This is a genomic window from Streptosporangium brasiliense (genome assembly GCF_030811595.1).
Lineage (GTDB): Bacteria > Actinomycetota > Actinomycetes > Streptosporangiales > Streptosporangiaceae > Streptosporangium > Streptosporangium brasiliense.
This window is the reverse complement of the sequence record NZ_JAUSRB010000001.1, coordinates 1,138,922-1,254,264: the sequence shown is the minus strand read 5'-3', so window position 1 is coordinate 1,254,264 and position 115,343 is coordinate 1,138,922. Positions and strand designations below refer to the sequence as shown.

The following is a 115,343-nucleotide window of genomic DNA, read 5'->3' as shown; positions in this document are numbered from 1 at the left end:
CCTCGGCCTGACCTTCCAGCTCCGCCGGACCGTCTGACCGACCTGTCCCGGAGGCGGCCCGCCGGCCGCCTCCGGGACAGCGGACGAGCGGCCCGGGATCTCCTGGGTTCCGCGGCCTTCACACCACCCGGGCCCCACGCTCCCGGCCGGCGGCCGGGTCGCGTCCGCCCTCTGAATCCACCGTTTCTCGGGCCCTTTTCGCCGGGCGGCCCGGCGTGCGTGCGTGCCGCCACCCGTACGGCTGACCACCCCAATGGCCGGCCCCGACAGACGTTTCCCGAGCCCTTTCCGCCGGGCGGCCGGGAGTACGTACGTGCCGCCGCCTGTGTGGCCGGCGGCACGTACGGCTGACCACCCTCATTGGCCGGTCCCGACGGACCGGCCGGTGGTCTAGGACTCCTCGTCCCGGCAGACCGAGCAGCTGGTCAGGCCCGCCTCCTCGGCCTCGGCCCGGGACATGATCTCGATGCCGCTGTCGTCGGTGCCCTTGATGAGGGGGCAGGCGGAGCTGTGGAAGCGGCGGGTGCCGACGATGACCTTGACGGTCCCGGGGGCACCGGGCACCGGGCCGTCCTTGACGGCCGGGATCCCGTGAGGGGCGGTGTCGGTGTCTCCGTCGTCCTCGCCGGAGGGCTCCTCCGCGGCCCGCGGCCCCGCCGAGGTGGAGTCGGCCGACACCGCGCGCCCGGCGCGCCCGGGTGCGGTGTCGGCCGGCTCCACCGGCTCGGGGGTGCCGTCCGGCTCATCGGAGGCCGTACGCTCCGCGGGCGAGGGCTCCTGGGGAGCCTCCGGTCCGGCGGAGACGGGCTCGGCGGGGCTGTCGGAGCCCTCGGGGCCCTCAGACTCGGGGGACCCGGTCTCCGGCCGCTCGACGTCCTCCTCGGCCCCGGCGGAGCCCTCAGGGGCGGCGGAAGCGGGCTCAGCGGAGACAGCCTTGGCGGAGACGGGCTTGGCGGAAGCGGACGACGCCGCCGGAGCCTCGCCCGCGGCGGACCCGCGCTCGGCGGGGCCGTCGGCCGTGGCCGGACCCTCGTCCTCGGCGGGCTCGGGGGACCCGGTCTCCGGCCGCTCGACGTCCTCCTCGGCCCCGGCGGGCCCACGCCCGGCGGGGACACCGGCCCCGACCCCGACGGCCCCGGCGGAGCCCTCAGAGGCAGCGGAGACAGGCTCGGCGGAGACGGCCTTGGCGGAAGCGGGCGACGCCACCGGGGCCTCGTCCGCGGCGGAGGCCGGCTCGGGCTCGGGTGTGTCACCGGAGTCCGAGGGGCCGGCCTGGGGCGCCTGCTCGGCGGCGGACCTGGCCAGGTCGCGGCTGAACCAGCTGGTGGCGTTGGAGTCGTCGGGGGTCTCCGGCTCGGCGGCCGGGGAGGGCCGGGCCGCGGCCGCCGCGGCGCGGAGCGGCGGGTCCGCCGGCTCCTGGGGCCGCGTCTGTTCCTGGGGGGCGGGGGCGTCCTGGAGGTGGGGCCGGGTCACCGCGGTCGCACCCTCCTGCGGGCCGGCCGGAGGGACGGGCCGGTACGGCGGGCTGAAACGGGCGGTGGGTCCGTGGACATCGGTGCCGCCGGAGGGGCTGGACTCCTGGGAGGCCCGGGACGTGGCCGGCTCCTGGGATCCGGTGGGGGCGTCCTGCGGCTGGGGCCCGCCGGTGAACTCGGGCAGGCACGTGGTGCAGGGCGTGAAGCCCTCCTCCCGCGCCTCCTCGTGCGTCAGCTCCTCATGATCCCTGCCGACGAGCTGCCGGCAGCCGGCGAGGTGATACCGCTTACGCCCCGGGATCACCAGGACGATCGCCTCGGCGTCCAGGAGGCCCCGCCTGGTGGCGGGGGCCGGCCCGGCCACCGGGTTCGGCCGGGGCTGGGGCGCGGCCGCCGTCTGCCGCATGCCGTGCGGAGCCATCGGCCGAGGAGCCGAGGGGGCATGCGGGTCCGGCGCCAGGTGCGGTGCGGGCATCGGCCCGGCCGGGACCGGTCCCTTGGGCGGGAGCGGAGCCGACCCGGCGCGCCCGCCGCCGGGGAACAGCTCGTGGCGGCGCAACAACGCCCCGATCACCAGGAAGACCGCGGACAGCACACTGACCGCGATCGACCACATGACCAGAAATGGCTTGGCCAGCACGAACCCCGCGATGAGCAGGACGATGGCCGTGACCACCAAACCAGCGCTGATAAGGATCACAGAGGAACTCCCGGGTACGGGTCAGGGGGGAATTGACCCGTCACCTTACCGGCGGTCGTTGTGCGGACCGTCAACGCCCTGGAAGGCGCCTGAATGCTGCGGCGGCTCACCACCGAACGGGTTGGCGGCGCCCTGGATGGTCGGCTGGCCGCCCGGAGCCACGGTGTGGGACATCGCCGGGGGGCTGCCCACGATCGGGAATCCGCCGCTGCCCTCGGCAGCCACGTTCAGCTCGGCGAGCTGGTTCTCCAGGTACAGCTTCAGACGGCTGCGGTATTCCCGCTCGAAGCTGCGCAGCTCCTCGACCTTGCGCTCAAGCTCGTCGCGGGTCTGCACCAGCGATCCCATGGCCTGGCGGTGCCGCTCCTGGGCGTCGCGCTCCAGCGTCTCGGCGCGGGCACGGGCGTCGCCGATGACCTGCTCGGCCTGGCGGCGCGCCTTGCCGAGGATGTCGTCGGCCTCGCGGCGGGCCCGGGTCACCGTCTCGTCCGCCTCCCGGCGGGCGTCGGCGATCGCCTGGTCGGCCGTCTGCTGGGCCAGCGCGAGCACGCGGGCCGCAGTGTCCATGTTGTCCTCGGCCGGGGGCATCCCCATGCCGACGGGGACAGGCTGCTGGTGCTGCACCGGCTCGGGGGCACGCATCGGCTCCGGCTGCGGCATCATCATCTCGGGTTTGGGCTCGGCGACGGGGGCGGGCGCCATGGCCATTCCCATTCCGCCGGGCACCTTGCCCCGCAGGCACTCCGCCAGCTTGGCGCGGAGCTCCTCGTTCTCCTGAATGAGGCGGTCCAGCTCGGACTCCACCTCATCAAGGAAGGCGTCCACCTCTTCCTCGTCATAGCCCGGCCTGAGCCGGGTCGTACTGAATTGCTTGTTCCGCACATCAGCGGGCGTCAGCGGCATTTCGGTCTCCTTGGCGCGCTTGGAGTCTGTCCGGAGGGACGGTACCCGATCAACTAAGCGCGGACACGAGTTGGATCAAGACCAAGACCACAATGAACAGCACTGTGAAGCTTAGGTCAAAGGCCACCGTACCCAACCGGAGTGGTGGAATGAAACGGCGGAGGAACTTGAGAGGTGGGTCGGTCACCGTGTATACGGCCTCCGCCAGAACCAGGACGGCCCCCGTGGGGCGCCACTGACGTGCGAACGCCTGCACCGTCTCAAAGATCATTCTACCGATCAGCAGAACCAGGTAGAGGGCCAGGACGACGACCAAGATCTCGCTAACGACCCTCACGGCCTGTCCCCGCCCCCACTCTGTTCCGCCGCACCCCGGTCCCGCGAGGACCTGTCCGGCCGGTCACTGTTCATGGTGGAACTCTAGCTCTGGTTGAAGAACCCGCGTTCCGCGATTCGGGCCTTGTCCTCGGCGGTCACCTCGACATTGGCAGGGGACAACAGGAACACCTTGTTGGTAACACGTTCAATGCTGCCATGTAGGCCAAAGACAAGACCTGCCGCGAAATCGACAAGGCGCTTGGCGTCGCTGTCAACCATCTCGGTCAGATTCATGATGACCGGGGTGCCGTCACGGAAGTGCTCGCCAATTGTCCGCGCCTCGTTGTAGGTGCGGGGATGGAGCGTCGTGATGCGGGCCAGATCGGTCGTGCGGCGCTCTATGACAGCCGTCGCGGGCCTCGGAGCGGGCACGCCCGCCTCAGTGTCGTCCTCGCGGTCGTGGACCGTGCCAGGCCGCTCGTCGCCGACCTTCCGCGAGTCGTCGAAGTCGTCGTACTCGTCGTCGGAATAGCTGTCGTATCTCTCGTAGCGGTCGTCCTCCACAAGACCGAGGTAGACCGCCATCTTGCGCATCGCGCCGGCCATCGCTACTTCTTCCTCCGCCTTACTTCGATTTCCCTGGGGCGGTAGCCGCACCCCCTTGGAGCTCACCACCGATCGACCTCTATCTGGATACGCGGACGCCAAGGTCCACTTGAAGGGACATTACCTGACTAAGGGCTTCCTGCGACCGAGCAACGCCGTACCGACGCGCAGGTGTGTCGCGCCATTCGCAATGGCGTCGGACATATCACCGCTCATCCCCGCCGAGATGACGTCGGCCCCGGGGTGGGCCCCCCGTACGGCCTGCGCGATCTCCCACAACCTCGCGAAGGCCCTGGCCGGCTCCTCCCCCAGCGGCGCCACCGCCATCACCCCGCCCAGCCGTACCCCCGGCGCGGCGGCGAGGGCGTCCGCCAGCTCCGGCACGTCCGCCGGCCGCGCCCCACCCCGTCCGGGATCACCGTCCAGGGCGACCTGCACCAGGCAGGTGATCTCCCTGTCCGCCCTGACCGCCTCCTGGCTGAGCGCGCTCACCAGGCGTGGACGGTCCACCGAGTGGACGACGTCGGCGTAGCCGACCACGGAACGGGCCTTGTTGGTCTGCAACTGACCGACGAAGTGCCAGGTGAGCCCCAGCTCGGCGCATTCGCGCGCCTTGGCCGAAGCCTCCTGGTCGCGGTTCTCCCCCACGTCCGTCACCCCCAGCGCGGCCAGCAGCCGCACGTCGGAGGCGGGGTAGGTCTTGCTCACCGCGATGAGCGTCAGCTCCTCGCGGGCACGGCCGGCGGCCCGGCAGGCCGCGGCGATCTCCGCCTCGACCTGGGCCAGACCGGCCGCGATCTCATCATGTCGTGTTGTCTCTGTCACGTCTCCGCCGTCCGAATACCGAAAAACCGGCGGAATCCATTCTCCCGGTCACGGCCGGGTGACCTGTCGGCCCCCCGGCCGTGAGCAATGTCACTTCAGGAAGTCGGGGACGTCGAGCTCCTCTTCCTGCTCCTCGAAGATCACCGGCCGTCTCCGGGCGGGGTCGGAGACCCGCGCGGAGATCGGGGTGGGCTGCGACGGCTCGGGCGTCGGGCGCGGGATCGACACCGGCGGGGCCGGCGGCTCCTCCACCCGGGGCGGCTCGACCGGCTCGGCCGGGAGGTGCACCGGCGCGGCGGGCTGGGCCTGGGGGACCTGCTGGAGCGGCTGCGGCTGCGGCGCCGGCGGGAGCGGCGTCTCCACCACGGGGGGCGGGGGCGGCGGGCTGACGACCGGCCGGACCGGCGGTGGCGGCGGCTGCTCGGCTCTCGGCTCGGGCCGGGGCTCGGCCTTCACCGTGGGCGGCGCCGGACGGACCGGCGCGGTCGCCGCGGGGGCGGGGGCCGGGCGCGAGGCCGGCTGCTGCCGGACGGCCGGCTGCGGCGGCGCGGCCTTGGCCTCCGCGGCGGGCTCGTCGAACCCGGCCGCGATCACGGTGACGCGCACCTCGTCGCCGAGGGCGTCGTCGATGACCGTACCGAAGATGATGTTGGCGTCGGGCGCCGCGGCGTTGGAGACGAGCTGGGCCGCTTCGTTGATCTCGAACAGGCCGAGGTCGGACCCGCCGGCGATCGACAGCAGCACGCCGTGCGCGCCGTCGATGCTGGCCTCCAGCAGCGGGCTGGAGACGGCCATCTCGGCGGCGGCGACCGACCGGTCGTCGCCGCGCGCGTGGCCGATGCCCATGAGCGCCGAGCCGGCGCCGGACATGACCGACTTCACGTCGGCGAAGTCGAGGTTGATCAGACCCGGCGTGGTGATGAGGTCGGTGATGCCCTGGACACCGGAGAGCAGCACCTGGTCGGCCGCCTTGAAGGCGTCCAGCACGCTCACCTGCCGGTCGGAGATCGACAGCAGCCGGTCGTTCGGGATCACGATGAGGGTGTCGACCTCCTCGCGGAGGGTCTCGATGCCCGCCTCGGCCTGCATCGCCCTGCGCCGGCCCTCGAAGCTGAAGGGCCGGGTGACCACGCCGATGGTCAGCGCGCCCAGCGAGCGCGCGATGTTGGCCACCACCGGGGCGCCTCCGGTGCCCGTGCCGCCGCCCTCTCCGGCGGTGACGAACACCATGTCGGCGCCCTTGATGACCTCTTCGATCTCCTCGCGGTGGTCCTCGGCCGCCTTACGCCCGACTTCGGGGTTGGCCCCCGCGCCGAGGCCGCGGGTGAGTTCGCGTCCGACATCGAGTTTGACGTCGGCGTCACTCATCAGCAGCGCCTGAGCGTCGGTATTGATGGCGATGAACTCGACGCCCTTGAGTCCCTCCTCGATCATCCGGTTGACGGCGTTGACTCCGCCTCCGCCGATTCCTACAACCTTGATGACCGCGAGGTAGTTCTGCGGTGCTGCCACGACGAGGGGCCTTTCCGCTCGTTGACTTGCAATTTCATGCGGCACGGGGGCCCGTGCCGTCGTTTCCAAAACCCTCACCCTCAAGTTGAGATTTAGATTTATGTCAACCTGAGGAGTGATACGGACAGTAGGAGTTGCGCTCCAGGCGGGTCAACTAACCGCGCCGCAAGCGCGCCCGGCGTGTCGCGGGCCGTCCTTTTCGGGGAACGCGCGACGGTGGATGAGATCACTTCACCGTCACGACGTCGGGCGAGCTCACGTCATAGGTGTCCGCCGGGCGTTTCAGCAGCGTGAGAAGGATGTTCGCCTTGTCCGCCGGACGGTCCGGGCCGCCCCACACGACCGTCCGGCCGTCCTTCAGGCGCAGCGAGACGGTCTCGGGCGAGGGAGCGAGCACTTCCTCGATCCGCCGGGTCAGATCCGCCGACAGCGCCTGGATGACGGTCAGCGCGGCGCCGGTCGCCGGATCGCCGGGCTGCGGGCGGTCCACGCGCAGCAGCGGGAGCGACGGCGGCGCGACGTCCCTGACCTCAGTCATCACACCGTGCCGGTCCATGAGCGCGAACTTGGGGCCGACCGGCACCACCGCCACCGGCTCGCGCTCCACGATCTCGACCACCAGCGTGCCCGGCCAGTTGCGGCTGACGCTCACCGACTCGACCTGCCGGATCCCCTTGATCCGCGCCTCGACCTCGTCCACGTCCACGATGGCCAGGGGCCTGCCCTCGGGCACCCCCGTCGCCAGCTGGATCTGCTGGGCGGGGATGCCGAGGTTGCCCGCGACCCGGATGTCGCGGACCCCGAGCACCGACGAGAAGAACACCAGCCAGGCGGCGGTGCCCACCACCCCCACCGTGAGCAGGGCCAGGAAGGCCGACCTCCACACCGCGTTCACCGTCTCACCCCGTCGGGCGGCCCGGGCTCCGGCGCCCCGCGACCCCTGCCACGGGTCACCGGGCGGCCAGCTCCGCCACGATGCGGGGGCCCAGCTCGGTCACGTCCCCCGCCCCCATGGTGAGCACGATGTCCCCGGGCCGGGCCCGGTCGGCCACCAGGGCGGGGACCGCCTCCCGCTGCGGCGCGTAGGTCACCTGACCCGGCGGCAGCGGCACCTTGCCCGCCACCAGGGCCCCGGAGACGCCCGGCTCGGGGTCTTCGCGGGCGCCGTAGACGTCCAGCACGATGGCCTCGTCGGCCAGGCCCAGGGCGACGCCGAACTCGTCGGCGAAGAACCTGGTGCGCGAGTAGAGGTGCGGCTGGAAGACCGCGACGACCCTGCCGGAGCCGGAGAAGGAGGCCACCACGTCCCGCGCCGCGCGCAGGTCGGCGGCGAGCTCGGTCGGGTGGTGGGCGTAGCTGTCGAAGACCGCCACTCCCCCGGCCTCGCCCTTGGCCTCGAAGCGGCGCTTGGCGCCGGTGAAGGCGGCCAGACCGTCGCGTATCTCGTCGAAGGAGACCCCCAGCTCCGCCGCCACGGCGATGACCGCGGTGGCGTTGAGCGCGTTGTGGCGGCCGGGGACGGCCAGCCTGACCTCCCCGTGGCCCGCGACCGTGAAGGAGATGCCCAGGCCGTCGGGGACGATCCCGCTCACCCGCAGGTCGGCGTCCTCGGCCTCGCCGTAGGTGATCACCTTCAGGCCGCGCGCGCGGGCGATCGGGGCCAGGGCCGCCGACCCCTGGTCGTCGGCGCAGATCACCATGGCCGTCCCGACCCGCTCGACGAACCGGGCGAAGCTGTCGTAGACCGCGCGCGGGTCGCCGTAGTTGTCGAGGTGGTCCGGCTCCACGTTGGTCACCACGGCGATGTCGGGGGCCAGCATGAGGAAGGAGCCGTCGCTCTCGTCCGCCTCGGCGACGAACACCTCGCCCGCGCCCTCGTCGGCGCCCAGGCCGGTGGTCACGAGCTGGCCGCCGACGCAGTAGGACGGGTCGGCGCCGCACTTCTGCAGCGCCACCGTGAGCATCGAGGTCGTGGTGGTCTTGCCGTGGGTCCCGGCCAGGGCGACCCCGGTCCGGCCCGCCATGACCGAGGCCAGCGCGGCGGCCCTGGGGATCACCCGCAGGCCCTGGCGGAGCGCCTCGCCCAGCTCGGGGTTGGAGTCGCGGATCGCGGTGGAGACCACCACGGTGTCGACGTTCTTGATGTGCGAGGCGGCGTGGCCGATGTGCACCCGGCCGCCCAGCTCCCGCAGCTCGGTCACCATGTCCGAGCCGCGCGAGTCGCTGCCGGAGACCGGCACGCCGCGCTTGAGCAGGATGCGGGCGATGCCGGACATCCCGGCCCCGCCGATCCCGATGAAGTGGACGCGCCCGAGCTCCTCGGCCGCGACCGGATCCACCAACTTGACCAGGCTCATCGGCCGTTCACCACTCCTCATCCGCCACGCGGACGGTCTCGTTCCCCCACCGGTGGCAGCGCTCGCCGCGCCGGATCCACTCCGTGCCCGCCGGCTGCCCACCGTTCGCCGCCCGCCGCGCGGGCCGGCCCGTCCCCCGCCGGGCACCGTGCGCCCGGCTCATCTGCCCTTCCCCTCGGCCGCGATCTGCAACACCTTGCGGGCGAGCGCCACGTCGGCGTCCTTGCGGCCCATCCTGGAGGCGGCCTCCGACATGGTGACCACGCGCTCGGGGTCGGACAGGATGGGCAGCACGTTCTGGACGATCCACTCCGGCGTCAGGTCGGCGTCGTCGATCATGAGGCCGCCGCCCGCCTGCACGATCGGCTCGGCGTTGAGCCGCTGCTCGCCGTTGCCGTGCGGGAGCGGGATGTAGGCGGCGGGCAGGCCCACCGCGGTCAGCTCGGCGCAGGTCATGGCGCCGCTGCGGCACAGGGCGAAGTCGGCCGCGGCGTAGGCCAGGTCCATCCGGTCGACGTACTGCAGCACGACGTACTGCGGGTCGCCGGGCGGCGGCTCCTCCTCCAGCGTGTTCTTCGGGCCGATGACGTGCAGCACCTGCACCCCGGCCCGGCGCAGCGCCGGGGCGGCGGCCAGGGCCGCCCGGTTGAGCGAGCGCGCGCCCTGGGAGCCGCCGGTCACCAGCAGCGTGGGCAGGTCGGCCTCCAGGCCGAACCAGGAGCGCGCCTTGTCGCCCATGGACAGCCGGTCGAGCGCGACGATCTCACGGCGGAGCGGGATCCCCATGTATTCGGCGCGGTTCAGCGGCGTGTTCTGGTGGCCGGTGAACACGTGCTCGGTGAGCCGCGCGCCCAGCCGGTTGGCCAGTCCCGGCCGCGGGTTGGCCTCGTGCACCACGATCGGCACGCCGCGCCGGCGCGCCGCCAGGTAGGCGGGGGTCGCCACGTAGCCGCCGAAGCCGACCAGCACGTCGGCCTGGACGCGGTCCATGATGCCCGCGGCGGCGTTGATGGCGCCCGCCAGCCGGCCGGGCACCGTCAGGAGCTGGGGTGTGATCGCCCGGGGCAGCGGCACCGCGGGCACGAGCTGCAGCTCGTAGCCCCGGGCCGGCACCAGTCGCGTCTCCAGGCCGCGCTCGGTGCCCAGGCACGTGATCCCGATGTTCGGGTCCAGCCGGCGGAGCGCATCGGCCAGAGCCAGCGCCGGTTCGATATGACCAGCCGTCCCGCCGCCTGCGAGGACCACCCTCATGTCGGTCCTTTCACTCATCGTCTCCCGCGGACCGGCCGTCGCCTGCGCGCCGGACCGTCCCGTCGCTCATCGTCTTGTGCGGACCGGCCGTCGTTTCCGTGCCGGACCGCCCCGTCGCTCATCGTCCTCGCGGTCCGGCCGTCGTTTCCCGGCCGGACCACCCAGGCCAAGCCAGCTTAGGCCCCGCGCCACCGGTCCGGGGCCACGCGCCGCCAGAGCTTCGCGCGCTCCGGGCTCGTGTTTGGCGAAGGCCAGCAGCATCCCCAGCGCGGCCAGGGTCGGCAGCAGCGCCGATCCGCCGTAGGAGATCAGGGGCAGCGGGATGCCGGTGATGGGCAGCGCGCCGATGACGGCGCCGATGTTGACGATCGCCTGGCCGACGATCCAGGCTATCGCGGCGGCCGAGGCGAGCCGGACGAACGGGTCCCGCACCCGGGTGGCCACCCGCAGGCCGGCATAGCCCAGCAGGCCGAACAGGGCCACCACGACCAGCGTGCCCATCAGGCCGAGCTCCTCGCCGACGATGGAGAAGATGAAGTCGCTCTCGGCGTGCGGGGTCCAGTATTTCTGCCGGCTGGAGCCCAGCCCGAGCCCGAACCAGCCGCCGCTGCCCATCCCGATCTGGCCCTGCACCAGCTGGTAGCCCGCGTCCTGCGCGTTGCCCCACGGGTTGAGCCACCCCTTGATCCGCTCCGAGCGGTAGCCCTCGATGGTGATCATCGTGATGGTGGCCAGTACCATGATCGACAGGATGCCGCCGAACAGCTTCAGCGGCGCGCCCACGACCCACAGCAAAGCCAGGAAGATCATCATCAGGACCAGCGTGGTGCCGAGGTCACGCCCCAGCATCACCAGGACGGCCATGATCGCCAGGCCCGGCATGAGGGGGATCAGCAGCTTGCGCCACTCGATCCGCCCGGCGCGTGCTCCCTTGGCGAGCAGGTCGGCCCCCCACAGCACCAGCGCGAGCTTGGCCGGCTCCGACGGCTGGATGGTGAGCTCGCCGATGTAGATCCAGCGCTGCGCGCCCAGCTCCGCCTGGCCGATGAACAGCACCAGGACCAGGCCCAGCGCGGCCAGGACCATCAGCGGGTAGCCCGCCAGCCGGAAGAACCTGATCGGCAGCCGGGAGCAGATCCACATCAGCAGCAGCCCCACCGCCATCGAGATGAGCTGCCGCCCGAAGAGCGCGAAGGCCGACCCTCTGGTCTCGAGCGCCTGGATGCTCGACGCGGCCAGGACCATCATCAGCCCCAGGGCCATCAGCAGCGCGCTGACACCCACCAGCAGGTGGTAGGAGAACAGCGGGCGGGCCAGCAGCTCGCGCGCCCGGGCCAGCCGGCCCCTGAAGGGGGCCGTGCCCGGCGGCCGATCGTTCACGGCGGTCATCCGTCACCCCGCCCCGCCGGCCGGACGGGCGTCCCCGGATCTCGCAGGCGTGCTCTCATCCCTCCCCGGCACCGCCCCGCGCCCCGCCCAGGCGCTCCAGGACGGCCTGGGCGAAGGCTCTCCCGCGGGCCCCGTAGTTGGGGAAGATGTCCAGGGAGGCCCCGGCCGGGGCCAGCAGCACGGTGTCTCCGGGGGCGGCGAGCCCCGCGGCTTCGGCGACGACGCGGTCCATGACCCCAGTGTCTTGCCCGGCGACCTCCACCACCGGGACATTCGCGGCGTGTCGCGCCAGAGCCTCCCGGATCCGCCCACGGTCGACGCCCAGCAGCACCGCGGCGCGCAGCCGGGGCGCGGCCCGCCGTACCAGCTCCTCCACGTCGGCGCCCTTGAGCTGTCCTCCGGCGATCCAGACGATCGAGGGGTAGGCGGCGAGCGAGGCGGCGGCGGCGTGCGGGTTGGTGGCCTTGGAGTCGTCGACGTAGTCGACCTCGCCGACCCGCGCGACCCGCGCCATCCGGTGCGGGTCGGGGACGAAGTCCAACAGGCCCTGCCGTACGGCCGCGGCGGGCACCCCGTAGGAGCGGGCCATGGCGGCGGCGGCGAGCGCGTTGGCGACGTTGTGCGGCGCGAACGGCCGGATGTCGCCGAAGGAGGCGAGCTCCTCGGCGTTGCGCGCCGGATCGGCCACGAACGCCCGGTCCACCAGCAGGTCCTCGACCACGCCGACCTGTCCCGGCCTCGGCACGTCGAGGGTGAAGCCCACGCTGCGCCCGCCCGCCCCCGCCTCGTACGGCGCGGCCAGGCGGGCCGACCACTCGTCGTCGGCGTTGTGGACGACCGTCCCGGCCCGGACGAAGATCTCGCCCTTGACCCGGGCGTACTCCTCCATGGAGCCGTGCCAGTCGAGATGGTCGGGGGCGACGTTCAGCACGGCGGCGGTGTGCGGGACGAGGCTGGGCGAGCGGTGGAGCTGGAAGCTCGACAGCTCCACCGCCAGCACGTCGGCGGGGCCGGTGACGGCCTCCACGACGGGGGTGCCGACGTTGCCGACCGCGAGCGCCTTGTGGCCGGCCGCGGCGAGCATCGAGGTGAGCATCCGGACCACGGTGGTCTTTCCGTTGGTGCCGGTCAGCGCCAGCCACGGGGCCGCGCCCGCCGGGCGGAGCCGCCAGGCCAGCTCGACCTCGCCGATCACCTCCACCCCGGCCGCGGCCGCCGCGACGAGCAGCGGGTGGTGCGGCGGCCAGCCGGTGGCGACGACGAGGGCGGTGCCGGCGGGCAGCTCGGCGGGCTCGCCGAAGCGGACCTCGACGCCGAGCCCGGCCAACTCGGCGGCCGTCGCCCTGGCTCCCTCCCCGTCCCGGCCCTCCAGGACGACCACCCTCTCGCCCCGGGCGGCCATGGCGCGGGCCACGGCCGTGCCGGAGACCCCGAGGCCGGCGACGCAGATCAGCTGGCTCATCCCGCCACCTCCGCCGGCCGCGCGGGCGTGGGCGCCTCACTCATGACTTGGGCATCCATTCGACGTAGAACAGGCCGAGACCGGCGGCGGCGCAGAGCCCGGCGATGAGCCAGAAGCGGACCACGATCGTCGTCTCCGCCCAGCCTGACAGCTCGAAGTGGTGCTGGAGCGGGGCCATTCGGAAGACCCGTTTGCCGGTCATCTTGAAGAAGCCGACCTGGATGATCACCGACGTCGTGATGACCACGCACATCCCGGCCAGGATGATCAGCAGGAGCTGGGTGCGGGTGGTGATGGCCAGTCCGGCGAGCACGCCGCCCAGGGCCAGCGATCCGGTGTCGCCCATGAAGATCTTGGCGGGCGGGGCGTTCCACCACAGGAAGCCGACCAGCGCGCCGAGCACGGCGGCGGCGACCACGGCCAGGTCCAGCGGATCGCGGACCCAGTAGCAGTTGGGGCCGAGCTGGGTGGTGCAGTTGTTGCGGAGCTGCCAGTTGCCGATCAGGACGTAGGAGGCCAGCACCACGCCGGTGGCGCCGCTGGCCAGGCCGTCGAGGCCGTCGGTGAGGTTCACCGCGTTGGAGAAGCCCACGATCATGATGAGCACCCAGATCGTGAACCCGACGATGCCGATGGACGGCCCGAAGTCCCGCAGGAACGACAGCCGCGTCTCGGCCGGGGTGATCAGGTAGGAGTTGGGGAAGCGGGTCACCAGGACCGCGAAGACCGCACCGACGATGAGCTGGCCCAGGGCCTTGGCGCCGCTGCGCAGGCCGAGGCTGCGCTGCTTGTAGATCTTGATGAAGTCGTCGAGGAAGCCGACCGCGCCCAGGCCCGTCATCAGGAACAGCACCAGGATCGCCGAGACGGTGGGCAGGGTCTGGCTGTAGAGGTGGGCGCAGGCGAAGCCGAGCAGCGCCGCGATCACGATCACGGTGCCGCCCATGGTGGGGGTGCCGCGCTTGTCGTGGTGGCCGGAGGGCCCCTCCTCCCGGATGCTCTGGCCGTAGCCGCGCTGGGAGAACAGGCGGATCGCCAGGGGCGTGCCGAACGTCGACAGCAGCAGGCCGACCGCCGCCGCGATGAGGATCTCCATCATCGGCGCTCACCCCCCAGCAGCGCCTGGGCCACACGCTCCAGGGCGGCCGCGCGCGGCCCCTTGACCAGCACCACGTCGCCGGGGGCCAGCAGCGCCGACAGCTCGGCGGCCGCCGCCTCGGCGTCGGCGACGTGCGTCACCGGCGTGGCGCCGCCCGCGGCCCCGGCCAGGACGGGGTCGGCGTCGGGTCCGACGACGAGGAGTCCCGCGAGGCCCGCGCCCGCCGCCAGGCGGCCCACGCCCTCGTTCAGGGCCACGCTCTCCTCACCCAGCTCGCGCAGGGCGGCCACGACCGCGAAGCGGCGGCGGCCGCCCGCGAGGGCGTCGAGGGCGTCGAAGGCGGCGCGCATGGAGTCGGGGTTGGCGTTGTAGGCGTCGTTGATCACGGTGACGCCGTCCGCCCGGTCGGTGACCTCCATCCGCCAGCGGCTGCGGGGCTCGGCCTCCGACAGCTCCTCGGCGATGGTGGCGACCGGCAGCCCGAGCTCGTAGGCGGCCGCCGCGGCGGCCAGCGCGTTCTCCACCGCGTGCTCGCCGTACAGGCGGAGCATGACCGGGGCGGCCTCGGACGGGGTGCGCAGCGTGAAGGCGGCGCGGCCGCGGTCGTCGAGGGTCACGCCCTCCGCGCGCACGTCGGCGCTCTCGGCCCGGCCGTACCAGGTGACCCGGGCGCCGGTGCGCCGGGCCATCGCGGCCACCAGCGGGTCGTCGGCGTTCAGCACGGCCACGCCGTCGGCGGGCAGCGCCTCGACCAGCTCGCCCTTGGCCTTGGCGATCGCCTCCTTGCCGCCGAAGACCCCCAGGTGGGCGGTGCCGACGTTGAGGACCACGCCGATCTTCGGCGGGGCGACCCGGGCCAGATGGCTGATGTGGCCGGCGTCCCTGGCGCTGAGCTCCAGCACCAGGTAGCGGGTGTCCTCGTCGGCCTTCAGCACCGTGAGGGGGTGGCCGATCTCGTTGTTGAACGAGCCGACCGGGGCGACCGTCGGGCCGATCCTGGCGGTGAGGCGGGCCAGCAGGTCCTTGGTGGTGGTCTTGCCCGCCGATCCGGTCACGCCGACGACCGTGGCCGACGGCAGGTCGGCGCAGACCGCGGTGGCCAGGTCGGCCAGGGCGGTCACGGCGTCGCCGACGACGACCGCGGGGGCGTCGACGGGCCGGGACGCCAGCACGGCGACGGCCCCGGCCTCCACGGCCTGGGCGGCGAAGTCGTGCCCGTCGACCCGGTCGCCCTTGATGGCGACGAACAACGACCCCGGCTCGACGGCGCGGGAGTCGATGACGACCGGACCGCGCACGACCGCACGGGGATCGGCCATGCCCGTGAGGGCACCCGAGGTGATCTCGGCGATCCTTGCCAGCGGCAACGGGATCATGATGCGTCTTACCTACTCTCCATATGTGCTTCGGCGCCCGGTCCGGTTCCGCCTTCTGACGATCGCGTCGGCCACCACTTGCCTGTCGTCGAACGGGAGCACCTCGTCCCCGACATACTGGCCCTGCTCATGGCCCTTGCCCGCGACGACGACGACGTCGCCGAAGCCCGCCCGGCTGATCGCCAGGTCGATGGCCGCGGCCCGGTCCGGCTCAATGATCACATGGGCGCGCTCGTCCTGAGACACGCCGAGGACTCCATTCATCATCTCGGCGAGGATCCGCAGCGGGTCCTCCGAGCGGGGATTGTCGCTGGTGAGAATGGCCACATCCGCCAACCGGGCGGCGGCCTCCCCCATCATGGGGCGCTTGCCGCGGTCGCGGTCGCCGCCGCAGCCCAGCACCACGGTCAGCCGGCCGGTCGTGACCTGGCGCAGCGAGCGCAGCACCGACTCCACCGCTCCGGGCTTGTGCGAGTAGTCGACGATGGCCTGGAAGTCCTCGCCGCCGGGCACCCGCTCCATCCGGCCGGGCACCCCGGCCAGTGTGCCGACGCCCGCCACCGCGGCCCGCAGCGGCACCCCGGCCTCCACGAGGGAGACGATCGCGCCCAGCGCGTTGGCGACGTTGAACGGACCCGGCAGGGCCACCGTCACGTCCTCCTCGACGCCGCCGGGGCCGACCACGCGGAAGGAGCTGCCCTCGCTGCCCAGACGCACGTCCACGGCCCGCCAGTCGGCCTCGGGGGCGCCCTCGGCGGAGAAGGTGGTGATCGGGATCTTGCTCATCGCGGCGAGCTCGCGCCCGTGGGCGTCGTCGATGTTGACCACGCCGGCGCGGCTCATCTCGGGGGTGAACAGCCGGGCCTTCGTCGCGAAGTAGTCGTCGAGGTCCTTGTGGAAGTCCAGGTGGTCCTGGGAGAGGTTGGTGAACAGCGCGACGTCGTAGAACACCGCGTCGACGCGGCCCAGCGCCAGCGCGTGGCTGGAGACCTCCATCGCGGCGGCCGTGACGCCGTGCTCGCGCATGAGGGCGAACAGGCCCTGCAGGTCGCTGGCCTCCGGCGTGGTCAGCTTGGGCACGAAGCGCAGCTCGCCGGCGCGGATCTCCACACCGCCGATCAGCCCCGCCTTGTGGCCGGCGGCCCGCAGCCCGGCCTCCAGCAGGAAGCTGGTGGTGGACTTGCCGCTGGTGCCGGTGACACCGATCACCATCACGTCCGCCGCGGGCCTGCCGTACACCCAGGCGGAGACCTCGCCGAGCACACCGCGCGGGTCCGGCACGACGAGGACCGGCAGGCCGGTCGCCACCGCCGAGGCCCGGCCCGCCTCGTCGGTCAGGATGGCGGCGGCTCCGGCGGCCAGGGCCTGGGCGGAGAAGTCGGCGCCGTGGGACAGGGCCCCGGGCAGCGCGACGTAGAGATCTCCGCGCCGGACCTGGCGCGAGTCGATGGTGATGCCGGACACCGCGGCCAGCGGGGCTCGCGAGGTGCCGGAGGGCGCGCCGAGCAGGCTCGCCAGCCCCGAGAGCGGACGGGGTGAACTGGTTGACGGTCGCATGGACAACGGGGGACGCACGGCGAGAGCGTACCTTCCCTCATCACTCCCCGGCGCGTATCCGCACCGAGGACGGCGTCGTTCCGGTAGGCGGGATCTTCTTGCTCTTCAACGCGAACGTCATCACTTTCTTGAAGACCGGGGCGGCTATCTCCCCACCGTAGTAGCCCTTGTGAGGGTCCTGGACGACCGCCAGGACGACCAGGCGGGGCTTGTCCGCCGGGGCGAAGCCGACGAACGTCGAGGTGTAGCCGCAGTATCCCTGGCACTTGGGGTCGTAGCGCATCGCGGTGCCGGTCTTGCCGGCCACCCGGTAGCCCTCGATGGCGGCGAGACTGCCGGTGCCCTCCTCGCTGACGGCGGCCTCCAGCATCCCGGTGACCTCCCGGGCCGTGCGCTCGCTGACCACCCGGGTCCGCTTGCCCGGCGCGGACGGCACGAACACCCCCTTCTCGGTGGTGGTGCCGGCCACGGCCTGCGGGGTGACGCGCGTGCCGCCGTTGGCGATGGTCTGGTAGACGCTGGCCGTCTGGAGCGCGGTCACCGAGACGCCCTGGCCGTAGGCGATCGTGCAGCGCTGGCTGCCCGACCACTTCTTCCAGTCCGGCAGGAGGCCGGCCTCCTCGCCGAGGAGGCCGCTGCCGGGCTTGGCGCCGAACCCGAAGCGCTGCAGCATCTCGTGGAGCCGCTGGTCGCCGACCCGCTGCGAGGCGAGGATCGTGCCGACGTTGCTGGAGGTGGCGACCACACCGGAGAAGGTCAGCCGCTCCACGGGGTGCGGGTGGGAGTCCCGCAGCACCCGGTCGGCACACCTGATGTTGTCGGGGACCCTGAACACCGTCTCCGGACGCACGGCCCCCGACTCCAGGGCGGCCGCCGCGGTGATGACCTTGTTGGTGCTGCCCGGCTCGAACACGTCCGTCACCGACCGGTTGACCCAGTCCTCCGGGGCGGTCTTCTCCCAGGCCCGCAGGTCGAGCTCGGGCGCGTTGGCCATGGCGACCACCTGGCCGGTCGGCACGTCGATGACGATGACGCTGCCGGTGCGGGCACCGGTGGCCCCGACCTGGTCGGTGATCGCCTTCTGCGCGGCCCACTGGACGTCGCGGTCGATGGTGAGCCGCACGTCCCTGCCCTCCACGGGCGCCTGCAGCGTGCTGCGGGTCATCGGGATGTGCTGCCCCTCGCGGCCCGTCTCGATGACCTGCTCGCCGTCGCGGCCGGCGAGCAGCTTGTTGTAGGTGTTCTCCAGCCCGCTCAGGCCCGTGCCGTCGTCGCCGACGAAGCCCAGCAGGGTGCCCGCCAGGTCGCCGCCCGGGTAGTCACGCCGGTAGCGGGGCTTGCTGCCGACGCCGCTGAGCTTCTGCTTGGCGATCCGCTCCATGATCCGCTGGGCGACGGACGGGTCGACGGCGGCGGCCACCTGCTGGTAGCGGCTGCCGGAGTTGCCGAGCTTGGCGGCGATCTGCTCCTTCGGCTGGTTCAGCTCGGTGGCCAGGACCGTGGCCACCTGGTCGCGCTCGCGCGGGTCGACCTCCGCCGGGTCGACGAAGATCTCCCGTGCCTCCACGGTCAGCGCGAGCTCGTGCCCGTTGACGTCGGTGATCGAGCCCCGCCGCGCGGTCAGCTTCTCGTCCCGCACCCGCTGCTCGGCCGCCTCCGCCGTGTAGACCTTGGAGTCCAGGCCCTGGAGCTGGATCAGCCGGCCGGCGAAGATGGACAGCACGAAGGTCATCGCGATCAGGCCGATGTTGATCCGCCTGCCGGGGTTGCCCAGGTGCAGCACCGCCGGCGGGCGCACCGGCGGCCGGGGCGGCCTGCCGCCCGTCCCGCCCCTGCCCGCCGTACGGCCCGGATCGGCGTCCTGCCCGGCGCCGGGACGGATCCGCCCCGGCGCGGGCTGCGGCGTCTCCGGGCGCGGGGAGCTGCGCGGCCTGCGCGGCGCCTCGGGCCCCGACGGCCTGCCCGGCCTCTCCGGGCGCGCGGACCTGCCCGAGGGGCCGGATCTGCCCGTCCCCGCCGGGCTGGACGGCCTGCCGGAGCCGTCGGAGCGCGCCTTGCCCGTCCCCGCCGGTCCTCCGGATCTGCCGGAACCCTGAGCACCGGACCTGCCGGAACCCTGAGCACCGGACCTGCCGGAGCCGTCCGGACGCGCCCTGCCGGAACCGTCCGTACGCGCCCTGCCCGGGCCCGCGGGCCTGGCCTGGCCGTCGGAGCCGGACGGCCTGCCGGAGCCGTCGGGACGCGCCCTGCCGGAACCCTGAGCGTCAGATCTTCCTGAGCCTTCCGTACGTGCCTTACCGGAACCTTGAGCACCGGACCTACCGGAGCCGTCCGGACGCGCCTTACCGGAACCCTGAGCGTCAGATCTTCCTGAGCCTTCCGTACGTGCCTTACCGGAACCCTGAGCACCGGACCTACCGGAGCCGTCCGGACGCGCCTTACCGGAACCCTGAGCGTCAGATCTTCCTGAGCCTTCCGTACGTGCCTTACCGGAACCCTGAGCACCGGACCTACCGGCACCGTCGGGACGCGCCTTGCCGGAGCCCGCGGGCCTGGCCTGGCCGTCGGAGCCGGACGGCCTGCCGGGAGCGGCCGGCCGGCCCGGTCCGTCGGCGCCGTCGGGCCTGCCCGGGCCCTCCGGGCGTGCGGGCCTGCCGGAGCCGCCAGGCCGCCCCGTCTGGTCCGGGCCACCCGGGCGGCCGGCACGGCCGGGCCCGCCCGGGGCCCGGCGGCCGGAGCCTCCGGCGGAACCGCCGCGGCCGGGGCCGGGGCCCCGCCCGCCGGTCTCCCTCACCGGCCCGTGCCCGGCGCTCGCTCCTGCCCGGCGGGCGTCTGGGCGTCGCTTGCGGTCCGGCTGCGGGCGGGGCGGTCGGGGGTGATGACCTCGGCCCTGTCCCAGTCGGGTTCCAGGCCCTGGTTGGCGGAGTTCTTGGAGAGCTCGCCGGGCATCTCCATCCGCGCGTTGGCGTTCTTCAGCTCCTCCTTCTTCAGGCGGAGCTGGCTGTTGGCGTCGCGGAGCTCGTTGGCCTTGTAGTAGTCCTCGGCGAGGACGGTGTTGAGCAGCAGCAGGCTGACCAGGCCACCGCAGAGCAGGCCGACGACGAGCAGCACGAAGGGAGCGCGCGGCGCGCGTCCCTGCCGGGACTCGGGAGCCTGGGCCGCCGGACGGCCGGCGTGCGCGGTCCTGGCCGGCCTGCTCCTGCGCGCCTGCGGCGTCGCGCGGGGCACCCGCGCGGGGCGCCCGCCCCGGCTCGGCGCGGTGCGGACGTCCGACTCACTCCTCGTCAACTGCCTCACGGATCCTCTCTGCCGCCCGACACCGGGCAGAGGCCGCCCGCGGGTTGCGGGCCACCTCCTCTTCGCTCGGAAGCTCGGCTCCCCTTGTCAGGAGGGCGAACCGCGGCTGGTGAGCCGGCAGCGGGACGGGCAGCCCGGGGGGGCTGGTCTCCCTGGTTCGCGCCGCGAGGACCTGCTTGGTGAGCCGGTCCTCAAGGGAGTGGTAGGCGAGCACGACCACGCGCCCGCCAAGCGTCAGCGCGTCGAGCGCGGCGGGGAGCGCGCGTTCCAGTGCTGTCAACTCTGCGTTCACCTCGATCCGCAACGCCTGAAAAGTCCTTTTTGCGGGGTTTCCCCCGGTCCGTCGGGTAGCGGCGGGTATTGCCGTACGGACAATCTCCGCAAGCCGCTTGGTAGACGTTATGGCCTCGTTGCCCCGTTCCTTGATGATTAGGCGCGCGACACGCGGGGCGAATCGCTCTTCGCCGTAATCCCGGAGGATCCGGATGAGTTCGGCGGCCGAGTAGGTGTTGACGACGACCTCGGCCGTGAGCTCCTGGTCGCGGTCCATCCGCATGTCCAGGGGCGCGTCGTAGGAGTAGGCGAAACCACGCTCGGCCTCGTCGAGCTGGGGCGAGGAGACGCCCAGGTCGAACAGGACGGCGTTGACGCGGGGACGGCCGGCCTCCGCCAGCACCCCGGCCAGCTCGTCGGAGACCGCGCGGACCAGGGTGGTCCGGTCGGCGTACGGCGCCAGCCGGGCCGTCGAGCGCTCGATGGCGGTGGGATCGCGGTCGATCCCGATCAGGTGCAGTGCGGGGTGGGCGGCCAGCAGGGCCTCGGCGTGGCCGCCGAGGCCGAGATTGGCGTCGACGACGACGGGGTCCGGGCCGGTGAGGGCGGGAGCCAGGAGTTCGAGCACCCGCTCGAGCATCACGGGCACGTGGCCGCCCGGAGCCTGCAGGTCAGATATGTCGTTTTCGGCGCGCATGAAGCGCAACCCCCCTCTCGCCGCCTCGCTCGCGGATGCGCGGCGGGCGTTCATCGGTGTCTTTGCTGGCCCCCACCCCCGGGCCGTCCGGCCAGGTCCCCATCCGCACCCGGGTGTCCGCCCGTCACCTGACACCGGGGAAGGTGCATCAGCTGACGTGCATCGTGGTTGCGGGTGGAGACCTCGCCGAACGACGTTTTCACCGATGAGTCGACCGTGGAGTCACAGAATCCCTGGCAGCACCTCCTCCGACAGATCGGCAAAAGCCTGCTCTTGGTCGGCCAGATAGGTGTCCCAGGCCTGAACGTCCCAGACCTCCAGCCGTGTGTTGGCCCCGATGACCGTGCAGTCACGGCGCAGGCCGGCGTATACGCGCAGAGCCTGCGGGATGGTGACCCGGCCTTGTTTGTCGGCGACCTCGTCGGATGCGCTGGCGAAGAAGACACGGCTGTAGTCGCGGACCGCCTTGGCGGTCACCGGCGCGGTGCGCAGAGCCTCGGTAATGCGCTGGAACTCCTCTACGGGGAAGACGTAGAGGCAGCGCTCCTGGCCTTTGGTGATCACCAGACCCTCCGCCAGCTCCTCGCGGTACTTCGCCGGCAGGAACAGCCGTCCCTTGTCATCGAGACGCGGATGATGAGTGCCGAGGAACATCGGCCCCACCTCCCGTGCCTAGCGGAGCGCGTGGCGCTGTAGCCCCTGCTCTCCACTGCGCACCACCATACTCCACTTCTCTCCACCGTCAACTGATTCCGCGCCTCCTCGCGGCCGGTTCTGGCCCCGTTTTCCCAGGTCAACGATGGTGGAGCGGGGTGGAGGGGGTAGGGGGCCCCTCACATGTCACGGGCGTGTCGACAACGGGGCCGATGGCGTGACGATTACGGAATCAGCCGGACGGCGGTGAAGGGGGGTGGAAAGTGGAGCACGCTGTGTACTTGTCACGAGATCGGCACATCCGCCTGACAAGAACGCCACGATCGGCGCGCACACTATGGCTGTTCACCCGGAAGCAGCCTTCACGCATGCTATGGCTGTTCACCCGGAAACAGCCTTAATGCCCACATAGAGTCGCCCGCGAACCCACGGCGTCGTAGTGTCGGTACTCACAATGGAAAAGGGACCTCAAAGGTCCCGAAATACGGACCCCCCGGCGCAAAACCGCCGCACCCTCATGGAGGCCTGGTGGCAGTAACCCATGACGTCACACCTCAGCTCGACGATCTGGTCGGCACCGCGCACCGGATCCGCCAGGCGATCGAGTCGGTGATCGAAGGCAAGAGCGACGTCATCCGCCTGACCTTGACGGTCCTCCTGGCCGAGGGCCACCTCCTCATCGAGGATGTGCCCGGAGTCGGCAAGACCATGCTCGCCAAGGCCCTGGCACGATCCATCGACTGCCCGGTGCGCCGGATCCAGTTCACCCCCGACCTGCTGCCCAGCGACATCACCGGGGTGAGCGCCTACAACCAGCAGACCAGGGAGTTCGAGTTCAAGCCCGGCCCGGTGTTCGCCAACATCGTGGTGGGCGACGAGATCAACCGCGCCTCTCCGAAGACCCAGTCGGCGCTGCTGGAGTGCATGGAGGAGCACCAGGTGACCGTCGACGGCACCACCTACCGGCTGGACTCGCCCTTCATGGTGATCGCCACCCAGAACCCCATCGAGATGGAGGGCACCTATCCCCTCCCCGAGGCGCAGCGTGACCGCTTCACCGCCCGGATCGCGATGGGCTACCCCGAGCCCACGGCCGAGCTGGAGATGCTCGACGTGCACGGCGCCACCTCCCCGCTGGACAAGCTCGAACCGGTGGCCACCACCGCCGAGGTCCGGGCGCTCATCGAGGCGGTGCGCGGCGTCTACGTCTCGCAGCCGGTCAAGAAGTACGCCATCGACCTGGTGACCGCCACCCGTCACAGCCCCGACCTGCGGCTCGGCGCCTCCCCGCGCTCGACCCTGCAACTGGTCCGGGCGGCCCGGGCGCACGCCGCGCTCGCCGGGCGTGACTACGTCATCCCCGACGACCTGCAGGACCTGTGCCTGCCCGTCCTCGCCCACCGGCTGCTGCCCAGCGTCGAGGCCCAGGGCCAGCGCCGCGTGCCCGCACAGGTGATGGCCGAGCTGATCCGCCGGGTGCCCGTCCCCGAGGCACAGGCGAAGTGACCTCGGGTCTCAAGGCGCTGACCGCCCGCGGACGGTCGTTCCTCGCATCCGGCGCCGCGGCGCTGCTGTGCGCCTTCTTCCTCGGGGAACACGACCTGCTCAGGATCGGGGTGCTGATCGTCTCCCTGCCGCTGCTGGCGGCGATGGTGGTGGCCCGCACCCGTTACCGGCTGAGCTGCGCGCGGCGCCTGGACCCGCCCAGGGCCGAGGTGGGCAGCGAGGCCACCGTGACACTGCGGCTGGAGAACGTCACCCGGCTGCCGACCGGCCTGCTGATGATCGAGGACACCGTGCCCTACGCGCTGGGGGCGCGGCCCAGGTTCGTCCTGGACCGGGTGGAGCCGCAGGGCATCCGGGAGATCGACTACCGGGTCCGGTCCGACCTGCGCGGCCGTTTCGGCATCGGCCCGCTCACCATCCGGATCAGCGACCCGTTCGGCCTGGTCGAGCTGACCAGGTCCTTCAGCATCAGCGACACGCTCGTGGTGACGCCGCAGGTCGTGGCCCTGCCGCACGTCCGCCTCTCCGGCGAGTGGACGGGCGGGGGCGACAGCCGTACCAGGAGCGTGGCGGCCGCCGGCGACGACGACATCGCGCCGCGCGAGTACCGGCAGGGCGACGACCTGCGGCGGGTGCACTGGCGCTCGACCGCCAGGTACGGCGAGCTGATGGTGCGGCGCGAGGAGCAGCAGTGGCAGAGCCGGGGCGCGCTGCTGCTGGACACCCGCCGCTACGCGCACCGGGGCGAGGGGCCCCGCTCGTCGTTCGAGGTGGCGGTCTCGGCCGCGGCCTCCATCGGCGTGCACCTGGCCCGCGAGGGCCTCGGCCTGCGCCTGGTCACCGACCAGGGCGCCGAGCGCCTCACCGACACCGGGCTGAGCTGGTCGCTGCTGGACACCCTCGCCGTGGTGCGGCCGAGCTCGGCGCGGTCGCTGGAGTACGGCATCGGCGCGCTGCGGCAGGGCGGCGGCGACGGCCTGATCGTGGCGGTGCTCGGCGGGGTCGACGTGGAGCAGGCCCAGGCGCTGGCCCGGCTGCGGCACGGCAACGTCACCGCCGTGGCCGTGATGCTGGACGTGGCGGGCTGGGAGCGGCCGGAGCTCGGCCGGAGCGAGGAGTACCAGGCGACGCAGGCGATCCTCGCCGGGGCGGGCTGGCGCATCGTGCGGCTGCCCCCGGGCGCCTCGATCGCGAGCGTGTGGCAGGGGGCCGCGCAGCGCGGACGATACGCACTCAGTAGGGACGGCTCATGAGACTTCCCATGGCGTCGGGCGCGGCCACGGGAGCGGTCGCGATCGCGCTCTACCCTCTCTTCCAGGGCGGCAGCTGGTTCTGGGCGTGCCTGGGGATCATTCTGCTGGTCACCGGGATCAGCATGCTGGGCAGCCGCTACACCCTGCCCGCCGCGGTGGTGACGCTGCTCCAGCTGATAGCGCTGTGGTTCTACCTGATGGCGGTGTTCACCGACGAAAAGGTGTGGAGGTGGGTGGTCCCCACCGAGGAGTCGCTCATCGGGCTGGCCAAGCCGCTGCTCACCGGCTTCGCCGACATCCAGCGGTACGCCGCCCCGGTGCCGGCCAACACCGGGATCACCCTGCTGACCTGTACCGGTGTCGGCCTGATCGCGATCATCGTCGACCTGCTCGCCTCCCGGCTGCGCCGCGCCGCGCTCACCGGGCTGCCGCTGCTGGCGCTGTTCACCGTCCCGGCCGCGGTGATCTCCGAGCCGATCAACTGGCTGACGTTCATCGTCGCGGCCCTGGGCTACCTGGGGCTGCTGGCCGCCGACGGGCGGGAGCGGGTCACCCACTGGGGCAGGGCGGTGCTGGTGCGCCGGACCCCGTCGTTCGTCGCCCCGAAGCCCACCTCCGACGCCGGGACCCTGCAACTGTCGGGCAAGCGCATCGGATTCGCCGCGATCGCGCTGGCCATCCTGCTGCCCTCACTGCTGCCCACCCTGGAGCCGGACCCGCTGTTCGGCTTCGGCGTGGGCAACGGCAAGGGGAAGGGCAGCAACTCGATCACCATCCCGAACCCGATCGTCAACCTGCGGGGCCAGCTCTCGCTGCCGGGCAACTCGACCGTCCTGACCTACACCGTCAACGACAACGTCCCGCGCTACCTGCGGCTGTACTCGCTGGACATCTTCGACGGCGAGCAGTGGACGATGACGGCGCAGGGCCGTTCCGAGGACCGGGTCTCCGAGGGGCCGATGCCGGCCGCCCCGGGCCAGAACATGAGCCTGCCCGTCACCGAGGCGACCACCAAGATCCAGGTGAGCGACCAGATCAGGGGGCCGCTGGAGTTCCTGCCGCTGCCCTACCCCGCCAGCCGGATCCGCATCGAGGGAGACTGGCGGCCCGACCGGGACACCCTCATGGTGTTCTCCACCGAGGACACCGCCAATGGGCTGGCCTACGAGGTCACCACGAGGGAGCCCAAGCCCACGGCGGAGTCGCTCAAGGCGGCGCCGCCGGCCTCCCCGGAGATCAACGAGCGCTACCTGCAGCTGCCGGACAACCTGCCCCGGCAGATCAGGGAGCTGGCCAGGCAGGTGACGGAGCGGGACGCCAGCCGCTACGAGCAGGCGCTCCAGCTCCAGAACTTCTTCACCAAGGACGGCGGCTTCACCTACAGCCTGGCCACCCAGGGGCACGGCGGAGCGGCGCTGACGGACTTCCTGCTCATCAGCCGGACCGGCTACTGCGAGCAGTTCGCCGCCTCGATGGCGGTGCTGGCCCGGGTCCTGGGCATCCCCGCCCGGGTCGCCATCGGCTACACCGGGGGCAGCAACTTCTCCGGCCAGTGGCAGGTGCGCACCCACGACTCGCACGCCTGGCCCGAGCTCTACTTCGAGGGCACGGGGTGGCTGCGGTTCGAGCCCACGCCGACCGGCGGCGCGGGGCAGGGCAGTGCGACGGTGCCGCTCTACACGCGGCCGCAGTCCCCGACGTCCGGCGACGACGGGCCGTCGACGGACCCCACCACCGGCTCCACGGGCTCGGACACCCCCCGCCAGCCGACCGGCAACCGCCGTGACCAGCTCCTCGACCGTGAAATCGGCCCGGCGGTGATCCCGGTGGAGGAGGGCACGCCCCTGGCGGCGCAGATCGGCCTCGGGGCCGTGGCCGTGCTGCTGGTCGCGCTGGTCCCCGGCCTGCTCCGCTGGGAGCTGCGCGCCCGCCGGCGGCGCTCCTACTCCTCCCGCCGGGCGGAGTCCCCGGGCGATGACGGGACCGCCCCGGACCCCACCGGCGCGGTGGCGGTCAGAGCCGGCCGGCAGGAGGCCGCGGTGGCCGCGGCCTGGGCCGAGCTCGACGACGCGTTGTGCGACTACGGCATGTCCCGGCAGCCGAGCGAGAGCCCCCGGGCGCTGGCCCGGCGCCTCAGCGAGCAGTACGGGTTCGACGAGGAGTCCTCGACGGCGGTGGCCAGGGTCGCGGCGGCGATGGAGCGGATGCTCTTCGCCCGGACCCCCGGCGACATCGGCGCACTGCCCGATGATCTCCGCCGGGTACGGCGGGCGCTGGCGGCCGCCGTGACGCGGGGCAGGCGGGTCCGCGCGGTGCTGCTGCCGCCTTCGACCCTCCTGCGGGCGCGGCGCCTGGGGGTGCGGGCGCTGGACGGCTTCGACCGGCTGGAGAACCTCCGGATCCGCCGGCCGGCCGGGAGGGACGCCTGACCGTCGCCCGGCCCGGCGGGAGGGGAACCTGACCACCACCGGGCCGGGCGACCGTCGCAGAGCATGACGGAAGGGGAACCTGACCGCCGCCGGACCCGACCGACCGTCACGGGGCACGGCGCGAGGGGGATCCGGTCCGCAGGACCGGCCGACCACCGCAGAACCCGGCGGGAGCACAACCTGACCACCGCCGATCGGGCGACCGTCACGGGGCACGGCGCGAGGAGAACCTGACCGCCGGAGCATGGCGGGAGGAGGATCCCGGTCCGCCGGAGCATGGCGGCGGACTCTGGCCAGGCAGAGGTCCGGGGAGAGCCTGACGGCCCGCGCGCCGCCCCCAGCGGGGGCGGCGCGCGGTCGCCGGTGAGACGCGGCCACCGCCGTCACGACGGCGGTGGCCGGATCTCACGGCGCGCCCTGTCCGTGCGGACAGGGCCTAGCGCTCGTCGCTACGGCGGCGCCAGCGCTCTTCCATCCGCTCCATGAAGCTCTGCCGGGGACCGCCGCGGCGGCCGGTCTTGCCCGGCTGCCCGGGACGCGCGGCCGCGGCGGCCTCGCTGAACCCGTTCATCCGCTTCCAGCTTGACAGACCCCACAGGCACGCGGCGAGCATGACCACGAAACCGCCGACGCCGAGCGGGATGTTGATGATCACGACGCCCACCATCAACAGGACGATGCCCAGGAGGAAGCCGATGGAGGCCTTCACCAGGCGACGCTTGTAGTGGCTGCGTGGATCACTGATCCTTACGGTATTGGCCCACTTCGGGTCCTCAGCGTAGAGGGCCTGCTCGATCTGGTCGAGCAAGCGCTGCTCGTGATCAGAGAGCGGCACGGCGCCTCCCAAGGACAGCCCCAGGACGGGGAAGACGGTGACGGACGACACGGGGTGTCCGAACCTCGCGGTCGGTTATCCCCAGAATACGAGGCTGTAGACGTAGACGAAAGAAAACGTCCAACGTAGTCCAAACCGGAGGCGACGTCATGGATCCATTCCATCAAACGGCGGGCGTACAAGCGACGCCGGGAGCACCGCATCCCGGCCGAATCTCCGGGCCGCCCGGTCCATCGCCTGCTCGGCCTCCCGCCAGCCCGTCTCCCGCTCCCCCAGGCCGAGCTGCCGGGTGACCTCGCCGGCCGGACGGAGGTTCTCCACCCGCACCCCGACCAGGCGGAGCCGGACTTTCTCCAGGCCGGCGGCGGTGTAGAGGTCGCAGGCGGTCGCGTAGAGCACCTGGGCGACGTCCGTCGGCTCCCGGAGGGTCCGGGAGCGGGAGATGGTGCTGAAGTCGGCGCGGCGGAGCTTGACACTGACCGTGCGGCCGACGTGGCCGCCCTCCCTGAGCCTGGCGGCGACCCGTTCGGAGAGGCGGAGCAGCTCCCTGCGGATCTTCACTGGGTCGTCGACATCTGTGGCGAATGTCTCTTCGGCCCCGATGCTCTTGTCGGGCACGTGCGGGGTCACCGGACGCTCGTCGCGCCCCCAGGCGAGCGCGGCCAGATGCGCGCCGGCCGCCTGGCCGAGGTGGCGCTGCAGGGTGGCGACCGGCACCCCGGCGAGCTCCCCGACGGTCCTGATGCCCAGCCGGACCAGGGACTGCTCTGTACGCTCCCCTACGCCCCACAGAGCGCCCACCGGGAGCGGGTGGAGGAAATCCACCACCTTGTCCACCGGGACCACCAGAAGGCCGTCTGGCTTGCAGTGCTGCGAGGCGAGCTTGGCGACGAACTTGCTGTTGGCCACGCCGACGGAGCAGGTGATCCCGTGCTCGCGCGCGACCTGCCCGCGGATCATCGCCGCGATCGCGGCCGGCGGGCCGAGGCGCTTGCGCGCCCCGCCGACGTCGAGGAAGGCCTCGTCGGAGGCGATCGGCTCCACCTCGGGGGTGAACGTGCGGAAGATCTCCATGACGCCCCGGGAGACCTCGGCGTATTTGCCCCGGCTCGGCGGGATGATCACTGCCTGGGGGCAGAGCCGGCGGGCCCGGGTCATGGGCATGGCCGAGTGCACCCCGAACCTCCTGGCCTCGTAGGTGGCGCTAAGCACCACGCCACGCGCGCCGGGCGCGCCGATGATGACGGGCGCACCCTTGAGCTCCGGGCGCTCGCGCAGCTCGACGCTCGCGTAGAAGGCGTCCATGTCGACGTGGAGGATCGGGCAGCCGGTGTCGTCGGCGCCCAGGTCCGTCCCCGGCCGCGGCATCTGCTGTTTCCTCGACACGGCGCCATCCTATGGGAACACGCGTTCGACGCAAGCCTCATCGACGGCCGAGGACGTGCAGCTGGGTGGCGATGTCGCGGAGCACCGGGTGGGCGGCCGCCGCCTGCTCCAGGGCGACCAGGGCGCGCGCGGCGCCCGGCTCCCCGTCGAGCAGCCGGCTGGGCACCAGGTCGGCGAAGACGCGCACCCCGTGGACCTCTCCGAGGGTGAAGCCGGTCGCGGCCAGGAGCCTCGACAGCGCCTCCCGGGTGAAGCGCCGCGGCGTGGGGTCGCGCTCGCCCCAGCGGCCCTCGGGGTCCTCCAGGACCTGGCGGGCCTCGTCGAACCGGCCGGTGATCGAGCGGTGCAGCGCGGCGGCGAGCGGGTTGGCGGCCAGCACGCTGATCGCGCCGCCCTCGCGCAGCAGGCCGGCCATGGCCGTCAGCGCGCTGACCGGATCCTCCACGTATTCCAGCACGCTGTGGCACAGGACCAGGTCGGCGCCGTCGGCGGGGAGCAGCTCGCCCAGGTCGGCCGCGTCGCCCTGCAGGGCGCGCACGGCCACCCCCGCCTCCGCGGCACGGCGCTCCAGCGCGGCCAGCGAGTCAGGGCTGGGGTCGACGACCGTGACGGCATGCCCGAGCTCGGCCAGCGGCACGGCGAAGCCGCCTGTGCCGCCCCCGGCGTCGACGATGTCGAGCCGCTCGCGCCCGGTCGCGGACACCCTGTCGGCCAGCACTGCCCGCAGGACGTCCCAGACGACGGCGGTGCGGACCGCCGGGGTCCCTGACTGCCGGGAGATGCCTACGGCATGCAACTTCGGATCGCCTCCTCTTTCGGTGACGGACCCAGCCTACGCCGGGCGGTCCCCGGGCCCGGCCAAGGGTGATCCGTACGCGCGCTTGATCGAGACTTTTCCGGGCGCGGGGCGTATCAGGAGGGATGAGGGGCGGGGCGGCCGCGGGAGACCGGTGACCGGCCTCCCGCGGGACGCGCTACAGCGCCAGGGACGGCTTGAGCTGCTTGAAGCGGGCCATCAGTCCGTTGACGAACTGCGGCGACTCGTCGGTCGACAGCTCGGAGGCCAGGCTGACCCATTCGCTGATGACGACGCCCTCGGGGACGTCGGGCATCCACAGCAGCTCGTAGGTGCCGCCGCGCAGCAGGTTGCGGTCGACCGCGGGCATGCGGTCGAGCGTCCAGCCCTCGGCGTAGGTGGTGATCAGCTCGTCGATGCGCGCCCGGTGCCGGCACACGCCCTCGACGATCGTCGCGGTGTATTCGTTGACGGGCGGCTCGGCCCGCTCCAGGCGCTCGGCGAGGACGCTCAGCGGGTCCTGGCTGCGCGCCTCCGCCTCGAACAGGATGTCCAGCGCGCGCCTGCGCGCCTTACCCCGTGCCGACATCAGGCCCGGCCGAGGTAATCGCCGGTGCGGGTGTCGACCTTGACCTTCTCACCGGTCGTGATGAACAGCGGCACCTTGATCTCGGCGCCGGTCTCCAGCTTGGCGGGCTTGGTGCCACCGGTGGAGCGGTCGCCCTGGAGGCCGGGCTCGGTCTCGGCGATGATCAGCTCGACGGCCGCGGGCAGGTCGACGTAGAGCACGTTGCCCTCGTTGATCGCCACCGTGGCCAGCATGTTCTCCAGCAGGTAGTTGGCGGCGTCGCCGACCGCGACCCGAGAGACGTGAAGCATGTCGTAGGTCTCGGTGTCCATGAAGACGAAGTCGTCGCCGTCCATGTAGGAGAACTGCATCTCGCGCTTGTCGACGTTGGCCACCTCGACCTTGACGCCGGCGTTGAAGGTCTTGTCGACGACCTTGCCCGAAAGGACGTTCTTCAGCTTGGTGCGGACGAACGCACCACCCTTACCGGGCTTGACGTGCTGGAACTCCACAACCGTCCAGAGCTCACCGCCGTCGAGCTTGAGCACCAGGCCGTTCTTGAGGTCGTTCGTCGTCGCCACTAGTTTCTCCTGCGTACGGCCGCTCTAAAGGACAAGCAGCTCTTTGGTCGTCCGTGTGAGAAGTTCCGGTCCGTCATCACGCGTCACGAGCGTGTCCTCGATGCGGACGCCGCCCCTGCCCGGGAGGTAAACTCCAGGCTCAACGGTGACCGGAACTCGATCCTCTAGTCTAGCGTGCTCGCTGTCGGGCTCTGGCTTCACCGGAGACAGGAACGGCAGCTCGTGGATCTCCAGCCCGACGCCGTGTCCGAGGCCGTGCCCGAAGTGCGCCCCGTGACCCGCCTCCGCGATGAGGTCGCGGGCCGCGGCGTCCACCTCGTCGGTGGCGGCGCCGGGCCGTACGGCCCGGCGGCCGGCGCGCTGGGCGGCGCGGACCAGGTCGTACAGCTCGCGCTGCCACTGGGCGGGCTCGCCGATGGCCACCGTCCGGGTCATGTCGGCATGGTAGCCCTCGTGCAGCGCCCCGAAGTCCATGGTGACCAGGTCGCCCCGCTCCAACGGCCGGTCCGAGGGCGAGTGGTGCGGGATCGAGCCGTTGGGGCCGGCCGCCACGATCGAGTCGAAGGCGGGCTTCTCGGCGCCGAGCTCGATCATCCGGGACTCCAGCGCCCTGGCGATCTCCCGCTCGGTCGCCCCGGGCCGCAGCAGGGGCAGCACGTCGGAGAACGCCTGGTCGGTGAGCTCGCAGGCGACGCGGATGAGGTCGATCTCGGCCTCGTCCTTGACCCGGCGCACCGACTCCACCAGGCCGGACAGGCGCATCAGGCCCTCGCCCAGCCGGAAGTAGTCGGCGACGGGCATGTGGTGGGCCTCGACGGCGACCCGGCCGGCCAGCCCGACCAGGGATCCGGCGACGTCACGCTCCTCGACCACCTCGATGTCGGAGCAGATCCGCCGCGCGGCCTCGGCGTAGCGGGAGTCGGTGGCCAGCGTGGCACGGGCGTCGGCCCGGACGAGCACCGCCGCGTTGGAGCTGGCCAGGCCGGTCAGGTAGCGCACGTTGACGCCACGGGTGACCAGGATCGCGTCCGCTCCGTGAGCGGGGAGCAGTGCCGCGAGACGTTCGCGGCGCCGGGCGTGGGTGACGGTCATGTCCCGCATGTTATTGACCGCCGCCGGCCGTTCCCAAAGGGGGCCGCCACCTCCCCCGGAGCCGGCCGCCCCCGCGGAGGCGGCCGGCGGGGTGTCCACGTCGCGCTCGGCGGCGTGCCGGGTCGGCCGCCCCCGCGAGGGCGGCGGGCGGGAACGGCCCGCGGCCGGCCGCCGGACGGCGCCCGGCCGCGGACGGCTCAGGTCAGGACAGGCTCGGCGCCCGGCCGCGGACGGCTCAGGCCGGGACCGGCTCGGGGCCCCGCAGCACCGCGGCCGGCGCCTCGTCCAGCGGCTGCGGCGGGGCGTTGAAGACGCTCTCGTCCAGCCTCCCCTCCGAGCGGGCCACGAGGACCGGCACCACGAGCTGCCCGGCCACGTTGGTGGCGGTGCGGATCATGTCGAGGATCGGGTCGATGGCCAGCAGCAGGCCGACGCCCTCCAGGGGCAGGCCGAGCGTGCTCAGGGTCAGGGTGAGCATCACGACCGCGCCGGTGAGACCGGCGGTGGCGGCGGAGCCGACCACGGAGACGAACGCGATCAGCAGGTACTGGCCGACCCCGAGCGGGATGTCGAACACCTGGGCCACGAAGATCGCGGCGAGCGCCGGGTAGATCGCGGCGCAGCCGTCCATCTTGGTGGTCGCGCCGAACGGCACCGCGAAGGAGGCGTAGTCGCGGTCCACGCCCAGGCGGTCGGTGGTGACGCGCTGGGTGAGCGGCATGGTCCCGACCGAGGAGCGGGAGACGAAGGCCAGCTCGATGGCGGGCCAGGCCTTGCGGTAGAAGGTGATCGGGCTGACCTTGCCGACGAAGGCCAGCAGCAGCGGGTAGCTCACCAGGAGCACCAGCAGGCAGCCGATGTAGACGCCCGCGCTGAGCTTGGCGAGCGGGGCGAGCAGGTCCCAGCCGTAGCTGGCCACGGACTTGCCGATGAGACCGGCCGTGCCGATCGGGGCCAGCCGGATGACCCACCACAGGGCCTTCTGGACCAGTTCGAGGACCGAGCGGCTGAAGTCGAGGAACGGCTCCGCCTTCTCCCCGACGGCCATGGCGGCGGCGCCGAGGACGACTCCCAGGAAGACGATCTGGAGGACGTTGAGCTCGGTGAAGGCGGTGACGATGTTGGTCGGGACGATGCCGGTCAGGAAGTCGACCCAGGTGCCGGCGCCTTCCAGGTCCACGGCCTTGGCGCCCTCGGTGGCGATGTTGACGCCCTGCCCAGGGTTGAGGACCAGCCCGAGCCCGATGCCGAAGGCCACGGCGATCAGCGAGGTGGCCAGGAACCACAGCAGTGTCTTGCCCGCGAGCCTGGCAGCTCCGTTGACGTTGCGCAGGTTGGCCACGCTGACGACGACCGCGGTGAAGACCAGCGGCGGGACCGCGAGTTTGAGGAGCTGGACGAAGATCTTGCCGACCTCGGTCAGCGTGGCGGTGAGCCAGGTGACGTCACCGGCGCGGGCGACGAACCCGAGGGCTATGCCGACCACCAGTCCCAGCAGCAACTGCAGGGAGAAAGAGAACCTCTTCATGAACGGGGACTCCGTAGAAGGGCATGCCGGAGCGGACACGGACATGCGGAGTGAGGAAAAGGGAGACGGGAACGGTGTTCAGCGACAGAGCTGGCTGCTGAGACGGCACAGGTCGACGTGGAGCCGCTCGACGAGCCACACGATCACCGGGAAGAACCTCACGGCGGAGTACAACATCATCGTTCGATGCGTATATTCCGATTCGAAGTGTGATGCACATCACACTTCGAATCGGAGAGGAGTCCCGTTCGGGACCGGCCGGTCCGGCGGGAGACCACGGCCGGAAAGACGGCGGGGGCCCCGGCGGAGCCGGGACCCCGCACGGGGATGCGTCAGGACGCCAGATCCCTCACCTTCTCGATGAGCCGGACCCGCTCCTCGTGCGTACGGCCGAGCGGGGCGACGTTGACGGTCGTGACGCCCGACTCCCTCATCGCCTGGAGGCGCTCGCGGACGTGGCCCTCGGAGCCGATCAGGGACATCTTCTCCAGCAGTTCCTGCGGGACGAGCGCGGCGGCCTCGTCCTTCTTGCCGTCGAGATAGAGGTTCTGGATCTGCTCGGCCTCCTTCTCGTAGCCGTAGCGGCGGGCGAGGTCGTTGTAGAAGTTCTTGCCCTTGGCGCCCATGCCGCCGATGTAGAGGGCGGCCATCGGGCGGCCCAGCTCCAGCCAGTCCGACACGTCGTCGCCGATGGCCAGCGGCGCCTGGGCGATGACGTCCAGCTCCCCCAGGGCCGGGTCGCGCCTGGCCTTGCCCGCGGCCAGCGAGGCGCCCCAGACGGCGGCGGCCTTCTCCGGCATGTAGAAGATCGGCTCCCAGCCCTCGGCCAGCTCCGCGGAGAGCTCGACGTTCTTGGGACCGATGGCGGCGATCACGATGGGGATGCGGTCACGGACGGGGTGATTGATGATCTTCAGGGGCTTGCCCAGGCCGGTGCCCTGGTCCGCGGGGAGCGGGACGGTGTAGTGCTTGCCCTCGTAGGTCAGGCGCTCACGCCTCCAGACCTGGCGGCAGATCTCGACGACCTCGCGGGTGCGGCCCAGCGGGGCGGTGTACGGCACGCCGTGGAAGCCCTCGACGACCTGGGGGCCCGAGGCGCCCAGGCCGAGGGTGAAGCGGCCGTCGGAGACGTAGTCCATGCCCGCGGCGGTCATGGCCAGCAGGGTGGGCGTGCGGGAGTAGATCGGCAGGATGCCGGAGGCGATCTGCAGGCGCTCGGTCCTGGCCGCGATGTAGCCCATCTGGCTGACCGCGTCGAAGCTGTAGGCCTCGGCGACGAAGACGATGTCGAGACCCGCCTTCTCGTAGTCGGCCAGCGCGGCCACCGTCTCCTTGAAGCCCCCCGAGTAGTTCAGGGCCATACCGATACGCATCCCGAGACCGTCCTTCCGCGCCGACGAAACCGAATGATGTTCCGTTTCTCTCCGGGGAGAAGGCTATCGACTCACCGCCGAAGCACCAAGCCCCGCACCCCCGGCGCGGGGCCGGTAGCGTACGCATCTCGGGGCGGGGGAAGCCCCCGGCGCCGGACGAGGGAGCGTGGTGTGCTGAGACGATCGATCATCGTGGTGGCGGGGGCGCTGGCCCTGCTCCTCGGCGGCCACCGGCTCCTGCCGGAGCTGGGCGGGTTCACGCCCGTGCTGGAGAGCCTGCTCCCCTGGCTCGGCGTCGCCGTACCGGTCCTGCTGGTCGGGGCGCTGTTCACCCGCTCGTGGCAGGTGATCGTCGCGGCGCTGCTCCCGGCCGCCGTGTGGGGGGTCATGTTCGGCCCCACGGTGCTGCGCACCCCGCCGGGCGGGCCGAGCGACCTGTCGGTGGCCACGCTCAACGTGGGGGTGACCAACGCCTCCTCGGGGCAGGCCGTACGGGCCCTCGCCAAGGGCCGGGACCTGGTCGCCGCGCAGGAGCTGACCAGCGGCGGCCCGGCCGCCAAGGCGCTCAGCGCCCGTTTCCCGCACCACTACCAGATCAGCACGGTCGGCCTGTGGAGCCGCTTCCCGATCGTCGAGGCCCGCAAGGCGGACATCGGCCTCGACTGGGTGCGGGCGCTGCGGGCCGTGGTCAAGACCCCCAAGGGGGAGCTGACCGTCTACGTCATGCACCTGGCCTCGGCCCGCCCCGGCATGACGGCCCAGCGCGACGAGACCCTCACCCGGGCCCGCAGGATCGTCGAAAGGGACGACAGCGAGCGCCTGCTCCTGCTCGGCGACCTCAACACCGCCACCACCGACCGCAAGCGGGCCGGGCTGGTGCCCCCGCTGTCGGACGCCCAGCAGGAGGCCGGCTCCGGCTTCGGCTTCACCTGGCCGGCGTCCTTCCCGGTCACCCGCCCCGACCACATCCTCTACCGCGGCCTCACCGCCACCAGCGCCGGTGTCGAGCGGGCCGCCGGCAGCGACCACCGCGCCGCCGTCGCCTCACTGCGCCTGGGCGAGCACCCGCCAGGCGGCGCGGCCCTGTCGCGCCCCTGAGAGCTCACGGCGCCTGCGCCGGGCGCCCCGCCGCGCGCAGCGCGGACAGGTCCGCCGGGGTGTCGATGTCGGCCGGGTCGCCGGCGTCGTCGCAGGGCACGCCGGCGACCAGCTCAGGGTGCGCCCGCAGGAACGGCCGGGCACCGACGTCGCCGGTGGCGAGCGCGGCGACCTCCGCGAAGTGCTCCCTGGCGATCAGCACCGGGTTCCTCGGCGCCCCGCCGTAGGTGGCGACGGCGACCGAGGCGCCGTCCCGGGCGGCCCGGATCAGCCGCCGCACCGCCTCCGGGCCGACGAACGGCTGGTCCACCAGGGCGATCACCACGTGCCGCACCTCATCGGGGAGCGCGTCCAGGCCCACGCGCAGCGAGGAGCCCATCCCCGAGCGCCACTCCGGATTCCGTACGGCCACCGCCCCGCGCACCTGCGCGATGGCGGCCCCGAGCACGACGACCACGGGGTGGCAGCCGCCGTCGTGGAGCAGCCGGACCCCGCGGTCCACCAGCCGCTCCCCGCCGAACTCCACCAGCGCCTTCGGCGTGCCGAGCCGCGAGCCCGAGCCGGCCGCCAGCAGCAGCCCCGCGACCGGCGCCCGCTCGGCGGCCTCCCCCCGCGTGATCACGCCTGCGGCCCGTCACCGTGGATCCGGCCGGAGCCGTCGGTGAGGGGCTGTCCCGAACCTCCCCAGCGGAGCTGGATCAGCTCGGCGACGATGGAGACCGCGGTCTCCTCCGGCGTCCGCGCGCCCAGGTCCAGCCCGATCGGCGAGCGGAGCCGTTTCAGCTCGGCCTCCTCCAGGCCCGCCTCGCGCAGCCGGACCAGCCGGTCCTCGTGGGTGCGGCGCGAGCCCATCGCGCCGACGTAGCCCGCCGGGGTGCGCAGGGCCACCTCCAGCAGCGGGACGTCGAAGCGGGGGTCGTGGGTGAGCACGCAGATCGCGGTCCGCTCGTCCACGGTGATCGAGGTCAGGTAGTCGTGCGGCCACTTGACGATCACCTCGTCGGCCTCCGGGAAGCGCTTGGCCGTGGCGAAGACCGGGCGGGCGTCGCACACGACCACGTGGTAGCCGAGGAACTTGCCGATCCGGGCCACCGCGGCGGCGAAGTCGATCGCGCCGAAGACCAGCATCCGGGGCGGCGGGGCGAAGGAGTGCACGAAGACCGAGAGCTCGTCGAGCCGCCGCTCGCCGTGCGAGCCGTACCTGCGGACCCCGGTGAGCCCCTGCGCGAGCATGCCCCGCGCGTCGTCGTCCACCGCCTCGTCCAGCCGGGCCACGCCCAGCGAGCCGGCGGAGCGGTCCGGCCAGACCACCCTGCGGGCGCCGACCGCGCCCGGCCCGGCCAGCACGGTCGCCACCGCCACCGGCTCGCGCTCCCGCATCGACGCGGCGACCGCCCCCAGCTCGGGGAAGGTCTCGCGCGAGACCGGCTCGACGAACACGTCGATGATTCCGCCGCAGGTCAGACCGGCCGAGAAGGCGTCGTCGTCGCTCACGCCGTACCGCTGCAGCACCGGCGTGCCGGTGGCGACCACCTCCCGGGCCAGCTCGTAGACGGCCCCCTCGACGCAGCCGCCCGAGACGCTGCCCTCCGCCTCCTCCCCCAGCACGGCCATGGACGCGCCCGGCGGCCGGGGCGCGCTGCGGAAGGTGTCCACCACGGTGGCCAGCCCGAAGGTCCGCCCGGACTCCCACCACCGTACGATCTGCGACAGCACGTCACGCATGCGTCCCTCCCAGCAGGGCGGCCAGTTCCTCGAAGGCGGCCAGGCTGTGCCCGGCCACGAAGTCGTCGATGTACGGCAGAGCCGCGCGCATCCCCGCGGTGAGCGGGCGGTAGCCCTCCTGCCCCTTGTGGGGGTTGACCCAGATCACCCGGTGCGCCATCCGCGACAGCCGGGCCATCTCCGCGCCGAGGAGCGAGACGTCGCCGCGCTCCCATCCGTCGGAGGCGATCACCACCACCGCTCCCCTGGCGTCGTTCAGCGTCAGGAACTTCCTGAGCTCCTCACCCAGCCGGGTGCCGCCGCTCCAGTCGGGGATGGCGCGCGAGACGGCGTCCATCGCGGTGGCCGGGTCGCGGTGGCGCAGCTCGGCGGTGAGCCGGGTGAGCCGGGTGCCGGCGCTGAACACCTCGGTGGCCCGCGGCTCGCACCTGACCAGCGCGTGGGCCAGGCGGAGCAGCGTGTCGGCGTAGGGGGTCATGGAGCCGCTGACGTCCACCAGCAGCACGGCCCTGCGGGGCCTGGTCCGGTGCGAGCGGTAGCGGAGCCTGGCGGTCTCCCCGCCGCGCCGCAGGGTCTCGCGGATCGTCGCCCTGCTGTCCAGCCGCCCCCGGTGCGACGGCCGCAGCCGCCGCGACCTGCGCTGCTCACGCCCCACCCGGAACAGGGCGAGCAGCCGGTGCACCTCCGCCAGCTCCGCCCCGGTCAGCTTGGCCACGTCCCGGTTGCGCAGCACCTCCGCCGCGCTCGCGCTGGCCACCGGGGCGGGACTGTCGTCGCCGTCGCCCGCTCCGCCGGACATGGTGGCGATGTGCCGGGTGACGGTGACCGCGGCCGGTCTCGGGCGGCCCGCGCGCAGCCCGCCGAAGTAGGCGTGGAAGACCCGGTCGTAGCGGGGCAGGTCGTCGGCCGAGGCGCACAGGGTGAACCGGCCCGCCCAGTAGACGTCGCGCGGCTCGGCGGCGTCCAGGTGCGACAGCGCGCGCAGCAGGCCCTGGGTCCTCTCGTGGTCGGCGGGGACCCCCGCGGCGCGCAACGTCCTGGCGAACCCGGTCATGACGGCGACCAGGTCCCGTGCCGTCCCCGCGCCGCCGGGACCCGCCGGGTCCCCGGAGCCCGCCGGGTCTCCAGAGGCCGCCGGAGCCCCGGAAGCCGCCGCGGCGCAGGGGCCCGCCGGGTCCTCGGAGGCCACCGCGGCGCCGGAGCCCGCCGGGTCCCTGGAGCCCGCCGCGGCGACGGCCGGGGCGTCCTCCGGCCGGCCGGGGCCGTCAGCGGCGGAGGTCACCGAAGATCCCGTTCCCGAGCACGGTCTCGTGGTCCTCCCGGTGCTTGAGCAGGGCGCCCAGAGTGGCCGCGGCCAGATCGGGGTCCAGCTCCCGGGCGCCCAGGGTCAGCAGGGCCTCGGTCCAGTCGATGGTCTCGGCTATCCCGGGCGGCTTGACCAGCCCGGCCCCGCGCAGCCGTACGGCCGCCTTGGCGACCTGCTCGGCGAGGGTCTCGGAGCAGGCGGGCAGGCGCCGCAGCAGGATCGCCACCTCCCGGTCGAAGGAGGGGTGCTCCAGCCAGTGGTAGAGGCAGCGCCGCTTCAGCGCGTCGTGCACCTCGCGGGTGCGGTTGGAGGTCAGCACCACCACCGGCGGCCGCTCGGCGCGGACCGTGCCGAGCTCCGGGATGGAGATCGCGAAGTCCGAGAGCACCTCCAGCAGGATCGCCTCGAACTCGACGTCGGCCCGGTCTATCTCGTCGATGAGCAGCACGCTGGGCTGGGTCTCGACCGCCTTGAGCAGCGGCCGGGCGATCAGGAACCGCCGGTCGTAGACCTCCCCCTCCAGCCGGGCGGCGTCGGTCACCCCGCCGGCCTCGGCGGCCTTCAGGTGCAGGAGCTGGCGGGCGAAGTCCCAGTCGTAGAGCACCTGGGGACCGTCGAGCCCCTCGTAGCACTGCAGCCGGATCAGCGGCGCCCCCAGCACCGCGGCCAGCGTCCTGGCCAGCTCGGTCTTGCCGACGCCGGCCTCCCCTTCGAGCAGCAGCGGCCGGCCCATCCGCAGCGCGAGGAACGCCGCCGTGGCCAGCCCTTCGTCGGCGAGGTAAGCCTCCTGGTCGAGCAGCTCCGTCAACTGCCCGGGCGACTGCACCTCCGACGCCTCGATCGTCCGCCTCAGCACTACCTCAGGCTACGCCCGCAGGTGCGACATGAGCGTATTCTCACCCTCTGTGAAGAACCTGGTCCGGCAGATCAACACGCCCTCACGGGTCGTCGTGGTCGCCTTCCTCGCGGTGGTCCTCAGCGGCACGGCGCTGCTGTCGCTGCCCATCGCCGTCGAGCAGAACCGGGCGGGGACGTGGACCTCCGCCCTGTTCACCGCGACCTCGGCGGTCTGCGTCACCGGACTGGCCGTGCAGGACACGGCGACGCACTGGACGATCTTCGGCGAGCTGGTGATCCTGGTGCTGATGCAGATCGGCGGCTTCGGGATCATGTCGCTCGCCTCGATCCTCGCGTTGGTCGTCTCCGGCAGGCTCGGCCTGCGCGCCCGGCTCAACACCCAGGCCGAGACCAAGACGCTGGGGCCGGGCGACGTGCGCCGGGTGATCGCGGGCGTCGCCAAGGTCACGCTGGTGGTCGAGACGCTGACCGCCGTGATCCTGTCCGTCCGTTTCGTCGCCGGGTACGGCGAGCCGCTCGGCCGCGCCGTGTACTACGGGATCTTCCACGCGGTCTCGGCGTTCACCAACGCCGGGTTCGCGCTCTGGCCCGACAGCATGATGCGGTTCGTCACCGATCCATGGATCTGCCTCCCGCTGGCACTGACGGTGGTCGCCGGGGGCCTCGGCTTCCCGGTCTACGCCGTGCTCCGGCAGAACTGGCGCCGCCCGTCGCGCTGGTCGCTGCACGCGAAGATCACTGTGGGGATGACCGCCGTCCTGCTGACCGGCGGGACCCTGGCCGTCACCGCGACCGAGTGGAACAACCCCGGCACGCTGGGCGCGCTCTCCCCCGGCCTGCGTGTCATGGCCGGGTTCTTTCACAGCACCATGACCCGCAGCGGCGGCCTGAACTCCGTCGACGTCTCCCAGATGCACGAGAACACCTGGCTGATCAGCGACGTGCTGATGTTCATCGGCGCGGGCAGCGCGAGCACCGGCGGCGGCATCAAGGTGACGACGTTCGCGCTGCTCGCCTACGTCATCCTGGCCGAGCTCCGCGGCGAGCCCGACGTCACGGCCGGGCGCCGCCGCGTCCCCGAGCAGCTCCAGCGGCAGGCGCTGACCATAGCCCTGCTCAGCGTGGCCTCGGTCGCCGCCGGCACGTTCGTCATGATGATGCTCACCCCCTTCAAGCTCGACCGCGTACTGTTCGAGGTGGTCTCCGCGTTCGGCACGGTCGGCCTGTCCACGGGGATCACCCCTGATGTCGGCACCAGCGGGCATCTGGTCCTGACGACCCTGATGCTCATCGGCCGGCTCGGCCCGGTGACCCTCGGCGCCGCGCTGGCGCTGCACGTCCAGACCCGTCGGTTCCGCTATCCGGAGGAGCGTCCCCTCGTTGGTTGACAAGAAGAACCGCGGCGACGCGGTCGTGGTGATCGGCCTGGGCCGGTTCGGCGGTGCGCTGGCGGTGGAGCTGGCGGGCCGCGACGTCGAGGTGCTGGGGGTCGACAGCGACCCCAAGAACGTCCAGGAGTTCTCCGGGCGGCTCACCCACGTGGTCTGCGCCGACTCCACCGACCCCGACGCGCTCACCCAGCTGGGGATCGCCGAGTTCGGTCGGGCGGTGGTCGGCATCGGCAACGACATCGAGGCGAGCATCCTGACCACCTCCATCCTGGCCGACCTCGGCGTGCCCGACATCTGGGCGAAGTCGATCAATCTGCAGCACAGCCGGATCCTGGAGCGGGTCGGCGCCCACCACGTGGTGCAGCCCGAGCACGACATGGGCGAGCGGGTGGCGCACCTGGTCACCGGCCGGATGCTCGACTACGTGGAGGTCGACGAGGACTACGCCCTGGTCAAGACCAAGGCTCCCCAGTGGGCGGACGGCAGGTCCCTGAGCGAGCTGGGCATCCGCAAGAAGTACGAGGTGACCGTGGTCGGGATCAAGAAGCCCGGCGGCAGGTTCACCTACGCCACCTCGGGCACGGTCGTCAACGGCGGCGACATCCTGCTCGTGGCGGGCGAGACCGACCGGGCCGAACGGTTCGCCGAGGAGACCTGAGCTCCGCCGGGCGCCCGGAGCCCGGTCCGCGGCGGCCGGGCCAGGACGCTCCGGATCCGCGGCCGGCAGGCCCCAGCGGGCCCCGGTCCGCGGGCGGGCCCCGGAGGACCCCGGTCCGCGGCGGCAGACCAGAACGCCCGAGGTCCGCGGTGGCAGACCAGAACGCCCGGGGTCCGCGGCCGGCAGGCCCCGGTCCGCGGGCGGCCCGGGAGACCTCAGTCGGCGGTGGTGGACCAGGTCGTCGCCGCCGGCGCGCCGGCCGGGCAGGTGACGCGGATCGTCGTGCTCTCGCCGCCGGAGGTGAACTCGACCGAGACGGCGGGCGCGGGGCCGCGCTCGACCCTGTCGACGCCGTAGCCCTGGGCGGGGCTCCACGACAGCAGGACGGCCCGGCCCGCGTCGCAGGCGGTGACGACGGCCCCCTGGCCGTAGGAGAACTCCCTGGTCGCCATGGCCCGGCCGGGCGGGGCGGGAGCGGCCAGGACGGGGTTGCCGGTCGCGCTGACCAGGGCCCGCTCGACCTCGCTGAACGTCATGGGCTGGACGACCTGGCCGGTGATGTGGACGCCGATCAGCGACACCGCCCAGGTGCTGGCCACCGTGGTGAGGGCGGCTGCGGCGAGCCAGCCCCCCAGGCCGAGCAGGGCCTGCCTGTTCACCGAACAAACGTCTCACCAGCGCCGTTAAGGGCCCGCCAAGCGGGCCTCACGACGCGGTCAACGCAGCCGGCCGATTGGGGAAAGGTTAGCGTGTTGGTGTGGCACAGGTGCTCCTCGTCGAGGACGACGCCCAGGTCCGGTCCGCGCTGACCCGGGCGCTCACCGAACGCGGGCACGCCGTCACGTCGGTCGCCGCGGGCATGCCGGGGCTCACCCTCGCGGTGGGAGACCGGCCCGACCTGGTCGTGCTCGACCTGGGCCTGCCCGACCTCGACGGCTGCGAGGTGCTGCGCATGCTGCGCGCCGTGAGCGCCGTCCCGGTCATCGTGGCGACCGCGCGCGACGACGAGCCGGAGATCGTCCGGGCGCTGGACGCCGGGGCCGACGACTACGTCGTCAAGCCGTTCAGCGCGGCCCATCTGGACGCCCGGATCCGGGCCGTGCTGCGCCGCGGCCGGGACTCCGGCGACGGGACGGCGCCCGTGGTGGTCGGCGGGCTCCGCATCGAGCCCGCGGCGCGCGAGGCCGCCCTCGACGGGGTCTCGCTGGGTCTCACCCCCAAGGAGTTCGACCTGCTGCACTATCTCGCGGTCCGCCCCGGCCAGGTCGTCACCAAGCGCGAGCTGCTCACCGAGGTGTGGCGGATGGCCTACGGCGGCGCCGACAAGACCGTCGACGTGCACCTGTCCTGGCTGCGCCGCAAGCTCGGCGAGAGCGCCCAGCGCCCCCGCTACCTGCAGACCGTCCACGGTGTCGGCGTGAAGATCGTCGACCCGGGAGCATGAGGGCCGCCGGATGAGACGGCGGCTGGCCCTGCTCGCGGTGGCGACCACCTCGCTGGTCCTGGTCGCCTTCCTCGTGCCGCTGGCCATGCTGGTGAGCACGGTCGCCGCCGAGCGGGCCACGGCCGAAGCCACCGCCCAGGCGCAGTCCCTGGCCGCCCTGGTCGCCCTCGGCGACCGCGGCAGCCTCGACACCACCCTGCGGCAGGTCAACGGGGCCAACGGCACGCCGATCACGGTCTTCCTGCCCGACCGCACCTCCCTCGGCGTCCCGGCCCCCTGGGACCGCGCGGTCGAGCTGGCCGCGCGCGGGCGCAGCATCACCGTCGAGACGCCGACCGGCCGGGAGATCCTGGTGGCCGTCCAGGGCGGGGCCGGCGGCACCTCGGTCATCCGTACGTTCGTGAGCACCGGACAGCTCCGGCAGGGGGTGGGGCGGGCGTGGCTGGTGCTGGGCCTGATCGGGCTGGCGCTGCTCACGGTCGGCATCGTCGTCGCCGACCGGCTCGCCCGCTCGCTGATCCAGCCGGTCGGGCAGGTCGCGGGGGTCTCCCGACGGCTGGCCCGCGGCGACCTGGACGCGCGGGTGGACCCGGCCGGCCCGCCGGAGATCCGCGACGTCGGCACCGCCCTCAACCACCTGGCCACGCGCATCCGCGAGCTGCTCACCCGCGAGCGCGAGGCGGTCGCCGACCTGTCCCACCAGCTCCGCACCCCCGTCACGGCGCTGCGGCTGGAGGCCGAGACCCTGCGCGACAAGGACGAGGCGGCCCGGGTGGGGGAGGCCGTCGACACCCTCGAACGCATGGTCACCCAGGTCATCCGGGAGGCCCGGCGGTTCCGCGGTGGCGTGGCCCGCTGCGACGCCACCGCGGTGATCACCGACCGGGTCACCTTCTGGTCGGCGCTCGCCGAGGACCAGGACCGGCCGGTACGGCTGCGCATCCCCGGCACCCCGCTCCCCGTCGGGGTCAGCGCGCAGGACCTGGCGGCCTGCGCCGACCTGCTGCTGGAGAACGTGTTCGCCAACACTCCTGACGGCACGCCCTTCACCGTCGAGCTGGCGCCCGGGCCGGACGGGGGCGCGCTGCTGACGATCACCGACGAGGGGCCCGGGTTCTCCTACCCGGTGCCGGTCGACCGCGGGACGAGCGGCAGGTCCTCCACCGGCCTGGGCCTCGACATCGCCCGCCGTACGGCGGAGGGCTCCGGCGGCCGGATGCGGGCGGGCCCGTCCCCGTCGGGCGGGGCCGAGATCACCCTGGAGTTCGGCCCGGCGGCGTCCTGATGCCCCGCCACGTCCGCACGGCCCGCTCAGCGGCGTCTTAACGATTCGTTAGGGACGCCGCAGTGTTTCGCTATCCGGCGCCCTGGCAGCCTTGAGAGGTCATCGGGCTCCCGACATCGCGGGACGCCGGGGGGAGGGTCCACCGGATCCGGAAGACCCGGGCGGCCGGCGACGGTGACACGGCTGCTTCACGGAAGCCCTCCGAGCCGGTGGAGCGACATCCGCGGCGCGGAGGGGCGGCAGCCCGGGAGAGGGCAACCAGGACGTCCACGACCAGGAGGACGGCAGTCAGAGCGGCGACAACGGAACCTATCTGTCGATTGAGATCACGTCGCGTGCGGCCGTGTCCCTCACCCCTGCGAGGTGGGGGCGCGGCCGTCTCCGCGGCGGCCGGATCCGCGGCGGGCCGGCCGCCGGCGGCGACGGGAGCCGGGGAGCGCCCCGCGGGCCCTCCGCCTGCCGCACTCGCCCGGATGGCGTCCTACCGGGTCTCCTCGGCCTCGCCGCGCTCGCGGATGAGCGCGGCGAACTCGCGCACCTGCCGCACGGTCCGGTCCTTCTCCGACCCCTGGAGCCCCACGGCCCCGATCGTCGCCCCGTCGGTGAAGTCGATCTTCGCCCAGGGCTCGTTCTGCACCAGCGTGACCCCCAGCACCTCCGGCCACTCGTAGCGGTGCACCCGCAGCGGGTTGACCACGGTGACACCCTGCTCGTCCGCCTCCACCCGGCAGCGCCCCAGCAGGTGCAGCAGCCCGGCGATCAGCCCGCCGAGCACCACCATGGCGACCCTGTCGACCAGGGTGAACGGCGGCGGCAGGAAGATCGCCATCAGCAGTGCCCCGAGCACGATCACCGCCGCGAAGCCGTACGCCACGATCCGGCCCTTCTTCGGCCGCCACACAACGGGCAGCTCAGGCGGAGAGACGCTCTCGGGGCTCACTTGGAGATCACGATCCTTCGGGAAAATCGCCGGTCACAACCGGTGTGACTGCCGACACCGTGCCGAATGAAATTTACCGCACCACCCGGCCGGCCATGACTCCGCACGGGAAGGCCAGACATACCGCCTTTTCCGCCTTTTCCTCCTCCGCCGCGGAGCGTGACGGGCCGCACGCGGTGCGGCGGAGGAAGGGAAGGGCACGCCTGCGGCCCCGCCGGCTAGCCCCGGAGGTCCCTCAGCAGCAGGGCGGTCTCCAGCGCGGCCACGGTGGCCTCGTATCCCTTGTCCTCGTGGCTGCCCGGCAGCCCGGAGCGGTCGACGGCCTGGTCGAGGGACTCGCAGGTCAGCACACCGTTGCCGATCGGGGTCTCCTCGTCGAGGGAGACCCTGGTCAGCCCCGAGGTCACCGAGTCGCACACGTAGTCGAAGTGGGCGGTCTCCCCCCGGATCACGGCGCCCAGCGCGACGACCGCGTCGCACCGCCGGGCCAGGGCCTGGGCCACGACCGGGATCTCCAGGGTCCCGGCCACGCGCACCACGGTCACGGCGGCGCCGCTGTCCTCGCCGGCCTGTACGGCGCGGGCCACGAGTTGGTCGGTGATCTTCTCGTGCCAGCGGGCGGCCACGATGCCGACGGCCAGTCCCCCGGCCTCGACGGCCGCCGCCGCCGGCCGGCCGGTGCCGCTCATGCCGGCCCCCCGCCCAGCGGTCCGGGGTGCGCCTGGGCGGACGCGTCCTGCCTGATCATGCGTTCTCCTCGTGGATGTCGTGGCCGAGGCGCTCGCGCTTGGCCGCCAGATATTTCTCGTTGTAGGGGTTCGCCGCCACCGGCATCGGCTCGCGGCCGAGCACCTTGATGCCGTATCCGTCCATACCCCGCAGCTTGGCCGGGTTGTTGGTCAGCAGCCGCACCGACTTGACGCCCAGCTCCGCGAGGATCTGGGCGGCGTTGGAGAACTCCCGGGCGTCCACCGGCAGCCCGAGCTCCAGGTTGGCGTCCACGGTGTCCCTGCCGTCGTCCTGCAGGCTGTACGCCTTGAGCTTGGCCAGCAGGCCGATCCCGCGACCCTCGTGCCCGCGCAGGTAGACGACCACGCCCCGGCCCTCGGCGGCGATCTCCGACATCGCGTGGTCGAGCTGGACCCCGCAGTCGCACCGCAGCGACCCCAGCACGTCCCCGGTCAGGCACTCGGAGTGCGCGCGGACCAGGATGTTCTCCCCGTCCTCGAGATCGCCGTAGACCAGCGCCACATGCTCGCCGCCGTCCAGCGCGCTCGCGTAGCCGTAGGCGCGCCACACCCCGTACTTGTTCGGCAGGCGCGTCTCGGCGACCCGGGTCACCATCCGCTCGCTGCGCCGCCTGAACTCCACGAGCTGGTCGATCGAGACCAGTGCCAGGTCGTGCTCGTCGCAGAACTCGCGCAGCTCCGGCAGCCGCTTCATGGTCCCGTCGTCGTTGACGATCTCGGCCAGCGAGCCGGACGGGCTCAACCCCGCGAGCCTGGCCAGGTCCACGGCCGCCTCGGTGTGGCCGCGCCGGACCAGCACGCCGCCCTCGCGGTAGCGGAGCGGGAACACGTGGCCGGGCCGGACCAGCTCGAACGGCTCGGTCGCCGAGTCGCACAGGGTGCGGATCGTCTTGGCCCGGTCCGAGGCCGAGATGCCGGTGCTCACCCCGTCGCGGGCGTCCACACTGATCGTGTAGGCGGTGCGGAGGCGTTCCTTGTTGTCGTGCACCATCAGCGGCAGGCCGAGGCGGTCGAGGTCCTCCCCGCGCATCGACACGCAGATCACGCCGCTGGTGTGCCGGATGGTGAAGGCCAGCAGCTCCGGCGTGGCCTTCGCCGAGGCGAAGATGAGGTCGCCTTCGTTCTCGCGGTTCTCGTCGTCGACGACCACGACGGGCCTGCCATCACGGATGTCGGCGATCGCCCTCTCGATCGGGTCCAGCTTGATCACACCGCCTCCTTGGGAACGAGTACGGCCCTCGACCGGTACTCCTTTAGCCAGTTGAAGAATCCGACCAGGACGAGCACGAAGAACACCCCGTACACCGCCCCGGAGACGACCAGTCCCGAGCTGAAGGCCAGCGGTACGCCGACCAGGTCCACGGCGATCCAGATCAGCCAGAAGTCGACCAGCGCCCGCCCCTGGGCCCAGGTGGCGACCGCGCTGCCGACGAAGATGTAGGCGTCGGCGGCGACCAGGAGGTATCCCTTGGGCGGCGGGACGAACGCGCCCCAGGAGAGCTGCGTGATGTAGAAGACGACGGCGACCAGGACCGTGCCCACGGCCATGACCCCGACCAGCGCGAGCCGCTCCGGGGCCGTCGCGGGGCGCACGGCCAGCTCCCGGCCGTTCTGGGTGCCGCGCGTCCAGCGCCACCAGCCGTAGACGGCCAGGCCGCCGAACATGAGCTGCTTGAGGGCGTTGCCGGTGATGTGCGCGTTGACCGAGGCGATGAACAGCAGCACCGAGCCGGTGAGCTGGACCGGCCAGGTCCAGATCGACTTGCGGATGGCCAGCAGCACGGTGGCCAGGGCGGCCACGTTGCCGATCAGGTCCGTCCAGAGGAGCCTGGTCCCGAAGACCTCGAACCCCGCCTCAGCCCAGTTCACGGCCCGCCCCCAGGCCGTAGGCGCCCACGAGCTTCTCCACGTGCTTGGCGATCACGTCGACCTCGAGGTTGACCGGGTCGCCCGGCTGCTTGGCGCCGAGGGTGGTGAGCTGCAGGGTGGTCGGGATCAGGCTGACGGCGAACCCCTCGGCGTCCACGCCGGCCACGGTCAGGCTGACGCCGTCGACCGCGATCGAGCCCTTCTCGACCACGTAGCGGTTCAGCTCGGCCGGGAGCGAGACGCGGACGACCTCCCAGTGCTCGGCGGGCTCGCGGGACAGCAGCGTCCCGGTCCCGTCCACGTGGCCCTGCACGATGTGGCCGCCCAGCCGCTGGTCGGCGCGGACCGCGCGCTCCAGGTTGACCCGGTCGCCGGGCCGCAGCGCCCCCAGGCAGCTACGGTCCAGGGTCTCCTTCATCACGTCGGCGGTGAACACCTCGCCGTCCACCTCCACCACGGTCAGGCAGACCCCGTTGACGGCGATCGAGTCGCCGTGCCCGGCGTCGGCCGTGACGACCTTGCCGCGGATCGACATCCGGGCCGCCTCCCGCAGGGGCTCGATCGCGGCGATCTCGCCCAGTTCCTCAACGATTCCGGTGAACATTCACAACTCCTTCAGAGGTACCGGCCGGGCGGTCAGACGCAGGTCCGGCCCGGTGGGGGTGACATCCTCGAACTCCAGTCGGTGGGTCTCGGCGATCGTGGCGACGCCGGCCGGGCCGAGCGCGGCGGGCCCGGCGCCCAGCAGCGCCGGGGCGAGGTAGCCGACGACCCGGTCGATCAGCCCCTCCTTCAGGAAGGAGCCCGCCAGGGTCGGCCCGCCTTCCAGCAGCACGCTGACGATCTGGCGGCGGTGCAGCTCGGCCAGGAGCCCGGCCAGGTCGAGCCCGTACGGCCGCCGCCGCGCGAGCCGCACCACCTCGGTCCGGGCCGCGAGCGCGCCGGCGTCGGCGTCGGCGGCGACCGCCACCAGCGTCGGCGCCCGGCCGTCCAGGACGCGGGCGGCGGGCGGGGTGCGGGCGTCGCTGTCGACGACCACGCGGAGCAGCGGCCTGGCGGCGGGCGCGCCCTGCCCGGCGGGCGGGGCGGGGTCCTCGCCGGCGGAGGGTGCCGGTGGGCGGCGGACGGTGAGCCGGGGGTCGTCGGCCAGGACGGTGCCGATGCCCGCGACGATCGCGTCGGCCTCGCCGCGCAGGCGGTGCACGTCGGCGCGGGACTCGGGCGAGGTGATCCACTGACTGGTGCCGTCGGCGGCGGCCGAGCGGCCGTCCAGCGTGGCGGCGTACTTCCAGGTGACGTGTGGCCGGCCGAGCCGGACCGAGGTCAGCCACTCGGCGTTGCCGCGCTCGGCCTCCCCGGTGAGCACGCCGGTGGCGACCGCCACGCCGTGCCGCCTGAGCCGGTCGGCGCCGCCGGCCGCCGCCGGATTGGGGTCGCTCACCGCGACGACGACGCGGGCGACGCCCGCCTCCAGCAGGGCGAGCGAGCAGGGCCCGGTCCGGCCGGTGTGGTCGCAGGGTTCGAGGGTGACGTACGCGGTGCCGCCCCTGGCGCGTTCCCCGGCGGCGCGCAGCGCGACCACCTCGGCGTGCGGGCCACCGGCGTAGGCGTGGAAGCCCTCCCCCACGACCTGGCCGGAGGCGTCGAGGACGACGCACCCGACGACGGGGTTGGGGCTGGTGGTGCCGCGCCCGCGCGCGGCGAGCTCGATCGCCCGGCGCATGTGCGCCTGATCAGTCACCCGGGTCTCCTACTCGCCAGTAGCTTTCTCTGCCACGGCGGGCCCCGGGGGATCATGGATGCATGCACCCAGTCAGCGGAGGGTGCCCGAAGACACACTCCGCTCGCGCGCTTCCTCCCATCCGGACTTTAACCGTCGGTCCCGGAATTCCACCGGGTCAACCGGTCGATGGATTCGACCGGGTCGCGGACTGTAACCGCCGGTTCGGACTTTCACCGACCCCGGAGCACGCTTGTTGCCAGCGGTTCGCCACCCCTGATGGGAGGCTCCCCGTACATCAGTGTGCCATGTCCGGCAAACGGGAGGAACACCCCTATGCCATGAAAACAAGCGAGCGCTTGGTTAAGCAGGTGAATCCGCAGGTCGTAGGGGGCGAATAGGCCGTTCGGGGGCGTCCGCGATCGTTCGGGACCGTTCGGGAGTGTTCGATCCACTTGAAGCCGCCGGCCAGGCGTCGCACGATCTGTTCACCCCTCCCGCCGGCGTGGGGCGGTCCCCGGAAACTCCTCCACGCCGGCGCGCCTCCCACCTCCCGCACAGCCGGAAGGAGCCGGCCACCGACGGAGCGCCCCGGGCGGGACGGGCGGGGACGGACGCCTTCCACGGCCGGGCGGGCTAGGCGGCCCGGCCGTCCGTCACCCGCCGCGCCCTGCGGGCGTCCGGGGCATACCTGACCGGGGCGGGCACCAGGCCGATCCCGGCGTGCAGCCCCTTCAGCGTGGCCGTCGCCCACAGGTCGCCGAGCGGCGTGGCGGGCAGGCCGTACAGCCTGCGGGCCCAGCGCGGCAGGGTCGCGAAGGCCAGCACGGTCAGCATCGGGATGACCGGCTTGAGAGGGAGCAGGTACGGCGGCAGCGGCGCACCGAGGGATTGACTCAAAGATTGGCGGAGCGGATGTGGCACTTCTGGAACGAAGTAAAGCCCAGGACGGCGCCCCTGGATGTAGTCGCGCATCTCACCGACCGAACCGGGCACGTCCTGCGGGCACAGGCCGACGACCTCGGCGGCACGCCGCCATTCGTCCACGAACCGGTCGGCCTCCTCGTCGGTCAGACGCACCCCCGCCCGGCGGGCGACCGACAGGTAGGAGTCGACCTCGCCGACATGGACCCATAGGAGCGCGTCGGGATCGTCGAGGCGGAAGCGCTCGCCGGTGTCGGGATCGAGCGCGGTGAGCCGGGAGTGGATCTTCCTGACCCGGGCCCCGGCCTTGGCGACCTCGGCGCGCGTGCCGTAGGTGCGCACCCGGACGAACTCGGTGGTGCGCAGGAAGCGGGACCACGCCTCGGAGGGGTCCATGAGCGCGGAGTTCTGCGCGACCCCGCGCATCGCCCGTGGGTGCAGCCCCTGCATGAGCAGCGCCCGGAAACCCCCGACCAGCAGGATCGGCTCCCCCATCACCCGCCAGGTCACCGAACCCGGCCCGAACAGTCCGTGGTCCATGAACCACCTCCTCGTAAGTGAGTGGTTACCCCAACCGCCGGGAGCGACACGTGACACAACCATGACATCACCGGGACGGCCCCGTCGCGGAACCGGGTGCCCGTCGCGGCTCCGTGGCCGGACGGGCCCCGGCGCCGGACGGGGCGGCGCGCGGCGGGGGGGATCAGGCCTTGTCCGCCAGGGAGCGCAGGCCGTCCACCGCGCGGGCCGGGTCGTCGGCGCCGTAGACGGCGTTGCCCGCCACGAAGACGTCGGCCCCCGCCTCGGCGCAGCGCTCGATGGTCTGCTCCGACACCCCGCCGTCCACCTGCAGCCAGATCTGGCCGCCGTGCTTGTCGATCAGGGCGCGGGCCCGGCGGATCTTCGGCAGGACCACGTCGAGGAACTTCTGGCCGCCGAACCCGGGCTCGACGGTCATCAGCAGCAGCATGTCGATCTCGCCGAGCAGGTCCTCGTACGGCTCGATGGGGGTGGCCGGGTTCAGCGCGAAGCCGGCGCGGGCCCCGGCGGCGCGGATCTGGCGCAGGGTGCGGACCGGGGCCTTGGACGCCTCGGCGTGAATGGTCACGCTGCCCACCCCGGCCTCGGCGTAGGCCGGGGCCCAGCGGTCCGGATCCTCGATCATGAGATGGCAGTCGAGCGGCGTCGAGGTGGCCCTGAGCAGGGACTCGACAACCGGTAGACCGAGTGTCAGGTTGGGCACGAAGTGGTTGTCCATGACGTCCACGTGCAGCCAGTCGGCGTTGGGGACCGCCGCGGCCGCCTCGGCGAGGCGGGCGAAGTCGGCGGACAGGATGCTGGGCGAGATCTGTACGGCCATGATGCGGCCGAGTCTATTGCGCGACCGCCGTCCGCCCGTCACCGGCAGGCGGCCGAAGGATCTCGGCGACGAGAACGAGATCCGTTCTGCCGCGGACCAGCGTTGTGGCGAGCGTATGTCCGAGGACGTGGGCGGCGGTGGGATCGTCCAGGCCCGCTCGCCGGGCGATCGTGGCGATGATGCCGCCGGCGGCGCGGGCGGTGAGCCGCCCGCCCTTGGCGTTCAGGAAGAGCGCGGGGCCGGCGTCGGCTCCGGGCCAGGTGGGCCGCCCGTCAAGCCATACCTGCAGCTCGGGACGGAGCTTGGGGTGGATGTCGACCTCGCGGAACTTGTCGCCCTTGCCGTACAACCGCGGTTTCCCCTTGCGGGCCGAGAGGTGAACGTCGTCGACGTCGAGGCGGACCACCTCGCTGATGCGGGCGCCGGCGTAGGTAGGGCAGTGTGACAGGTGATCCAAGTTCTGTGTCACAGATGTGCGGCGCCGTGGGCAGAGGCTAGGTGGTCGTCCGTGACCGGGCCTCGGCGGCCCAGGGGGGTGCGTTCCATCGGTCGGCGATGGTGGCGGCCTGGGTGAAGTGGGCGGCGGCCTCGTGGTCGCGGCCGAGGAGGACGGCCAACTCGCCGAGGGTGTGGGCGACCGGGCGCAGCGCCACCGACACGCTCGTGGCGCCCGCCGGGGGGCCGTTGCGGTGCGGAAGCAGCGTCGCGTAGATCTCCTCGGCGGCGTCGCGGTCGTTCAAGGCGACGATGGCCATCGCGCGCAACGTTGTGAGGAAGGTGAAGAAGAAGTCGGGGCGGATCGGGCTGGGTGACGCGCGGACCTCGCGGGCTTCGGCGTCCAGGCCGTTGGCGTGGAGGGCGAGCGCGAGCAGGTCGGAGGTCATGGGGCCGAGCGCGGCGTGGAGGGCGCGCACGTCGTCCAGGTGCGCGCCGAGCGTGCCGTCGTTCAGCCAGATCGACGCCAGCGCGAGGCGGAGAAAGCCTGCGGCGTGCACCGATCCGGCGCGTCGCATGCGCTGGGTGGCCCTGGTGTAGCGGTGCTCGGCGTCGGCGGACCGGCCCTCGATGAGTGCCAGGGTGGCCAGTGCGATCTCGGCGGCGCCGGTCGCTTCCGGCATCCGGTAGGAGCGGGCGAGGTCGAGCGCCTCCACGGTCAGGCGGCGCATGGTCGCCGGGTCGTTGGCCGCGGCGGCGCAGGCGGCCTGGTTGAGCAGCCCTGTCACGCGGTAGACGGGCAGGTCGTGCTCGACGCTGATCTTCACCAGCTCGCGGGAGTACTCCTCCCGCTCGGCGTCGCGGGCGAGGACGTCGCGGGCGAGGACCAGCAGCGCCGCGGCCCGGAGGCGGGGATCGGTGGCGAGGTCGAGTGCTTCCCGGGCCGCCTCCATGACTGTCAGATCGTCCTCGCCCACCAGTTCGTGGGCGTAGGCGATGAGGAGGTGGGACCGCACGTCGGGGGTGAGGCCGGTGCGCTTGAGCAGGCGGCTGAGGCGGTCGACGATGGGGCGGTCGACCGTGCCGTAGGTGCGGGCCTGCCAGGGGGTGGGCTCGGTCCAGGCGGTGAACGCGGCGATCATCAGGTCGTCGCGGCCGATCGACTCGGCGTGCTGCACGGCCTGCTCGCGCGTGTCCCTGGCCGCAGCGAAGGCCCCGGCCCTGATCTGCGCGCGCAGCAGCCTGCCGAGCAGGGCGACGCGCTCGTCCGGGTCGCTGGAGTTGGCGACGGCGTCGGTGAGGAGCGAGACCGCCACGTCGTGGGCGTAGCGCGCCTCGGCAAGCTCGGCGGCCTGGACGCAATAACCGACGGCTTTCGGCGAGCCGGCTCGCGCGTAGTGGTGGGCCAGGGCCGCGACGTCGCCACCGCCCTCCAGGGCGGCGGCGATCCGGGTGTGCATCCTGGTGGCCCGCAACTGGCTGACGTCGGCGACCAGGGTGTCCCTGACCAGCGAGTGAACGAACCGGACCCGCCCGGGCCCGGGCTCGTCGAGCAGCCCGGCGATGACGCCGGCGTCCAGCGCGTCCAGGACGCTGTCCTCGTCGGTGTCGGCGGCCTTGACGAGGACATCCACTGAGCTTTCCCGGCCTGCGACCGCGGCGAGCCGGAGGACGGACACGCCTCCCTCGGGCAGGCGCGCGAGCCGGCGGCGCAGGACGTCCCGTACGCCTTCGGGGACCTCGGAGAGGGCGACCAGCGCGCCTTCGCCGTTCAGCAGCCGGGCGCTTTCGCGCACGTAGAACGGGTTGCCGCCGGTGCGCTCGGCGATCCCTGCGATGGTCTCCTCGTCGGCCTCGCATTCGGCCCGTACGAGCTCCGCGACGGCCTCGTCGTTCAGCCCCGGCAGCGCCAGGCGGAGGGGCGTGGCGCGCGCGAGGGAGGCCAGCGTTTCGGTGAGGTGCCCGCTCTCGTCCGCGCGGTACGCGGCGACGAGCAGGATCGGGGCCCGCATGCCGAGGCCGCCGCCGAGCAGTTCCAGCGTGGTGGCGTCCGCCCAGTGCAGGTCGTCCAGCACGACGGCGACCGGGCGTTCCGTGGCGACCGCCGCGAGCCACTTCCACACGGCTTGGCGCAGGCGGAACCGTCCCGCGGTGGCGTCGGCGTTCACCGGCTCGGTGTCGGTGAGCAGCGGCGCGAGGTCGTCCGCGAACTCGCCCGGGGACGTGGACGCGGCGACGGCTCTCAGCGCCTCGGTCCAGGCCCACGCGGGCGGCGCGCTGTCGACCTCGGGGCAGCGGCCGACGGCGACCAGCCACCCGTCACGTTCGAGCCGCCTGCCGAGGTGTTCCAGCAGCGTCGACTTGCCGAGCCCGGCCTCGCCGGTGACAAGGGCGATGCGGGCTCCGTCGGTGGCGGCCCCGGTGGCGGCCGTGACCAGTGCCGACAGCTGTGCCTCGCGTCCGACGAACGGCGCCTCGACGATCGGGGCCGTCCCCGGGAGAGGGGCCACCTGCGGCAGCGGGGCGGTCAGCGGGGGCGGGGGGACGGTCGCGCGTAGGACGTCCGTACGCTGGGTGAGGATCGCCTCCTCCAACGCCGTCAGGTCCGGGCCAGGGTCGAGCCCGAGCTCCTCGGCCAGGACGCCGCGGGCGCGGCGGAGCGTCGCCAGCGCGTCGGCTTGGCGGCCGCTGCTCCACAGTGCCAGGGCGTGCAGCCGCCAGCCTTCCTCGCGGAGGGGCTCGTCGCGGGTGAGCCGCTCGGCCTCGGGAACCACCGCGGCGGGGTCGCCGATGCGCAGACCCGCCGCGACGTGCAGCTCGGTGGCCACCAGGCGTAGCTCGTTCAGCCGGGCCGTCTCGGCGGCGGCCCACGGCTCGTCGGCGACCTCGGCGAACGCCGGTCCCTGCCACAGTCCCAGCGCCTCGGCGAGCCGAGCCCGCGCGGCGCGTAGGTCGGTGTCCGTACGCGCTTGGCCCAGCAGGCCCTCGAACCGCCACGCGTCCACCGCCTCCGGTGGCAGCCGCAGCGCATAACCCGGCGCCGCGCTCACCAGCAGCCGGGCCGGCGTGCGCGGCGGACGTCCGGGTTCCAGCAGCCGACGCAGGTTGGACACATACGCCTGCAGGGACATCAGCGCCCGCGCGGGCGGCTCCCCGCGCCACAGATCCTCGATCATCCGGTCGACCGGCACGACCTGCCCACGCGCCGCCACCAGCAACGCCAGCACGCCCCGCTGCCGCGGGCCGCCGAGGTGAACGGCCGCACCGTCCACCTCCGCTGCGAACGCGCCCAGCACCCGGATGAAGACCATGATCTGCACATCGTATGTGGACGTTCCAAATCTTCTCCAAGCCCCCTCCAAATACCCGGGAGCAGCCTGAACACGTCGCAACCGATGAAGGGCAGGAACAGATGAGCGTCAACACCCAGGACATGGAGATCGTCCACCGCGTCCTCCGCCGTGAGTCACGGCTGCTGGTGGAGCTCGTCGCGGCCGTCGCCCCGGGTGACACCGCTCGTGCCAAGGTGATCGCCGACCATTTCCGCGTCTACCGGCTGGGCCTGCACAACCATCACGAGGGCGAGGACGAGCTGCTGTGGCCGCCGCTGCTGTCCCGGGTGGACCTGGAGGCCGACATCGTCCTGCGCATGCAGGCCCAGCACGAACGCATCGCGGCCACCCTGACCAGGCTGGACGCCGCGGTCCCCGCCTGGGAGGCCACCGCGGGCGCCGACGGACGCGACACCCTCGTGGCCGCCCTCGTCGAGCACCGCGCGGTCCTGCTGGAGCACCTCGACGAGGAGGAGGCCACCCTCCTCCCGCTCGCGGCCAAGCACATCACCGAACAGGAGTGGGCCTCCCTGGGCGACCACCTGGTGAACAACACTCCCAAACTCACCCTGCTCACGCTCTTCGGCGCCGTCCTGGAAGACGCGGACCCGGCCGAGCGCGCCATCGTCCTCAGCGGCCTCCCCGCCCCGGTCCGCGTCATCTGGCACGTCATCGGCCGCCCCCGCTACGCCCGCCACATCCGCCGTGTACGCGGCTGAACCCTGCCCGTCCGTACATACAAGGAGAACGACCATGTCGCTGAAGAAGCTCAACACCGTCCTGGCCGCCGTCGTCGTCCTGTTCACCCTCTACCTCGGGTTGTCCTTCGTCCTGCCCCTCGGGACCACCTTCCCGGGCCTGGCGAACTGGCCCTCTGACGGCAGCGGCTTCTCCATCGTGAAGGGCAGCCGCGAGATCGCGATGGGCCTGGCCATGGGCATCCTGCTGGTGACAGGCCACCGCCGCCCGTTGGGCTGGGTCCTGCTGATGATGGCCGTCACCCCGTTCGGCGACATGGTCAACGTCCTGGCCCACCACGGATCCACGGCCGCCGCGCTAGGCATCCACGGCCTGACCGCGGCGCTGATCGCGGTCACGGGGTTGCTGATCCTCCGCGAGACCGGCAAGGCGCGCAGGGCCCAGGAGACCGCCGCCCCAGCACCCGCCGCGCAGCCCGCCTGACGTCTGCACGCCCCGAAGGGGTGGCCCGAGAACTCGCTGAAGCAGCAGCGTGTTGACGTGCACCGGCGCGGACCATCACAGGTGCAGGACCGGCATCGAGGTTTCGGCGTGATCCTTGTCCGGCCGGTCAGGGCGCCCTCCTTCCCGTAGTGCAGCACGGTATTCCTTCGCATTTTCCGAGAACTCGACAAAGGGAGACGACGATGACGATCAACGATCTGCGCGGTGTCCTCAAGGGGCGCGTGCTCCTGGCCGATGACGACGGCTTCGAACAGGCGGCCACCGCGTGGAACCTGACCGTCAGGCAGCCGGTGGCGGCCGTGGCGGAGGCCGCGGACGCCGATGACGTGGCGGCGCTCGTGCGTTACGCGCGGCGGGCGGGTATGACGGTGACCGCACAGCCGAGCGGGCACGGCGCCTCGGGCGATGTGGAAGGCCTGATCCTGTTGCGTACCGGCCCGCTGAACGAGGTGGAGATACGCCCGCAGGAGCGCGTGGTCCGGGTGGGCGCGGGCGTGAAGTGGGGGCAGGTGCTGGCCGCGGCCGGCCCGCTGGGGCTGACCGGCCTGGCCGGCAGCGCACCGGGGGTCAGCGTGACCGGCTACACCCTGGGCGGTGGGGTCGGCTGGTTCAGCCGCAAGTACGGCTTCGCCTCCGACAGCGTGCGGGCCATCGACATCGTGGACGCCGATGGCGAGCCGGGCCGGGTGACCGCCGAGTCCGATCCCGAGCTGTTCTGGGCGCTGCGCGGCGGTGGCGGGGACTTCGCGGTGGTGACCGCCCTCGAACTCGAGCTGTATCCCGCGCCGGTCCTGTACGGCGGGCGCGTGATCTGGCCGGAGCACCGGACCAGGGAGGTGTACGACGCGTTCCTGGAGATCACCGCCGAGGCGCCGCGTGAACTCAGTGTCTGGATCAACCGGCTCCAGCCCCCCGGCGCGCCGCCGATGGTGACGCTGGATCTGGCCTACCTGGGTGAGGCGGCTCAGGGGGAGGACCTGCTGGCGCGCATCGACAAGATCGAGGGCGCGATCTCCGACAGCCGCGGCGTCGTCCCGGTCGCCGACCTGGGTGACATCACCGCCGAGCCCACCGATCCGGCCCCGTCCATCGCCCGTGCGGAGCTGCTCACCGGCCTGGACGCGGACGCGGTGGAGCTCCTGCTGGCCAAGCCGGTCGAACCGCTCATCAACGTGCAGATCAGGCACCTGGGCGGGGCGCTCGCCGAGCCGGGCGGCGGGGCCGGTGCGAGCGGCGCGGTGGCTGAGCCCTACCTGCTCGGCCTGCTGGGTCTCGGCCTGCCGCACGCGGCCGATGCGACGCGCGCCAAGCAGGCCGAGGTCGTGGCCGACCTGGAGACCTACATCAGCGGCCGCAAGCCGTACACCGTGCTGTCCCCCGGTGACACGGCGGCGAAGTCCTTCTCCGGCAGCGCGCTCGCGCGGCTGCGGGAGATCAAGCGGGCCCGTGACCCGCACAACGTGTTCCGCGCGAACTACCCGGTGCTCGGATAGATCGGTTCCCGGCAGGTCACGGCCCCTCCGCCCATCGGGGTGGCGGGGCCGCGCCGGACCCGCGTGACAGACAGGGCCCGCGTGACAGACAGGGAAAGAAGTGGGTGAACAACGCGATGTAGTTGTCGGCGACGTAGCGGTGGGCAATGGCCCCACAGCCGCCGTAGCGGATGTGGTACTCGGCGATCAGACTGTCGATATAGATCTCGTACTCGGTGCCATCAGCCGGCACCGAGGAGCCCTCGCCCCAGATCTTGGGCAGGTCCAGCTTGAGACAGGCGTTGACCACCTCGGCGATCGCCTTGTCGAGCGCGGCCAGGCTGATGTGCCGGCGGAAGGTGCAGCCCGGCTCGTGGGCGCTGATCCGGCCGCGCAGGTGACGGGCGGCCGGTCAGCGGCGGCGCAGCAGTGTGAGGAACATCCCGTCGGTGCCGTGACGGTGGGGCCAGAACTGGACGTGGGGCCCCTCGCCCAGGCCCTCCACCTCGGGGAGGTAGGCCCGGGCGTCGAGGGTCTCCACGTCGTCGCGGTGGCGCAGGACGTCGCCGACCACCGCCGTGGTCTCGGCCAGGTGGGGCGAGCAGGTGACGTAGGCGACGACCCCTCCGGGACGGACGGCCTCCAGCGCCGAGGCGAGCAGCTCGCGCTGGAGCCTGCCCAGGTCCGGGAGGCTGCGGGGATCGCGCCGCCAGCGGGCTTCCGGACGGCGGCGCAGGGCGCCCAGGCCGGTGCAGGGAGCGTCGACCATGACCCGGTCGAAGACCCCGGAACGCCAGGCGGGGACCGTGCCGTCGGCGGTGATCACCGCGGCCTCGCGGGTGGTCTGCCGGACCAGGCGGGCGCGGTGGTACTGCAGCTCGGCGGCCAGGAGATTGGCCCCGCCCGGGAAGGCGGCGGGGCCTGACGGCCCACCCGGCGCACCGGGCACCGTAGACGCTCCGGACGCCCCACCCGGCCCGCCAAGCACCGCGGACGCTCCGGACGGCCCGCCCGGCTCGCCCGACGCCCCGCCCCGCTCACCGGACGCGGACGCGGGACCGGACGGCTCCCGGGAGGCCGCCGGGAGAGCGGCTCCGTGGACGGCGATGGCGTCCAGCAGGCCCGCCTTGCCGCCGGGGCCCGCGCACAGGTCGAGCCAGCGGGAGTCGCCGCCGGTCACCGGGACGCGGGTCAGCGCCAGGGCGACGAGCTGGCTGGCCTCGTCCTGGACGGCGGCGCGCGCCTCGGCCACGGCGAGGACGGAGCCGGGGTCGCCCTCCGGCAGGTAGGCCGCGTAGGGGGAGTATCGGGCCGGCTGGGCGCCGGAGGCGAGGAGCTCCTCGACCGACGCGCGGCCGGGCCGGGCGACCAGGGTGACCCGGGGGCGCTCGTTGTCGGCGGCCAGCAGGGCGGCCGTCTCGTCGAAGTCGCCGCCCACGGCGTCGCGCATCGCGGTGACGATCCACCGGGGGTGGCTGTACGCCACGGCGAGGTAGCCGATCGGATCCTCGCCGGGATCGGGGGCCACGATCGGCAGCCACTGCTCCAGGGAGCGGCCGGCGACCTTGCGCAGCACGGCGTTGGCGTATTTCGACGCGCCGGTGCCCACCCGCAGGCGCACCAGGTCGACGGTCGTGCCCACCGCGGCGTGCGGGGGGACCCGGGTCTTGAGCAGCTGGTGCACGCCCAGGCGGATCGCGTCGAGCAGCGGCGGGTCCAGGTCCTCGGGGGCGCGGTCGCTGCAGGCCGCGATGACCTCGTCGTAGGTGCCCAGGCCACGCAGGGTGCCGTAGGCCAGCTCGGTGGCCAGGCCCGCGTCCCGCCCGGACAGGCGGCGCTCGCGCAGCAGCGTGGGCATCAGCAGGTTGGCGTAGGCGTCCCGCTCGTCCACGGCGCGCAGCAGGTCGTAGGCGGCGTTGCGGGCCTCGTCACGCGCCGGTCGGGGCGGACGGCCGCCCCGGCCACCGCCCTGAGCACCCCGGCCACCGCCGGAACCACCCTGAGCACCCCGGCCACCGCCGGAACCACCCTGAGCACCCCGGCCACCGCCGGAACCACCCTGAGCACCCCGGCCACCGCCGGAACCCCGGCCACCGGACCCACCCGGCTCACCCGCACCCCGGCCACCGCTGAACCCGCCGCCCTGAGCGCCCCGGCCACCGGACCCGCCCGGCTGACCCGCGTTCCGGCCGCCGGACCCCTGGCCCCGGCCGCCGCCGGAACCCCGGCCGCCGCGTGAGTGGTCGCCGGGACCGCGCCCGCCGTTCCCCCGATCGTTCATGATCTCTAGCCCAGCCGATCTTCGTCTGCGGGCCGCACGCCGCGGGCCCACTCTCCCGCGCTCATCAGGCGCTTGCCCTGCGGCTGCACCTCGCCCAGCTCGACCGGATGGGTGGCCGTGCCGACCAGGACGGAGTGCTTGGCGGCCGCGATCCGCCCGGGCTCCAGGGCCGGGGCGTCCGGTGCCGGCCGTACCGGCCCGACCTTGACCCGCTGGCCGCGGAACTCCGTCCATGCGCCCGGGGCGGGCGTGCAGGCGCGGACGAGGCGGTCCACCCGCATGGCGGGCGCGGACCAGTCGATCCTGGCGTCGTCCACGTTGATCTTCGGTGCGAGGCTCACCCCCTCGGCGGGCTGGGGGACGGCCTCCAGCTCACCGTCCTCGATCCCGTCGAGGGTCGCCACCAGCAGCCCGGCACCGGACTCGGCGAGCCGGGCGAGCAGGTCACCGCTGGTGTCGGCGGGCCGGACCTCCTCGGTCACGACGCCGTAGACCGGGCCGGCGTCCAGTTCCTTGACGATCCGGAAGGTGGCCGCGCCGGTGATCTCGTCGCCGTGGAGCACGGCGTGCTGCACCGGGGCGGCGCCGCGCCAGGCGGGCAGCAGCGAGAAGTGGAGGTTGACCCAGCCGTGGCGCGGGACGTCCAGGGCGGACTGCGGCAGGAGCGCGCCGTAGGCCACCACCGGGCAGCAGTCGGGGTCGATCCGCCGCAGCCGCTCCAGGAACTCGGGGTCGCCCGCCTTCGGCGGCCTGAGGACCTCCACGCCCGCCTCCTCCGCCAGCTCGGCGACGGGGCTCGGGTGGACCCTGCGGCCCCGGCCCGACTGGGCGTCCGGCCGGGTGACGACGGCGACGACGTCGTGGCGGGGCGAGTCGAGCAGGGCCCGCAGCGAGGGCAGGGCGGTGTCCGGGGTTCCGGCGAAGACCAGGCGCAAGGTTGTTACAGAGCCTTCCCGTGGGTGGCGTGCGGAGAGAACTTGAAGGCGGGCGCCGACAGCCCGCTCCACTCGGCCTCGCGGATCTCCTTCATGGCGAGCTTGCGCTGCTTGGGGTCCATCCGGTCGATGAACAGCACCCCGTCGAGGTGGTCGGTCTCATGCTGGAAACAGCGGGCCATCAGGTCGGTGCCCTCAAGGGTGACGGGCTCCCCGTGCATGTTGAAGCCCCTGGCCACGGCCCGGATCGCCCGGGGCGTGGGGAACGACAGGCCGGGGAAGGACAGGCAGCCCTCCTGGCCCTCCTCGTCCTTGTCGTCGGAGAGGTCGAGGTTGGGGTTGATCAGGTGCCCGAGCTGCTCGTCCACGTAATAGGTGAAGACCCGCAGGCCGACCCCGATCTGCGGCGCGGCCAGCCCGGCACCGGGGGCGTCCATCATCGTGTCGGTCAGATCCTTGACGAGCTTGCGCAACTCCTTGTCGAAGTCCTTCACCGGCTCAGCCGGGGTGCGCAGCACGGGGTCGCCGAAAAGACGGATCGACTGAATGGCCAACAGGGCTCTCCTCACGCTTTTCGGGGGGATCCCCACAGTCTAAGGGCCGTGGGGAGTGTCCCTCGGATCTCTCCTCCCGCGGCCGCGGCCGCCGGAGGGCGGCGTCAGCGCGAGCGGGCCTTCATGGCCGCCTTCCGCGCGGCCTTGGCGACCGCCGCGTCGCGGTGGTGGGCGGCCAGCACGTCGAGCACCGCGATGGTGTCGGGGTGCTCGACCAGGGTCATCTCCTCGACGACACGGATCAGGTCCTCGCCGGGTTCGAGCATGTCGAACTCGTGCATCGCCTTGGGCGCGTTGCCGAGCTGGATCAGCGAGGCGAGCGTGTCGACCGCGAGCCAGGTGCTGTCGGCGGGCGTGAGGGCGGGCGCCGGCAGGTCGCGGATGTGCAGCCAGGAGGCGGCGTAGCGCCACATGGCCGGCTCGGTGAGCGCCTCCCTCAGCGGCGCCTCGGCCTCGGGGCCGAGCTCCTCCAGGATCGTGCCCACGGTGCCGCGCTGGCCGGCCGTGCCGGATGCGGCGATCTTGACCAGCTCGCGGGCGGCGGCCTCGGCGTGGCGCGACTCCAGCCACACGGTGACGGCGCTGGGGGCCGCGGAGCGCTCCGTGATCGCCTTGACCAGCTCGGCCGCGCCCAGGTCGGCGAAGACCGCGACCTCGGCGCCGGTGGGCGCGTCGTGGCCCTCACGCAGCAGGTCCTGGCGGACCGCCCACATGCCCAGCGGGGTCAGCCGGGGCCAGCCCGCCTCCGACAGCTCGATGAGCCCGCAGTAACCCAGCAGCGACAGCGCGCCGTCCAGCTCGCCCGGGAGCGCGGCGGCCAGCGCCCGCATCTCGGCGGGACGGGCCTCGCAGGCCACCTCGTGCGACTGGAGGATGCCCTTGACCAGGGTGGCGGGAGACAGGCCGTCACTCACGGCGTACATCGTGGCGAGCATCTCGGCGAGGTGGTCGTCCACCACCGAGGAGCCGGTCAGGCTCTCGTCGGCGCGGTCGAGGACGTCCATCACCACGCCGTCCCAGAACCCCAGCAGCGCGGCGGGGGGCAGCTCGGCGGAGAGCGCCAGCGGGCCGGCCGTCACCACGCCCCGGGAGATGCGCAGCATGCCGGTGTTGACCGCGACGACCCAGAGCAGGTGCAGCCGCGCCGGGTTGGGCACCCCGAGCTCGGCGCAGGGCAGGTAGGGGTCGGGCAGCAGGCCCTCGGGCGTCACCTCGCGGGTGCCGGTCCACGCCGCCAGCCGCTGGGCGTCCAGCACCAGCGGGACCCGGAGCACGGCGGAGGCGAGCTCGCCGTCGGGGGCGAGCACGACCGGTGGGAAGCTCAGCACCTCGCTGCCGCAGTCGGGGCAGTCGCAGTCCTTGTCGTCGGCGGAGGCCGCGTCGAGCACGGCCGCGCGCGCCTCACGGGACCCCGATCCCAGCTCGTCGACCAGCCTGCGCAGTTCGCCGAGATCGAAGACGTTGCCGGTGGTGTTCCCGCTCTTTGCCACCCGTGAAACTTACTGCACTGGAGCCCCACGGGTGTACGGCTAGCCGATAGCGCGGGAGCGGGCTTTGAAGGCGGCCTTGCGGGCGGCCTTGGCCACGCTCTGGTCGTTCAGGGAGCGGCCCAGCAGCTCAAGGACCTCGACGACCTCGGGATGGTCCACCCGCCACATCTCCTCGATCACGTGCGCCGGCGGGCCGGAGGCGGCCATGTTCTCGGCGAAGGTCTCCGGGTCGTCCTCGGCGGCGGAGATGGCCAGGGCGAGCATGTCGACGCTCATCCACAGCACCTCCTCCTGGGAGAGCGCCGGGGCGGCCAGGCCCCGGGAGGAGAGCCAGTGGACGGCGTGCGGGCGCAGCTCCGCCTCGTCGAGGTGCCGGCGGATCGCGGGCTCGGCCTCCGGGCCGAGCCGGTCCACGATCGTCACGGCGATGCCCCGCACGGCCGAGGGCGCGCCGGAGGCGGCGTTCAGCAGCTCGGTGGCGGCCTCCTGCGGGCTCCTGCCCCGCAGCCAGCCCTCGATGTCGGCCTCGGCCAGCTCGGTGGGCATCCCGGACAGCAGCCCCTCGATGAGCTCGGAGGCGTCGGCGGCGGTCAGGTCGGCGGCCTCGGGCGCCTCGATGCCCAGGCCGGTGTAGTGCTCCCGCAGGCCCCAGACGGCCAGCGCGCTCAGCTCCAGGGTCTCCTCGCTCCGCTCGGCGATCCCGCAGTAGGCCAACCCCCGTACGGCCTCGGCGATGTCCACCTCCTCGTCGAGCAGCCCGATCTCCTCCAGGTATTCCATGACCAGGGGGATCGGCACCGGTGCCTGCAGACGGTAGAGCATGTCGCACAGGCCGTAGAGCTCCTCGTCGAGGGACGCGGCGCCGGTCACGGCCCCGCCGGTCTCCTTCTCCACCAGGAACTCCACCACCGCGGCCCACGTGTCGAGCGGGTCGGGGTCCTCGCCGTCGAAGATCGCGGTGCCCTCGACCTCGACCAGGCCGGTGTGCACCGCCAGCTCCCACAGGAAGCCGGGGTCGGCCACCGCGAGCTGGGCGGTCGCCTCGGCGGCGTCGCGGACCCGCAGCCGCCCCTTGACGGTCGGCGTGCGGCCGCCGGCCAGCATCCACTGGACCAGCCGCCGGACGTCGGTCACCAGGGGCACCCGGGAGGCGCTGTCGGCGAGCCTCTCGCGGGGCGCGGTCCGGACCGGGGGCAGGGGTGAGCAGCCGGGGCAGTCGCAGAACTCGGTGTCGGCGGGCTCCTCCACCGCCGACACCGAGACGTCGCCCTGCTCCAGGGAGTCGGCGCCCATCGCGCTGAACAGGCTCTTGGCCATGCCGAACTTGGAGGTGTCGGCGAGCGCGATCGGCATCTCGGGCTCGATCCGGTCCAGGACGACCCGCATGCGGACGGCCATCTTGCCGCCGATCTCCTCGGTCGCCAGCAGGAAGTCGACCAGGGTGCGGGCGGCGGCGACGGTCTCGGGGGCGCTTTCCGGCGGGGCGATGACCTTGCGCGGGTAGATGTCGAGCAGCAGTTCCTCGAAAGTGACCGGGGTGAAATCACCCAGCTCGTTCACGTTCAAATAATCGCTCGCGTAGTCGCAGAGCAGCCGCACCTCGTCCACGTCAACGTCCAGGCCGCGCGCGCGCCCCCACGCGCGTAGATCGTCTACGGCCCGATTCACCCATTCGATCGACACAGGGGAAAATTAACGGCTTACTGTCAGCACCGCGAATCGGGGAAACAACTCAAATCACATCGAGAGGGTCAATGCATACTCTGACCACCTCGGGGGCCTTGCGCGCGGAACGCACCCCGGCGGCCCCCTTCACCGCGGCGGCCAGCGCCGCCCCGGCCCCTCTGGGGACCCGGAGCATGGCGCGTTCCCGCACCTGGTCGCCCCTGGGCGAGTCGAGCGGGACGGGGCCGAGAACCTGCGCCCCGTCCGGCAGCGCCACCTCGCCGAGCATCTCCCTGACCGCCGAGGGGGAGCCGCTCAGCGTGGCCATCCTTACCGCCGGGGGGAAACCTAGTTCTGTCCTGTCGGCCAGCTCACGTCCGGCATGGGTGATGGGGTCCCAGCGCAGCAGCGCCTGCACGGCGGGCACCGAGGAGTCGGCCAGCACGACCAGCTCGGCCCGGGGCCGCAGCAGCGCCGCGGCGTTCATCCACCGGCGCAGCGTCTCCTCGGCGGCCCGCAGGTCCGGCCGGCCGAGCAGCGCCCACCCGTCCAGCAGCACGGCGGCCGCGTAACCGCCCTCGGCCACCGGCTCGGCCCCCGGGGTGGCCACCACCAGGGCGCGGGCGGCGCCCACCGTGGCGAGGACGCCGTCCTTGCCCGAGGTCTTGACCTGCACCGAGGGGAAGGCCCGTCCCAGCTCCTCGGCCGTGCGGCGGGCGCCGACCACCTGCGCCCGCACCCGGCCGCCCCCGCAGGCCGGGCAGCGCCACTGCCCCGCGATCCGGCCGCACCAGCGGCAGTAGGGGGCGGCGTGACCGCCGCGCAGCGCCAGCGGCCCGCTGCAGTGCCCGCAGCGGGCCGGGGCCCGGCAGTTCTGGCAGGCCAGCGCGGGCAGGTAGCCCCGCCGGGGGACCTGCACCAGCACCGGGCCGCTGTCCAGCCCGGCCCGCAGCGCCCGCCAGGCGAGGCTGGGCAGCCGGGCCGCCCGCGCCGCCTCGTCCCTGGCCAGCTCGGAGTCCTCGCCGGTCGGCCGGACCCTCGGGGCCCTGGCCCTGACCGTCTCGCGGGCGGCGGCGATGGTGCCGGCCCAGCCCGCGGCGACGAGCTGGGTGGCCTCGGCCGTACGGGCGTATCCGCCGATGAGCAGGCCTGCCCGGCTCTGGTGGGCCCGCAGCGCGAGGATCTCCCGGGTGTGCGGGTACGGCGCGAGCCGCTCGGAGTGCAGGTCGTCCCCGTCGTCCCAGACCACCGCCAGCCCGAGATCGCGCACCGGCGCGAACGCCGCCCCCCGGGTGCCGACGGCGGCGCGCACCTGCCCCCGCGCGACCCGCAGCCACCGGCGGTAGCGCTCGGCCGGCCCCAGGTCCGCGGTGAGCGCCACATGCGCCCCCGGCCCCAGGGCGGCGCTCAGCGCCGCGTCGGCCAGCGCCACGTCCTTGCCGTCGGGAACCACCACGAGCGCGCCCCGGCCGCCGCGGAGCGTCTCCCGGACGGCCACCGCGACCGCCGCGGCCCACTGCGGCCCGCCCTCCTCCGTCCCGGGCAGCGCGGTCCACACCGCCCGCGGCGCGCGCCCCTCGGCGAGGGCCTCCAGGAACGGCTCCCCGTCCGGGTAGTCCGCCCAGGGGCCCGGCCCGGAGCCGTCCGGCGCCTGCTGCGCCGCCTCCTCGGGCGGGGGGACGGCCTCGGCCTCCACCTTGGCGTGGCGGGGCGGCACGGCCAGGCGCAGGACGTCGGCCAGGGTGCCGGCGTAACGGTCGGCCACGGCGCGGGCCAGCACGGCGATCTCGGGGGTCAGCACCGGCTCGGGCGAGACGACCTTCTCCAGCCGGGCCAGCTTGCCCTGGTGCTCGCTGGCGTCCGCCCGCTCCAGCAGGAAGCCGTCGACGAGCTTGCCGGCGAAGCGGACCCGGACCCGCGAGCCCGGCACCGCGTCGGCGTCCATCGTGGCCGGGACGACGTAGTCGAACGGCCGGTCCAGGTGCGGCAGGGGTGTGTCCACGGCCACCCGGGCGACCGGCAGCAGGGCTGCCGGCTCCGGCACCCCTCTGGCCGGCGCGGCCGGGACCGGCGCGGGCCGCTCACGGACGGCGTCGAGCGGCAGCAGGGCGCCGTCGTCTGGTGAGGGGCTGGCGTGGGTCACCCACTTGTCCTACCAGATCCCGGGAGCGGCCTCGTCCTGCCAGGTCCCGGGCGGTGGAGGCGATCGGCCAGTGGGTCACGCCCGACACGGGGAACGCCCCGGTGTCATGTCAGCCGGAAGGGGACCCCTCCCTCAGCACCGGCTGACCGCTGCGGAACGCCGGAGCGCGCGGTGTCCCACTGGCCGCCCCCATCATGAGCCCCGGCACCGGCATCCCGCATCGGGCGATGTGCCTATATCTGCGCCTGGCAGTCGTTCTCGGCCACCCACGCGGCCACCTGGGTGCGCGAGGTGAGGCCGCCCTTGGCGAGGATGTTGCGGACGTGCGCGTCCACGGTGCGCTTGGCGATGTCCAGCCGTGCGGCGATCATCGGGTTCGACAGCCCCTCGGTGATCAACTCTGCCACCTGGAGCTCCCGGGCGCTCAGCGTGCCGGTGACCGCCTGCGCGACCCGGCCCGCCTGGTGGGCGCACGGGGCACGTCCCGCGCCCCGCAGCGGCTCCTGTACGGCCGGCCGCCACCGTCCCCCGGACGGGCTCAGCACGACCTCCCGGTAGGCCTCCAGCATCCTGTGGCGGCCTCCCGGCTCGCGGAGCACCACCGACCGCTCCACCAGTCCGGCCAGGACCGGCGCGACCCGGTCCGTCCCGAACTCGGCGCCGCAGGCCCGCTCGGCGGCGGCCAGGTCGAAGGGGCCGGGCAGCGCCGCCAGCAGCGCCCAGAGCCTGCGCTGCTCGTCGTCGCAGAGCCGGTGGCTCCACTGCACGCAGGCCCGCAGGTCGCGGTGGCGCGGCAGCGCGGTCCTGCTGACCCCGGTCAGCAGCGTGAGGCGGTGCCGCAGCCGCTCCAGCAGGTCGCGGGCCGACAGGGAGCGCATCCGGGCGGCGGCGAGCTCGATCGCCAGTGGCAGCCCGTCCAGCCGGGCGCAGATCTCGGCGACCACCGGCGAGACGGCCGGGGTCAGGGCGAACCCGGGGTCGGCGGCCACGGCCCGGTCCTCGAACAGCCGCACGGCCTGCGGCAGCGGCAGCGGCGCCAGCCGCAGCACCCGCTCCCCCGCCAGGCCCAGCGGTTGCCGGCTGGTGGCCACCACCACGGTCTTCCGCGCCTCGCCGAGCAGGGTCTCCACCAGTTCGGCGGCCTGGCCGAGGAGGTGCTCGCAGGTGTCGAGCACGACGAGCAGCCGCCGGTCCCCCAGCGCGGCGGCGAGCTCCGGCACCGGGAGGGGGCCGCCCGGTGCCAGCGTCCCGGCGACGACGGCCGCCGGATCGTCGGCGCCCGACAGCTCGGCCCGCCAGACCCCGCCGGCGAAGCCACGGCGCAGCGTGCCGGCCAGGCGCAGGGCCGTACGGGTCTTGCCCACCCCGGCGGGGCCGGTGACGGTCAGCAGCCTGGCGCCGGCGAGATGGCGCAGGCCCTCGGCCAGCTCCTCGGCCCGTCCCACGAAGCTCGACAGGTCAACGGGCAGATTCCCCGGACGCCTCGCCATTTTCCGCCCCCCGTGTCCGCCGAAATGTTACCAGGCGGTAGTCACGGGCTCCCCGGAGCGGCGGGCCCCTCCCGGCGCCGCCGGGTCGCCCAGGCCGCGACCTGGGCGCGCGCCGAGAAGCCGAGCTTGGCCAGGATGTGCTCGACATGCGAGTCGACGGTCCGCTGGAGGACCATCAGCCGGTGGGCGATCTGCCGGTTGGTCAGCCCCTCGGCGACCAGCTCGGCGACCTCCCACTCCCGCCGGGTGAGCGGGGCCCAGCCGGAGTCGCGGCCGGCGGGCGGGTCCCCGGCCGCCTCCTCGCCGAGCGCGTAGGCGATCGCCCCCTCCAGGCCGAGGGCCGCCCCCTCCCGGGCCGCCTGGTCGGAGTCCCGGCGGGACAGGCCCCGCCTGACCAGCTCGGCGCAGCGGGCTCTCTCCTCGGCCATCATCGGATAGCCCTGCCGCAGCAGGCCCTTGTCCCGCCAGCCGGCCTGGGCCGCGCCGAGCAGCCGCCCCGCCCTGGCCAGGTCGCCCTGGTCCGCCGCGGCACCGGCCAGCAGCTCCAGGCAGAACACGACCGCCATGGCGTCGGAGAAGTGCCGCTTGACCCGCAGCGAGTCACGCGCGTGCGCGGCCGCCCGCTCCGCGTCGCCCTCGGCCCTGGCGACCAGCCCCAGCCCGTAGTCGGCGTAGGCGCGCGCCCACGCGTTCCCCCGCTCCTCGCACAGCTCCCGGCAGCGCAGGAAGACCTCCCTGGAGGCCGCCGTACGGCCGCGCCAGATCAGGCTCAGGCCCAGCTCCACCATCGCCGGCAGGAGCACCTCGGGGAGCCGCCCGCCGGGGCCGAGCCGGTCCACCACCGCGCCCAGCAGTGCCTCCCCGCCGCTCAGGTCGCCCTCGATGACGGCCAGCGTCCCGCTCAGCTTGAGCAGCAGGAGCCCGACCAGGTCGTCGCCGGGCGCGGAACGGCTCCCGCACCGCTCCAGCAGCAGCCGCGCCTCGCGCAGGTGGCCCCGGGCGATGGCGATGTAGGCCAGGGTGAGCGTCGCCATCGACCACGATTCGCTCCCGGGGCGCGCGAAGGCGAGCAGCCGCTCCAGATGGTGGTGGCCCTCCCGGAGCATCCCGCAGGCGACCCAGAGGTACCACAGCGCGACCGCCATGCCCAGGCCGGTCTCGTGCTCGGCCGGGTCCTCGGCGCACAGGTCGAGGGCCGCGCGGATGTTGGGCCAGTCGCGCCGGATCCGGCCCCACAGCTCCACCTGGTCGGCGTCCGGGCCGATCGTCCTGCCCCGGACCGCCAGCTCGTGGTAGTGGCGCAGGTGACGGCGGCGCAGCCGCTCCCGGTCCCCGCTCTCCAGCAGCTTCGCCGCGCCGTACTCCCGGATGATGTCCAGCAGCCGGTAGACCGTGCCCTCGCCCCGTCTGACCGGGATCACGATGGACTTGTCCACCAGGCCGAGCAGCGCGGGCAGGACCCGCTCGGCGGGCAGCGCCTCGTCGGCGCAGACGCTCTCGGCCGCGGCGGCGTCGAAGGTGGAGACGAAGACCGGCAGCCGCGACCAGAGCAGCCGTTCGTCATCGGTGCACAGCTCGTGGCTCCACTCGACGGTGGCGCCGACGGTCGGGTGCCGCCTGCCCGCCGTGAGGCCCGACAGCAGCCAGAGCCTGTCGTCGAGCAGGCCGAGGATCCGGTCGAGAGGGAGCGTGCGCATCCGGACGGCGACCAGTTCGATGGCCAGCGGTATGCCGTCCAGCCTGGCGCAGACCTCGGCGATCTGCCGGGCGTTCCCGGCGGTGAGCGCGTAGTCCGGGTCCACGGCGGTGACGCGCTCCAGGAAGAGCGCGACCGAGTCGCAGCGCGACAGCTCGGCCACCGACTCCGCCTCGCGCGGGCCGGGCAGGGGCATCGGCGCGAGCGCCACGAGGTGTTCGCCGGGCACGCCGAGCGACTGCCTGCTGGTGGCCAGGATCCGCAGTTCGGGGCTGCTCTCCAGCAGGGTCTGCGCCAGCCGGGCGCAGGCGTCCACGAGGTGCTCGCAGGTGTCCAGGATCAGCAGGGTCCGCCGGTCACGGAGATGCTCGGCCAGGGCCTCGGCGTCCGGGCGGCCGGAGGGGTCCGCCGGCTCCAGCGCCTGGGCCACCGCCTCCTCCAGATGGCCTGGGTCGCTCACCCCGGCCAGCTCCACGAACCGGACGCCGTCGGCGAAGGCCCGGCGCACTCCGGACGCGGCCCTGACGGCCACCCTGGACTTGCCGATGCCCGCACCCCCGGTGACGGTGACCAGCCTGGACACCTGGAGCAGGCGCCTGACCTGGCGGACCTCCTCCTTGCGCCCCACGAAACTGGTGATCTCCGCCGGTAATCCGCCTGTCCCCGACCGCCCGCTCACGTCTCTCCCCCAAGATCTCTAAAAAAGAGAAGCTACACAGGGTCCGACGTCCCACGCCCGCGGGTGGTGGTCAGGTCAAGGGCACAGCCGTGCCGTACGGCTCCGGCCGGGCGGCAGGCGGTGCGGCGGGATACCGTCGAGACGGAGGGCGGGTGGAGGTGGGAGGCCGCGCCTCACCATCCGGGGCGTGGCCCCCCGGGGGGCCGGCGGGAGACGCCACAGCCCCCCGTGAGACGGCTCACGGGGGGCTGTGGCGGAGGGGTCAGAGACCGGCGGCGGCGCGCAGGGCGTCGGCGCGGTCGGTGGCCTCCCAGGAGAATTCGGCGCGGCCGAAGTGACCGTAGGCGGAGGTCGCCGAGTAGATCGGACGCAGCAGGTCGAGGTCGCGGATGATCGCGGCCGGGCGCAGGTCGAAGACCTCCAGCACGGCCTGCTGGATCTTCTCCGCCTCGACCTTCTCGGTGCCGAAGGTCTCGACGAACACGCCGACCGGGTGCGCCTTGCCGATGGCGTAGGCGACCTGGACCTCGGCGCGGTCGGCCAGGCCGGCGGCCACGATGTTCTTGGCGACCCAGCGCATCGCGTAGGCGGCCGAGCGGTCGACCTTGGACGGGTCCTTGCCGGAGAAGGCGCCGCCACCGTGGCGGGCCATGCCGCCGTAGGTGTCGACGATGATCTTGCGGCCGGTCAGTCCGGCGTCGCCCATGGGGCCGCCGATCTCGAAGCGGCCGGTCGGGTTGACCAGCAGGCGGTAGCCCTCGGTCTCGATCTCCAGGCCGGCGAGCACCGGGTCGACCACGTGCTCCTTGATGTCGGGCGCGAGCATCTCCTTGAGGTCGATCTCGGCCGCGTGCTGGGTGGAGACCACCACGGTGTCGAGGCGGACCGGGCGGTCGCCGTCGTATTCGATGGTGACCTGGGTCTTGCCGTCGGGGCGCAGGTAGGGCACGGTGCCGTCCTTGCGGACCTGGGACAGGCGCTCGGACAGGCGGTGCGCGAGCTGGATCGGCAGCGGCATCAGCTCGGGGGTCTCCCGGCAGGCGTAGCCGAACATCAGGCCCTGGTCGCCCGCGCCCTGGCGGTCGAGCTCGTCGGCGTTCTCGCCCTCGCGGGCCTCGTAGGCGTCGTCGACGCCCTGGGCGATGTCGGGCGACTGCGCGCCGATGGACACCGACACGCCACAGGAGGCGCCGTCGAAGCCCTTGTGAGAGGCGTCGTAACCGATCTCGAGGATCTTCTCCCGGATGAGACCGGGGATGTCGACGTAGGTCTCCGTCGTCACCTCTCCGGCGACGTGGACCTGACCGGTGGTGATCAGCGTCTCGACCGCGACGCGGCTCTTGGGGTCACCCTTGAGCATGGCGTCGAGAATCGCGTCACTGATCTGGTCGGCGATCTTGTCCGGGTGGCCTTCGGTGACCGACTCGGAGGTGAACAGGCGACGGGACAAGTCAGTGGCTCCTCATGCAGCGGCTGCTGGCGTCTGGGGGCTCTGGCGTCTATACGACACCAGTAGCGCTGAGCCGAAGTCTAGCCGTACCCGGTGCGGCCACGTGAAATCCCATCTTGCTCTCTTTCCGCGCGCCGGGCCGATCCGTCCTCCACCGCCCGGACGCGGGCCGGTGGGGCCGTGTCCGGGCGGGGCGCGCCCGGGCGCGCCGCGGAGTCACAGGTCGGGCAGCGGATCGGGCGGCAGCGTCTCGGGCGCGAAGACCTCGGCGTCGGCGGCGCACACCACCGCCGCGTACTCCTCGTCGATCTCGAACACCATGTCGCCGAGCTCGATGGCCGCGCCCGCGGAGAACTCCACCGGGCCGAGCCTCGTCCGCCGGGCGTGGGTGGCGTAGACCGAGGTCGGCGCGTCCTGGTCGAAGAACTTGGTGGACAGCACGGAGATCGACCGGTCGGTGACCACGATCAGGAAGGTCGCCATCCCCGGCGAGCCCACCGACAGCGCGGGCAGGATGTAACGCATGTCCTCCCCAGGGGGGAGCAGGGCGCGGCAGCGGGCCCTGACAGCGGCGGGGACCGGCATGGTCAATTCCCTTCATGCTGCAACGTCGCAGGTCACTCCGGACGCAGTATCCGCCGCCGGAGAATCTCCGGCAAGCGGATCAGGCAAGCCTCCGGGCGACGAGGTCCCACACCACGTCGGCGAGGTCCTCCTTGGGGCCGCGCGGGATCTCCACCGGCTCGCCGTCGGCGGCCAGGACCACCGCCGCGTTGTCCGGCGTGCCGAAGGCGAGGTTGTCGCCGACCTGGTTGACGACGAGCAGGTCACAGCCCTTGCGGGCCAGCTTGGCCCGCCCGTTGGCCAGGACGTCGTCGGTCTCGGCCGCGAACCCCACGATCACCGACGGGTATGGCTTGAGCCCCTCGCGGCGGCGCTCGCCCAGCTCCGCAAGGATGTCGGGATTTTTCACCAGATGGATGGGGTCGGGGTCGGCCGAGGTTTTCTTGATCTTCGAGCCGCTCTGCGCCGCGGGCCGGAAGTCGGCGACGGCGGCGGCCATGACCACGGCGTCGGCGTCCTCCATCGCCTCCAGCACGGCGGCGCGCAGCTCGGCGGCCGACTCCACCCGGACCACCGTGGCCCCGGCCGGATCGGGCAGGGCGACGTTCGCGGCGACCAGCGTGACCTCGGCGCCGCGGGCGACGGCCGTGCGGGCCAGCGCGTAGCCCTGCAGGCCCGAGGAGCGGTTGCCGATGAAGCGGACCGGGTCGATCGCCTCGCGGGTGCCGCCGGCGGAGATCACCAGACGGCGGCCGGCCAGGTCTGCCGGGCGCCCGGCCAGGACCCGGCGGCAGACCTCGAAGATCTCCTTGGGGTCGGGCAGCCGGCCGCGGCCGGTGTCGGCGCCGGTCAGGCGGCCCACGGCGGGGTCGATGACGATCGCGCCGCGCTCGCGGAGCGTGGCCACGTTGGCCCGGGTCGCGGGATGCTCCCACATCTCGGTGTGCATGGCCGGGGCGAAGACCACCGGGCAGCGCGCGGTGAGCAGGGTGTTGGTGAGCAGGTCGCCGGCCAGCCCGTGGGCGGCCTTGGCGAGCACGTCGGCGGTGGCCGGGGCGACCACCACCAGATCGGCGTTCTGCCCGATCCGGACGTGGGGCACCTCGTGCACGGAGTCCCAGACGTCGGCCGCCACCGGGTTGCCGGACAGGGCCGCCCAGGTCGGCTCGCCGACGAAGCGCAGCGCCTCCCGGGTCGGGACCACGCGGACGTCGTGACCGGACTCGGTCAGGAGGCGGAGCAGCTCGCACGCCTTGTAGGCGGCGATGCCCGCGCTCACCCCGAGGACGACGGAGGGCCTGCGGCCCGGGAGGTCGGCTCCGGGCGGGTGGCCGGGGGCCGGGTCGTCCGGATCGGCGGGCCCGGGACGGCGTCCCTCCCCCTCACCCGGCTCCGCCCGCCGTACGGGCCGGTCGGCCGTCGCACCCTCGCCAGGCGTCCGCATCGGTGGGACTAGCCCTCGATCGGCTCGGAGGTGAGCAGGCCCTCGCTGACCTCGCGCAGCGCGATGGACAGCGGCTTCTCCTGCGCGTGGGTCTCCACGAGCGGGCCGACGTATTCCAGCAGGCCCTCGCCGAGCTGGGAGTAGTAGGCGTTGATCTGGCGCGCGCGCTTCGAGCCGAAGATCACAAGGCTGTACTTGCTGTCGACGATGTCCAGCAGCGCGTCGATCGACGGGTTGGTGATGCCTTCGGAGTAGGCGGCGTTCGTTGCCACGTTGTGATTTCCCCTAGCTAGGTGAACGACCGGGGCTCGAAGCCTCGGGAGCATCAGCCAGTAAGGCTATCAGCCGATGACATACATCCTGGACGGACGTGTTCACAAGAGTCAGGTCGAACTCCTGCTCGGCCGCCATCTCGATCCGGCCCGCCGCCAGCCGGCGGGCGATGACGTCCTCGGGCTCGGTGCCCCTGCCGCGCAGGCGCTTCTCCAGCTCCTCCCAGGTCGGCGGGGCCAGGAAGACCAGCACCGCCTCGGGCATGCTGGCCCGGACCTGGCGGGCGCCCTGGAGGTCGATCTCCAGCAGGGTGGGCACTCCGGCGGCGAGCTTGTCGAGCACCGGGCCGCGCGGCGTGCCGTATCTGTTGCCGGCGAACTCGGCCCACTCCAGCAGCTCGCCGGAGGCGGCCAGCCGGTCGAACTCGTCGTCGTCGGCGAAGAAGTATTCGACCCCGTGGGTCTCCCCGGGCCGGGGCTTCCTGGTGGTCACCGAGACCGACAGCCACACCTCGGGGTGTGCCCGCCGGAGCTCGGCGACGACCGTGGACTTGCCGACGCCTGACGGCCCCGAGAGGACCGTCAGGCGATTGCCGGTCGGTCCGGCGAAGGCTCGCGCCGCCACCGGACCTGCGACCGGGGAGGTGAAGCCACCGGACCCGCTCTCAGCGGTTGCCTCCGGGGTCCGACTCTCGTCGGGCCACGACGTTCCGGTCACTCCAAACCCCCCGTGATGCCTTTCCCGCGGATGCGGGTGAGCGTGTTCTTACTGAACCGAGACTAGCTCTCGGCACCGCCGAACTCACGCTCGAGCGAAGCGCGCTGGTTGGCGCCCAGACCCCGCACGCGGCGGGACTCTGCGATGCCCAGCCGCTCCATCAGCTGCTTGGCGCGGACCTTGCCCACGCCGGGGAGCGACTCCAGAAGAGCCGAGACCTTCATCTTGCCGATGACGTCGTCAGCCTGCCCGTCTTTGAGCACCTCAGCCAGAGAGATCGCGCCATGCTTCAGGCGGTTCTTAACCTCGGCACGCTCTCGGCGGGCCTTGGCAGCCTTCTCTAGGGCTGCGGCGCGCTGCTCAGGGGTAAGGGGAGGAAGAGCCACGCCGGGTCACCTCGAATTTCCTGTCGATGTACTCGGACGGGATGGGAAACTAGCTGGTCATGACGCTCCAAGCAACGTCAAGGCCAGTTTCTTCCCTTAGAAAATCTACTTCGTCACTTTGTGTAGCCGAAAAGTAGCCGAGCGTCGACGAAACTGCGCTCACCGCCGTGTTTTCAAGCGACGTGGATCACACCGCACGCCCGCTGGCGGCGAGGGTGCGCCGCAGCGCCGCGGCGATCCCCGCGGCGGCCGCCCCCGGGTCGGCCGAGCCGGTGATCGGGCGGCCGATCACCAGAAGATCGGCCCCGTCGGCGAGTGCCCGCTCGGGAGTCGCTACCCTTGCCTGATCCTGACTCTCGGCGCCGACGGGGCGGACGCCGGGAGTGATCAGGGTGATGTCCGGCCCGACCTCTGCCCGCACCGTGGCGACCTCACGCGGCGAGCAGACGAGGGCCTGGGCGCCCGCGCCGACGGCCATGATCGCCATACGGCGCACGGCGTCGTCGGAGGGACCCCTCAGGCCGATCCGCTCCAGATCGGCCTCGGAGAGCGACGTGAGCACCGTCACGGCCGCGATCTGGGTGCTGGGCAGGGCCTCCACCGCCGCCTCGATCATCGCGGGGCCTCCGGCCGCGTGGACGGTCAGGATCGCGGGCTTGAGCCGCGCCACCGCCTTGGCCGCGCCCGCGACGGTGTTCGGGATGTCGTGGAGCTTCAGGTCGAGGAAGATCTGCACGCCGCTCGCGCCGCGCACCGAGGCGATCACCTCGGGGCCGTAACGGAGGTAGAGTTCGAGTCCGACCTTGACCGTGCTCACGTGCGGCGTCACCAGGCTCGCCCAGTGGGCCGCGGTCTCCAGGTCGGGTGCGTCCAGGGCGACGGCGATGGGTGCGGGCGTCACAGGGAACTCTCCTCTAGATCTATCCGGTGCCGGGTGGACGCCCCCGGCGGGCGATGGGCCAGCCCGACCGCGTCGGCCAGCCGGTGGAAGCCGCGCGCCGCCAGGAGCTCCTCCAGCTCCCGCAGGATGCGCAGGCAGGCGTAGGGGTCGTGGAACAGCGCCGTGCCGACGGCGACGACGCAGGCCCCGGCGAGGATGAGCTCGAAGGCGTCCCTGCCGGTCAGCACGCCGCCCATGCCGATGATGGGCACGCTGGGCAGCGCGGCGTGGACCTGCCACACGCAGCGTACGGCCAGCGGCCGGATGGCCGGTCCGGACAGGCCGCCGGTGACCGCCGCCAGCGACGGGCGCATGGCCTCGGTGTCGATGCTCATGCCGAGCGGGTTGTTGATCATCGAGAGCGCGTCGGCGCCGCCGTCCACGCAGGCGCGGGCGACGCTCACGACGTCCACCACGTCCGGGGAGAGCTTGGCCACCACGGGCACGTCGTAGCGCATCACCGAGCGCACCGAGGCGATCACCTCGGCCGAGGCGGCCCCGTCGCGGGCGAAGACCCGCCCCCGGTCCTCGATGTTGGGGCAGGACAGGTTGACCTCCACGGCGCTCACCCCGGGGGCGTCGGTGAGCCGGCGGGCCAGCGCGGTGTATTCGGCCACGGTGCCGCCGCCGATGGAGACCACGGTCCTGACGTTCCGCTGGGCCAGCCAGGGCAGCTCGCGCTCCAGGAAGGCGTCCACGCCCGGCCCCTGCAGGCCGATGGCGTTGAGCATGCCCGAGGGCGTCTCGGCCATCCTGGGGGTCGGACGGCCCGCTCTGGGGGCCATCGTGATCGACCGCGTGGTCAGCGCGCCGATCCGGCCCAGGTCGAAGAACTGGGCCAGCTCGGAGCCCGACGCCGCGCATCCCGCGGCCGTGGTGATCGGATTGACGAGCTCCACGTGCCCCAGGTAGGTCCGCATGTCAACCGGCATTCCGCGATCCCCCACCGGGCGCTCCGAGCGCGTCGAACGGGATCGTCCCCACGTCGTCGAACCGGACGCGCTCGCCCCGGAAGACCGGCCCCTCCACGCACGAGCGCACCATCCGGGTCACGCCGTCGTCGCCGATGACCGGCAGCACGCACGTCATGCAGACGCCCACCCCGCACGCCATCCGCTCCTCCACGGCCACCTGGACCGGGATGTCGAACTCGACCGCCACGGCGGTGACGCCGCGCAGCATCGACATGGGGCCGCAGGCGTAGACCACGTCGGCCCGGACGTCGGCGATCACGCCGGGCAGCACGTCGGTCACCCGGCCGCGCAGGCCCAGGGAGCCGTCCTCGGTGGTCAGCGTGGTCGTCTCCCCCATCCTGCGGGCGCGCAGCGCGCCGAAGACCCGGTCGGCCGAGGCCGCGCCCAGCACGAAGTCGACGCGACAGCCGCGCTGCTGGAGCACGTCGGCCACGGGGAACAGCGTCGCCGAGCCGTACTCGCCGCCGACCAGGACGCAGGTCACCGGGTCGCGCGGCAGCGGGAAGGGCCGGCCGAGCGGCCCGACCAGGTCAAGCGTGTCACGGGCGCGGCGCTCGGCCAGCCACGCCGTGCCGGGGCCGCGCACGGTGAAGACGAACTCCACCGTGCCGCTGTAGTCGGGCTTGACGTCGTGGATGGAGAAGGCACGGCGCGTCAGCATCGACGTCTGCGCCCCGCCGACGGCCACCGCGACGAAGTGTCCGGGCCGGAACCGCTCGGCGATGCCGGGCGCGACCACGGTCAGCGCATGGTAGGCGTCGACCCGGCGCGTCGTCAGCACCGTGCCCGTCACCTGTACCGGAGTAACAGGCGTCTCCCTCACCTCCGCCGGGGCCTCAGCCCCGCAACCGCCGTGCCTGTGGTCGCGCCCGGCTCCTCACTCGCTCCGCGGACGGCTCATCGCCGGCCGTCCGCCACACCCGTCCGTCCCGTGACCGCCGTGTCTGCGGTCACGCCCGGCTCCTCATCCGCTCCGCGGACGGCTCATTCCTCGCCGCCCACCGCACCCGCCTGCCCCCTCAGCCGCTCCGCGTGCTCCTGGAGCGACCGTACGCCGATGTCGTCGCGGACGACGGCCTGGATGCCCTGGACCGCCGCGGCGAGCCCCTGGACGGTCGTGATGCAGGGGATTCCCCGCAGCACGGCCGCGGTGCGGATCTCGTAGCCGTCCAGCCGCGGCCCGGACTGGCCGGGGCTGCCGAAGGGCGTGTTCACGATGAGATCCACCTCACCATCCAGGATGCGCCGGCCGATGGTCGGCTCGCCCCCCGGGCCCGTTCCTTCACTCTGCTTGCGCACGATCTTGGCATGGACGCCGTTGCGGCGCAGCACCTCGGCGGTCCCCTCGGTGGCGAGAATCTCGAACCCGAGGTCGGCGAGCGCCTTGACCGGGAAGATCATGGCACGTTTGTCCCGGTTGGCCACCGAGACGAACGCCCGGCCCCCGGTCGGCAGCGAGCCGTAGGCGGCGGCCTGCGACTTGGCGTAGGCCGTGCCGAAGAACTCGTCGATGCCCATGACCTCGCCGGTGGAGCGCATCTCCGGGCCCAGCACGGTGTCGACGCCGCGGAAGCGGTTGAACGGCAGCACCGCCTCCTTGACCGCGATGGGCGCGTCCAGCGGCATGGTGCCGCCGTCGCCCTCGGCCGGGAGCATGCCCTCGGCGCGCAGCTCGGCCACCGTGGCGCCCATCATCACCCGCGCCGCCGCCTTGGCCAGCGGCACCGCCGTGGCCTTGGAGACGAACGGCACCGTACGGCTGGCGCGCGGGTTGGCCTCCAGCACGTAGAGGATGTTGGCCGACATGGCGTACTGCACGTTGAGCAGGCCGCGCACGCCCACGCCGCGGGCGATGGCCTCGGTGGCGGTGCGGATGCGCTTGATGTCGTGGCTGCCGAGCGTCATCGGGGGCAGCGAGCACGCCGAGTCGCCGGAGTGGATGCCGGCCTCCTCGATGTGCTCCATCACGCCGCCGAGGTAGAGCTCCTCGCCGTCGAACAGCGCGTCCACGTCGATCTCGACGGCCTCGTCGAGGAACTTGTCCACCAGCACCGGGTGGTCGCTGGCCGCGCCGGCCTTGGACATGTAGGTGCTCAGCGTCTCGTCGTCGTAGACGATGGCCATGCCGGCGCCACCGAGGACGTAGGAGGGCCGGACCAGGACCGGGTAGCCGATCTCCTCGGCGATCGCCAGCGCCTCCTCCACGGTCACCGCGGTGCCGTGCTTGGGCGCGGGCAGGCCGGCCTCGGCCAGGACGCGGCCGAAGGCGCCGCGCTCCTCGGCCAGGTGGATCGACTCCGGCGATGTGCCGACGATCGGGACACCGGCGTCCTTGAGCGCCTGGGCCAGGCCGAGTGGGGTCTGGCCGCCGAGCTGGACGATGACGCCGGCGACCGGGCCGGTCTGCTGCTCGGCGTGGACGACCTCCAGGACGTCCTCCAGGGTGAGCGGCTCGAAGTAGAGCCGGTCGGAGGTGTCGTAGTCGGTGGAGACCGTCTCCGGGTTGCAGTTGACCATGACGGTCTCGTATCCGGCCGCCGACAGCTCGAAGGAGGCGTGCACGCACGCGTAGTCGAACTCGATGCCCTGGCCGATCCGGTTCGGCCCCGAGCCGAGGATGAGGACCTTGGGGCGTTCCCCGTAGGGGACCTCGGTCTCCTCGTCGTAGGTGGAGTAGAGGTAGGGCGTGCGGGCGGCGAACTCGGCGGCGCAGGTGTCGACGGTGTTGTAGACCGGCCGGACGCCCAGCGCGTGGCGCAGGTCCCGGACCCGGGGCTCGGTCATGTCGCGCAGCTCGGCGATCTGCACGTCGCTGAAGCCGTACCGCTTGGCCCGGGTCAGCACCTCGGCGGTGAGCTGGGGCGCCTGGCGCAGCTCGGCGGCTACCTCGTCGATGGCGAACAGCTGGTCCAGGAACCACGGGTCCACCGCGGTGGCCTCGAACAGCTCCGCGGACGTGGCCCCGGCCCGGATGGCCTGCTGCATGGTGAACAGCCGGCCGTCGTGCGGCGTGCGACAGGCCGCGAGGAGGTCGTCCTTGCCGCCCGGCTCGCCCGCCCAGGTGAAGACCGCACCCTTCTTCTCCAGCGAGCGCAGCGCCTTCTGCAGGGCCTCGGGGAAGGAGCGGCCGATGGCCATGGCCTCGCCGACCGACTTCATGTGGGTCGTCAGGGTCTGGTCGGCCCCGGCGAACTTCTCGAAGGCGAAGCGCGGCACCTTGACCACGATGTAGTCGAGCGAGGGCTCGAACGACGCCGGGGTCTCCTTGGTGATGTCGTTGGGGATCTCGTCCAGGGTGTAGCCGATGGCCAGCTTGGCGGCGATCTTGGCGATCGGGAAGCCGGTGGCCTTGGAGGCCAGGGCGCTGGAGCGGGAGACGCGCGGGTTCATCTCGATGACGACCATGCGGCCGGTGCGCGGGTCGACGGCGAACTGGATGTTGCAGCCGCCGGTGTCGACGCCGACCTCGCGGATGACCGCGATGGCGACGTCGCGCATGTTCTGGTATTCGCGGTCGGTGAGGGTCAGGGCGGGGGCCACGGTGACGCTGTCGCCGGTGTGCACGCCCATCGGGTCGATGTTCTCGATGGAGCAGACGATGACGACGTTGTCGGCCTTGTCGCGCATGACCTCCAGCTCGTACTCCTTCCAGCCGAGAATGGACTCCTCCAGGAGCACCTCGGTGGTCGGCGAGGCGTCGAGGCCCGCTCCGGCGATGCGGCGCAGGCCGTCCTCGTCGTGGGCGAAGCCGGAGCCGACGCCGCCCATGGTGAAGGAGGGGCGCACCACCAGGGGGTAGCCCAGCTCGCCGGCGGCGGCCAGGCACTCGTCCAGGGTGTGGCAGACGAACGAGCGGGCCGAGTCGGCGTTGAGGCCGCGCTCGGCGGCGACCTTGGCCACGATGCCCTTGAACAGCTCGCGGTTCTCGCCCGCCTGGATGGCGTCCACGTCGGCGCCGATCAGCTCGACGTCGTATTTGGCCAGGACGCCGGCCTCGTGCAGGGCGATCGCGGTGTTCAGCGCGGTCTGGCCGCCGAGGGTGGGCAGCAGCGCGTCGGGCCGCTCCTTGGCGATGATCTTCTCGACGATGTCCGGGGTGATCGGCTCGACGTAGGTGGCGTCGGCGAACTCGGGGTCCGTCATGATCGTCGCCGGGTTGCTGTTGACGAGGATCACGCGGAAGCCCTCGGCGCGCAGCACGCGGCAGGCCTGGGTCCCCGAGTAGTCGAACTCGCAGGCCTGCCCGATCACGATCGGCCCGGAGCCGATCACCATGACCGACTGGATGTCCGTGCGCTTAGGCATCCTTGTTCCCCTCCGTTTCGGCGCCCGGCTCCCGGTCCGCGGCCTGTCCTGTGGCGGCTCCCGCCGTGGTCACGCCCGGCCCGTCGCCCGCTCCGGCCACCGTGCCCGCCCGTCCCCTCGCCGCTTCCATCAGCGCGCAGAACTGGTCGAACAGGCCGGCGGAGTCGTGCGGGCCGGCCGCGGCCTCGGGGTGGTACTGGACGCTGAAGGCGGGGCGGTCGAGCAGCCGCAGTCCCTCGACGCAGTCGTCGTTGAGGTTGACGTGGCTGACCTCCGCCGGGCCGTACGGCGTCTCGAAGCGCCCCTCCAGGGGGGCCTGCACGGCGAAGCCGTGGTTGTGCGCGGAGATCTCCACCTTGCCGGTGCGCCGGTCCTGGACCGGCTGGTTGACCCCGCGGTGGCCGTAGCGCAGCTTGTAGGTGCCCAGGCCCAGGGCCCGGCCGAAGAGCTGGTTGCCGAAGCAGATGCCGAAGAACGGCGTGCCGGCCTCCAGGACGCCGCGCAGCGCCTCGACCGGCCCGTCGGCGGTGGCGGGGTCGCCGGGGCCGTTGGAGAAGAAGACCCCGTCCGGGTCGAGGGCGAGGATGTCGGCGGCGGTGCTGTCGGCCGGCAGGACGTGCACCTCGCAGCCGCGCTCGGCCATCCGGTGCGGGGTCATGGCCTTGATGCCGAGGTCGACGGCCGCCACGGTGAAGCGCTTGGCGCCGACCGCCGGCACGATGTACGGCTGCGCGGTGGAGACCTCGCCGGCCAGGTCGGCGCCCTCCATCTCGGGGCTGCGCCGGACGCGCTCCAGCAGCTCCTCCACCGGGGCGAGGGCCGCGCCGGAGAAGACCCCGGCGCGCATCGCGCCACGCTCACGCAGATGGCGGGTGAGGGCGCGGGTGCCGGCGATGGCGATGCCGACGACGCCCTGCTCCTTGAGGTAGTCGTCGAGGGAGCGGTTGGCGCGCCAGTTGGAGGACACGCGCGCGGGTTCGCGGACCACGTAGCCGGAGACCCAGACCCGCGAGGACTCGGGGTCCTCGTCGTTGACCCCGGTGTTGCCGATGTGCGGCGCGGTCATCGCGACGATCTGGCGGTGGTAGGAGGGGTCGGTGAGCGTCTCCTGGTAGCCGGTCATCCCGGTGTTGAAGACCATCTCGCCGAAGGTCTCGCCCTCGGCGCCGTAGGGGACCCCGTGGAAGACACGGCCGTCTTCCAGAACTAGCACTGCGGTCACTCAAACACCCCGATCATCTCGGTCATTGCTCCGCAAAAGAAAGTATGAAATGTCCGGCGCTTTGAGGAGGGCGCCTCCACGATGTGGGACGCCCGCCGGGCATGCCCGGCGGGCGGGGGTCCTCACGCGAGCTTCCCGTCCAGGACGGTGGGCCTGCCGCGCAGGAAGGTGGCCACGACGCGGCCGGGGAGGGCCCTGCCCTCGTACGGCGTGTTGCGGCTCTTGGAGGCGTAGCCGGCCGGGTCGACCTCGGCGCGGACGGCCGGGTCGTAGAGGGTGATGTTGGCCGGGGCGCCGGCCTCGATCGGCTGCCCGTGGCCCTGGAGCCGGCCGATCCTGGCCGGGGCGTGGGACATGCGCTCGGCGACGCCGGCCCAGTCGAGCAGCCCGGTCTCCACCATCGCCTCCTGGACCACCGACAGCGCCGTCTCCAGGCCGATCATGCCCATGGCCGCGGCGGCCCACTCGGTCTCCTTGTCCTCGACCGGGTGCGGGGCGTGGTCGGTGGCGACGCAGTCGATCGTGCCGTCGGCCAGGGCCTCGCGCAGCGCCTGCACGTCCGCGCGGGTGCGCAGCGGCGGGTTGACCTTGTAGATCGGGTTGTAGGAGCCCACCGGGGAGTCCTCGACGAGGTCGTCGGTCAGGAGCAGGTGGTGCGGGGTCACCTCGGCGGTGACGTTCCAGCCCTTCGACTTGGCCCAGCGGACGATCTCCACGGAGCCCGCGGTGGACAGGTGGCAGACGTGCAGGCGGGAGCCGACGTGCGCGGCGAGGAGGCAGTCGCGGGCGATGATCGCCTCCTCGGCGACCGCGGGCCAGCCGGTCAGGCCGAGCCTGCCGGAGACCGCGCCCTCGTTCATCTGCGCGTCCTTGGTCAGGCGCGGCTCCTGGGCGTGCTGGGCGACCACGCCGTCGAAGGCCTTGACGTACTCCAGCGCGCGGCGCATGAGCACCGCGTCGGAGACGCACTTGCCGTCGTCGGAGAAGACGCGGACCCGCGCGGCGGAGTCGGCCATCGCGCCGAGCTCGGCCAGCCGCTCGCCCTGCAGGCCGACGGTGACGGCGCCGACCGGCCGCACGTCGCAGTGGCCGGCCTCCTGGCCCAGGCGCCAGACCTGCTCGACGACGCCGGCGGTGTCGGCGACCGGGTCGGTGTTGGCCATGGCGTGCACCGCGGTGTAGCCGCCCAGGGCGGCGGCCCGGGTGCCGGTCTCGACGGTCTCGGCGTCCTCGCGGCCGGGCTCGCGCAGGTGGGTGTGGAGGTCGACCAGGCCGGGCAGGGCGATGAGGCCCCGGGCGTCGACCGTCTCGTCGCCGCTCAGCCCCTGGCCGACCTCCGCCACGACGCCGTCGCGGATCAGGATGTCGGCCGGCTCGCCGCCGAGGATCTTCGCGCCCTTGATGACGATGGTGGTCACTGGATCTCTCCCCCGAGGTCGGCGCCGCCAAGCAGCAGGTAAAGGACGGCCATGCGAGTGGTCACGCCGTTGGCGACCTGCTCGACGATCGTCGAGCGCGGAGAGTCGGCCACCTCGGCCGCGATCTCCATTCCCCGGTTCATCGGGCCGGGGTGCATCACGATGGCGTCGTCGTGCATCTTGGCGACGCGGTCGCGGTCGAGGCCGTAGCGGCGGCTGTATTCGCGCTCGGTGGGGAAGAAGGCGGCGTTCATCCGCTCGCGCTGCACGCGCAGCATCATCACCACGTCCGACTTGGGCAGCACGGCGTCGAGGTCGTAGGAGACCTCGCACGGCCAGGAGTCCACGGTCACCGGGAGCAGGGTGGGCGGGGCGACCAGGGTCACCTCGGCGCCGAGCGTGTTCAGCAGCAGCACGTTGGAGCGGGCCACCCGGCTGTGCAGCACGTCGCCGACGATGGTGACCTTCCTGCCCTCCAGCGGGCCCAGGCGGCGGCGCATGGTGAAGGCGTCGAGCAGGGCCTGGGTGGGGTGCTCGTGGGTGCCGTCACCGGCGTTGACGACGCTGCCGCGCACCCAGCCGGCCAGGCGGTGCGGCGCGCCGGAGGCGCCGTGCCGGATGACGACGGCGTCGGCGCCCATCGCCTCCAGGGTGAGCGCGGTGTCCTTGAGCGACTCGCCCTTGGAGACGCTGGAGCCCTTGGCGGAGAAGTTGATGACGTCGGCCGACAGGCGCTTGGCCGCGGCCTCGAAGGAGATCCTGGTCCGGGTGGAGTCCTCGAAGAAGAGGTTGACCACGGTACGGCCGCGCAGGGTCGGCAGCTTCTTGATGGACCGTTCGGAGATCTTCGCCAGCTCGTCGGCGGTGTCGAGGATGAGCAGGGCGTCGTCACGGCTCAGGTCGGCCGCCGAGATCAGGTGCCGCTTCACTTGTCGTCCTCCTTCAGCAGCAGGACCGCGTCGCGGCCGTCGTTCTCCTCCAGGTAGACCTTGACGATCTCGGACTTGGAGGTCGGGAGGTTCTTGCCCACGTAGTCGGCGCGGATGGGCAGCTCGCGGTGGCCCCGGTCCACCAGGGCGGCGAGCTGGACGGCCTGCGGGCGGCCCAGGTCGTTGAGCGCGTCGAGCGCGGAGCGGACGGTGCGGCCGGAGTAGAGGACGTCGTCGACGAGGACGACGATCCTGCCGTCTATGCCGTCGGCCGGCAGCTCGGTGCGGCCCAGCGCGCGGGCCGGGCGCAGGCGGAGGTCGTCGCGGTACATCGTCACGTCGAGGGACCCGACGGGCACCGAGCGGCCCTCGAACTGCTTGATGCAGGCGGCCAGGCGCCGGGCCAGGTGGACGCCCCGCGTGGGGATCCCGAGCAGGACGATGTCCTCGGCACCCTTGGTGCGCTCGAGGATCTCGTGGGAGATGCGGATCAGCGCGCGGTTGATGTCGGGTCCTTCGAGGACCGCGCGTGCGCTGCCATGGGCATGCGAAATGGCGTCAGCCAAAAGAAACACCACCTTTCCCGCCTCACGGGACGGGTCTTAAAGGAAGTCAGCGACCTCACGTTAGCAGCCGTGCGGCGATGACTCGGAATCGCGCCCCCTTGATCCCCTAACGGGGGCAAACGCTGACATAAGCCTACATAAGACTTCCAGGGGCACACACGGATCATTAATTGGCAAACTCTCACCCCCCTGGCCGTGCCGCGGACCGCCGGGGGCAGGGCCCATCGTGACGGCATCCCGGCCGGCGACAGATCCCGGGGAGGCAGCATGGGCGCCGAGCTCCGCGCGATCCGCGCGCGCATCCGCTCCATCACGTCGACGGCCAAGATCACTCGGGCCCAGGAGCTCATCGCCTCCTCCCGGATCCCCAAGGCACGCCAGCGCCTCGACTCCGCCAGGCCGTACGCCATGGAGATCACCAGGGCGGCCTCCATCCTCGTCAGCCACGACATCCATCTGGACCACGCGCTGCTCAACCGCAGGCCCGACACCTCGCGCGTGGCGGTGCTGCTGATGAGCAGCGACCGGGGCTTCTGCGGCGGCTTCAACAACAACGTGCTGCGCCAGGGGGACGCGCTGGCGGCGCTCCTGAGCGGGCAGGGCAAGGAGCCGGTGTTCTACCTCGCGGGCCGCAAGGCGGTGGACTTCTACCGCTTCCGGCACCGGCGCAGCGAGCGGGACTGGGTCGGGCTGTCGGACCACCCCTCCTACGAGGTCGCCGCCGAGATCGGCCAGACGCTGGTGGAGGCCTTCGACAGGCCCACCCGGGAGGGCGGGGTGGGCGAGGTGCACGTCGTGTTCACCGAGTTCGTCTCCATGCTGACCCAGCAGACCCGGGTGCGCCGGATCCTGCCCCTGGAGCTGGAGGAGATGGAGATCGGCGGCGGCGCCGAGGGCTCGGCCCCCGGGCCCCTGCCGCCGTACGAGTTCGAGCCGGCCGCGGGGTCCGTGCTCGACCCGCTGCTGAGGCAGTACGTCCGGGGCCGGATCTGGAGCATGCTGCTGGAGTCCAGCGCCGCCGAGCACGCCGCCCGCCGGCAGGCGATGATGTCGGCCACCGAGAACGCCCACGAGCTGATCGGCGCGCTCACCCGCCGGGCCAACTCCGCGCGCCAGGCCGAGATCACCACTGAGCTCACCGAGATCGTGAGCGGCGCGGAGGCGCTGTCGCGGCCGGACGGCGCGGAGTAGCCCGGGGCCCGGCCGGAGGGCCAGGGCCAGGGCACGGGGGTGAAGATCTACCTCACCAGCTTGGCAAAACCGGACAAAATGCCATTAAAATCCTTCGCGTCATCGTCAGCCACCGGGGGATCGAGAACATGGGCCTGTCCACTCGCGAGAAGCGCACCCTCGACGGAATCGCCGACCGGCTCTACGCGGAGGATCCGGACCTGGCGGAGTCCCTGTCGTCCTTCGCCACCGGACTGATCACCGCGGAGGCCCTGCCGGCCCGCCGCCGCCCGTTCTCCGGCGTCCTGCTCCCCGTCGTCCTGCTGGCCGCGCTCATGGCGATCATGGCCGTGGTGCTCCCCCCGATCTCGGGCACCGGCGCCGACCCGGGTCCCACCTCCACCGCGCTGACCCGCGGCTGAGGCCGACCCGCGGCTGAGGAGGGCGCGCGCCTCGGGAGCCCCCCGGAGCGGATCCCCTCACGGAACGTGTCCGGGCCCGCCGGGGCGGGGCGCCGTCCGCCCTGACGGCACGCGTTTCATCCCCTCCACCCCTGGGGACCTCATTGGGTATTGCCACTAAATGTGACGATACGGAGGATATGTGCCGGGGGGCGCGAAATGGGGGAATCTTCTGGCGAGCGTCCGCGAGGACGGACCGCCGCCGAGGAGGGAGTGCTCCGTGACGAGGCGGCCGAGGCGATAGCGGCCGAACACGGCAAACTCGGTCTCCCCGCGGCGACCTCACTCGTCGTCGGCAACATCGTGGGCACGGGGGTGTTCCTGCTGCCCGCCTCCCTCGCCGCCTACGGCACCGTCAGCATCCTGTCGATGGCCCTGGTGTCGATCGGCGCCGTCGCGCTCGCCGTCGTGTTCGGCAGGCTCGGCGCGCGGGTGCCCGCGGGAGGCGGGCCGTACGCCTACGCCAAGGACGCCTTCGGCGAGTTCCCGGGCTTCTGGACCGCCTGGTCGTTCTGGCTGACCGCCTGGATCGGCAACGCCGCGATCGCCGTCGTCTGGGTCAACTACGCCAACTACTTCCTGCACTGGGACTCCCCCGCCGCCCAGATCGCGCTGGCGCTGGTCGCCCTGTGGATCCCGGCGCTGATCAACCTGAGCGGCGTGCGGAACATCGGCGCGTTCACCCTGATCACCACGGTGCTGAAATTCATCCCCCTGATCTTCGTCTCCGTGGTCGGCCTGTTCTTCGTCCGGGGCGCCAACTTCGGCCCGCTCAACGCCACCACCGGCAACTGGGTCGGCGCCCTGTCCACCGCGGGCGCGCTCGCGCTGTTCATCTACTCCGGCGTCGAGAGCGTCACCATCGTGGCCGAGAAGATCAAGGACCCGGCCCGCAACATCGGCAGGGCCAGCGTCTACGGCGTGCTGATCTGCGCCGCGATGTACATGCTCAGCACCGTCGCCATCTTCGGCACCGTCCCGCACGACGCGCTGGTCGACTCCCCCGCCCCGTTCGCCGACGCGATCAACAACATGTTCGGCGGCAGCGTCGGGGGCGGCGTCATGGCGGCCTGCGCGGTGATCTCCGGCATCGGCGCGATCAACGGCTGGACCATGCTCGTGGCCGAGATGCCGATGGCCGCGGCCAGGGACGGCCTGTTCCCGCGGGCGTTCGCCTGGGAGAACCGCCGCGGCGCCCCGTGGGTGGGCATCGTCCTGGGCACCGCGCTGACCTCGCTGGTGGCGGTCTACAACTACTTCGGCACCACCGAGGGCTTCAACAAGATCCTGCTGATCGCGACCTTCACCACGGTCATCCCCTACTTCTTCTCCGCGTGCGCCCAGCTGTTCTGGCTGGTCACCGGGGCCAGGAAGACCAGCGGAGCGCGCCTGGGCCGCGACCTGACCATCACCACCGTGGCGATCCTGTTCGCCTTCTGGATGACGTACGGCGCCGGCATGGAAGCGGTCTTCACCGGCTTCCTGATGCTGCTCGTGGGCATCCCGATCTACATCTGGACCAAGGCGAAACGCGGCGAATACGGCCCCAGGAGCGGGACCCGGACGGCGCCGTCCGGACAGCCCCGCTGACAACGACGGACGGCGAAGGAGACGAGAGATGACCTTTCATGTCGGCTCCGAGGTGGGCAGGCTCCGCCAGGTCCTGCTGCACAAGCCCGAACTGGCGCTCAAGCGCCTCACCCCCACCAACAAGGACGACTTCCTCTTCGACGACGTGCTGTGGGTGCAACGCGCGGTGGAGGAGCACGAGCAGTTCCAGCAGGTGCTGCGCGGGCGCGGCGTCACCGTCCACATGCTGGACGACCTGCTGCGCGAGACGATCGACATCCCCGACGCCCGCAAGCACATCCTGGACAGCGTCGTCGACGAGCGCTACTTCGGGCCGATGGCCGTCGACGCCCTCCGCAACGCCTTCGACGCGATGGACGCTGCGACGCTCCAGCTGTACCTCACCGGGGGCATCACCAAACGCGAACTGCTGGAGCGGGGCACCGACCCCAAGAGCCTGGCCTTCCACACCCTGGAGTACGACGACTTCATCCTGCCGCCGCTGCCCAACCACATGTTCACCCGCGACACCTCGTGCTGGATCTACGACGGCGTCTCCATCAACGCCATGAAGAAGAAGGCCCGCCAGCACGAGACCGTGAACTACGAGGCCGTCTACCGCTACCACCCGATGTTCGCCGCCGGCTACGACAGGCCCGGGCCGGACGGCTACAACGTCTGGATGCCCGGCCTGGCGGCGGCGCCGGCCACCATCGAGGGCGGCGACGTGCTCGTCATCGGCCGCGACGCGGTGCTCGTCGGGATGAGCGAGCGCACCCAGCCCCAGGCGGTGGAGATGCTCGCGCGGAGCCTGTTCGCCCGGGGGTCGGCCAAGAAGATCGTCGCGCTGAACATGCCGAAGGCCCGGGCGTTCATGCACCTGGACACCGTGATGACAAACGTGGACGTCGGCGTGTTCACCAAATACGCCGGCCTGGGGATGCTGCCCTCCTACACCGTCGAGCCCGGCGACACCGAGAAGGAACTCAAGATCACCGATCACCCCGCCGAGGACATGCACAAGGCCATCGCCCGCGCCCTCGACCTGGACGACATCAAGGTCCTCACCCCCACCCAGGACGTCTACGCCGCCGAGCGGGAGCAGTGGGACGACGGCTGCAACGTCCTGGCCGTCGAACCCGGCGTCGTCGTCGCCTACGAGCGCAACACCACCACCAACAACTACCTGCGCGACAACGGCATCGAAGTGATCACCACCGCGGGCAGCGAGCTCGGCCGGGGCCGGGGCGGCCCGCGCTGCATGAGCTGCCCGCTCGAACGCGACGGCATCTGACCCGCTTCATCGTCACGGGGGGCACGAGGGGGGACACCGATGGCATTCAACCTGCGCGACCGCAGCTTCCTGAAGGAGCTCGACTTCACACCCGACGAGTTCAGGTTCCTGATCAGGCTGTCGGCCGACCTCAAGGCCGCCAAGTACGCCGGGACCGAGATCCCGAGGCTCACCGGCAAGAACATCGCGCTGATCTTCGAGAAGACCTCCACCCGCACCCGGTGCGCCTTCGAGGTCGGCGCCCACGACCAGGGCGCCCACGTCACCTACCTCGACCCGAGCGGCTCCCAGATGGGCCACAAGGAGTCGGTGAAGGACACCGCGCGGGTCCTGGGCCGGATGTTCGACGGCATCGAGTACCGCGGGAGCAGGCAGGCGTACGTCGAGGAGCTCGCGGCCTACTCGGGCGTGCCCGTCTGGAACGGCCTCACCGACGAATGGCACCCCACGCAGATGCTCGCCGACATGCTCACCATGCAGGAGCACAGCGACAAGCCCCTGCACGACGTCTCCTACGCCTACCTCGGCGACGCCCGCAACAACATGGGCCACTCGCTGCTGGTCACCGGCGCGATGCTCGGCATGGACGTGCGGACGGTGGCGCCCAGGGAGCTCTGGCCGGACGAGGAGAGCGTCGTCAGACCGGCCAGGGACCTCGCCGCGCGGACCGGCGCCACGGTCACCGTCACCGACGACGTGGCCAAGGGCGTCAAGGACGTGGACTTCCTCTACACCGACGTGTGGGTGTCCATGGGCGAGCCCAAGGAAGTGTGGGACGAGCGCATCGAACTGCTCATGCCGTACCAGGTCAACGCGGAGACGGTGAAGGCCACCGGGAACCCGGGGGTGAGGTTCATGCACTGCCTGCCGGCCTTCCACAACCGGGAGACCAGGGTCGGCGAGGACCTGTTCGAGAAGACCGGCCACGAGGCGCTGGAGGTCACCGAGGAGGTCTTCGAGTCACCGCGCTCGATCGTCTTCGACCAGGCCGAGAACCGGCTCCACACCATCAAGGCCATCATGGTGGCCACCCTGGGGGATTGACCGATGCGCGTCCTGGTGGCCCTCGGAGGCAACGCGCTGCTGCGGCGCGGTGAGAGACCCGACGCCGACACCCAGCAGGAGAACCTGCGCCTGTCGGTCACGTCGCTGGCCAAGCTGGCCGAGCGGCACGAGCTGATCATCACGCACGGGAACGGCCCGCAGGTGGGCGTGCTGGCGCTGGAGAGCACCCAGGACCCCAACCTGACCAGGCCCTACCCCCTCGACACGATCGTCGCCGAGACCCAGGGCATGATCGGCTACTGGATGCTCCAGGCGCTGCAGAACGCGCTGCCCGGCCGGCAGGTCGCGGCGCTGGTCACCCAGACGCTCGTCTCCGCGGTGGACCCCGCCTTCGAGGACCCGACCAAGTTCGTCGGCGAGGTCTACGACCAGGACGAGGCCGAGAAGCTGGCCCGCGAGTACGGCTGGACGGTCAAGCAGGACGGGCGCCACTGGCGCAGGGTCGTCCCCTCCCCCGCCCCGCAGCGGGTCGTGGAGACCCGGCTGATCCGCCGCCTGATCCGCGACGACATCCTGACGATCTGCGCGGGCGGTGGCGGCGTCCCGGTCATCCGCAACGACAAGGGCCAGCTCCAGGGCGTCGAGGCGGTCATCGACAAGGACCTCACCGGATCGGTGCTCGCCGAGGCGCTGGAGGCGGACGTCTTCATGATGCTGACCGACGTGCCACGGGTGGCCAGGCACTTCGGCACCCCGCGGCAGGAGGAGATCGCCCACACCACCCCCTACCAGCTACGCGCCGAGGAGTTCCCGGCCGGCTCGATGGGGCCCAAGGTGGAGGCCGCCTGCCGCTTCGTGGAGACCACCGGCGACATGGCCGCGATCGGCAGACTGGACGAGGCCGGGCAGATCCTGGAAGGGGAGGCGGGCACGATCGTCACCCCCAACGCCACCTGGCCGCTGGCCAGCACACTCTGATCAGGCGCCCGGCCCGCGTCAGGGCGGCCGGAGACTGGTCGGTCCCCCCACAACGACGGATCATCACCGCACAGGCCCAGTCGAGAGGGAACGAGACATGGCTTCCGTGGCGCATCGGCTGTTCCGCACCAAACCCGCCGACGAGATCGTCGCCGAGGGCGGCCACGGCGAGGGCGGCGAGCTGCGCCGGACCATGACCCTGTGGCAGCTCACCCTCTTCAGCGTCGGCGCCACGCTCGGCACCGGCATCTTCGTCATCCTCGGCCAGGCCGTGCCCAAGGCGGGCCCCGCGGTGGTGGCCTCCTTCGTACTGGCGGCGATCACCGCCCTGTTCTCCGCCCTGTCCTACGCCGAGCTGGCCGGCACGATCCCCGTCTCGGGCTCGTCCTACTCCTACGCCTACGCCACCCTGGGCGAGCTGGTGGCGTGGGTGTGCGGCTGGTGCCTGATGCTGGAGTACGCCGTCTCGGTGGCGGCGGTGGCGGTCGGCTGGGGCGAATACCTCAACCACTTCTTCCGGGACCTGTTCGGCTGGCAGCTGCCGGACTCCATCACCCACTCCCCCGGCCAGCAGGGCGGCGTGTTCAACCTCACCGCCATCGTGATCGTCCTGCTCGCCACCTGGCTGCTGCTGCGCGGCGCCTCCGAGAGCGCCACCGCCAACGCGGTCTTCGTGCTGATCAAGATCGCGGTGCTCGTGTTCTTCTGCGTCGTGGCCTTCACCGCCTTCAGCACGGGCAACCTGACGCCCTTCGCCCCGCTGGGCATCGCCGGCATCACCGCCGCCGCCTCGCAGGTCTTCTTCTCGTACATCGGCTTCGACGCGGCCTCGACCGCCGGCGAGGAGGCGAAGAACCCCAAGCGCGACCTCCCCCTGGCGATCATCCTCTCGCTCGGCATCGTCACGCTCGTCTACGTGGCGGTGGCCCTGGCCGCCGTCGGCGCCATGCCGTGGCAGCAGTTCAACCCCGAGAGCACCGAGGCCAGCCTGGCGCTGATCGCCGACCGGGCCACCGGCGCCACCTGGCCGGGCCTCATCATCTCCTTCGGCGCGGTCATCGCCATCGCCAGCGTGGTCCTCACCGTGCTGTACGGCCAGACCCGCATCCTGTTCGCGATGGCACGCGACGGCCTGATCCCGAGGATCTTCGAGAAGGTGGACCCGCGCCGCCAGGTCCCGGTGGCCAACACGCTCATCGTGGCCCTGTTCGTCTCCGTGCTCGCCGGGTTCATCCCGCTGGGCCAGCTCGCCGAGGCCACCAGCATCGGCACCCTGTTCGCCTTCGCCATCGTCAACGTCGGCGTGCTCGTGCTCCGCCGTACCCGCCCCGACCTGCCCCGCAGCTTCAAGACGCCGCTCTTCCCGATCACCCCGATCCTCGGCGTGATCTTCTGCGTCATCGTGATGCTCGGGCTGGCGGGGATCACCTGGCTGGCCTTCGCGCTCTGGCTGCTGGTCGGCCTCCTGGCCTACTTCCTGTACGGCTACCGCCACTCCCGTCTCAACCGGAGCCTCCGATGAAGATCGAGCATGTCCTCTCCGGGTTCGTCCCCGAGTCGCGCGGCAAGGACGGGCTGATGCTGGCCCTGGCGCTGGCCAGGCAGACCGGGGCCCGACTGACGGTGGCCTACGTGCACGCCCCCGCCTGGACCACCCCGGGCCCCGGCAAGATCGACGCCGAGTGGCGGGCGTACGTGCTGGAGGAGGCCGAGCTGACCATCGCCCAAGCACGGCGGCTGCTGTCGGAGGTGCGCGACGTGCCGATCGACTACGTCCTGCACGGCAACCGGGGCAGCGGGCGCGGCCTGGTGCAGCTCGCCGGCAGGATCAGGGCCGACGTGGTGGTCATCGGCTCGGCCCCCGGAGGCGTCCGGGGCCGCATCCGCCTGGGCAGCACCGCCGACCAGCTCCTGCACGCCTCCCCCGTGCCCGTGGCCCTGGCGCCCAAGGGGTACGGCGAGCAGCCCCCGCCCAAGCTCGGACGGCTGACCGTGGCCTACCGGCGCGACCCCGCCTCCGACGAGGCGGTGCGGCAGGCCGTCACGATCGCCACGCAGATGGGCCTGCCGCTGCGCCTGATCACTCTGGTCGTCAGCGGCGGACGGCAGGCGAAGATGGCCGAGGAGATGCTCCACCGGCTCCGGGAGAAAGTCGCGGCCGACCTCCAGGAGGCCGCGCGCGGGCACCGGCGCGTGCAGGTGGAGGTGGAGGTGCTGGAGGGCCGGAACGTGGCCGCGGCGCTCGGCGGCACCGACTGCGAGGGGGCGATGCTGATCTGCGCCTCCAGCGAAACGGGGCCGTTGCGCCGGGTCTTCCTCGGCGACGTCTCGTCGAAGATCATACGCGCAGCGCCGTGCCCGGTGATGATGTTGCCCCGGAACCCGCCCCAGAAGCCCGGATCCGGTAGCAAGCAGGGGAAACCCTGATGATTCACTGTCCGGAGTGGACAAGTGCGGCGTTTGAGGAGGAGCACACCGGATCGGATTCGGCATCTTTTTTCCAATCAGCTTGACCTTAGGCGTCCACAGCTTTACCGTCACTGTCCGTAACCACACCTCGCGGCGTTATCGGGTAAACCCCGGCGCTCCGGTCACCGAAGGTGCCTACCCCAGGCATCAATCCGGTGGTTGGGGCATATGTTGCGAGGGAGCACAATCAAGTGAAAGCAGTACATAACAGAGCCGGGGGGCCAATACGATGCCGTCTGAGTACGCCAAGTCGCTGGGTGCACGACTCCGCGCCATCCGCACCCAGCAGGGCCTGTCCCTGCACGGAGTCGAAGAGAAGTCCCGTGGACGCTGGAAGGCGGTCGTCGTCGGTTCCTACGAGCGCGGGGACCGCGCCGTGACGGTGCAGAAGCTTGCCGAGCTGGCCGACTTCTACGGGGTTCCGGTCTCGGAGTTGCTGCCGGGTGGCGCCGCGCCCAGCCCGCTCGGCCCGACGCCGAAGCTTGTGATCGACCTTGAGCGTCTTGCCCAGCTCCCCAAGGAGAAGGCCGGCGCGCTCGCCCGCTACGCGGCCACGATCCAGAGCCAGCGTGGCGACTACAACGGCAAGGTGCTGTCCATCCGCCAGGAGGACCTGCGCTCCCTTGCCGTGATCTATGACAAGTCCCCCACCGAGCTGACCGAGGAGCTCATCAACTGGGGCGTCCTGGACCCCGAGGCGCGCCGCGCCGTCGAGTCCTTCTGACGATCCGTCCGGCTGTGGGTGCGCCGGGGCCGGCGCACCCACCCACCGGGAAATCTCGCCCTCTCGTTAGAACATCGCCCGCATCGCGCCACGGATGACCATCCCTGTGGTAGGAAAAGGCAAACATGGCATTTAACGAGATGTGGTGGACATGGCAGGGGGAGATGGTCGGCATGATCACTCTCAGCGTCGCCCGAGAAGCCGCCGCGACGCCCTCATGGCGTCACTGGGGTCGACCAAGACCCGCGCGTTCCTGAGGCTGCTGACCTCCGTCGGAGGCAGCAGGACCCAGGACACCCTGAAGCTGCTCCCCTTCATCGTCATGGCCGTGGTGGCCCTGATCGACTTCGGCTCCGGCCCGACGGCCGGTCTCCTGCCCCTGCTGGCCCTGGGGCCGGCCTTCGCCAGCGTGGCCTGCGGGCTGGCCCGGACCACGGTGGTCGGCGTGATCGCCCTGGCGCTGTGCGTCGCGCTCGGCCTCTACAACGACATCCTCTGGACCTCCCGCACCAACATCACCATGGGCGCCATCCTCGGCGTCACCATGGCCAGCGTGCTGGCCAGCGCCGGACGGCTCCGCCACGAGCGACAGCTCGCCGACGTCCGCTCGGTGGCCGAGGCGGCCCAGCGGGTGCTGCTGCGGCCGGTGCCGCGCCGGGCCGGGCCGGAGATCGGCGTGGCCGTCTCCTACACCTCGGCCACCGCCGAGGCCAGGATCGGCGGTGACCTGTACGAGGTGGTGACCACCCCGCACGGGGTGCGGATCATCGTGGGAGACGTCCAGGGCAAGGGCCTGGAGGCCGTGGAGACCGCCGCGGTGGTGCTGGGCGCCTTCCGGGAGGCCGCCCACGACGAGGCGAAGCTCCAGGGCCTGGTGGCCCGGCTGGAGAACGCCCTGACCCGGGAGCTGTCCGGCGAGCAGTTCGTCACCGCCATACTCGCCGAGATCACCGGCGGCGCCTCGATCACTGTGATCAACTGCGGCCATCCGCCGCCCATGGTGCTCGGCTCCGGCGGCGGGCACTGGTTCGCCGATCCCCCGGACGAGGCGCTCCCCCTGGGCATGGGCCCGCTGAAGGCCGGCGAGCCGGTGCCGCACCAGATCCCGTTCGAGCCGGGGGACCAGGTCCTCTTCTACACCGACGGGGTCATCGAGGCGCGCAACGGAGCGGGCCAGTTCTATCCGCTCCCGGCCAGGGCGCACCTGTTGAACGGCGCCGACCCGCAGCTCGCCCTGGACGCCCTCCGCGCCGACCTGCTGCGCCATGTGGGCCGCCCACTGGGCGACGACGCCGCCATGCTCCTGCTGCGCCACCGCGCGGCCCGCCAGGCGACCTCCTCGGCCTCCTCGGCGGCCTGATCGGCCCGATCGGCCTGCGCCGGACGGCGAGGAGGGCCGCCGGACGGCAGGCCGGAGGCGGGTACGCCAGCAGGCGGGAGCGCAGCCGGTGCGCCTCCCGCGGGAACGCCGACAGGCGGGAACGCCGGCAGGCGGGAACGCCGGCCGGACGGCGGGCCGGGGCGCTAACCGGCGAGGGGGACGCGGCCGGGGAGTGCGGGCTGGGTGGGCACGCCGAGCAGGCTCTCCACCGCGGCGACGAACCGCTCCGCCTCGGAGATCAGCTCCTCGGCGTCCCGCGCCGAGACCATGCGGGTCATCCCGGCCTCGGCGGCGGCCCGCTTGGCCGCGCTGATCTCGAAGTAGGGCGCCCAGTCGGCGAGCCGGGGCTCGGCCTCGGGCAGCAGCTCCCAGGCGCTGCGCAGCCGGCGCCTGCGGCCGTCCATGGGGCGTGGCCGGGCGGCGAGGACGGCGGCGGCCGCCCTGAGGGCCGCCAGGTGGGCGGCGACGTAACGGGTGGCGGGGGTCCGTGCGGCGGCCGCCTCTTCCAGGCAGTCACGGGCATCGGCCAGGTGCGCCCGCGCTGTGGTCGACAGCCGGGGCCCGCCGGGATCGCTGGGCCGAGGGGTCATGTGCTTCAGCCTCCTAGGTCGCAAGCGGCTCCCGGCGTCTTCACCGGTGGTGTCAACACTCGCAGACCCCACCGACAAATTCCCCGGGCGGCCGGACGAGGAGCTTCCCCTCTCCCCGTCCGTCCCGACCGGGCCCGGCCGTCCGCGACGACGGCGTGGGCATGGTCGACCACCCTGGACGTGATCCGCGAGTTTCACGTCATTGCATCGAACATAAATTCGATCACTCATAGTGTCAAGTAAAGCGACGAACAAAGGTTCGATCCCTGCGGGGACGGCAAAGCCCCGGGAGATCAGGATCTCCCGGGGCTTCGACCTGCGGCTATCGGACGAACTTGCCGCGCACGTGCACCGGCACGTTCTTGCCCAGCAGGCTGGGGAGCATCCCCGCCACGTTCATCGGGAGCCGGACGCAGCCGTGCGAGGCCGGGGCCAGCGGCACCGACAGCGCGCCGTGGAAGGCGATGCCGCCGTTGAAGAAGATCGGGTTGTAGAGCTGGCCGAGGTAGGACTTGTGCCAGCCGCTCCTGCGCCAGGTCGTCTTGTAGTCACCCGTCGGCGTGCGGGCGTCGCCGCAGAAGCGCTGGACCTTGCCGTTCCAGTTCGCCGTCTCGCAGTAGGGGATCCCGCTGCCGGAGGAGGTGTGGCTGATCAGCTTCACCTGCCCGTTGACGTAGAGGACCATGACCTGCTTGGCGAGGTTCATCTCGACCCGGGTCGGCTTGCCGCCGGGCACCAGCACCTTCGGCGCCTTGGGCGCCTCCAGGGCGTTCCAGGTCCTGCTCGCCACGGTGCTGGTCGGCGAGATGCCGTTGACCTTCTGGAAGGCCCAGACCGCGGCCTGGGTGGCCCCGCCGTACCGGCCGTCGATCTTGCCGGGCGCGTAGCCGAGCTCCTTCAACCGGCCCTGGAGCACCTTGACCTCGTTGCCCTTGGCGCCGATCTTGAGCGTCTTGCCGGGCGCGACGAACTCGGGCGCCGCGGCCTGCGCGCCGGCCTGCGCCACGACGGCCGGGGCCGCCGGGGTCACGGGCTGGGCGTTCGCGACGCCGACCGAGCCGAGCGAGGCGACGAGCACGGCCCCCGCCGTCATAAGCGCAGCCACTCCGAGCTGCCGTTCAACCCCCACCTGAAATCATCCCCTCATCTCACCGGTGCCTGAACCAAGGGACCATAACGTATGAACCGCCTGTCTCAGCCAGAGGTGATGAAGCGGCAATCAATGGTCAATCTGTTTAGAGTGGCCGCGTGCCAGAAAAGTTGCATCCCAACATCGAGAAGGTCGCCGCGGTCCTGGAGGAGCACGGCGTCACCGGCGAGATCGTCGTGTTCGCCGAGGCCACCCCGACCGCCGTGACCGCCGCCGCGCAGCTCGGCTGCGAGGTCGGCGCCATCGCCAACAGCCTGGTCTTCGACGCCGACGGAGACCCGCTGCTGGTGCTCACCAGCGGCGCCCACCGGGTGGACACCGACTTGATCGCCGAGACGGTCGGCGCGGCGAAGGTGCGGCGGGCCGCCCCGGACTTCGTGCGCGCCGCCACCGGCCAGGTCATCGGCGGCGTCGCCCCGATCGGCCACCCCGCACCGCTCAGGACGCTGGTCGACGTCTGGCTCGACCGGCACGAGACCGTCTGGGCCGCCGCCGGTCACCCGCACACGGTCTTCCCCATCACCTTCGCCGAGCTGGTCCGCATCACCGGCGGCACCCCGGTGGAGGTGGAACGATGACCGCCGCCCGGGGTCCCGCGGCCGGTCCTCCGGCAAAAAGCGCTCTAGTAATTTTATGAAAAATACTAAACACCGCTTACACCCCTTTCGACATCCCCGGCGACGTCTGCCCTGCTAGGGTGCGTGGCGTGATCGGACTGCGACGGGTCGGCCCCGATGAGTTCACCACCCGGCTGGACGCGGTCCTGGAGATCTACACCGCGGCGATGAACCCGCCGGTCGACCAGCTCCCCGGCCGCAGGACGATCATGGGGAACCACGCCCTCCATCCGGGATTCGCCTGCCTGTTCGCCGAGCGCTCCGACGGGACTCCGGTGGGTCTGGCCTACGGCTTCCACGGGGTCCCCGGGCAGTGGTGGCACGACGTCGTCCACCGGGCCATGGCGGAGCGCAACGGCGAGGGGAGCGCACGTGGCTGGCTCGGCGACGCCCTGGAGCTCGCCGAGATCCACGTCCACCCCGACTATCACGGCAAGGGCATCGGCCGGGCGCTCGTCGTCGGCATGTGCGCCGGCCGGCCGGAGCGCACCGCCGTGCTGTCCACCCGCGACCAGCCCACCGCGGCCCGGCACCTCTACCGCAGCGCCGGTTTCGTGGACCTGCTCACCCAGTTCGTCTTCCCCGGCGGCTACGAGCGCTACGCGATCCTCGGGGCCGTGCTCCCGCTCAGGGAACAGACCGCCGGGGACTCCTGACGGCGGCGGCCGCGCGTCGTAGGCGCGCCGGGGCGCCCGCCGCCCCGGTCACGGCGCTAGACGGCCAGCCTGCTCCGCTCCGGCGCCAGGTCGAGGGCCTGGAAGACCTCGCGGGTCGCGCTGGAGCGGTTGAAGGTGATGAAGTGGATCCCGGGCACGCCCTCGTCGAGCAGCGTCTGGCAGAGCTCGGCGGCGTGCTCGACGCCCAGCCGGCGCACCGCGGCCGGGTCGTCGGCGACGGCCTCGAACCGTGCCGCCACCTCGGCCGGGAACGGCGCGCCGGACAGCTGCTCGGAGCGGACGATCGTGCTCATCTGCGTGACGGGCATGATGCCGGGGATGATCGGGGTGTCGCAGCCCTGGGCCGCCACCCGGTCGCGCAGCCGCAGGTAGTCGTCGGCCCGGAAGAACATCTGGGTGATCGCGTAGTCGGCGCCCGCCCGGCACTTGCGCACGAAGTGCTCGGTGTCGGTCTCCACCGATCCCGACCTGGGGTGCTTGTAGGGGAAGGCGGCCACGCCGACGCAGAAGTCGCCGGCCTGGCGGATCAGCCGGACCAGCTCCTCGGCGTAGAGCACGCCCTCGGGGTGGCGCACCCACTCCCCCGTCGGGTCGCCGGGCGGGTCGCCCCGCACGGCGAGGATGTTGCGCACGCCCGCCCCGGCGAAGCGGCCCACCAGGTGGCGCAGCTCGCGGATGGAGTGGTTGACGGCGGTGAAGTGGGCGACCGGGGTCAGCGTGGTCTCGTGGGCGAGCCGCTCGACGATCTCGACCGTGCGGTCGCGGGTGCCGCCGCCGGCGCCGTAGGTGACCGACACGAACGTGGGGCGCAGCGCCTCCAGCTCCCGGATGGCGCGCCAGAGCTGCCGCTCGCCCTCGTCGGTCTTCGGCGGGAAGAACTCGAAGGAGAACGACCGGCCACCGGCGGCGAGGAGCTCGCGGACGGTGGGCACGCGGTCGGGAAGGATTGACGGGCGACCCAGAGCCATGTCCCTAGGGTACTGGGCACCCGGCCGGCTGACCCCCCGCAATCATGCTCATGGGACGAAACACCCACCTCTACAGATAGGAGCCGTCGGTCGGGCCAGATAATGTCAGTGCATGACCACTTCCGCCGCCGCGCTCGACATCATCCGCTTTGAAGTGGATCGTTCTCTCAAAGAGTTCGTCGAGCGGCAGCGACCTCAGGTCAGCGCCCCCGAGCTGGCTCCTCTCATCTCCGCCGCCGAGGAGTTCCTGGCGGGCGGCAAGCGGCTGCGTCCGGCGTTCTGCTACTGGGGCTGGCGCGGCGCGGGCGGCGGCGACGACCCGGCGCTCTTCACCGCCGCCGCGTCGCTCGAGCTCCTGCAGGCCAGCGCCCTCGTGCACGACGACGTGATGGACGCCAGCGACCTGCGCCGGGGCATGCCGTCGGCGCACCGCAGGTTCCAGGCGCTGCACGAGAAGGCCGGCTGGCACGGTTCGGCGGAGCAGTTCGGCGAGGGCGCGGCCATCCTGCTGGGCAATCTGATGCTCATCTGGTCCGGCGAGATGTGGCGCGGCAGCGGCCTGCCGCCCGCCTCGCTGGCGGCGGCCCAGCAGGTCCACGACCACATGCGCACCGAGCTGATGTGCGGCCAGTATCTGGACCTGCTGGAGCAGGCCCACGGCGAGAACACCTTCGACAGCGCGCTGCGGGTCGCCCTCTTCAAGAGCGGCAAATACTCGGTGGAGCAGCCGCTCCGGCTCGGCCTGGTGCTGGCCGCGCGTGAGCGCGCCCCGTGGATCGACCGCCTCTGCGAGGAGTACGGCCGGTGCGTGGGCATCGCCTTCCAGCTCCGCGACGACATCCTCGGTGTCTTCGGCGACCCGGCCGAGACCGGCAAGCCCGCCGGCGACGACCTGCGGGAGGGCAAGCGGACGATGCTCATCGCCCGCACGCTCGCCGCGGCCTCCGCGGCGCAGGCCGAGACGGTGCGCGCCACCCTCGGCGACCCGGCGCTGGACTCGGCCGGGGTCGACCGGCTACGCCAGATCATCGAGGAGACCGGGGCGCTCGTCGCCTGCGAGGACATGATCAAGGGCTATCTCGAAGACGCCCTGGGCTCGCTGGACGACGCCCCGATCACCGCGGAGGCCCGCGCGGCCCTGGCCGATCTGGCCGTGGCCGCGACGGCGCGCCGCACCTGACCCCGGCCGCCCGAGGCGGTCAGCCCGAGGCGGTCAGCCGCCGCTGGAACTCCGCGGCGGCCGCCTTCGGGTCGTCGGCCTCGGTGATCGCCCGCACGACCACGACCCGGCGCACGCCGTACGACATGACCTCCTCCAGGTTGGTGAGGTCGATGCCGCCGATGCCGAACCAGGGCCGGTCGGTGTCCAGGGACGCGGCGTGCCGCAGCAGGCCGGGCCCCGGGGCCGGCCGCCCGGGTTTGGTGGGCGTGGGCCAGATCGGGCCGCAGCAGAAGTAGTCGACGCCGGGCTCGACCGCCGCGGCGGACGCCTCCTCGTCGGCGTGAGTGGAACGCCCGATGAGGATGTCGTCGCCGAGCATGTCGCGCACGACCGGCACCGGCAGGTCGTCCTGGCCGAGGTGGAGCACATCGGGACGGGCCGCGTAGGCGATGTCCGCCCGGTCGTTGACCGCCAGCAGCTTGCCGTGGCGGTCGCAGGCCGCGCGGAAGACCTCAAGGAGCTCCAGCTCCTCGCGCGCCTCCAGGCCCTTCTCGCGGAGCTGCACGATGTCGACCCCGCCCGCGAGGGCCGCGTCGAGGAAATCGGCGAGATCCCCCCGATCGCGGCGCCCGTCGGTGCACAGGTAGAGGCGGGCCTCAGAAACCGAGGGCCTGGGCACGCCGCTTGACCTCGGTATGGCGGCCCGCGACGATCGCGTCCACCGGTGAACCCGGCAGGGTCTCGTCCGGGGTGAACAGCCAGCGGAGCGACTCGACGTCGTTGTATCCGGCGTCGAGCAGCACGGTGAGCGTGCCCGGCAGGCCCTTGACGACGTCGTCGGCGCCGAGGAAGGCGGCGGGGACCTGGGGCTCGCCACCTCCCCGTCTCACTCCGATGAGCTTGCGGTCCTTGAGAAGTTGCTTGGCACGACCGGCACTGAGGTTGAGCCGCCTGGCCACCTCGGTCAGGGTGAGCCACTCGCCCACCAGCTCGTCGGTCTCCCGGTCGATCTGCGCAACAGAAAGCGTCACGAATCCACCACTACCACATCGGGCCTTTCGCCAAACACCGGCGGCGAGGTTACGCCGCAGTACAGTCGCGCAACGCTACCGCAGGGTCGGCCAGACGGCCGACGTCGAGGCGCTGCCCGCGCTCGATGAGGCGGCGGCCCTGGACCAGGTCCCGGGGGCGGTTGACCGCGAGCACCGCGGTGAGCCTGTCGTCCTCCGACACCCAGCAGACCCCCCACCTGGCGTCGGTGGCCGGGTCTCCGCGCAGGACCAGCCGCTCGCCGTCGTGGTGGCCGGCGTACTGCACCATGTGGCCGAACTGCTCGGACCAGAAATAGGGCACCGGGTCGTAGACCGCCTCCTCGCCCAGGAGTGCGGCCACGGCCACGTCGGGGGCGCCCAGCGCGGTGTCCCAGTGCTCGACCCGCATGCGGCGGCCGTAGCGGCGCGACCACCAGGCCGCGCAGTCGCCCACGGCGACGACGCCGGGCAGCGAGGTGCGCAGGTGCTCGTCGGTGACGACCCCGTTGCCGAGCTCGACGCCGGAGCCGGCCAGCCACTCGACCGCGGGCCGCACCCCGACGCCGGTGACGACCACGCCGGCCTCGACCGTGGAGCCGTCGGCCAGGGTCAGGCCGCCCTGGTCCACGGAGGCGACCGCGGTGCCCAGCCGCAGGTCCACACCCGCCTGGCCGTACCAGGAGGCGGTGTGCGCGCCCACGGCGCCCAGGGCGGCGCTCAGCGGGACGGCGGCGGCCTCGACGACGGTCACCTCGCAGCCGGCCCTGCGGGCGGCGGTGGCTACCTCGGCGCCGATCCAGCCCGCGCCGATGACGGCGACCTTCGTGCCGGCGGTGAGCAGGGCGCGCAGTTCGAGCGCGTCGTCGATGGTGCGCAGCACGTGCTGGGCGCCATCGCCGCGCAGCCGGACCGGGCGCGCCCCGGTGGCGATGACCAGCCCGTCGTAGGCCAGCTCCCCTTCGGTGGTCTCCACCACGCCCTCGCGCAGCCCCTTGGCGGCCACGCCCGCGCGGAAGTCGACCTCCAGGGCGTCCAGATCGGAGTCGACGATCGTGGAGTCGGTCTCGCCCAGCAGGACGCTCTTCGACAGCGGCGGGCGGTCGTAGGGCCGGTGCGCCTCCTCACCGAGCAACGTGATCGTGCCGCCGAACCCACGGGCCCGTAACGCCTCGACACTCCGAACGCCGGCCAGGCCGGCGCCAACCACCACGACATGATTCACAACTCACGAGCCTAAGCGGCCGGGCCGACCCGCTACCAACGCGGTTTGATAACGAAAACGGTATTTACCGCACATTCGGCGCGGTGAGGGAGTTGTCGAAGCCCTTAGGGTGGGAGTGACAAGACGCGCGGGAGCCCGGGACGCACCGGGCTGAGAGGAGGGCTGCGGGCGACGAGGACCGCGGTGGGCCAGGTGAGGTGCGGAAAGCTCGCGCAGCAGGCGCGGGTGGGCACGGCACGGGGCCGCCGACGTTCCGACGCGACCGCGAGCGGGCCCTCGACCGCCACGGACCTGATCCGGATCATGCCGGCGAAGGGAGCGGAGCACGTATGGCGCACGGTTTCGACGTCCTCGTCATCGGCGGGGGCGTGGTCGGGCTGTCGGTGGCCTGGCGGGCGGCCAAACAGGGCCGGACGGTGGCGGTGGTCGACCCCGCCCCGGCCTCGGGGGCCTCACACGCCGCGGCGGGCATGCTGGCCCCGGTCAGCGAGGCCACCTACACCGAGGAGCCCCTCCTCCGGCTGGGCCTGGCCTCCCTGGCGCGATGGCCCGCGTTCGCGGCCGAGCTCACCGCCGACAGCGGCCACGACCTCGACTACCGCGCCGACGGCACGCTGGAGGTCGCCTTCGGCGCCGACGACCTGGCGGTGCTCGACGACCTCGCCGTGTTCGTCGACAAGCTGGGCCTGCCCGCCGAGCGGCTCACCGGCCGCGAGTGCCGCCGCCTGGAGCCGATGCTCGCGCCGTCCGTCCGCGGCGGCCTGCTGGCCGGCGCGGACGCGTGGGTGGACCCCAGGAGGGTCACCGGGGCGCTGCTGACCGCCCTGGAGCGGCGGGGCGGCGCGCTGGTGCGCGGCCGGATGACGGGGCTGCGGACGGCCGCCGGCGCGGTCACGGGCGTACGGCTGGCGACCGGCGAGACCGTCGGGGCGGCACGGGTGATCCTGGCGGCCGGGGCCTGGTCGGGGGCGCTGGAGGGCCTGCCGCCCGAGGTCCTGCCGCCGGTGCGGCCGATCAAGGGCCAGATCATGCGGCTGCGCTCCCCCGCGCCGATCCTCCAGCGGTGCGTGCGGGGCGTCGTGCACGGCGCGCACGTCTACCTGGTGCCGCGCGGCGACGGGGAGCTCGTCGTCGGGGCCACCCAGGAGGAGATGGGCTTCGACACCCGGGTGACCGCCGGGGGACTGTGGGAGCTGCTGCGCGACGCCCGGGAGCTGGTCCCCGGCGTGACGGAGCTGGAGCTCGCCGACGTGGTCGCCGGGCTGCGCCCCGGCACCCCCGACAACCTGCCGCTGGTCGGCCCCACCCTCCTGCCCGGCCTGTCCATGGCGACCGGGCACCACCGGGGTGGGGTGCTGCTCGCCCCGCTCACCGCCGAGCTCTGCGACGACGAGGCGGACGGGGAACTGTCGACGATCTGCTCGCCACTGCGCTTCCAGGAGCACCCATGAACGTGACCATCAACGGCACCGCGCGCGAACTGCCCGCCGGGGCGACCGTGACGCAGGCCGTACGGACGCTGACCGAGCTCAGCGGCGGCGTGGCCGTGGCGGTGAACGACGAGGTCGTCTCGCGGGGCTCGTGGGACTCCACCACGCTCGCCGAGGCCGACCGGGTCGAGGTGCTCACCGCGGTACAGGGAGGTTGACGGGCATGGACGACGATCTGATCATCGGCGGGGAGAAGTTCTCCTCCCGCCTCATCATGGGCACCGGGGGCGCGCCCTCACTGGAGGTCCTGGACCAGGCGCTGGCCCTCTCGGGCACCGAGCTGACCACGGTCGCGATGCGGCGGCTGGACCCGTCGGCGCGGGGCTCGGTCCTCGACGTGCTGCGCAGGCGCGGCATCAAGGTCCTGCCGAACACCGCGGGCTGCTTCACCGCCGGGGAGGCCGTGCTGACCGCCAGGCTGGCCCGGGAGGCCCTGGGGACCGACTGGGTCAAGCTGGAGGTCATCTCCGACGAGCGCACCCTGCTGCCGGATCCGATCGAGACCTTCGACGCGGCCGAGCGGCTGGTGGCCGACGGGTTCGTGGTGCTGCCCTACATCGGCGACGACCCCGCCCTGGCCCGCAGGCTGGAGCAGGCCGGCTGCGCGGCGGTGATGCCGCTGGGCGCGCCGATCGGCTCGGGGCTGGGTGTGCGCAACCCGCACAACATCGAGCTCATCGTGGAGTCGGCGAAGGTGCCGGTGATCCTGGACGCCGGTATCGGCACGGCCAGTGACGCGACCCTGGCGATGGAGTTGGGCTGCGACGCGGTGCTGCTGGCCACGGCGGTGACCCGGGCGCAGCGGCCCGACCTGATGGCGCAGGCCATGCGCTCGGCGGTCGTCGCGGGCCGTCAGGCCCGGCTGGCGGGGCGGATCCCCCGGCGGCGCTACGCCGAGGCGTCCTCCCCTATGAATCCGTAGGAAACAGTCAACTTCTCGGCATCGGTTTGGAACACCGGGACCCTGTCGGCGCCAAATCGCCCGTAAACTCAGCCGGGTGGACACGACGCTTACGGACCCCCTGGTCGGGAAACTCCTCGACGGGCGTTACCGCGTTGAGTCCCGGATCGCCCGGGGCGGCATGGCGACCGTCTATCTGGCTCTGGACATCCGGCTCGACCGCACGGTCGCCGTGAAGGTGATGCACCGCTCCCTCGCCGAGGACCCCGCGTTCGTGCGGCGGTTCATCGGCGAGGCCAAGTCGGTGGCCAGCCTTTCGCACCCCAACGTGGTGCATGTCTTCGACCAGGGCACCGACGGGGACAACGTCTACCTGTCGATGGAGTACGTGCCGGGGCGGACCCTGCGCGACGTGCTCCGCGCCCGGGGCAGGCTGCCCGCCCGCGAGGCCCTCGAGGTCATGATCCCGGTGCTCGCCGCGCTGGGCGCCGCGCACCAGGCCGGGCTGGTCCACCGGGACGTCAAACCGGAGAACGTACTGCTCAGTGATGACGGCCGGGTCAAGGTGGTGGACTTCGGCCTGGCCCGCGCCATCGAGGCGACCAACCAGACGCGGACGGGCGTCATGATCGGCACCATCGGCTACATGTCGCCCGAGCAGGTGACCTCCGGTGCCGCCGACGCCCGCAGCGACGTCTACTCGGCCGGGATCATGCTGTTCGAGCTCCTCATCGGCCACCAGCCGTACGAGGGCGACACCCCGATGTCGGTGGCCTACCGGCACGTGCACGACACCGTGCCGGTGCCCTCGGCGCTCCTGCCCGGCACCCCGCCGCTGCTGGACACGCTGGTGGCCCAGGCGACGGCCCGCGACCCGGCGACCCGCCCGGCGGACGCCACCGCCCTGCTGGTCGCCGCGGTGGACGCGCACCGGATGCTGCCCAGGGAGAGCGGCCCGGCGCCGTCGGCCCCCGCCGCTCCCCCGCCGGCGCCGGGCTCGGACGCGGCGCCCGCGCCGGCCAACCAGACCCTGATCCAGCCGCGGGTGGAGCTGTTCACCAGCCCCGTCGCCGAGCCCGCCGCGCCCGCCCCCCGGGCGCGCAAGGGCGCGCGGCCCAACTGGTTCCTGCTCGCGCTGGCCGTGGTGATGGTGATCGCGGTCGGGGTGACCGGCTGGCTGTTCTCCCAGACCACCACCCTCACGGTGCCCACGCTGGCCGGCAAGAACATCAAGATCGCCGAGAGCGAGGCCCGGCGGCTCGGCTTCGTCGTCGAGATCGGCAAGGCCGAGAACGACGAGAAGGTGCCCAAGGGCAGCGTGCTGCGGACCGATCCGGTGGCGGGCACCGAGACCGAGGAGAAGGCCAAGCTGGTCCTCATCGAGTCGGCGGGGCCCAAGCGGGTCGCCGTGCCCAACGTCGTGGGCATCAGCGAGCCCGAGGCCCGGGCGAAGCTGGCCGAGGCCGGGCTGGTCGTCAACAAGGTCAGGAAGCAGGCCAGCGAGACCGTGCCGCGCGGCCAGGTGATGCGGACCAGCCCCGCCGTGGGCAACCTGGTCAAGGAGAGCAGCAAGGTCGACCTGATACTGAGCGCGGGACTGCTCATGCCCGACGTCAAGGGCATGCCCCGCGACCAGGCCGACTCCTTCCTGCGCGGCGCGGGCTTCAACCCCCAGTTCGTCGAGCAGACCGACGCCGCCCAGCCCTGCACGGTCATCGCCCAGGACCCCCAGCCCAAGGCGGAGATCGACAAGGGCGCCGTCGTCAAGCTGACCCTGTCGCAGTGCAACAACGGCGAATGGCACTGGCCGTGGGAGAACAACGACCAGAACACCACCGACGACAAGGTCATCATCATCCCCAACGTGCTGTTCAAGGACGTCAAGGCGGCTCGGGAGGAGCTGCGCGTCGCCGGGATGGGCGTGAAAATAAAAAAAGGACCGGGCCGGGGCGTGGTCCTGGCCCAGATCCCACCGGGAGGACAGCAGGCACCGCCTGGCACTGAGGTGACCCTCTGGCACTGAACCAGGCGTAGCCAGGCGCGGAAGGGCCCGGTCTCCGGCGGAGACCGGGCCCTTCCGCATCCACGGCCGGCCCTCCCACTCATGGTGACCAGCTCACTCATGGTGACCAGCCCTTCCGCCCAGGGCCGGCCCTCCCGCTCCGTGGTGGCCGGCCCGGGCCGGCGGATCAGCCTTCCCCGCCTCCGGCGAGGGTGCCGTGCAGGCGGACGCGGGCGAGGCCGCCGTCGGGGTAGATGTCCACCCGGACATGGGTGAGGGCGGGGGCGTCGTGAATGCGGAAGCGGTGCGGGGTGTCGGGCTGCAGGCGGGTGCGGGGCAGCAGTTCGGTCCAGGTGGTGCCGTCGGCGGTGCCGCGCAGGGAGACCTCGGCGGGGGCGTTGAACAGCAGGTTGGTCGTGTCGATCTCGGCGAGCTTGATGACGCCGGGGCCGGCCAGGCGGATCAGCAGCCAGTCGTTGCCGCCGTCGCGGCGGCGGGCGGTCTCCCAGCCCTCGGCCTGGTGGCGGGCCAGGCCGGGGGCGATGACGTTGTTGGGGGCGGAGTAGAAGCCGTTGGAGCAGTCGGTGACCAGGGCGCCGTTGGCCAGCGCGGCCAGGTCCAGGCCGAGGCCCTCGTACAGGGTCAGGTCGGGGCGGGCCTCACCGTGGGCGCGCAGCCGGGCGACGCCGCCGTCGGGGAAGATGTTCAGCCGCAGGTGGGTGTGGCGGTGCCGGTCGGTCACGGGGAAGGGGTGTTCGGCGTCGCCGCGCAGGGCGCTTCTGGGGACGAGCTGCGTCCAGGGGGCGGTCTGCAGCTCGGCGACCGTGGGGTGGCCCTCGACCGCGGTGGCCTCGACGGAGGCGTGCGGCGGGTAGTTGCCGGTGAACCAGGCGGTGTCGATCACGATGCCGTGGACGAGACCGGGCAGGCCGAGCCGGATGATGGCCCAGTCATGGCCGGGCTCGCGCCGGCGGCGGGTCTCCCAGCCGTCGTAGAGCTGGCCTTTGGGGCCGAAGGTGTGGTGCTGGAAGCCGGGGCGGCCGGGGCGGATCAGGCTCTCCCGTTCGGCGAAGGACTCGTCGCTGGCCGCGACGACCGCGCCGCCGAGGGTGCGCAGGGCCAGATCGGGCAGTGCGGTGAAATCACTCACGGCAAGAACCTTCCACTTGTGGTTATGGCGCGCTCCTCATGGTCATGGCGCGCTCTGCTCCCCGGCGGCGCGCTCCTGCTCCGGGAGGGGTGCTCCGGCCGTCCGCCCCGGTTCCGTGAGCCGCTCCACGGCCGCCGCCCGCCCCGGCCCCGCAAGGCGCTCCACAGCCGCCGCCCGCCCCCGGTGGCGCTCCGGTGCCGGGGTGGGCCGCAGGAAGACTCCTCGGGGGACGTCGCCCACGGCCTGCCCGCGCAGCCAGGTGGCGCGGACCACGCCGCGCAGCGTCCTGCCGTGGTAGGGCGTGACCGGGTTGCGGTGGTGCAGGGCGGCCGCGTCCACGGTGTGGGCGGCGTCGGCGTCGAAGGCGACCAGGTCGGCGTCCCCGCCCACGGCGATGGCGCCCTTGCCGGCCAGCCCGGCCAGCTCCGCGGGGTTGGCCGCCATCCACCGGACCACCTGGCCCAGGCCGTACCCGCGCCGTGACGCCTCGGTCCAGACGGCCGACAGGCCGAGCTGGAGGGAGGAGATCCCGCCCCAGGCCGCAGCGAAGTCGGGCACCTTCAGATCCGGGGTGGACGGCGAGTGGTCGGAGACGACGCAGCTCAGCACCCCGTCGGCGAGCCCCCGCCAGAGCTCCTCCCGGTTGGCCTCCGACCGGATCGGCGGGCAGCACTTGAACTCGGTCGCCCCCCGCGGCACCTCCTCGGCCGTCAGCGTCAGGTAGTGCGGGCAGGTCTCGGCGGTGATCCTGACGCCCTCCCGCCGTGCCCGGGCCAGGGGCTGCAGGCACAGCGCGGACGACACGTGCAGGATGTGCGCCCGCACGCCGGTCTCGGCGGCCAGCGCGACGACCCGCTCGACGGCACGGCGCTCGGACTCCCCCGGCCGGGAGGCGAGGAACTCCCGGTAGCCGGGGCCCGCCGGGCCGCCGAGCAGCGCCGGGTCCTCGGCGTGGACGATCAGCAGGCCGTCGAAGGAGGCGATCTCCACCATGGCCGCCCGCAGCTCCCCGGCCGCCAGCGGCGGGAACTCCTCCACCCCGGACGGCGACAGGAAGCATTTGAAACCGTGCGCCCCGGCCTCGTGCAGGGCCCTGAGGTCCCCGAGGTTGCCCGGGATCGCGCCGCCCCAGAAGCCCACGTCGACCAGGCACTTGCCGGCCGCGGCCCGCTTCTTGGCGGCCAGCGCGGCCACGTTCACGGTCGGCGGCAGCGAGTTGAGCGGCATGTCCACGATGGTGGTGACGCCCCCCGCCGAGGCGGCCCGGGTGGCCGAGGCGAACCCCTCCCAGTGCGTCCGCCCGGGCTCGTTGACGTGCACGTGGGTGTCCACGAGCCCGGGCAGCAGCGCGACCTCGCCGAGGTCGACCTGGGCGGCGGCGTCCAGGACGGCGTCGTAGGGGTGCAGGCCGGCGATCCTGCCCTGCCGTACGGCCACCGCCGCCGGGCCCTCGCCCCCGGGCAGTACGGCCCGGCGGGACCGGATGACCAGATCCGTCACATGTTCAGTCCGCGCGTTCATCGCCTTTCGACCTCCCTGTCCGGCGGCCGGACGCCCCGGTGCCCGGCCGGGCCGCCGGCGCCCGGTGCGGCGCGGGCGGTCCGGCCGGGCGGCGGCCCGTCAAAGATGTCTCCGCGCGATCTCGCGCGCGACCCGCTCCAGCAGCGGACCCGCCTCGGACATGCACACGGCCGGGTCGGGCTCGATGTCGGTGAGCGCGTAGGCGGCCGTGATGCCCGCCGCCTCCAGCTCCTCGTCGCCGAGGTCGCGGCGCCCGCAGACCGCGACGACGGGGACCCCCGCCTTGACCGCGGCGGCCGCGACCCCGGCGGGAGCCTTGCCGCGCAGGGTCTGCCCGTCCAGCGAGCCCTCTCCGGTGACGACGAGGCGGGCGCCGTCGAGCAGGGCGTGGAAGCCGAGCAGGTCGAGCAGGTATTCGATGCCGGGACGGACGTCGGCCGACAGAAAGGCCAGGGCGGCGAAGCCGACCCCTCCGGCGGCGCCCGCGCCCGGCTGGGCGGCCACGCCCATCGGGCGGACGATCCCGTCGTGCTCGATGGCGCCGGCCAGGCCGTGGGTGTGCGCGGCGACGGCGGCGAGTCTGGCGAGGGCCCTTTCGAGCACCTTCACCTCCTCGGGGTCCGCGCCCTTCTGCGGGCCGTACACGGCGGCGGCGCCGTACGGGCCCAGCAGCGGGTTGTCCACGTCGCTGGCGACGACGAACTCGACATCATCAATCGCGATAAGTCCGGATTTATCGATTTTCTCCAGGTCACGCAGGGCGGCGCCGCCGTACGGCAGCTCCCGCCCGTCGGCGTCCAGGAAGCGGACGCCCAGCGCCTGCATCATGCCGGCGCCCCCGTCGGTGGAGGCGCTGCCGCCGAGCCCGAGCACGATCCGCCCGGCGCCGCGCCGCACGGCATGGGCGATCAGCTCGCCGGTGCCGTAGCTGGTGGCGGTCAGCGCCTGGAGGCCGCCGGTCAGGCGGCGCAGGCCGGACGCCTCGGCAAGCTCGATCACGGCCGTCGCCACCCCGGCGCGCGCCGGGGTGGGCGAGGGGTCCGGGCCGGCGTCCCCGGCGGGCTCGCGCCAGGCGTAGGCGGCCCGGACCGGCTGCCCGGCGGGGCCGGTGACCTCGACCTCGACACGGCTGAACCCGCAGGCCACGACCGCGTCCACGGTGCCGTCGCCGCCGTCGGCCACCGGCAGCGCGACCGTGGCGACGTCCGGGCCCAGGCCCGCCGCCACCCGGGCGGCGACCTCGGCCCCGGTCAGCGACCCCTTGAACTTGTCCGGGGCGATGACGACATGCCCTGACGACTCAGACAACCCTGCTCCCTGGTGGAGGATGGGCGGACACGCGCGCGGCCGGCGCGGCCGGGGCGAGCGCGTTCCGGAACCCGGTGAGATGGACGACCATCATCACACCCGCCCGGCGGCGGGCCCGCACCCGCCCACGGCCCGGCGGCCCGGCGCGCGTAGGCCGCGCCCGGAACCGGCCGGCTCGGCGCGCCCGCCGGGTCCGCTCACCGGCCGGCCTCCCCGCCCACGGCCACGCCCCGCTCGCCGGCCAGGCGCATCAGGCGGCGGCGGGCCGCGCCGCCGGCGCGGCCGAGCTCGTCCTGGGCGACCGTGCGCAGCTCGTCGTCCTCCACGACCGTCTCACCGCCCACCAGGAGGCGGGCCAGCGGTGGTTGCCGGCTGCCGAAGACCAGGGCGCAGAGCGGGTCGGCGACGGCCGAGGCGAAGCCCTCACCGGTCCGCCACAGGGCGATGTCGGCGAGTTTGCCGGCCTCCAGGGAGCCGATCTCCTCCTGGCGGCCCAGGTTCCGCGCGCCGCCGAGGGTGGCGATCTCCAGGGCCTGCCGGGCGGTGAGCGCGGCCGGTCCGTATCTGGCCCGCTGCAACAGCAGCGTCTGGCGCATCTCCCCCGACAGCGAGGTCAGCTCGGAGGAGGCGCTGCCGTCCACCCCGAGACCGACGTTCGCGCCGCGCTGGAGCATCTGCGACACCCGGGCGATCCCGGCGCCGAGACGGCCGTTGGAGCTCGGGCAGTGCGCCGAGCCGGTGCCGGTCCGGGCGAACCTGCCGATGTCGGAGTCGCTCAGGTGGACCGTGTGGGCGAACCACACGTCCGGGCCGAGCCAGCCGAGCTTGTCCATGTAGTCGACCGGGCGCATGCCGAACTGGGCCAGGCAGTGCTCCTCCTCGTCGAGGGTCTCGGCCAGGTGGGTGTGCAGGCGCACCCCCTTGGCCCTGGCCAGCGAGGCCGCCTCGGTCATCAGGTCGGCGGTGACCGAGAACGGCGAGCACGGGGCGACGGCGACGCGCAGCTTCGAGGAGAAGGACGGGTCGTGGTAGGCGTCGACGGCCTCGGCCGTCGCGGTGAGGATCTCGTCGAGCTCCTCCACCACCACGTCCGGCGGTAGGCCGCCCCGGGAGGCGCCCCGGTCCATCGACCCCCGGGCGGGGTGGAAGCGGATGCCCACCTCCCGGGCCGCCTCGATCTCCGCGGCGAACAGGTCGCCGCGGCCCTTGGGGAAGATGTAGTGGTGGTCGCTGGAGGTGGTGCAGCCCGACAGCGCCAGATGGCCCAGGCCCGCGCCCGCCGCGCCCCTGACGATCTCGGCGTCCATCGCGGCCCACACCGGGTAGAGGGCCACCAGCCATTCGAAGAGCGTGGCCTCCTGGGCCAGGCCCTGGGAGGCCCACTGGTAGAGGTGGTGGTGGGTGTTGACCAGACCGGGGGTGGCCAGGCAGCCGGCGCCGTCGACCCTGGCGGCGCCCGGGACCGCCGGGGCGGGGCCGGGGCCGAGCGCCGCGATCCGGTCGCCCTCGACGTGG

At 72.7% G+C, this 115,343-nt stretch carries 104 protein-coding genes, 1 pseudogene and 1 riboswitch (2 of these 106 running past the window's edge); of the genes and pseudogenes, 30 read left to right on the top strand and 75 right to left on the bottom strand.

Annotated elements, in window-relative coordinates; all coding sequences use genetic code 11:
• Positions 1–37, top strand: partial view of an isoleucine--tRNA ligase gene (ileS, locus tag J2S55_RS05580; RefSeq protein ID WP_306857777.1) — the final stretch only. 3,128 nt of this gene lie to the left of the window's left edge; only the last 37 of its 3,165 coding nucleotides appear in the window; the start codon falls outside the window, past its left edge; its stop codon occupies positions 35–37.
• A 353-nt stretch (positions 38–390) separates the two neighbouring features.
• Here ileS and J2S55_RS05575 read toward each other — a convergent pair whose 3' ends face one another.
• From J2S55_RS05575 to J2S55_RS05505, 15 genes are all read right to left on the bottom strand, one after another.
• A complete protein-coding gene (locus J2S55_RS05575; RefSeq protein ID WP_306857775.1) occupies positions 391–2,154 on the bottom strand; it encodes a hypothetical protein in 1,764 nt (587 codons plus the stop codon).
• 66 nt (positions 2,155–2,220) lie between these two features.
• Positions 2,221–3,078, bottom strand: coding sequence for a DivIVA domain-containing protein (locus J2S55_RS05570; RefSeq protein WP_306857773.1), 858 nt, complete (start codon positions 3,076–3,078; stop codon positions 2,221–2,223).
• Positions 3,079–3,127: 49 nt separating this feature from the next.
• Positions 3,128–3,415, bottom strand: coding sequence for a YggT family protein (locus J2S55_RS05565; protein WP_306857772.1), 288 nt, complete (start codon positions 3,413–3,415; stop codon positions 3,128–3,130).
• An 83-nt stretch (positions 3,416–3,498) separates the two neighbouring features.
• Positions 3,499–4,002 (bottom strand): cell division protein SepF, encoded by a 504-nt coding sequence (locus tag J2S55_RS05560; RefSeq protein WP_306857771.1) that lies wholly within the window; start codon positions 4,000–4,002, stop codon positions 3,499–3,501.
• 120 nt (positions 4,003–4,122) lie between these two features.
• The gene (locus J2S55_RS05555; RefSeq protein ID WP_306857770.1) at positions 4,123–4,827 is read right to left on the bottom strand and encodes a YggS family pyridoxal phosphate-dependent enzyme; all 705 of its coding nucleotides are present in this window, start codon (positions 4,825–4,827) and stop codon (positions 4,123–4,125) included.
• A 90-nt stretch (positions 4,828–4,917) separates the two neighbouring features.
• Entirely contained in the window at positions 4,918–6,339 is a 1,422-nt protein-coding gene (gene ftsZ, locus J2S55_RS05550; protein WP_306857769.1) for a cell division protein FtsZ, read from the bottom strand.
• A 226-nt stretch (positions 6,340–6,565) separates the two neighbouring features.
• Entirely contained in the window at positions 6,566–7,234 is a 669-nt protein-coding gene (locus tag J2S55_RS05545) for a cell division protein FtsQ/DivIB (protein ID WP_306857768.1), read from the bottom strand.
• 55 nt (positions 7,235–7,289) lie between these two features.
• Positions 7,290–8,696, bottom strand: a complete 1,407-nt coding sequence (gene murC / locus J2S55_RS05540) for a UDP-N-acetylmuramate--L-alanine ligase (protein ID WP_306857767.1) — start codon at positions 8,694–8,696, stop codon at positions 7,290–7,292.
• Between the two features lie 159 nt (positions 8,697–8,855).
• Complete coding sequence (murG, locus tag J2S55_RS05535) at positions 8,856–9,947, bottom strand: undecaprenyldiphospho-muramoylpentapeptide beta-N-acetylglucosaminyltransferase (protein ID WP_306857765.1); 1,092 nt, start codon at positions 9,945–9,947, stop codon at positions 8,856–8,858.
• A 66-nt stretch (positions 9,948–10,013) separates the two neighbouring features.
• The gene (gene ftsW, locus J2S55_RS05530; RefSeq protein ID WP_306857763.1) at positions 10,014–11,336 is read right to left on the bottom strand and encodes a putative lipid II flippase FtsW; all 1,323 of its coding nucleotides are present in this window, start codon (positions 11,334–11,336) and stop codon (positions 10,014–10,016) included.
• A 55-nt stretch (positions 11,337–11,391) separates the two neighbouring features.
• Positions 11,392–12,798, bottom strand: a complete 1,407-nt coding sequence (gene murD / locus J2S55_RS05525; RefSeq protein WP_306857762.1) for a UDP-N-acetylmuramoyl-L-alanine--D-glutamate ligase — start codon at positions 12,796–12,798, stop codon at positions 11,392–11,394.
• Positions 12,799–12,838: 40 nt separating this feature from the next.
• Positions 12,839–13,897 (bottom strand): phospho-N-acetylmuramoyl-pentapeptide-transferase, encoded by a 1,059-nt coding sequence (gene mraY, locus J2S55_RS05520; RefSeq protein ID WP_306857761.1) that lies wholly within the window; start codon positions 13,895–13,897, stop codon positions 12,839–12,841.
• Positions 13,894–15,273, bottom strand: a complete 1,380-nt coding sequence (locus J2S55_RS05515) for a UDP-N-acetylmuramoyl-tripeptide--D-alanyl-D-alanine ligase (RefSeq protein WP_306857759.1) — start codon at positions 15,271–15,273, stop codon at positions 13,894–13,896. Before J2S55_RS05515 ends, mraY begins: the two co-directional genes overlap by 4 nt.
• Positions 15,274–15,285: 12 nt before the next feature.
• Positions 15,286–16,830 carry a UDP-N-acetylmuramoyl-L-alanyl-D-glutamate--2,6-diaminopimelate ligase gene (locus tag J2S55_RS05510; RefSeq protein ID WP_306858563.1) on the bottom strand — a complete coding sequence of 515 codons (1,545 nt, stop codon included), beginning with the start codon at positions 16,828–16,830 and terminating at the stop codon, positions 15,286–15,288.
• Positions 16,831–16,870: 40 nt separating this feature from the next.
• A complete protein-coding gene (locus J2S55_RS05505; RefSeq protein ID WP_306857758.1) occupies positions 16,871–18,613 on the bottom strand; it encodes a peptidoglycan D,D-transpeptidase FtsI family protein in 1,743 nt (580 codons plus the stop codon).
• Here J2S55_RS05505 and J2S55_RS05500 point away from each other — a divergent pair.
• Positions 18,597–18,926 (top strand): hypothetical protein, encoded by a 330-nt coding sequence (locus tag J2S55_RS05500; RefSeq protein ID WP_306857757.1) that lies wholly within the window; start codon positions 18,597–18,599, stop codon positions 18,924–18,926. The two genes, J2S55_RS05505 and J2S55_RS05500, sit on opposite strands and share 17 nt — an antisense overlap.
• A 694-nt stretch (positions 18,927–19,620) precedes the next feature.
• Here the strand turns inward: J2S55_RS05500 and ftsL are convergent.
• From ftsL to mraZ, 3 genes are all read right to left on the bottom strand, one after another.
• Complete coding sequence (gene ftsL, locus J2S55_RS05495; RefSeq protein ID WP_306857756.1) at positions 19,621–20,127, bottom strand: cell division protein FtsL; 507 nt, start codon at positions 20,125–20,127, stop codon at positions 19,621–19,623.
• On the bottom strand, positions 20,105–21,097 hold the full coding sequence (gene rsmH, locus J2S55_RS05490) for a 16S rRNA (cytosine(1402)-N(4))-methyltransferase RsmH (protein ID WP_306857755.1): 993 nt from the start codon (positions 21,095–21,097) through the stop codon (positions 20,105–20,107). Before rsmH ends, ftsL begins: the two co-directional genes overlap by 23 nt.
• A 222-nt stretch (positions 21,098–21,319) precedes the next feature.
• Positions 21,320–21,751, bottom strand: a complete 432-nt coding sequence (gene mraZ / locus J2S55_RS05485) for a division/cell wall cluster transcriptional repressor MraZ (RefSeq protein WP_306857754.1) — start codon at positions 21,749–21,751, stop codon at positions 21,320–21,322.
• Between the two features lie 528 nt (positions 21,752–22,279).
• Between mraZ and J2S55_RS05480 the strand changes: the two genes are divergently transcribed.
• Genes J2S55_RS05480 through J2S55_RS05470 form a run of 3 tightly spaced genes read left to right on the top strand, consistent with a single transcriptional unit; the run spans position 22,280 to position 26,939 of the window.
• Positions 22,280–23,257, top strand: a complete 978-nt coding sequence (locus J2S55_RS05480) for an AAA family ATPase (protein ID WP_306857753.1) — start codon at positions 22,280–22,282, stop codon at positions 23,255–23,257.
• On the top strand, positions 23,254–24,510 hold the full coding sequence (locus J2S55_RS05475) for a DUF58 domain-containing protein (RefSeq protein ID WP_306857751.1): 1,257 nt from the start codon (positions 23,254–23,256) through the stop codon (positions 24,508–24,510). Before J2S55_RS05480 ends, J2S55_RS05475 begins: the two co-directional genes overlap by 4 nt.
• Positions 24,507–26,939 carry a transglutaminase TgpA family protein gene (locus tag J2S55_RS05470; RefSeq protein WP_306857750.1) on the top strand — a complete coding sequence of 811 codons (2,433 nt, stop codon included), beginning with the start codon at positions 24,507–24,509 and terminating at the stop codon, positions 26,937–26,939. The genes J2S55_RS05475 and J2S55_RS05470 overlap by 4 nt, the downstream gene beginning before the upstream one ends.
• Before the next feature lie 436 nt (positions 26,940–27,375).
• Here J2S55_RS05470 and J2S55_RS05465 read toward each other — a convergent pair whose 3' ends face one another.
• The 9 genes from J2S55_RS05465 to J2S55_RS05430 form a co-directional block, all read right to left on the bottom strand.
• A complete protein-coding gene (locus tag J2S55_RS05465) occupies positions 27,376–27,774 on the bottom strand; it encodes an SCO2097 family morphological protein (RefSeq protein ID WP_306858562.1) in 399 nt (132 codons plus the stop codon).
• 147 nt (positions 27,775–27,921) lie between these two features.
• Positions 27,922–29,142: a DNA polymerase IV gene (dinB, locus tag J2S55_RS05460; protein ID WP_306858561.1), complete on the bottom strand. Its 1,221-nt coding sequence runs from the start codon at positions 29,140–29,142 to the stop codon at positions 27,922–27,924.
• A gap of 55 nt (positions 29,143–29,197) precedes the next feature.
• Positions 29,198–29,956 (bottom strand): methyltransferase domain-containing protein, encoded by a 759-nt coding sequence (locus tag J2S55_RS05455; protein WP_306857748.1) that lies wholly within the window; start codon positions 29,954–29,956, stop codon positions 29,198–29,200.
• 178 nt (positions 29,957–30,134) lie between these two features.
• Positions 30,135–30,545, bottom strand: coding sequence for a transcription antitermination factor NusB (nusB, locus tag J2S55_RS05450; RefSeq protein ID WP_306857747.1), 411 nt, complete (start codon positions 30,543–30,545; stop codon positions 30,135–30,137).
• The gene (gene efp / locus J2S55_RS05445; RefSeq protein WP_306857746.1) at positions 30,545–31,105 is read right to left on the bottom strand and encodes an elongation factor P; all 561 of its coding nucleotides are present in this window, start codon (positions 31,103–31,105) and stop codon (positions 30,545–30,547) included. The genes nusB and efp overlap by 1 nt, the downstream gene beginning before the upstream one ends.
• Positions 31,106–31,129: 24 nt before the next feature.
• Positions 31,130–32,197, bottom strand: coding sequence for a M24 family metallopeptidase (locus tag J2S55_RS05440; RefSeq protein WP_306857745.1), 1,068 nt, complete (start codon positions 32,195–32,197; stop codon positions 31,130–31,132).
• Positions 32,198–32,432: 235 nt separating this feature from the next.
• Positions 32,433–33,725 carry a dicarboxylate/amino acid:cation symporter gene (locus J2S55_RS05435; protein WP_306857744.1) on the bottom strand — a complete coding sequence of 431 codons (1,293 nt, stop codon included), beginning with the start codon at positions 33,723–33,725 and terminating at the stop codon, positions 32,433–32,435.
• Between the two features lie 78 nt (positions 33,726–33,803).
• Positions 33,804–33,905 carry a putative leader peptide gene (locus J2S55_RS48215; RefSeq protein WP_370879592.1) on the bottom strand — a complete coding sequence of 34 codons (102 nt, stop codon included), beginning with the start codon at positions 33,903–33,905 and terminating at the stop codon, positions 33,804–33,806.
• Between the two features lie 152 nt (positions 33,906–34,057).
• On the bottom strand, positions 34,058–35,098 hold the full coding sequence (locus J2S55_RS05430) for an LLM class F420-dependent oxidoreductase (protein ID WP_306857743.1): 1,041 nt from the start codon (positions 35,096–35,098) through the stop codon (positions 34,058–34,060).
• Positions 35,099–35,269: 171 nt separating this feature from the next.
• Between J2S55_RS05430 and J2S55_RS05425 the strand changes: the two genes are divergently transcribed.
• Positions 35,270–36,196, top strand: coding sequence for an endonuclease/exonuclease/phosphatase family protein (locus J2S55_RS05425; RefSeq protein WP_306857742.1), 927 nt, complete (start codon positions 35,270–35,272; stop codon positions 36,194–36,196).
• A 4-nt stretch (positions 36,197–36,200) separates the two neighbouring features.
• Here the strand turns inward: J2S55_RS05425 and J2S55_RS05420 are convergent, their stop codons facing one another.
• From J2S55_RS05420 to J2S55_RS05405, 4 genes are read right to left on the bottom strand one after another with little or no spacing between them, the layout of a single operon-like run.
• Entirely contained in the window at positions 36,201–36,818 is a 618-nt protein-coding gene (locus J2S55_RS05420; protein ID WP_306857741.1) for a nucleotidyltransferase family protein, read from the bottom strand.
• Entirely contained in the window at positions 36,815–37,921 is a 1,107-nt protein-coding gene (locus J2S55_RS05415) for an XdhC family protein (protein WP_306857740.1), read from the bottom strand. The genes J2S55_RS05420 and J2S55_RS05415 overlap by 4 nt, the downstream gene beginning before the upstream one ends.
• The gene (locus J2S55_RS05410; protein ID WP_306857739.1) at positions 37,914–39,203 is read right to left on the bottom strand and encodes a vWA domain-containing protein; all 1,290 of its coding nucleotides are present in this window, start codon (positions 39,201–39,203) and stop codon (positions 37,914–37,916) included. The genes J2S55_RS05415 and J2S55_RS05410 overlap by 8 nt, the downstream gene beginning before the upstream one ends.
• Positions 39,187–40,083 carry an AAA family ATPase gene (locus J2S55_RS05405; protein WP_306857737.1) on the bottom strand — a complete coding sequence of 299 codons (897 nt, stop codon included), beginning with the start codon at positions 40,081–40,083 and terminating at the stop codon, positions 39,187–39,189. The genes J2S55_RS05410 and J2S55_RS05405 overlap by 17 nt, the downstream gene beginning before the upstream one ends.
• Positions 40,084–40,132: 49 nt before the next feature.
• Between J2S55_RS05405 and J2S55_RS05400 the strand changes: the two genes are divergently transcribed.
• Both J2S55_RS05400 and J2S55_RS05395 read left to right on the top strand, forming a co-directional pair.
• Positions 40,133–41,473 (top strand): TrkH family potassium uptake protein, encoded by a 1,341-nt coding sequence (locus J2S55_RS05400; RefSeq protein WP_306857736.1) that lies wholly within the window; start codon positions 40,133–40,135, stop codon positions 41,471–41,473.
• On the top strand, positions 41,466–42,134 hold the full coding sequence (locus J2S55_RS05395) for a potassium channel family protein (RefSeq protein ID WP_306857735.1): 669 nt from the start codon (positions 41,466–41,468) through the stop codon (positions 42,132–42,134). The genes J2S55_RS05400 and J2S55_RS05395 overlap by 8 nt, the downstream gene beginning before the upstream one ends.
• 215 nt (positions 42,135–42,349) lie before the next feature.
• On the opposite strand, the gene J2S55_RS05390 is transcribed toward J2S55_RS05395, so the two are convergent.
• Complete coding sequence (locus tag J2S55_RS05390; protein ID WP_306857734.1) at positions 42,350–42,793, bottom strand: hypothetical protein; 444 nt, start codon at positions 42,791–42,793, stop codon at positions 42,350–42,352.
• A 98-nt stretch (positions 42,794–42,891) separates the two neighbouring features.
• On the opposite strand from J2S55_RS05390, the gene J2S55_RS05385 reads away from it, so the two are divergent.
• Both J2S55_RS05385 and J2S55_RS05380 read left to right on the top strand, forming a co-directional pair.
• A complete protein-coding gene (locus tag J2S55_RS05385) occupies positions 42,892–43,578 on the top strand; it encodes a response regulator transcription factor (protein WP_306857733.1) in 687 nt (228 codons plus the stop codon).
• Positions 43,579–43,588: 10 nt separating this feature from the next.
• A complete protein-coding gene (locus J2S55_RS05380) occupies positions 43,589–44,863 on the top strand; it encodes a HAMP domain-containing sensor histidine kinase (RefSeq protein WP_306857731.1) in 1,275 nt (424 codons plus the stop codon).
• Between the two features lie 481 nt (positions 44,864–45,344).
• Here the strand turns inward: J2S55_RS05380 and J2S55_RS05375 are convergent, their stop codons facing one another.
• The 10 genes from J2S55_RS05375 to J2S55_RS05330 all read right to left on the bottom strand — a co-directional run bounded on the left by J2S55_RS05375 (position 45,345) and on the right by J2S55_RS05330 (position 56,171).
• A complete protein-coding gene (locus J2S55_RS05375; protein WP_306857729.1) occupies positions 45,345–45,803 on the bottom strand; it encodes a PH domain-containing protein in 459 nt (152 codons plus the stop codon).
• 218 nt (positions 45,804–46,021) lie between these two features.
• On the bottom strand, positions 46,022–46,492 hold the full coding sequence (gene ribH / locus J2S55_RS05370) for a 6,7-dimethyl-8-ribityllumazine synthase (RefSeq protein ID WP_306857727.1): 471 nt from the start codon (positions 46,490–46,492) through the stop codon (positions 46,022–46,024).
• 55 nt (positions 46,493–46,547) lie between these two features.
• The gene (locus J2S55_RS05365; protein WP_306857726.1) at positions 46,548–47,762 is read right to left on the bottom strand and encodes a bifunctional 3,4-dihydroxy-2-butanone-4-phosphate synthase/GTP cyclohydrolase II; all 1,215 of its coding nucleotides are present in this window, start codon (positions 47,760–47,762) and stop codon (positions 46,548–46,550) included.
• Positions 47,759–48,421 (bottom strand): nicotinamide mononucleotide transporter family protein, encoded by a 663-nt coding sequence (locus J2S55_RS05360; RefSeq protein WP_306857725.1) that lies wholly within the window; start codon positions 48,419–48,421, stop codon positions 47,759–47,761. Before J2S55_RS05360 ends, J2S55_RS05365 begins: the two co-directional genes overlap by 4 nt.
• On the bottom strand, positions 48,408–49,025 hold the full coding sequence (locus J2S55_RS05355; RefSeq protein WP_306857724.1) for a riboflavin synthase: 618 nt from the start codon (positions 49,023–49,025) through the stop codon (positions 48,408–48,410). Before J2S55_RS05355 ends, J2S55_RS05360 begins: the two co-directional genes overlap by 14 nt.
• On the bottom strand, positions 49,026–50,162 hold the full coding sequence (ribD, locus tag J2S55_RS05350; RefSeq protein WP_306857723.1) for a bifunctional diaminohydroxyphosphoribosylaminopyrimidine deaminase/5-amino-6-(5-phosphoribosylamino)uracil reductase RibD: 1,137 nt from the start codon (positions 50,160–50,162) through the stop codon (positions 49,026–49,028).
• Between the two features lie 103 nt (positions 50,163–50,265).
• Positions 50,266–50,396, bottom strand: a riboswitch (FMN riboswitch).
• 381 nt (positions 50,397–50,777) lie between these two features.
• On the bottom strand, positions 50,778–51,605 hold the full coding sequence (locus J2S55_RS05345; RefSeq protein ID WP_306857722.1) for an oxygenase MpaB family protein: 828 nt from the start codon (positions 51,603–51,605) through the stop codon (positions 50,778–50,780).
• Between the two features lie 163 nt (positions 51,606–51,768).
• A complete protein-coding gene (rpe, locus tag J2S55_RS05340; protein ID WP_306857721.1) occupies positions 51,769–52,425 on the bottom strand; it encodes a ribulose-phosphate 3-epimerase in 657 nt (218 codons plus the stop codon).
• Positions 52,426–52,438: 13 nt separating this feature from the next.
• Positions 52,439–52,882 (bottom strand): tyrosine-type recombinase/integrase, encoded by a 444-nt coding sequence (locus tag J2S55_RS05335; RefSeq protein WP_306857720.1) that lies wholly within the window; start codon positions 52,880–52,882, stop codon positions 52,439–52,441.
• A 37-nt stretch (positions 52,883–52,919) separates the two neighbouring features.
• Positions 52,920–56,171 (bottom strand): ATP-binding protein, encoded by a 3,252-nt coding sequence (locus J2S55_RS05330; protein ID WP_306857718.1) that lies wholly within the window; start codon positions 56,169–56,171, stop codon positions 52,920–52,922.
• Between the two features lie 101 nt (positions 56,172–56,272).
• Between J2S55_RS05330 and J2S55_RS05325 the strand changes: the two genes are divergently transcribed.
• The 3 genes from J2S55_RS05325 to J2S55_RS05315 all read left to right on the top strand — a co-directional run bounded on the left by J2S55_RS05325 (position 56,273) and on the right by J2S55_RS05315 (position 58,888).
• A complete protein-coding gene (locus tag J2S55_RS05325) occupies positions 56,273–56,911 on the top strand; it encodes a hemerythrin domain-containing protein (protein ID WP_306857716.1) in 639 nt (212 codons plus the stop codon).
• 34 nt (positions 56,912–56,945) lie between these two features.
• Positions 56,946–57,374, top strand: coding sequence for a DUF4267 domain-containing protein (locus J2S55_RS05320; RefSeq protein ID WP_306857715.1), 429 nt, complete (start codon positions 56,946–56,948; stop codon positions 57,372–57,374).
• Positions 57,375–57,577: 203 nt separating this feature from the next.
• Complete coding sequence (locus J2S55_RS05315; protein ID WP_306857713.1) at positions 57,578–58,888, top strand: FAD-binding oxidoreductase; 1,311 nt, start codon at positions 57,578–57,580, stop codon at positions 58,886–58,888.
• A gap of 16 nt (positions 58,889–58,904) precedes the next feature.
• On the opposite strand, the gene J2S55_RS05310 is transcribed toward J2S55_RS05315, so the two are convergent.
• The 23 genes and pseudogenes from J2S55_RS05310 to pyrR form a co-directional block, all read right to left on the bottom strand.
• Positions 58,905–59,252, bottom strand: coding sequence for a Tn3 family transposase (locus J2S55_RS05310; protein ID WP_306858560.1), 348 nt, complete (start codon positions 59,250–59,252; stop codon positions 58,905–58,907).
• A 27-nt stretch (positions 59,253–59,279) separates the two neighbouring features.
• Positions 59,280–60,800 (bottom strand): annotated as a pseudogene (locus J2S55_RS05305) (RsmB/NOP family class I SAM-dependent RNA methyltransferase); the annotation flags it as partial.
• A 353-nt stretch (positions 60,801–61,153) separates the two neighbouring features.
• Positions 61,154–62,083, bottom strand: coding sequence for a methionyl-tRNA formyltransferase (gene fmt, locus J2S55_RS05300; protein ID WP_306857711.1), 930 nt, complete (start codon positions 62,081–62,083; stop codon positions 61,154–61,156).
• A gap of 5 nt (positions 62,084–62,088) precedes the next feature.
• Positions 62,089–62,637, bottom strand: coding sequence for a peptide deformylase (def, locus tag J2S55_RS05295; protein ID WP_306857710.1), 549 nt, complete (start codon positions 62,635–62,637; stop codon positions 62,089–62,091).
• A 104-nt stretch (positions 62,638–62,741) separates the two neighbouring features.
• Positions 62,742–64,127, bottom strand: coding sequence for a hypothetical protein (locus J2S55_RS05290; RefSeq protein WP_306857709.1), 1,386 nt, complete (start codon positions 64,125–64,127; stop codon positions 62,742–62,744).
• Between the two features lie 39 nt (positions 64,128–64,166).
• Entirely contained in the window at positions 64,167–65,810 is a 1,644-nt protein-coding gene (locus J2S55_RS05285; protein ID WP_306857708.1) for a hypothetical protein, read from the bottom strand.
• Positions 65,811–65,859: 49 nt separating this feature from the next.
• Positions 65,860–67,935, bottom strand: a complete 2,076-nt coding sequence (locus J2S55_RS05280) for a primosomal protein N' (protein WP_306857706.1) — start codon at positions 67,933–67,935, stop codon at positions 65,860–65,862.
• Positions 67,936–68,168: 233 nt separating this feature from the next.
• Positions 68,169–69,425, bottom strand: a complete 1,257-nt coding sequence (locus J2S55_RS05275) for a LuxR C-terminal-related transcriptional regulator (protein WP_306857705.1) — start codon at positions 69,423–69,425, stop codon at positions 68,169–68,171.
• 41 nt (positions 69,426–69,466) lie between these two features.
• The gene (locus tag J2S55_RS05270) at positions 69,467–71,749 is read right to left on the bottom strand and encodes an ATP-binding protein (RefSeq protein ID WP_306857704.1); all 2,283 of its coding nucleotides are present in this window, start codon (positions 71,747–71,749) and stop codon (positions 69,467–69,469) included.
• A 313-nt stretch (positions 71,750–72,062) separates the two neighbouring features.
• A complete protein-coding gene (metK, locus tag J2S55_RS05265; RefSeq protein ID WP_306857702.1) occupies positions 72,063–73,250 on the bottom strand; it encodes a methionine adenosyltransferase in 1,188 nt (395 codons plus the stop codon).
• A 216-nt stretch (positions 73,251–73,466) separates the two neighbouring features.
• Positions 73,467–73,775, bottom strand: a complete 309-nt coding sequence (locus J2S55_RS05260; protein ID WP_306857701.1) for a hypothetical protein — start codon at positions 73,773–73,775, stop codon at positions 73,467–73,469.
• A 139-nt stretch (positions 73,776–73,914) separates the two neighbouring features.
• Positions 73,915–75,258 (bottom strand): bifunctional phosphopantothenoylcysteine decarboxylase/phosphopantothenate--cysteine ligase CoaBC, encoded by a 1,344-nt coding sequence (gene coaBC, locus J2S55_RS05255; RefSeq protein ID WP_306857700.1) that lies wholly within the window; start codon positions 75,256–75,258, stop codon positions 73,915–73,917.
• A gap of 8 nt (positions 75,259–75,266) precedes the next feature.
• Positions 75,267–75,530 carry a DNA-directed RNA polymerase subunit omega gene (rpoZ, locus tag J2S55_RS05250; protein WP_012889517.1) on the bottom strand — a complete coding sequence of 88 codons (264 nt, stop codon included), beginning with the start codon at positions 75,528–75,530 and terminating at the stop codon, positions 75,267–75,269.
• 13 nt (positions 75,531–75,543) lie between these two features.
• The gene (gmk, locus tag J2S55_RS05245; protein ID WP_306857696.1) at positions 75,544–76,155 is read right to left on the bottom strand and encodes a guanylate kinase; all 612 of its coding nucleotides are present in this window, start codon (positions 76,153–76,155) and stop codon (positions 75,544–75,546) included.
• A 155-nt stretch (positions 76,156–76,310) separates the two neighbouring features.
• Complete coding sequence (mihF, locus tag J2S55_RS05240; RefSeq protein WP_012889515.1) at positions 76,311–76,634, bottom strand: integration host factor, actinobacterial type; 324 nt, start codon at positions 76,632–76,634, stop codon at positions 76,311–76,313.
• Between the two features lie 187 nt (positions 76,635–76,821).
• Positions 76,822–77,535, bottom strand: coding sequence for an orotidine-5'-phosphate decarboxylase (pyrF, locus tag J2S55_RS05235; RefSeq protein WP_306857694.1), 714 nt, complete (start codon positions 77,533–77,535; stop codon positions 76,822–76,824).
• The gene (locus tag J2S55_RS05230) at positions 77,532–78,506 is read right to left on the bottom strand and encodes a dihydroorotate dehydrogenase (RefSeq protein ID WP_306857693.1); all 975 of its coding nucleotides are present in this window, start codon (positions 78,504–78,506) and stop codon (positions 77,532–77,534) included. Before J2S55_RS05230 ends, pyrF begins: the two co-directional genes overlap by 4 nt.
• The gene (locus J2S55_RS05225) at positions 78,496–79,371 is read right to left on the bottom strand and encodes a dihydroorotate dehydrogenase electron transfer subunit (RefSeq protein WP_370879591.1); all 876 of its coding nucleotides are present in this window, start codon (positions 79,369–79,371) and stop codon (positions 78,496–78,498) included. Before J2S55_RS05225 ends, J2S55_RS05230 begins: the two co-directional genes overlap by 11 nt.
• Before the next feature lie 161 nt (positions 79,372–79,532).
• Positions 79,533–82,853, bottom strand: a complete 3,321-nt coding sequence (gene carB / locus J2S55_RS05220) for a carbamoyl-phosphate synthase large subunit (protein WP_306857691.1) — start codon at positions 82,851–82,853, stop codon at positions 79,533–79,535.
• Entirely contained in the window at positions 82,846–84,075 is a 1,230-nt protein-coding gene (gene carA, locus J2S55_RS05215) for a glutamine-hydrolyzing carbamoyl-phosphate synthase small subunit (protein WP_306857690.1), read from the bottom strand. The genes carB and carA overlap by 8 nt, the downstream gene beginning before the upstream one ends.
• A 122-nt stretch (positions 84,076–84,197) precedes the next feature.
• Entirely contained in the window at positions 84,198–85,493 is a 1,296-nt protein-coding gene (locus tag J2S55_RS05210) for a dihydroorotase (RefSeq protein WP_306857689.1), read from the bottom strand.
• Entirely contained in the window at positions 85,490–86,422 is a 933-nt protein-coding gene (locus tag J2S55_RS05205) for an aspartate carbamoyltransferase catalytic subunit (protein ID WP_306857688.1), read from the bottom strand. Before J2S55_RS05205 ends, J2S55_RS05210 begins: the two co-directional genes overlap by 4 nt.
• Entirely contained in the window at positions 86,419–86,988 is a 570-nt protein-coding gene (gene pyrR / locus J2S55_RS05200; RefSeq protein ID WP_306857687.1) for a bifunctional pyr operon transcriptional regulator/uracil phosphoribosyltransferase PyrR, read from the bottom strand. The genes J2S55_RS05205 and pyrR overlap by 4 nt, the downstream gene beginning before the upstream one ends.
• 267 nt (positions 86,989–87,255) lie before the next feature.
• Between pyrR and J2S55_RS05195 the strand changes: the two genes are divergently transcribed.
• The 10 genes from J2S55_RS05195 (at position 87,256) to J2S55_RS05150 (ending at position 98,018) form a co-directional block, all read left to right on the top strand.
• Positions 87,256–88,179: a F0F1 ATP synthase subunit gamma gene (locus J2S55_RS05195; RefSeq protein WP_306857686.1), complete on the top strand. Its 924-nt coding sequence runs from the start codon at positions 87,256–87,258 to the stop codon at positions 88,177–88,179.
• Positions 88,180–88,307: 128 nt separating this feature from the next.
• Complete coding sequence (locus J2S55_RS05190) at positions 88,308–88,580, top strand: DUF3040 domain-containing protein (RefSeq protein WP_306857685.1); 273 nt, start codon at positions 88,308–88,310, stop codon at positions 88,578–88,580.
• 198 nt (positions 88,581–88,778) lie between these two features.
• Positions 88,779–90,209, top strand: a complete 1,431-nt coding sequence (locus J2S55_RS05185) for an amino acid permease (RefSeq protein WP_306857684.1) — start codon at positions 88,779–88,781, stop codon at positions 90,207–90,209.
• Between the two features lie 28 nt (positions 90,210–90,237).
• Positions 90,238–91,482, top strand: a complete 1,245-nt coding sequence (locus J2S55_RS05180) for an arginine deiminase (protein WP_306857683.1) — start codon at positions 90,238–90,240, stop codon at positions 91,480–91,482.
• Positions 91,483–91,521: 39 nt separating this feature from the next.
• A complete protein-coding gene (gene argF, locus J2S55_RS05175) occupies positions 91,522–92,526 on the top strand; it encodes an ornithine carbamoyltransferase (protein ID WP_306857682.1) in 1,005 nt (334 codons plus the stop codon).
• Positions 92,527–92,529: 3 nt separating this feature from the next.
• Complete coding sequence (gene arcC, locus J2S55_RS05170; protein ID WP_306857681.1) at positions 92,530–93,465, top strand: carbamate kinase; 936 nt, start codon at positions 92,530–92,532, stop codon at positions 93,463–93,465.
• A 97-nt stretch (positions 93,466–93,562) separates the two neighbouring features.
• Positions 93,563–94,987 (top strand): amino acid permease, encoded by a 1,425-nt coding sequence (locus J2S55_RS05165; RefSeq protein WP_306857680.1) that lies wholly within the window; start codon positions 93,563–93,565, stop codon positions 94,985–94,987.
• Positions 94,984–95,892 (top strand): universal stress protein, encoded by a 909-nt coding sequence (locus tag J2S55_RS05160; RefSeq protein ID WP_306857679.1) that lies wholly within the window; start codon positions 94,984–94,986, stop codon positions 95,890–95,892. Before J2S55_RS05165 ends, J2S55_RS05160 begins: the two co-directional genes overlap by 4 nt.
• A 271-nt stretch (positions 95,893–96,163) precedes the next feature.
• Entirely contained in the window at positions 96,164–96,658 is a 495-nt protein-coding gene (gene bldD, locus J2S55_RS05155) for a transcriptional regulator BldD (protein WP_012889498.1), read from the top strand.
• A 217-nt stretch (positions 96,659–96,875) separates the two neighbouring features.
• Entirely contained in the window at positions 96,876–98,018 is a 1,143-nt protein-coding gene (locus J2S55_RS05150; RefSeq protein ID WP_306857676.1) for a PP2C family protein-serine/threonine phosphatase, read from the top strand.
• 164 nt (positions 98,019–98,182) lie between these two features.
• Here the strand turns inward: J2S55_RS05150 and J2S55_RS05145 are convergent, their stop codons facing one another.
• Both J2S55_RS05145 and J2S55_RS05140 read right to left on the bottom strand, forming a co-directional pair.
• Positions 98,183–98,629, bottom strand: a complete 447-nt coding sequence (locus J2S55_RS05145; RefSeq protein WP_306857675.1) for an SAV_6107 family HEPN domain-containing protein — start codon at positions 98,627–98,629, stop codon at positions 98,183–98,185.
• 322 nt (positions 98,630–98,951) lie between these two features.
• Positions 98,952–99,758: a L,D-transpeptidase family protein gene (locus tag J2S55_RS05140; protein WP_306857674.1), complete on the bottom strand. Its 807-nt coding sequence runs from the start codon at positions 99,756–99,758 to the stop codon at positions 98,952–98,954.
• Positions 99,759–99,877: 119 nt separating this feature from the next.
• On the opposite strand from J2S55_RS05140, the gene J2S55_RS05135 reads away from it, so the two are divergent.
• Positions 99,878–100,357, top strand: coding sequence for a YbaK/EbsC family protein (locus tag J2S55_RS05135; protein WP_306857673.1), 480 nt, complete (start codon positions 99,878–99,880; stop codon positions 100,355–100,357).
• A 128-nt stretch (positions 100,358–100,485) separates the two neighbouring features.
• A complete protein-coding gene (locus J2S55_RS05130) occupies positions 100,486–101,052 on the top strand; it encodes a GNAT family N-acetyltransferase (protein ID WP_306857672.1) in 567 nt (188 codons plus the stop codon).
• Positions 101,053–101,108: 56 nt separating this feature from the next.
• Here J2S55_RS05130 and metF read toward each other — a convergent pair whose 3' ends face one another.
• Positions 101,109–102,041 carry a methylenetetrahydrofolate reductase [NAD(P)H] gene (gene metF / locus J2S55_RS05125; protein ID WP_306857671.1) on the bottom strand — a complete coding sequence of 311 codons (933 nt, stop codon included), beginning with the start codon at positions 102,039–102,041 and terminating at the stop codon, positions 101,109–101,111.
• Between the two features lie 112 nt (positions 102,042–102,153).
• Here metF and J2S55_RS05120 point away from each other — a divergent pair, with 112 nt between their 5' ends.
• Positions 102,154–103,221, top strand: a complete 1,068-nt coding sequence (locus J2S55_RS05120) for a polyprenyl synthetase family protein (protein ID WP_306857670.1) — start codon at positions 102,154–102,156, stop codon at positions 103,219–103,221.
• A gap of 19 nt (positions 103,222–103,240) precedes the next feature.
• Here J2S55_RS05120 and thiE read toward each other — a convergent pair whose 3' ends face one another.
• From thiE to J2S55_RS05105, 3 genes are read right to left on the bottom strand one after another with little or no spacing between them, the layout of a single operon-like run.
• A complete protein-coding gene (gene thiE, locus J2S55_RS05115; protein WP_306857668.1) occupies positions 103,241–103,882 on the bottom strand; it encodes a thiamine phosphate synthase in 642 nt (213 codons plus the stop codon).
• Positions 103,860–104,234 carry an Rv2175c family DNA-binding protein gene (locus J2S55_RS05110; RefSeq protein WP_306857667.1) on the bottom strand — a complete coding sequence of 125 codons (375 nt, stop codon included), beginning with the start codon at positions 104,232–104,234 and terminating at the stop codon, positions 103,860–103,862. Before J2S55_RS05110 ends, thiE begins: the two co-directional genes overlap by 23 nt.
• 49 nt (positions 104,235–104,283) lie before the next feature.
• Positions 104,284–105,456, bottom strand: coding sequence for an NAD(P)/FAD-dependent oxidoreductase (locus J2S55_RS05105; protein ID WP_370879590.1), 1,173 nt, complete (start codon positions 105,454–105,456; stop codon positions 104,284–104,286).
• A gap of 329 nt (positions 105,457–105,785) precedes the next feature.
• Here J2S55_RS05105 and thiO point away from each other — a divergent pair, with 329 nt between their 5' ends.
• The 4 genes from thiO (at position 105,786) to pknB (ending at position 109,870) form a co-directional block, all read left to right on the top strand.
• Positions 105,786–106,907 (top strand): glycine oxidase ThiO, encoded by a 1,122-nt coding sequence (gene thiO, locus J2S55_RS05100; protein WP_306857665.1) that lies wholly within the window; start codon positions 105,786–105,788, stop codon positions 106,905–106,907.
• A complete protein-coding gene (thiS, locus tag J2S55_RS05095; RefSeq protein ID WP_306857664.1) occupies positions 106,904–107,104 on the top strand; it encodes a sulfur carrier protein ThiS in 201 nt (66 codons plus the stop codon). The genes thiO and thiS overlap by 4 nt, the downstream gene beginning before the upstream one ends.
• Positions 107,105–107,109: 5 nt before the next feature.
• Positions 107,110–107,868: a thiazole synthase gene (locus J2S55_RS05090; protein WP_306857663.1), complete on the top strand. Its 759-nt coding sequence runs from the start codon at positions 107,110–107,112 to the stop codon at positions 107,866–107,868.
• A gap of 76 nt (positions 107,869–107,944) precedes the next feature.
• Positions 107,945–109,870, top strand: a complete 1,926-nt coding sequence (gene pknB / locus J2S55_RS05085) for a Stk1 family PASTA domain-containing Ser/Thr kinase (protein ID WP_306857662.1) — start codon at positions 107,945–107,947, stop codon at positions 109,868–109,870.
• A gap of 166 nt (positions 109,871–110,036) precedes the next feature.
• Here the strand turns inward: pknB and alc are convergent, their stop codons facing one another.
• The 4 genes from alc to J2S55_RS05065 form a co-directional block, all read right to left on the bottom strand.
• Positions 110,037–110,999, bottom strand: a complete 963-nt coding sequence (alc, locus tag J2S55_RS05080; protein ID WP_306857661.1) for an allantoicase — start codon at positions 110,997–110,999, stop codon at positions 110,037–110,039.
• A 42-nt stretch (positions 111,000–111,041) separates the two neighbouring features.
• Positions 111,042–112,520: an allantoinase AllB gene (allB, locus tag J2S55_RS05075; protein WP_306857660.1), complete on the bottom strand. Its 1,479-nt coding sequence runs from the start codon at positions 112,518–112,520 to the stop codon at positions 111,042–111,044.
• 99 nt (positions 112,521–112,619) lie between these two features.
• Positions 112,620–113,828 carry a glycerate kinase gene (locus tag J2S55_RS05070; protein ID WP_306857659.1) on the bottom strand — a complete coding sequence of 403 codons (1,209 nt, stop codon included), beginning with the start codon at positions 113,826–113,828 and terminating at the stop codon, positions 112,620–112,622.
• A 197-nt stretch (positions 113,829–114,025) separates the two neighbouring features.
• Positions 114,026–115,343, bottom strand: partial view of an 8-oxoguanine deaminase gene (locus J2S55_RS05065; protein ID WP_306857658.1) — the 3' portion only. The gene runs 71 nt beyond the window's last position; the window shows 1,318 of its 1,389 coding nt (coding positions 72–1,389); its start codon lies off the right edge, out of view — the gene reads right to left on this strand; its stop codon occupies positions 114,026–114,028.

Excerpts from the sequence above, each read along its gene's own strand:
- J2S55_RS05570 (WP_306857773.1), bottom strand. The coding sequence starts at position 3,078 with ATGCCGCTGACGCCCGCTGATGTGCGGAACAAGCAATTCAGTACGACC.
- J2S55_RS05560 (WP_306857771.1), bottom strand. The coding sequence starts at position 4,002 with ATGGCCGGCGCGATGCGCAAGATGGCGGTCTACCTCGGTCTTGTGGAG.
- murC (WP_306857767.1), bottom strand. The coding sequence starts at position 8,696 with ATGAGCCTGGTCAAGTTGGTGGATCCGGTCGCGGCCGAGGAGCTCGGG.
- murG (WP_306857765.1), bottom strand. The coding sequence starts at position 9,947 with ATGAGGGTGGTCCTCGCAGGCGGCGGGACGGCTGGTCATATCGAACCG.
- ftsW (WP_306857763.1), bottom strand. The coding sequence starts at position 11,336 with ATGACCGCCGTGAACGATCGGCCGCCGGGCACGGCCCCCTTCAGGGGC.
- murD (WP_306857762.1), bottom strand. The coding sequence starts at position 12,798 with ATGAGCCAGCTGATCTGCGTCGCCGGCCTCGGGGTCTCCGGCACGGCC.
- mraY (WP_306857761.1), bottom strand. The coding sequence starts at position 13,897 with ATGATGGAGATCCTCATCGCGGCGGCGGTCGGCCTGCTGCTGTCGACG.
- J2S55_RS05515 (WP_306857759.1), bottom strand. The coding sequence starts at position 15,273 with ATGATCCCGTTGCCGCTGGCAAGGATCGCCGAGATCACCTCGGGTGCC.
- J2S55_RS05510 (WP_306858563.1), bottom strand. The coding sequence starts at position 16,830 with ATGCGACCGTCAACCAGTTCACCCCGTCCGCTCTCGGGGCTGGCGAGC.
- rsmH (WP_306857755.1), bottom strand. The coding sequence starts at position 21,097 with ATGCGCGCCGAAAACGACATATCTGACCTGCAGGCTCCGGGCGGCCAC.
- mraZ (WP_306857754.1), bottom strand. The coding sequence starts at position 21,751 with ATGTTCCTCGGCACTCATCATCCGCGTCTCGATGACAAGGGACGGCTG.
- J2S55_RS05470 (WP_306857750.1), top strand. The coding sequence starts at position 24,507 with ATGAGACTTCCCATGGCGTCGGGCGCGGCCACGGGAGCGGTCGCGATC.
- dinB (WP_306858561.1), bottom strand. The coding sequence starts at position 29,142 with ATGCCGCGGCCGGGGACGGACCTGGGCGCCGACGACACCGGCTGCCCG.
- nusB (WP_306857747.1), bottom strand. The coding sequence starts at position 30,545 with ATGTCGGCACGGGGTAAGGCGCGCAGGCGCGCGCTGGACATCCTGTTC.
- J2S55_RS05440 (WP_306857745.1), bottom strand. The coding sequence starts at position 32,197 with ATGACCGTCACCCACGCCCGGCGCCGCGAACGTCTCGCGGCACTGCTC.
- J2S55_RS05435 (WP_306857744.1), bottom strand. The coding sequence starts at position 33,725 with ATGAAGAGGTTCTCTTTCTCCCTGCAGTTGCTGCTGGGACTGGTGGTC.
- J2S55_RS48215 (WP_370879592.1), bottom strand. The coding sequence starts at position 33,905 with ATGATGTTGTACTCCGCCGTGAGGTTCTTCCCGGTGATCGTGTGGCTC.
- J2S55_RS05430 (WP_306857743.1), bottom strand. The coding sequence starts at position 35,098 with ATGCGTATCGGTATGGCCCTGAACTACTCGGGGGGCTTCAAGGAGACG.
- J2S55_RS05415 (WP_306857740.1), bottom strand. The coding sequence starts at position 37,921 with ATGCGTGACGTGCTGTCGCAGATCGTACGGTGGTGGGAGTCCGGGCGG.
- J2S55_RS05380 (WP_306857731.1), top strand. The coding sequence starts at position 43,589 with ATGAGACGGCGGCTGGCCCTGCTCGCGGTGGCGACCACCTCGCTGGTC.
- ribH (WP_306857727.1), bottom strand. The coding sequence starts at position 46,492 with ATGAGCGGCACCGGCCGGCCGGCGGCGGCGGCCGTCGAGGCCGGGGGA.
- J2S55_RS05355 (WP_306857724.1), bottom strand. The coding sequence starts at position 49,025 with ATGTTCACCGGAATCGTTGAGGAACTGGGCGAGATCGCCGCGATCGAG.
- J2S55_RS05345 (WP_306857722.1), bottom strand. The coding sequence starts at position 51,605 with ATGGACCACGGACTGTTCGGGCCGGGTTCGGTGACCTGGCGGGTGATG.
- rpe (WP_306857721.1), bottom strand. The coding sequence starts at position 52,425 with ATGGCCGTACAGATCTCGCCCAGCATCCTGTCCGCCGACTTCGCCCGC.
- J2S55_RS05330 (WP_306857718.1), bottom strand. The coding sequence starts at position 56,171 with ATGGTCTTCATCCGGGTGCTGGGCGCGTTCGCAGCGGAGGTGGACGGT.
- J2S55_RS05325 (WP_306857716.1), top strand. The coding sequence starts at position 56,273 with ATGAGCGTCAACACCCAGGACATGGAGATCGTCCACCGCGTCCTCCGC.
- J2S55_RS05320 (WP_306857715.1), top strand. The coding sequence starts at position 56,946 with ATGTCGCTGAAGAAGCTCAACACCGTCCTGGCCGCCGTCGTCGTCCTG.
- J2S55_RS05315 (WP_306857713.1), top strand. The coding sequence starts at position 57,578 with ATGACGATCAACGATCTGCGCGGTGTCCTCAAGGGGCGCGTGCTCCTG.
- J2S55_RS05275 (WP_306857705.1), bottom strand. The coding sequence starts at position 69,425 with ATGGCGAGGCGTCCGGGGAATCTGCCCGTTGACCTGTCGAGCTTCGTG.
- J2S55_RS05260 (WP_306857701.1), bottom strand. The coding sequence starts at position 73,775 with ATGCGTTACATCCTGCCCGCGCTGTCGGTGGGCTCGCCGGGGATGGCG.
- coaBC (WP_306857700.1), bottom strand. The coding sequence starts at position 75,258 with ATGCGGACGCCTGGCGAGGGTGCGACGGCCGACCGGCCCGTACGGCGG.
- J2S55_RS05230 (WP_306857693.1), bottom strand. The coding sequence starts at position 78,506 with ATGCCGGTTGACATGCGGACCTACCTGGGGCACGTGGAGCTCGTCAAT.
- carB (WP_306857691.1), bottom strand. The coding sequence starts at position 82,853 with ATGCCTAAGCGCACGGACATCCAGTCGGTCATGGTGATCGGCTCCGGG.
- J2S55_RS05195 (WP_306857686.1), top strand. The coding sequence starts at position 87,256 with ATGGGCGCCGAGCTCCGCGCGATCCGCGCGCGCATCCGCTCCATCACG.
- J2S55_RS05190 (WP_306857685.1), top strand. The coding sequence starts at position 88,308 with ATGGGCCTGTCCACTCGCGAGAAGCGCACCCTCGACGGAATCGCCGAC.
- J2S55_RS05185 (WP_306857684.1), top strand. The coding sequence starts at position 88,779 with ATGGGGGAATCTTCTGGCGAGCGTCCGCGAGGACGGACCGCCGCCGAG.
- J2S55_RS05180 (WP_306857683.1), top strand. The coding sequence starts at position 90,238 with ATGACCTTTCATGTCGGCTCCGAGGTGGGCAGGCTCCGCCAGGTCCTG.
- argF (WP_306857682.1), top strand. The coding sequence starts at position 91,522 with ATGGCATTCAACCTGCGCGACCGCAGCTTCCTGAAGGAGCTCGACTTC.
- arcC (WP_306857681.1), top strand. The coding sequence starts at position 92,530 with ATGCGCGTCCTGGTGGCCCTCGGAGGCAACGCGCTGCTGCGGCGCGGT.
- J2S55_RS05165 (WP_306857680.1), top strand. The coding sequence starts at position 93,563 with ATGGCTTCCGTGGCGCATCGGCTGTTCCGCACCAAACCCGCCGACGAG.
- J2S55_RS05160 (WP_306857679.1), top strand. The coding sequence starts at position 94,984 with ATGAAGATCGAGCATGTCCTCTCCGGGTTCGTCCCCGAGTCGCGCGGC.
- bldD (WP_012889498.1), top strand. The coding sequence starts at position 96,164 with ATGCCGTCTGAGTACGCCAAGTCGCTGGGTGCACGACTCCGCGCCATC.
- J2S55_RS05150 (WP_306857676.1), top strand. The coding sequence starts at position 96,876 with ATGGCGTCACTGGGGTCGACCAAGACCCGCGCGTTCCTGAGGCTGCTG.
- J2S55_RS05145 (WP_306857675.1), bottom strand. The coding sequence starts at position 98,629 with ATGACCCCTCGGCCCAGCGATCCCGGCGGGCCCCGGCTGTCGACCACA.
- metF (WP_306857671.1), bottom strand. The coding sequence starts at position 102,041 with ATGGCTCTGGGTCGCCCGTCAATCCTTCCCGACCGCGTGCCCACCGTC.
- J2S55_RS05120 (WP_306857670.1), top strand. The coding sequence starts at position 102,154 with ATGACCACTTCCGCCGCCGCGCTCGACATCATCCGCTTTGAAGTGGAT.
- thiO (WP_306857665.1), top strand. The coding sequence starts at position 105,786 with ATGGCGCACGGTTTCGACGTCCTCGTCATCGGCGGGGGCGTGGTCGGG.
- thiS (WP_306857664.1), top strand. The coding sequence starts at position 106,904 with ATGAACGTGACCATCAACGGCACCGCGCGCGAACTGCCCGCCGGGGCG.
- J2S55_RS05090 (WP_306857663.1), top strand. The coding sequence starts at position 107,110 with ATGGACGACGATCTGATCATCGGCGGGGAGAAGTTCTCCTCCCGCCTC.
- allB (WP_306857660.1), bottom strand. The coding sequence starts at position 112,520 with ATGAACGCGCGGACTGAACATGTGACGGATCTGGTCATCCGGTCCCGC.